This is a genomic window from Tessaracoccus zhenghani (genome assembly GCF_054552775.1).
In genome coordinates, this window is the sequence record NZ_CM137275.1 from 3,015,242 (window position 1) to 3,124,670 (window position 109,429).

116 protein-coding genes and 1 tRNA gene (1 of these 117 only partly in view) are annotated in these 109,429 nt (G+C 68.7%); 69 read left to right on the plus strand and 48 right to left on the minus strand.

The window, feature by feature from the left end; translation table 11 throughout:
- The 9 genes from pth to ACX1DX_RS14170 all read left to right on the plus strand — a co-directional run.
- Positions 1-339 carry the 3' portion of an aminoacyl-tRNA hydrolase gene (pth, locus tag ACX1DX_RS14130; RefSeq protein WP_459397101.1) on the plus strand. Its footprint begins 246 nt before the window's first position, so only the last 339 of its 585 coding nucleotides appear in the window; its start codon lies off the left edge, out of view; it ends in the stop codon at positions 337-339.
- 52 nt (positions 340-391) lie between these two features.
- A complete protein-coding gene (gene mfd / locus ACX1DX_RS14135; protein ID WP_459397102.1) occupies positions 392-3,892 on the plus strand; it encodes a transcription-repair coupling factor in 3,501 nt (1,166 codons plus the stop codon).
- 94 nt (positions 3,893-3,986) lie between these two features.
- A complete protein-coding gene (locus tag ACX1DX_RS14140; RefSeq protein WP_459397103.1) occupies positions 3,987-4,493 on the plus strand; it encodes a hypothetical protein in 507 nt (168 codons plus the stop codon).
- Positions 4,494-4,522: 29 nt separating this feature from the next.
- A complete protein-coding gene (locus tag ACX1DX_RS14145) occupies positions 4,523-5,110 on the plus strand; it encodes a nucleoside triphosphate pyrophosphohydrolase (protein WP_459398225.1) in 588 nt (195 codons plus the stop codon).
- A 90-nt stretch (positions 5,111-5,200) separates the two neighbouring features.
- Positions 5,201-6,481, plus strand: coding sequence for a phosphopyruvate hydratase (eno, locus tag ACX1DX_RS14150; RefSeq protein WP_459397104.1), 1,281 nt, complete (start codon positions 5,201-5,203; stop codon positions 6,479-6,481).
- A gap of 115 nt (positions 6,482-6,596) precedes the next feature.
- Positions 6,597-7,163 carry an FtsB family cell division protein gene (locus ACX1DX_RS14155; protein WP_158069043.1) on the plus strand — a complete coding sequence of 189 codons (567 nt, stop codon included), beginning with the start codon at positions 6,597-6,599 and terminating at the stop codon, positions 7,161-7,163.
- Positions 7,164-7,165: 2 nt separating this feature from the next.
- Complete coding sequence (locus ACX1DX_RS14160) at positions 7,166-7,657, plus strand: DUF501 domain-containing protein (RefSeq protein WP_182762187.1); 492 nt, start codon at positions 7,166-7,168, stop codon at positions 7,655-7,657.
- Positions 7,654-8,571 (plus strand): Ppx/GppA phosphatase family protein, encoded by a 918-nt coding sequence (locus ACX1DX_RS14165; RefSeq protein WP_459397105.1) that lies wholly within the window; start codon positions 7,654-7,656, stop codon positions 8,569-8,571. The genes ACX1DX_RS14160 and ACX1DX_RS14165 overlap by 4 nt, the downstream gene beginning before the upstream one ends.
- A complete protein-coding gene (locus ACX1DX_RS14170; RefSeq protein ID WP_459397106.1) occupies positions 8,571-9,569 on the plus strand; it encodes an NAD(P)H-dependent flavin oxidoreductase in 999 nt (332 codons plus the stop codon). Before ACX1DX_RS14165 ends, ACX1DX_RS14170 begins: the two co-directional genes overlap by 1 nt.
- A 59-nt stretch (positions 9,570-9,628) precedes the next feature.
- Here ACX1DX_RS14170 and ACX1DX_RS14175 read toward each other — a convergent pair whose 3' ends face one another.
- Together ACX1DX_RS14175 and ACX1DX_RS14180 are read right to left on the minus strand one after the other, a co-directional pair.
- Positions 9,629-11,077, minus strand: coding sequence for a flotillin family protein (locus ACX1DX_RS14175; RefSeq protein ID WP_459397107.1), 1,449 nt, complete (start codon positions 11,075-11,077; stop codon positions 9,629-9,631).
- Between the two features lie 31 nt (positions 11,078-11,108).
- Positions 11,109-11,627 (minus strand): NfeD C-terminal domain-containing protein, encoded by a 519-nt coding sequence (locus ACX1DX_RS14180; RefSeq protein ID WP_459397108.1) that lies wholly within the window; start codon positions 11,625-11,627, stop codon positions 11,109-11,111.
- 100 nt (positions 11,628-11,727) lie between these two features.
- Between ACX1DX_RS14180 and ACX1DX_RS14185 the strand changes: the two genes are divergently transcribed.
- Positions 11,728-11,801 (plus strand) — tRNA-Leu (locus tag ACX1DX_RS14185).
- On the opposite strand, the gene ACX1DX_RS14190 is transcribed toward ACX1DX_RS14185, so the two are convergent.
- Complete coding sequence (locus ACX1DX_RS14190; protein WP_459397109.1) at positions 11,802-13,199, minus strand: MBL fold metallo-hydrolase RNA specificity domain-containing protein; 1,398 nt, start codon at positions 13,197-13,199, stop codon at positions 11,802-11,804.
- Between the two features lie 127 nt (positions 13,200-13,326).
- Between ACX1DX_RS14190 and ACX1DX_RS14195 the strand changes: the two genes are divergently transcribed.
- Positions 13,327-14,202 (plus strand): Bax inhibitor-1/YccA family protein, encoded by an 876-nt coding sequence (locus tag ACX1DX_RS14195; RefSeq protein WP_182762169.1) that lies wholly within the window; start codon positions 13,327-13,329, stop codon positions 14,200-14,202.
- Here the strand turns inward: ACX1DX_RS14195 and ACX1DX_RS14200 are convergent.
- Complete coding sequence (locus ACX1DX_RS14200) at positions 14,192-14,881, minus strand: NUDIX hydrolase (RefSeq protein ID WP_182762167.1); 690 nt, start codon at positions 14,879-14,881, stop codon at positions 14,192-14,194. The genes ACX1DX_RS14195 and ACX1DX_RS14200 overlap by 11 nt on opposite strands.
- A 127-nt stretch (positions 14,882-15,008) precedes the next feature.
- Here ACX1DX_RS14200 and ypfJ point away from each other — a divergent pair, with 127 nt between their 5' ends.
- Positions 15,009-15,899 (plus strand): KPN_02809 family neutral zinc metallopeptidase, encoded by an 891-nt coding sequence (ypfJ, locus tag ACX1DX_RS14205; RefSeq protein WP_182762165.1) that lies wholly within the window; start codon positions 15,009-15,011, stop codon positions 15,897-15,899.
- A 17-nt stretch (positions 15,900-15,916) separates the two neighbouring features.
- Here ypfJ and ACX1DX_RS14210 read toward each other — a convergent pair whose 3' ends face one another.
- Positions 15,917-16,903 (minus strand): hypothetical protein, encoded by a 987-nt coding sequence (locus ACX1DX_RS14210; RefSeq protein ID WP_459397110.1) that lies wholly within the window; start codon positions 16,901-16,903, stop codon positions 15,917-15,919.
- Positions 16,904-16,937: 34 nt separating this feature from the next.
- On the minus strand, positions 16,938-18,746 hold the full coding sequence (locus ACX1DX_RS14215) for a hypothetical protein (protein ID WP_459397111.1): 1,809 nt from the start codon (positions 18,744-18,746) through the stop codon (positions 16,938-16,940).
- Positions 18,747-18,809: 63 nt separating this feature from the next.
- On the opposite strand from ACX1DX_RS14215, the gene ACX1DX_RS14220 reads away from it, so the two are divergent.
- Entirely contained in the window at positions 18,810-19,472 is a 663-nt protein-coding gene (locus ACX1DX_RS14220) for a DNA alkylation repair protein (RefSeq protein WP_459397112.1), read from the plus strand.
- Between the two features lie 12 nt (positions 19,473-19,484).
- Here the strand turns inward: ACX1DX_RS14220 and ACX1DX_RS14225 are convergent, their stop codons facing one another.
- The 6 genes from ACX1DX_RS14225 to ACX1DX_RS14250 form a co-directional block, all read right to left on the minus strand.
- Positions 19,485-19,949 (minus strand): aminoacyl-tRNA deacylase, encoded by a 465-nt coding sequence (locus ACX1DX_RS14225; RefSeq protein ID WP_076059951.1) that lies wholly within the window; start codon positions 19,947-19,949, stop codon positions 19,485-19,487.
- Positions 19,950-19,958: 9 nt separating this feature from the next.
- Complete coding sequence (locus ACX1DX_RS14230; RefSeq protein WP_459397113.1) at positions 19,959-20,486, minus strand: GNAT family N-acetyltransferase; 528 nt, start codon at positions 20,484-20,486, stop codon at positions 19,959-19,961.
- Between the two features lie 21 nt (positions 20,487-20,507).
- On the minus strand, positions 20,508-20,969 hold the full coding sequence (locus tag ACX1DX_RS14235) for a GNAT family N-acetyltransferase (protein ID WP_459397114.1): 462 nt from the start codon (positions 20,967-20,969) through the stop codon (positions 20,508-20,510).
- A gap of 42 nt (positions 20,970-21,011) precedes the next feature.
- Entirely contained in the window at positions 21,012-21,677 is a 666-nt protein-coding gene (msrA, locus tag ACX1DX_RS14240) for a peptide-methionine (S)-S-oxide reductase MsrA (RefSeq protein ID WP_076059945.1), read from the minus strand.
- A 32-nt stretch (positions 21,678-21,709) separates the two neighbouring features.
- Positions 21,710-21,910, minus strand: coding sequence for a hypothetical protein (locus tag ACX1DX_RS14245; RefSeq protein ID WP_076059943.1), 201 nt, complete (start codon positions 21,908-21,910; stop codon positions 21,710-21,712).
- 76 nt (positions 21,911-21,986) lie between these two features.
- Positions 21,987-22,658 (minus strand): uracil-DNA glycosylase, encoded by a 672-nt coding sequence (locus ACX1DX_RS14250; protein ID WP_459397115.1) that lies wholly within the window; start codon positions 22,656-22,658, stop codon positions 21,987-21,989.
- Between the two features lie 134 nt (positions 22,659-22,792).
- Between ACX1DX_RS14250 and ACX1DX_RS14255 the strand changes: the two genes are divergently transcribed.
- Positions 22,793-23,572 carry a hypothetical protein gene (locus ACX1DX_RS14255; protein WP_083665404.1) on the plus strand — a complete coding sequence of 260 codons (780 nt, stop codon included), beginning with the start codon at positions 22,793-22,795 and terminating at the stop codon, positions 23,570-23,572.
- Complete coding sequence (locus ACX1DX_RS14260) at positions 23,565-24,032, plus strand: DUF2089 domain-containing protein (protein ID WP_459397116.1); 468 nt, start codon at positions 23,565-23,567, stop codon at positions 24,030-24,032. Before ACX1DX_RS14255 ends, ACX1DX_RS14260 begins: the two co-directional genes overlap by 8 nt.
- A gap of 72 nt (positions 24,033-24,104) precedes the next feature.
- Here ACX1DX_RS14260 and greA read toward each other — a convergent pair whose 3' ends face one another.
- Together greA and ACX1DX_RS14270 are read right to left on the minus strand one after the other, a co-directional pair.
- A complete protein-coding gene (gene greA, locus ACX1DX_RS14265) occupies positions 24,105-24,608 on the minus strand; it encodes a transcription elongation factor GreA (RefSeq protein ID WP_076059935.1) in 504 nt (167 codons plus the stop codon).
- Between the two features lie 12 nt (positions 24,609-24,620).
- Positions 24,621-25,019 carry a DUF4307 domain-containing protein gene (locus ACX1DX_RS14270; protein WP_076059933.1) on the minus strand — a complete coding sequence of 133 codons (399 nt, stop codon included), beginning with the start codon at positions 25,017-25,019 and terminating at the stop codon, positions 24,621-24,623.
- A gap of 61 nt (positions 25,020-25,080) precedes the next feature.
- On the opposite strand from ACX1DX_RS14270, the gene mca reads away from it, so the two are divergent.
- A complete protein-coding gene (mca, locus tag ACX1DX_RS14275; RefSeq protein WP_459397117.1) occupies positions 25,081-25,977 on the plus strand; it encodes a mycothiol conjugate amidase Mca in 897 nt (298 codons plus the stop codon).
- Here the strand turns inward: mca and ACX1DX_RS14280 are convergent.
- Complete coding sequence (locus ACX1DX_RS14280) at positions 25,967-26,500, minus strand: rhomboid family intramembrane serine protease (protein ID WP_459398226.1); 534 nt, start codon at positions 26,498-26,500, stop codon at positions 25,967-25,969. The genes mca and ACX1DX_RS14280 overlap by 11 nt on opposite strands.
- 130 nt (positions 26,501-26,630) lie before the next feature.
- Here ACX1DX_RS14280 and ACX1DX_RS14285 point away from each other — a divergent pair, with 130 nt between their 5' ends.
- Positions 26,631-28,640, plus strand: a complete 2,010-nt coding sequence (locus ACX1DX_RS14285; protein WP_459397118.1) for a thioredoxin domain-containing protein — start codon at positions 26,631-26,633, stop codon at positions 28,638-28,640.
- A 113-nt stretch (positions 28,641-28,753) separates the two neighbouring features.
- The gene (locus ACX1DX_RS14290; RefSeq protein ID WP_459397119.1) at positions 28,754-29,332 is read left to right on the plus strand and encodes a DUF1349 domain-containing protein; all 579 of its coding nucleotides are present in this window, start codon (positions 28,754-28,756) and stop codon (positions 29,330-29,332) included.
- Positions 29,333-29,372: 40 nt separating this feature from the next.
- Here ACX1DX_RS14290 and ACX1DX_RS14295 read toward each other — a convergent pair whose 3' ends face one another.
- From ACX1DX_RS14295 to ACX1DX_RS14305, 3 genes are all read right to left on the minus strand, one after another.
- Complete coding sequence (locus ACX1DX_RS14295) at positions 29,373-29,810, minus strand: hypothetical protein (RefSeq protein ID WP_182762124.1); 438 nt, start codon at positions 29,808-29,810, stop codon at positions 29,373-29,375.
- Positions 29,811-29,907: 97 nt separating this feature from the next.
- On the minus strand, positions 29,908-30,537 hold the full coding sequence (locus ACX1DX_RS14300; protein ID WP_182762122.1) for a hypothetical protein: 630 nt from the start codon (positions 30,535-30,537) through the stop codon (positions 29,908-29,910).
- Between the two features lie 97 nt (positions 30,538-30,634).
- Positions 30,635-32,434, minus strand: coding sequence for an ADP-ribosylglycohydrolase family protein (locus ACX1DX_RS14305; RefSeq protein WP_459397120.1), 1,800 nt, complete (start codon positions 32,432-32,434; stop codon positions 30,635-30,637).
- 162 nt (positions 32,435-32,596) lie between these two features.
- On the opposite strand from ACX1DX_RS14305, the gene ACX1DX_RS14310 reads away from it, so the two are divergent.
- Genes ACX1DX_RS14310 through ACX1DX_RS14320 form a run of 3 tightly spaced genes read left to right on the plus strand, consistent with a single transcriptional unit; the run spans position 32,597 to position 35,800 of the window.
- Positions 32,597-33,370 (plus strand): ABC transporter ATP-binding protein, encoded by a 774-nt coding sequence (locus tag ACX1DX_RS14310; RefSeq protein ID WP_233120700.1) that lies wholly within the window; start codon positions 32,597-32,599, stop codon positions 33,368-33,370.
- Positions 33,367-34,437 carry a COG1361 S-layer family protein gene (locus ACX1DX_RS14315; RefSeq protein WP_076059872.1) on the plus strand — a complete coding sequence of 357 codons (1,071 nt, stop codon included), beginning with the start codon at positions 33,367-33,369 and terminating at the stop codon, positions 34,435-34,437. Before ACX1DX_RS14310 ends, ACX1DX_RS14315 begins: the two co-directional genes overlap by 4 nt.
- A 7-nt stretch (positions 34,438-34,444) precedes the next feature.
- Positions 34,445-35,800: an ABC transporter permease gene (locus tag ACX1DX_RS14320; protein WP_459397121.1), complete on the plus strand. Its 1,356-nt coding sequence runs from the start codon at positions 34,445-34,447 to the stop codon at positions 35,798-35,800.
- A 106-nt stretch (positions 35,801-35,906) separates the two neighbouring features.
- Here ACX1DX_RS14320 and phoH2 read toward each other — a convergent pair whose 3' ends face one another.
- From phoH2 to trhA, 3 genes are all read right to left on the minus strand, one after another.
- Complete coding sequence (gene phoH2 / locus ACX1DX_RS14325) at positions 35,907-37,244, minus strand: RNA 5'-3' helicase PhoH2 (RefSeq protein ID WP_076060178.1); 1,338 nt, start codon at positions 37,242-37,244, stop codon at positions 35,907-35,909.
- Positions 37,245-37,399: 155 nt separating this feature from the next.
- Positions 37,400-38,071, minus strand: coding sequence for a PIG-L deacetylase family protein (locus ACX1DX_RS14330; RefSeq protein ID WP_459397122.1), 672 nt, complete (start codon positions 38,069-38,071; stop codon positions 37,400-37,402).
- A gap of 34 nt (positions 38,072-38,105) precedes the next feature.
- A complete protein-coding gene (trhA, locus tag ACX1DX_RS14335; RefSeq protein ID WP_459397123.1) occupies positions 38,106-38,840 on the minus strand; it encodes a PAQR family membrane homeostasis protein TrhA in 735 nt (244 codons plus the stop codon).
- A 233-nt stretch (positions 38,841-39,073) separates the two neighbouring features.
- Between trhA and ACX1DX_RS14340 the strand changes: the two genes are divergently transcribed.
- Together ACX1DX_RS14340 and ACX1DX_RS14345 are read left to right on the plus strand one after the other, a co-directional pair.
- A complete protein-coding gene (locus ACX1DX_RS14340) occupies positions 39,074-39,874 on the plus strand; it encodes an isoprenyl transferase (RefSeq protein ID WP_459397124.1) in 801 nt (266 codons plus the stop codon).
- 162 nt (positions 39,875-40,036) lie between these two features.
- Complete coding sequence (locus ACX1DX_RS14345; protein WP_459397125.1) at positions 40,037-40,585, plus strand: DUF4245 domain-containing protein; 549 nt, start codon at positions 40,037-40,039, stop codon at positions 40,583-40,585.
- 5 nt (positions 40,586-40,590) lie between these two features.
- On the opposite strand, the gene ACX1DX_RS14350 is transcribed toward ACX1DX_RS14345, so the two are convergent.
- Genes ACX1DX_RS14350 through ACX1DX_RS14360 form a run of 3 tightly spaced genes read right to left on the minus strand, consistent with a single transcriptional unit; the run spans position 40,591 to position 42,809 of the window.
- On the minus strand, positions 40,591-40,785 hold the full coding sequence (locus tag ACX1DX_RS14350; protein ID WP_182766065.1) for an exodeoxyribonuclease VII small subunit: 195 nt from the start codon (positions 40,783-40,785) through the stop codon (positions 40,591-40,593).
- Between the two features lie 22 nt (positions 40,786-40,807).
- Entirely contained in the window at positions 40,808-42,031 is a 1,224-nt protein-coding gene (gene xseA / locus ACX1DX_RS14355) for an exodeoxyribonuclease VII large subunit (RefSeq protein WP_459397126.1), read from the minus strand.
- A gap of 10 nt (positions 42,032-42,041) precedes the next feature.
- Positions 42,042-42,809 carry a hypothetical protein gene (locus ACX1DX_RS14360; protein WP_076059855.1) on the minus strand — a complete coding sequence of 256 codons (768 nt, stop codon included), beginning with the start codon at positions 42,807-42,809 and terminating at the stop codon, positions 42,042-42,044.
- A gap of 53 nt (positions 42,810-42,862) precedes the next feature.
- On the opposite strand from ACX1DX_RS14360, the gene ACX1DX_RS14365 reads away from it, so the two are divergent.
- Entirely contained in the window at positions 42,863-43,828 is a 966-nt protein-coding gene (locus ACX1DX_RS14365; RefSeq protein ID WP_459397127.1) for a 4-hydroxy-3-methylbut-2-enyl diphosphate reductase, read from the plus strand.
- 61 nt (positions 43,829-43,889) lie between these two features.
- Here ACX1DX_RS14365 and ilvA read toward each other — a convergent pair whose 3' ends face one another.
- Positions 43,890-45,164, minus strand: coding sequence for a threonine ammonia-lyase IlvA (gene ilvA, locus ACX1DX_RS14370; protein WP_182762102.1), 1,275 nt, complete (start codon positions 45,162-45,164; stop codon positions 43,890-43,892).
- Between the two features lie 123 nt (positions 45,165-45,287).
- Here ilvA and ACX1DX_RS14375 point away from each other — a divergent pair, with 123 nt between their 5' ends.
- Positions 45,288-46,808 (plus strand): DNA recombination protein RmuC, encoded by a 1,521-nt coding sequence (locus tag ACX1DX_RS14375; RefSeq protein WP_245244109.1) that lies wholly within the window; start codon positions 45,288-45,290, stop codon positions 46,806-46,808.
- 55 nt (positions 46,809-46,863) lie between these two features.
- The gene (locus ACX1DX_RS14380) at positions 46,864-48,138 is read left to right on the plus strand and encodes a M18 family aminopeptidase (protein ID WP_459397128.1); all 1,275 of its coding nucleotides are present in this window, start codon (positions 46,864-46,866) and stop codon (positions 48,136-48,138) included.
- A gap of 69 nt (positions 48,139-48,207) precedes the next feature.
- On the opposite strand, the gene ACX1DX_RS14385 is transcribed toward ACX1DX_RS14380, so the two are convergent.
- From ACX1DX_RS14385 to ACX1DX_RS14400, 4 genes are read right to left on the minus strand one after another with little or no spacing between them, the layout of a single operon-like run.
- Positions 48,208-49,065 carry an iron ABC transporter ATP-binding protein gene (locus ACX1DX_RS14385; protein WP_076059843.1) on the minus strand — a complete coding sequence of 286 codons (858 nt, stop codon included), beginning with the start codon at positions 49,063-49,065 and terminating at the stop codon, positions 48,208-48,210.
- A complete protein-coding gene (locus tag ACX1DX_RS14390) occupies positions 49,062-50,057 on the minus strand; it encodes an iron chelate uptake ABC transporter family permease subunit (RefSeq protein WP_459397129.1) in 996 nt (331 codons plus the stop codon). The genes ACX1DX_RS14385 and ACX1DX_RS14390 overlap by 4 nt, the downstream gene beginning before the upstream one ends.
- Entirely contained in the window at positions 50,054-51,073 is a 1,020-nt protein-coding gene (locus ACX1DX_RS14395; protein WP_459397130.1) for an ABC transporter permease, read from the minus strand. Before ACX1DX_RS14395 ends, ACX1DX_RS14390 begins: the two co-directional genes overlap by 4 nt.
- Positions 51,070-52,023 (minus strand): siderophore ABC transporter substrate-binding protein, encoded by a 954-nt coding sequence (locus ACX1DX_RS14400; protein ID WP_459397131.1) that lies wholly within the window; start codon positions 52,021-52,023, stop codon positions 51,070-51,072. The genes ACX1DX_RS14395 and ACX1DX_RS14400 overlap by 4 nt, the downstream gene beginning before the upstream one ends.
- 244 nt (positions 52,024-52,267) lie before the next feature.
- On the opposite strand from ACX1DX_RS14400, the gene ychF reads away from it, so the two are divergent.
- The 3 genes from ychF to ACX1DX_RS14415 all read left to right on the plus strand — a co-directional run bounded on the left by ychF (position 52,268) and on the right by ACX1DX_RS14415 (position 54,586).
- The gene (gene ychF, locus ACX1DX_RS14405) at positions 52,268-53,341 is read left to right on the plus strand and encodes a redox-regulated ATPase YchF (protein ID WP_459397132.1); all 1,074 of its coding nucleotides are present in this window, start codon (positions 52,268-52,270) and stop codon (positions 53,339-53,341) included.
- A gap of 206 nt (positions 53,342-53,547) precedes the next feature.
- Positions 53,548-53,973 carry an NAD(+)--rifampin ADP-ribosyltransferase gene (gene arr, locus ACX1DX_RS14410; RefSeq protein ID WP_459397133.1) on the plus strand — a complete coding sequence of 142 codons (426 nt, stop codon included), beginning with the start codon at positions 53,548-53,550 and terminating at the stop codon, positions 53,971-53,973.
- Positions 53,974-54,091: 118 nt separating this feature from the next.
- Entirely contained in the window at positions 54,092-54,586 is a 495-nt protein-coding gene (locus ACX1DX_RS14415; RefSeq protein ID WP_459397134.1) for a mycothiol transferase, read from the plus strand.
- A 45-nt stretch (positions 54,587-54,631) separates the two neighbouring features.
- On the opposite strand, the gene ACX1DX_RS14420 is transcribed toward ACX1DX_RS14415, so the two are convergent.
- Complete coding sequence (locus ACX1DX_RS14420) at positions 54,632-54,973, minus strand: YciI family protein (protein WP_459397135.1); 342 nt, start codon at positions 54,971-54,973, stop codon at positions 54,632-54,634.
- 136 nt (positions 54,974-55,109) lie between these two features.
- Between ACX1DX_RS14420 and ACX1DX_RS14425 the strand changes: the two genes are divergently transcribed.
- Complete coding sequence (locus tag ACX1DX_RS14425; protein ID WP_459397136.1) at positions 55,110-55,451, plus strand: hypothetical protein; 342 nt, start codon at positions 55,110-55,112, stop codon at positions 55,449-55,451.
- A 96-nt stretch (positions 55,452-55,547) separates the two neighbouring features.
- On the plus strand, positions 55,548-55,979 hold the full coding sequence (locus ACX1DX_RS14430) for an OsmC family peroxiredoxin (RefSeq protein WP_182762063.1): 432 nt from the start codon (positions 55,548-55,550) through the stop codon (positions 55,977-55,979).
- Between the two features lie 16 nt (positions 55,980-55,995).
- Here the strand turns inward: ACX1DX_RS14430 and ACX1DX_RS14435 are convergent, their stop codons facing one another.
- Positions 55,996-56,400: a hypothetical protein gene (locus ACX1DX_RS14435; RefSeq protein WP_459397137.1), complete on the minus strand. Its 405-nt coding sequence runs from the start codon at positions 56,398-56,400 to the stop codon at positions 55,996-55,998.
- A 303-nt stretch (positions 56,401-56,703) separates the two neighbouring features.
- Between ACX1DX_RS14435 and ACX1DX_RS14440 the strand changes: the two genes are divergently transcribed.
- The gene (locus ACX1DX_RS14440) at positions 56,704-58,164 is read left to right on the plus strand and encodes an HNH endonuclease signature motif containing protein (protein ID WP_459397138.1); all 1,461 of its coding nucleotides are present in this window, start codon (positions 56,704-56,706) and stop codon (positions 58,162-58,164) included.
- Positions 58,165-58,237: 73 nt separating this feature from the next.
- Here ACX1DX_RS14440 and ACX1DX_RS14445 read toward each other — a convergent pair whose 3' ends face one another.
- The 4 genes from ACX1DX_RS14445 to ACX1DX_RS14460 form a co-directional block, all read right to left on the minus strand.
- Positions 58,238-58,792, minus strand: coding sequence for a hypothetical protein (locus ACX1DX_RS14445; RefSeq protein ID WP_459397139.1), 555 nt, complete (start codon positions 58,790-58,792; stop codon positions 58,238-58,240).
- A 99-nt stretch (positions 58,793-58,891) separates the two neighbouring features.
- Positions 58,892-63,100 (minus strand): isocitrate lyase/phosphoenolpyruvate mutase family protein, encoded by a 4,209-nt coding sequence (locus ACX1DX_RS14450; RefSeq protein ID WP_459397140.1) that lies wholly within the window; start codon positions 63,098-63,100, stop codon positions 58,892-58,894.
- Positions 63,101-63,143: 43 nt separating this feature from the next.
- The gene (locus ACX1DX_RS14455) at positions 63,144-64,733 is read right to left on the minus strand and encodes a malate synthase (protein WP_459397141.1); all 1,590 of its coding nucleotides are present in this window, start codon (positions 64,731-64,733) and stop codon (positions 63,144-63,146) included.
- Positions 64,734-64,944: 211 nt separating this feature from the next.
- The gene (locus tag ACX1DX_RS14460) at positions 64,945-66,348 is read right to left on the minus strand and encodes a short-chain fatty acyl-CoA regulator family protein (RefSeq protein WP_182762053.1); all 1,404 of its coding nucleotides are present in this window, start codon (positions 66,346-66,348) and stop codon (positions 64,945-64,947) included.
- Between the two features lie 170 nt (positions 66,349-66,518).
- On the opposite strand from ACX1DX_RS14460, the gene ACX1DX_RS14465 reads away from it, so the two are divergent.
- Entirely contained in the window at positions 66,519-66,689 is a 171-nt protein-coding gene (locus ACX1DX_RS14465) for a hypothetical protein (RefSeq protein ID WP_459397142.1), read from the plus strand.
- 15 nt (positions 66,690-66,704) lie between these two features.
- Here ACX1DX_RS14465 and ACX1DX_RS14470 read toward each other — a convergent pair whose 3' ends face one another.
- A complete protein-coding gene (locus tag ACX1DX_RS14470) occupies positions 66,705-67,127 on the minus strand; it encodes an iron chaperone (RefSeq protein ID WP_459397143.1) in 423 nt (140 codons plus the stop codon).
- 81 nt (positions 67,128-67,208) lie between these two features.
- On the opposite strand from ACX1DX_RS14470, the gene ACX1DX_RS14475 reads away from it, so the two are divergent.
- The 3 genes from ACX1DX_RS14475 to ACX1DX_RS14485 all read left to right on the plus strand — a co-directional run bounded on the left by ACX1DX_RS14475 (position 67,209) and on the right by ACX1DX_RS14485 (position 68,714).
- Positions 67,209-67,334 carry a hypothetical protein gene (locus ACX1DX_RS14475; protein ID WP_459397144.1) on the plus strand — a complete coding sequence of 42 codons (126 nt, stop codon included), beginning with the start codon at positions 67,209-67,211 and terminating at the stop codon, positions 67,332-67,334.
- A gap of 230 nt (positions 67,335-67,564) precedes the next feature.
- Positions 67,565-67,771, plus strand: a complete 207-nt coding sequence (locus tag ACX1DX_RS14480) for a cold-shock protein (protein ID WP_076059814.1) — start codon at positions 67,565-67,567, stop codon at positions 67,769-67,771.
- A 157-nt stretch (positions 67,772-67,928) separates the two neighbouring features.
- Positions 67,929-68,714, plus strand: a complete 786-nt coding sequence (locus ACX1DX_RS14485; RefSeq protein WP_459397145.1) for an enoyl-CoA hydratase/isomerase family protein — start codon at positions 67,929-67,931, stop codon at positions 68,712-68,714.
- A gap of 21 nt (positions 68,715-68,735) precedes the next feature.
- Here the strand turns inward: ACX1DX_RS14485 and ACX1DX_RS14490 are convergent, their stop codons facing one another.
- From ACX1DX_RS14490 to ACX1DX_RS14500, 3 genes are read right to left on the minus strand one after another with little or no spacing between them, the layout of a single operon-like run.
- Positions 68,736-69,290 (minus strand): peroxiredoxin family protein, encoded by a 555-nt coding sequence (locus ACX1DX_RS14490; protein ID WP_459397146.1) that lies wholly within the window; start codon positions 69,288-69,290, stop codon positions 68,736-68,738.
- The gene (locus ACX1DX_RS14495) at positions 69,287-70,219 is read right to left on the minus strand and encodes a cytochrome c biogenesis CcdA family protein (RefSeq protein ID WP_459397147.1); all 933 of its coding nucleotides are present in this window, start codon (positions 70,217-70,219) and stop codon (positions 69,287-69,289) included. The genes ACX1DX_RS14490 and ACX1DX_RS14495 overlap by 4 nt, the downstream gene beginning before the upstream one ends.
- A complete protein-coding gene (locus ACX1DX_RS14500; protein ID WP_459397148.1) occupies positions 70,219-70,521 on the minus strand; it encodes a glutaredoxin in 303 nt (100 codons plus the stop codon). Before ACX1DX_RS14500 ends, ACX1DX_RS14495 begins: the two co-directional genes overlap by 1 nt.
- A 120-nt stretch (positions 70,522-70,641) precedes the next feature.
- On the opposite strand from ACX1DX_RS14500, the gene ACX1DX_RS14505 reads away from it, so the two are divergent.
- The 5 genes from ACX1DX_RS14505 to ACX1DX_RS14525 all read left to right on the plus strand — a co-directional run bounded on the left by ACX1DX_RS14505 (position 70,642) and on the right by ACX1DX_RS14525 (position 74,743).
- A complete protein-coding gene (locus tag ACX1DX_RS14505) occupies positions 70,642-71,349 on the plus strand; it encodes a response regulator transcription factor (RefSeq protein WP_459397149.1) in 708 nt (235 codons plus the stop codon).
- Positions 71,346-72,461: a sensor histidine kinase gene (locus ACX1DX_RS14510; protein ID WP_459397150.1), complete on the plus strand. Its 1,116-nt coding sequence runs from the start codon at positions 71,346-71,348 to the stop codon at positions 72,459-72,461. The genes ACX1DX_RS14505 and ACX1DX_RS14510 overlap by 4 nt, the downstream gene beginning before the upstream one ends.
- A gap of 68 nt (positions 72,462-72,529) precedes the next feature.
- Complete coding sequence (locus tag ACX1DX_RS14515; RefSeq protein ID WP_459397151.1) at positions 72,530-73,258, plus strand: CPBP family intramembrane glutamic endopeptidase; 729 nt, start codon at positions 72,530-72,532, stop codon at positions 73,256-73,258.
- Between the two features lie 6 nt (positions 73,259-73,264).
- Complete coding sequence (locus ACX1DX_RS14520) at positions 73,265-74,284, plus strand: NmrA family NAD(P)-binding protein (RefSeq protein ID WP_459397152.1); 1,020 nt, start codon at positions 73,265-73,267, stop codon at positions 74,282-74,284.
- Between the two features lie 9 nt (positions 74,285-74,293).
- Complete coding sequence (locus ACX1DX_RS14525; RefSeq protein WP_459397153.1) at positions 74,294-74,743, plus strand: pyrimidine dimer DNA glycosylase/endonuclease V; 450 nt, start codon at positions 74,294-74,296, stop codon at positions 74,741-74,743.
- On the opposite strand, the gene ACX1DX_RS14530 is transcribed toward ACX1DX_RS14525, so the two are convergent.
- The 3 genes from ACX1DX_RS14530 to ACX1DX_RS14540 form a co-directional block, all read right to left on the minus strand.
- Positions 74,646-75,431, minus strand: coding sequence for a YqjF family protein (locus tag ACX1DX_RS14530; protein ID WP_459397154.1), 786 nt, complete (start codon positions 75,429-75,431; stop codon positions 74,646-74,648). The genes ACX1DX_RS14525 and ACX1DX_RS14530 overlap by 98 nt on opposite strands.
- Entirely contained in the window at positions 75,428-76,444 is a 1,017-nt protein-coding gene (locus tag ACX1DX_RS14535) for an NAD-dependent epimerase/dehydratase family protein (RefSeq protein WP_459397155.1), read from the minus strand. Before ACX1DX_RS14535 ends, ACX1DX_RS14530 begins: the two co-directional genes overlap by 4 nt.
- Positions 76,445-76,657: 213 nt before the next feature.
- Complete coding sequence (locus tag ACX1DX_RS14540; RefSeq protein WP_459397156.1) at positions 76,658-77,077, minus strand: GNAT family N-acetyltransferase; 420 nt, start codon at positions 77,075-77,077, stop codon at positions 76,658-76,660.
- Between the two features lie 86 nt (positions 77,078-77,163).
- Between ACX1DX_RS14540 and ACX1DX_RS14545 the strand changes: the two genes are divergently transcribed.
- The 10 genes from ACX1DX_RS14545 (at position 77,164) to ACX1DX_RS14590 (ending at position 85,071) form a co-directional block, all read left to right on the plus strand.
- Positions 77,164-77,544, plus strand: coding sequence for a DMP19 family protein (locus ACX1DX_RS14545; protein WP_459397157.1), 381 nt, complete (start codon positions 77,164-77,166; stop codon positions 77,542-77,544).
- A gap of 85 nt (positions 77,545-77,629) precedes the next feature.
- The gene (locus ACX1DX_RS14550; protein WP_459397158.1) at positions 77,630-78,184 is read left to right on the plus strand and encodes an NADPH-dependent FMN reductase; all 555 of its coding nucleotides are present in this window, start codon (positions 77,630-77,632) and stop codon (positions 78,182-78,184) included.
- Positions 78,185-78,395: 211 nt separating this feature from the next.
- On the plus strand, positions 78,396-79,838 hold the full coding sequence (gene nhaA, locus ACX1DX_RS14555) for a Na+/H+ antiporter NhaA (RefSeq protein ID WP_459397159.1): 1,443 nt from the start codon (positions 78,396-78,398) through the stop codon (positions 79,836-79,838).
- 92 nt (positions 79,839-79,930) lie between these two features.
- Positions 79,931-80,644 (plus strand): ABC transporter ATP-binding protein, encoded by a 714-nt coding sequence (locus tag ACX1DX_RS14560; RefSeq protein WP_459397160.1) that lies wholly within the window; start codon positions 79,931-79,933, stop codon positions 80,642-80,644.
- Positions 80,641-81,402: an ABC transporter permease gene (locus ACX1DX_RS14565; protein ID WP_459397161.1), complete on the plus strand. Its 762-nt coding sequence runs from the start codon at positions 80,641-80,643 to the stop codon at positions 81,400-81,402. Before ACX1DX_RS14560 ends, ACX1DX_RS14565 begins: the two co-directional genes overlap by 4 nt.
- Positions 81,403-81,438: 36 nt before the next feature.
- Positions 81,439-82,608 (plus strand): sensor histidine kinase, encoded by a 1,170-nt coding sequence (locus ACX1DX_RS14570; protein WP_459397162.1) that lies wholly within the window; start codon positions 81,439-81,441, stop codon positions 82,606-82,608.
- Positions 82,605-83,216, plus strand: coding sequence for a response regulator (locus ACX1DX_RS14575; RefSeq protein WP_459397163.1), 612 nt, complete (start codon positions 82,605-82,607; stop codon positions 83,214-83,216). Before ACX1DX_RS14570 ends, ACX1DX_RS14575 begins: the two co-directional genes overlap by 4 nt.
- A gap of 80 nt (positions 83,217-83,296) precedes the next feature.
- Positions 83,297-84,181, plus strand: coding sequence for a serine O-acetyltransferase (gene cysE / locus ACX1DX_RS14580; protein WP_459397164.1), 885 nt, complete (start codon positions 83,297-83,299; stop codon positions 84,179-84,181).
- A 48-nt stretch (positions 84,182-84,229) separates the two neighbouring features.
- Entirely contained in the window at positions 84,230-84,658 is a 429-nt protein-coding gene (locus tag ACX1DX_RS14585; protein WP_076059765.1) for a CBS domain-containing protein, read from the plus strand.
- On the plus strand, positions 84,655-85,071 hold the full coding sequence (locus ACX1DX_RS14590; protein WP_459397165.1) for a rhodanese-like domain-containing protein: 417 nt from the start codon (positions 84,655-84,657) through the stop codon (positions 85,069-85,071). The genes ACX1DX_RS14585 and ACX1DX_RS14590 overlap by 4 nt, the downstream gene beginning before the upstream one ends.
- On the opposite strand, the gene ACX1DX_RS14595 is transcribed toward ACX1DX_RS14590, so the two are convergent.
- Positions 85,058-85,621, minus strand: coding sequence for an isochorismatase family protein (locus tag ACX1DX_RS14595; RefSeq protein ID WP_459397166.1), 564 nt, complete (start codon positions 85,619-85,621; stop codon positions 85,058-85,060). The two genes, ACX1DX_RS14590 and ACX1DX_RS14595, sit on opposite strands and share 14 nt — an antisense overlap.
- A 165-nt stretch (positions 85,622-85,786) precedes the next feature.
- On the opposite strand from ACX1DX_RS14595, the gene ACX1DX_RS14600 reads away from it, so the two are divergent.
- The gene (locus tag ACX1DX_RS14600) at positions 85,787-86,173 is read left to right on the plus strand and encodes an MBL fold metallo-hydrolase (protein ID WP_459397167.1); all 387 of its coding nucleotides are present in this window, start codon (positions 85,787-85,789) and stop codon (positions 86,171-86,173) included.
- Between the two features lies 1 nt (position 86,174).
- Here the strand turns inward: ACX1DX_RS14600 and ACX1DX_RS14605 are convergent, their stop codons facing one another.
- Positions 86,175-86,981, minus strand: a complete 807-nt coding sequence (locus ACX1DX_RS14605; protein WP_459397168.1) for an aldose epimerase family protein — start codon at positions 86,979-86,981, stop codon at positions 86,175-86,177.
- A gap of 47 nt (positions 86,982-87,028) precedes the next feature.
- Between ACX1DX_RS14605 and ACX1DX_RS14610 the strand changes: the two genes are divergently transcribed.
- The 10 genes from ACX1DX_RS14610 (at position 87,029) to ACX1DX_RS14655 (ending at position 99,618) form a co-directional block, all read left to right on the plus strand.
- On the plus strand, positions 87,029-87,541 hold the full coding sequence (locus ACX1DX_RS14610) for a GNAT family N-acetyltransferase (protein WP_076059752.1): 513 nt from the start codon (positions 87,029-87,031) through the stop codon (positions 87,539-87,541).
- 48 nt (positions 87,542-87,589) lie between these two features.
- Complete coding sequence (locus ACX1DX_RS14615; protein WP_076059750.1) at positions 87,590-88,093, plus strand: phosphoribosyltransferase; 504 nt, start codon at positions 87,590-87,592, stop codon at positions 88,091-88,093.
- Positions 88,094-88,321, plus strand: a complete 228-nt coding sequence (locus ACX1DX_RS14620; protein WP_076059748.1) for a hypothetical protein — start codon at positions 88,094-88,096, stop codon at positions 88,319-88,321.
- A gap of 140 nt (positions 88,322-88,461) precedes the next feature.
- Complete coding sequence (gene tkt, locus ACX1DX_RS14625) at positions 88,462-90,516, plus strand: transketolase (protein ID WP_459397169.1); 2,055 nt, start codon at positions 88,462-88,464, stop codon at positions 90,514-90,516.
- Positions 90,517-90,662: 146 nt separating this feature from the next.
- On the plus strand, positions 90,663-92,339 hold the full coding sequence (sppA, locus tag ACX1DX_RS14630; protein WP_459397170.1) for a signal peptide peptidase SppA: 1,677 nt from the start codon (positions 90,663-90,665) through the stop codon (positions 92,337-92,339).
- 75 nt (positions 92,340-92,414) lie between these two features.
- Positions 92,415-94,115, plus strand: coding sequence for a VanW family protein (locus tag ACX1DX_RS14635; RefSeq protein ID WP_459397171.1), 1,701 nt, complete (start codon positions 92,415-92,417; stop codon positions 94,113-94,115).
- 61 nt (positions 94,116-94,176) lie between these two features.
- Positions 94,177-94,497, plus strand: coding sequence for a ferredoxin (gene fdxA, locus ACX1DX_RS14640; protein ID WP_182761993.1), 321 nt, complete (start codon positions 94,177-94,179; stop codon positions 94,495-94,497).
- Positions 94,497-95,588: a succinyldiaminopimelate transaminase gene (gene dapC, locus ACX1DX_RS14645; RefSeq protein WP_459397172.1), complete on the plus strand. Its 1,092-nt coding sequence runs from the start codon at positions 94,497-94,499 to the stop codon at positions 95,586-95,588. The genes fdxA and dapC overlap by 1 nt, the downstream gene beginning before the upstream one ends.
- Positions 95,589-95,846: 258 nt before the next feature.
- A complete protein-coding gene (locus ACX1DX_RS14650; protein ID WP_459397173.1) occupies positions 95,847-97,703 on the plus strand; it encodes an ABC transporter transmembrane domain-containing protein in 1,857 nt (618 codons plus the stop codon).
- Positions 97,696-99,618: an ABC transporter ATP-binding protein gene (locus ACX1DX_RS14655; protein ID WP_459397174.1), complete on the plus strand. Its 1,923-nt coding sequence runs from the start codon at positions 97,696-97,698 to the stop codon at positions 99,616-99,618. The genes ACX1DX_RS14650 and ACX1DX_RS14655 overlap by 8 nt, the downstream gene beginning before the upstream one ends.
- Positions 99,619-99,622: 4 nt before the next feature.
- On the opposite strand, the gene ACX1DX_RS14660 is transcribed toward ACX1DX_RS14655, so the two are convergent.
- Both ACX1DX_RS14660 and dapD read right to left on the minus strand, forming a co-directional pair.
- Positions 99,623-100,450, minus strand: coding sequence for a hypothetical protein (locus ACX1DX_RS14660; RefSeq protein WP_459397175.1), 828 nt, complete (start codon positions 100,448-100,450; stop codon positions 99,623-99,625).
- Positions 100,450-101,385 (minus strand): 2,3,4,5-tetrahydropyridine-2,6-dicarboxylate N-succinyltransferase, encoded by a 936-nt coding sequence (gene dapD, locus ACX1DX_RS14665; RefSeq protein WP_459397176.1) that lies wholly within the window; start codon positions 101,383-101,385, stop codon positions 100,450-100,452. Before dapD ends, ACX1DX_RS14660 begins: the two co-directional genes overlap by 1 nt.
- Positions 101,386-101,491: 106 nt before the next feature.
- Between dapD and trhO the strand changes: the two genes are divergently transcribed.
- The 5 genes from trhO (at position 101,492) to ACX1DX_RS14690 (ending at position 105,036) form a co-directional block, all read left to right on the plus strand.
- Positions 101,492-102,385 carry an oxygen-dependent tRNA uridine(34) hydroxylase TrhO gene (trhO, locus tag ACX1DX_RS14670; RefSeq protein WP_459397177.1) on the plus strand — a complete coding sequence of 298 codons (894 nt, stop codon included), beginning with the start codon at positions 101,492-101,494 and terminating at the stop codon, positions 102,383-102,385.
- 150 nt (positions 102,386-102,535) lie between these two features.
- A complete protein-coding gene (gene dapE / locus ACX1DX_RS14675) occupies positions 102,536-103,612 on the plus strand; it encodes a succinyl-diaminopimelate desuccinylase (protein WP_459397178.1) in 1,077 nt (358 codons plus the stop codon).
- Positions 103,609-104,373 carry an LOG family protein gene (locus tag ACX1DX_RS14680; protein WP_459397179.1) on the plus strand — a complete coding sequence of 255 codons (765 nt, stop codon included), beginning with the start codon at positions 103,609-103,611 and terminating at the stop codon, positions 104,371-104,373. The genes dapE and ACX1DX_RS14680 overlap by 4 nt, the downstream gene beginning before the upstream one ends.
- Before the next feature lie 3 nt (positions 104,374-104,376).
- Complete coding sequence (locus tag ACX1DX_RS14685) at positions 104,377-104,823, plus strand: hypothetical protein (protein WP_459397180.1); 447 nt, start codon at positions 104,377-104,379, stop codon at positions 104,821-104,823.
- Positions 104,824-104,868: 45 nt separating this feature from the next.
- Positions 104,869-105,036, plus strand: a complete 168-nt coding sequence (locus ACX1DX_RS14690; RefSeq protein ID WP_076059707.1) for a DUF3117 domain-containing protein — start codon at positions 104,869-104,871, stop codon at positions 105,034-105,036.
- Between the two features lie 69 nt (positions 105,037-105,105).
- On the opposite strand, the gene glgA is transcribed toward ACX1DX_RS14690, so the two are convergent.
- Positions 105,106-106,293: a glycogen synthase gene (gene glgA, locus ACX1DX_RS14695; protein WP_459398227.1), complete on the minus strand. Its 1,188-nt coding sequence runs from the start codon at positions 106,291-106,293 to the stop codon at positions 105,106-105,108.
- Between the two features lie 108 nt (positions 106,294-106,401).
- On the opposite strand from glgA, the gene glgC reads away from it, so the two are divergent.
- Positions 106,402-107,628 (plus strand): glucose-1-phosphate adenylyltransferase, encoded by a 1,227-nt coding sequence (gene glgC / locus ACX1DX_RS14700; protein WP_182761965.1) that lies wholly within the window; start codon positions 106,402-106,404, stop codon positions 107,626-107,628.
- 60 nt (positions 107,629-107,688) lie between these two features.
- Here glgC and dapA read toward each other — a convergent pair whose 3' ends face one another.
- A complete protein-coding gene (gene dapA, locus ACX1DX_RS14705) occupies positions 107,689-108,594 on the minus strand; it encodes a 4-hydroxy-tetrahydrodipicolinate synthase (RefSeq protein WP_182761964.1) in 906 nt (301 codons plus the stop codon).
- Positions 108,595-108,642: 48 nt separating this feature from the next.
- Between dapA and ACX1DX_RS14710 the strand changes: the two genes are divergently transcribed.
- Positions 108,643-109,287, plus strand: coding sequence for an O-methyltransferase (locus tag ACX1DX_RS14710; protein ID WP_370585947.1), 645 nt, complete (start codon positions 108,643-108,645; stop codon positions 109,285-109,287).
- Positions 109,288-109,429 lie beyond the last annotated feature (142 nt).

Consider the following 109,429-nt stretch of genomic DNA (forward strand, 5'->3'; position numbering starts at 1 on the left):
ATCGCCACGTTCCACAAGATCGAGCCGGGTCACATCATCGCGATCCACGACGAGCTCGACCTGGACGCTGGTCGTCTGCGCGTGAAGCTGGGCGGCGGCGACAACGGCCACAACGGCCTCAAGTCGATGCGTCAGCACCTCGGCACCGGCGACTTCTACCGGGTGCGGGTGGGGATCGGGCGTCCGCCCGGCCGCCAGTCCGCCGCGGATTACGTGCTGGCCAAGCTGAAGCCGAAGGAACTCGACGAGATGCGGGTCGATGCGGCGGTGGCCGCCGACGTCGTGGAGTCGCTCGTGCGCGAGGGCCTCGTCGTCACCCAGAACAAGTTCAACTCGTAACGCAGGCCTACCGTCGTCGGCCGGGGCCGGGTGGCGTGGAAGGATTGACACCGTGAAGTATCCAGGCCTCCTCCAGGCTCTCGAGGCATCCGAGGGATTCCAGTACACGCTCGCCGACGCCCGACGCTCCGGAGTGACCACGCTCGACGTCACCACCGTCGGATCGTTCTTCCCGTTCCTGACCTCCGCCATCGCGGAGGAGAGTGGCCGCACGGTGCTGCTCATCACGTCCACCTATCGCGAGGCGGAGCAGCTCACCAGCGAGCTCGCAGGCCACCTGGGTGAGGACGCCGTCGAGTACTACCCGGCCTGGGAGACGCTGCCGCACGAGCGGCTGTCGCCCCGCGCCGACACCGTCGGCCGTCGTCTCGCCGTACTCCGTCGCCTGGCCGGTCACGCCGAGGAACCCGCGCCCAAGGTGGTCGTGGCCCCCGTCCGATCCGTCCTGCAGCCGCAGGTCAAGGGCCTGGCGGACATGGCGCCGGTGCGGATCGCGCTGGGGGAGACCTACGAACTGGGCACGCTGCTGGCGGACCTCGCCGGCGCGGCCTACAACCGCGTGGACATGGTGGAGCGACGCGGCGAGTTCGCCGTGCGCGGCGGCATCGTCGACATCTTCCCGCCCACCGCGGACCACCCGGTGCGCGTCGACTTCTTCGGCGACGAGGTCGACGAGATCCGCTACTTCACCGTCGCGGACCAGCGCTCCACCGGAGACACCGCGACCGTCGTCGTCGCCCCACCCTGCCGCGAGCTGCTCCTGACGGCGGCGGTGCGCACACGGGCGAAGAGGCTTGCCGCCGCCCACCCCGAACTGGCCGACATGCTCACCCGCGTCGGCGAAGGCCAGGCGGTGGAGGGCATGGAGGCGCTCATCCCGGTGCTCGTCGAAGGGCTGGAACTGCTCGTCGACGTGCTGCCGAAGGGTTCGCTGATCCTCGCCGCGTCGCCGGAGCTGATCCGCACCCGCGCCGCCGAGCTCGTGGCCACTAGCCAGGAATTCCTCGAAGCCTCCTGGGCGGCCGCCGCCGGCGGTGGCAGCTCGCCCATCGACCTCGGCGCCTCGGCCTACTGGGCTCTGGGCGACGTCCGCCAGCATGCGCTGGAATCCGGCCACCGCTGGTGGTCGCTGTCGCCCTTCATGGCCGCCCCCGGCGTCGACGAGGACGGCCCCGCCGTCCCCGAAGCCGCCTCGGTGCACTCCCGTTCGCTCGACATCACCGCTGGCGAGGGCTTCCGCGGCGACACCGACGCCGCCGTCACCCACATCAGGACGCGCCTGGCCGACGGCTGGAAGGTCGTGCTCACAGTGGAGGGCCAGGGTCTGGCCACCCGCCTCGTGGAGCTGATCGGCGAGGCGGGGATCGCCGCCTCGATCGACGACCTGGCTGAGGCTCCGCCGGCCGGCCGGGTCACCGTCGTGCTCTCGCCGCAGCGTCATGGCTGGCGCGCCGAAGGGCCGAAGCTGGAGGTCATCACCGCCGGCGAACTGACCGGTCAGGTCGAGCTGGACAGGACCCAACGCAAGCTGCCCCAGCGCCGCAAGCCCACCATCCAGCCGCTCGAGCTCAAGACCGGCGACCCCGTCGTGCACGAGCAGCACGGCGTTGGCCGGTTCGTCGAGCTGGTGCAGCGCACCGTGCAGGGCAACACCCGCGACTACCTCGTCATCGAATACGCCGCCAGCAAGCGCGGCCATCCCGGAGACCGGTTGTTCGTGCCGATGGACCAGCTCGACCAGCTGAGCCGCTACGTCGGCGCTGAGGCCCCCACGCTCGACAAGATGGGCGGGGCCGATTGGACCAAGCGCAAGGCCAAGGCCCGCAAGGCGGTGCGGGAGATCTCCGCCGAGCTCATCAAGCTCTACGCCGCCCGCCAGGCCACCAAGGGCCACGCGTTCGGCCCCGACACCGTCTGGCAGCGCGAGTTGGAGGATGCCTTCAGCTACGTCGAGACCCACGACCAGCTCTCCGCCATCACCGAGGTGAAGCACGACATGGAGCAGCTCGTGCCCATGGACCGCCTCATCTGCGGCGACGTCGGCTTCGGCAAGACGGAGATCGCCGTGCGTGCCGCGTTCAAGGCCGTCCAGGACGGCAAACAGGTGGCGGTGCTGGTGCCCACCACGCTGCTCGTGACCCAGCACTACCAGACGTTCGCGTCGCGCTTCGCGGGCTTTCCTGTGCAGCTGGCACAGTTGTCGCGGTTCCAGACCGACGCTGAGGCCAAGAAGGTCATCGACGGCCTGGCCTCCGGCCGCATCGACGTGGTGATCGGCACGCACCGGCTCCTCAGCAAGGAGATCGAGTTCAAGGACCTCGGCCTGGTGGTGATCGACGAGGAGCAGCGCTTCGGCGTTGAACACAAGGAACGTCTGAAGTCCATGCGGGTCAACGTCGACGTGTTGTCCATGTCGGCCACGCCCATCCCGCGCACGCTCGAGATCGCCATCACCGGCATCCGCGAGATGAGCGTCATCGCCACCCCGCCGGAGGAGCGCCACCCGGTGCTCACGTTCGCCGGCCCCTACGACGACGGGCAGGTCAAGGCTGCCATCCGCCGCGAGCTGGCCCGCGAGGGTCAGGTGTTCTTCGTGCACAACCGCGTCGGCACCATCGAGAAGACCGCTGCGCATCTGCGGGAGCTGGTGCCCGAGGCGCGGATCGCGACGGCGCACGGTCAGATGAACGAGCACCGGCTCGAAGCGGTGATGCAGGACTTCTGGGAGCGGCGCGCGGATGTGCTGGTCTGCACCACCATCGTCGAATCTGGCCTGAACATCCAGAGCGCCAACACCCTCATCATCGACAGCGCCGACAAGATGGGCCTGTCGCAGTTGCACCAGCTGCGAGGACGCGTCGGCCGGTCCCGGGAACGCGGGTACGCCTACTTCCTCTACCCGGCGGACAAGACGCTCACGGAGGCCTCCCACGAACGGCTCGCCACCATGGCCGCCAACACCGAGTTGGGCTCCGGCATGGCCATCGCCATGCGCGACCTCGAACTCCGCGGCGCCGGCAACCTCCTGGGCGAGGACCAGTCCGGCCACATCGAAGGCGTCGGGTTCGACATGTACCTGCGCATGGTCGGCGAGGCCGTGGCCAACTGGCGCGGCGTCGACACGGAGCCGGAGCCGACGATGCGGGTGGAGATCCCCGTCGACGCGCACCTCCCGGACGACTACATCACCTCGGAGCGGCTGCGGCTGGAGATGTACAAGCAGATCGCCGAGATCCGCACGGCGGCAGACATCGACGCCGTGCGCGCCGAACTGCTCGACCGCTACGGCGAGTTGCCGCCCCCCGTCGAGCAGTTGCTCGGGGTGGCGGCGCTGCGCAACCTCGCCCGGGAGCACGGGATCCAGGAGATCGTGCCGCAGGGCAAGGTGATCCGCCTCTCGCCGTTGTCGCTGCCGGAATCGAAGCAGCTGCGCCTCAACCGCCTGTACCCGGGCTCGGTGATCAAGTCGTCCAACGAACAGATCCTCGTGCCGAAACCGGATGGCGACCACCTCACCTGGGTCACCACGTTGCTGACCCAACTGTTCGCCTGAGCCCCGAGGCCCAGGGCCGGTCGGCTTCGGGACCGCGGGCCTGCGGTAGGCTGAGCGAGGTGCCTGTGCACCCCCGTAGTTCGAGAGGACCCAGATGAAGTTCACGCGTCTCGCGCCCGCCGTCGCCGCTGTCGCCGCCGTCGGTCTCCTGGCTGGTTGCAGTCCCACCGCCGGCACCGCGCTGGTCGTGGACGGCAACCGGTACACGGAGAGCGAAGTCACCCAGATCGTCGACGGTTGCGCCGAGGCGCTGCAGGTGGCGCCGGACCAGCTGCGTCGCCAGGGTGTCGTCGGCACGCTGCTGCTGGGCGGCCTGTTCGACTCCTTCGGTGCTGAGATCTCCGAGGAGGACCTCCGCGCCGCAGGTGCGCAGAGCGCGCAGGGTTCGGAGCAGCTCTTCTCGGTGGAGGACTGCAAGCCCCTGGCCCTCGCCAACGTCAAGACCACCATGCTCGGCCAGCTCGAGCCGCAGTTCGTCGAGGAGGCCGCCAACAACCTCGACGTGCAGCTCAACCCCCGCTACGGCAAGTGGGAGCCCTGGACGCAGCAGCTGCTCAACACTTCGGGCTCGCTGTCGGAACCGGTCGTCGCGCCCCAGTGACCTCAGAGCTGGAGCGACTGCGCCAGGTGATGGCGGAACTACGGGTGAAATGCCCGTGGGACGCCGAACAGACCCACCGCTCGCTGCTCAACCACCTCATCGAAGAGGCCTGTGAGGTGGTGGACGCGGTTGAGGCCGGGTCAGACACCGAACTGGTGGAGGAACTCGGCGACCTCCTCCTGCAGGTGTACTTCCACGCCCAGATCGCCACGGACGAGGGCCGCTTCACGCTCGACGACGTGGCCCGGGGCATCTCGGACAAGCTCATCAGCCGCCACCCCCACGTGTTCGGCGATGCGGAGATCCCGCAGGACATGTGGCAGAACTGGGAGGAACGCAAGCGTGCTGAGAAGGGCCGCACCTCCGCCCTCGACGGCATCGCCGAATCGCTGAGCGTGATCGGCCGGGCCCACAAAGTGGTCTCGCGGACCCGTTCGCACGCAGTGGATATCGAACTGCCTTCCGAACCCATCGACGAGGACACCGTAGGGCGGGAGATCCTCGCGCTCATCGCGCGGGCCCAGGCCAACGGGATCGACGCGGACGCCGCTGCCCGGCAGGCGCTCCGCAGCCTCGAAGCCCAGATCCGGGCCACTGAACCCACCACCCATCAATAGGGCCTGAATCCCGGCTGCCCCGGCGCGGGAGACCGAACCGGTTACAGCTAGGCTTGGGCCCGAGAGACGACTTTTTGAAAGGGACCTTAAATGGCATCCATCGAATTCATCCAGGCACGCGAGATTCTCGACTCCCGCGGCAACCCGACGATCGAGGTCGAGGTCGAGCTCGAGTCGGGCGCGCAGGGTCGCGCCGCTGTCCCGTCGGGTGCCTCCACCGGCGCCTTCGAAGCCGTTGAGCTTCGCGACGGCGACAAGGGCCGCTACGGCGGCAAGGGCGTCCTCACGGCCGTGAAGAACGCCACCGAGGTCATCGGCGAGGAGATCCTCGGCCTCGACGCCACGGAGCAGCGCATCGTCGACATGGCGATGCTGGAGCTCGACGGCACGGACAACAAGGCCAAGCTGGGTGCCAACGCCATCCTCGGCGTCTCTCTCGCCGTGGCACACGCCGCCGCTGAGGAGTCCGGCCTGCCGCTGTACAAGTACGTCGGTGGCCCCAACGCCCACATCCTCCCCGTTCCCATGATGAACATCCTCAACGGTGGGTCGCACGCAGACTCCAACGTCGACATCCAGGAGTTCATGGTCGCCCCGATCGGCGCAGAGTCGTTCGCGGAGGCCGTCGAAATGGGCGCCGCCGTCTACCACTCGCTCAAGGCTGTCCTCAAGGAGCGCGGGCTCAACACCGGCCTCGGCGACGAGGGTGGCTTCGCTCCCAACCTCGATTCCAACCGCGCCGCGCTCGACCTGATCGTCGACGCCATCCGCAAGGCCGGCTTCGAGCCCGGTTCCGACATCGCGCTCGCGCTCGACGTGGCCGCCTCGGAGTTCTTCGAGGACGGTTCGTACGTCTTCGAGGGTGAGAAGAAGACCGCCGAGCAGATGGTGGACTACTACGCCGAACTCGTCGACGCCTACCCGATGGTCTCCATCGAGGATCCGCTGAACGAAGAGGACTGGGACGGCTGGAAGCTCATGACCGAGCGTCTGGGCAGCAAGGTCCAGCTCGTCGGCGACGACCTGTTCGTCACCAACGTCACCCGCCTCCAGCGCGGCATCGACACCGACACCGCCAACGCGCTGCTGGTGAAGGTCAACCAGATCGGCTCGCTGTCGGAGACCATCGACGCTGTGGACCTGGCCCACCGCAACGGATTCCGCACCATGATGTCGCACCGTTCCGGTGAGACCGAGGACACCACCATCGCAGACCTCGCCGTTGCGCTGGGCTGTGGCCAGATCAAGTCCGGCGCCCCGGCTCGTACGGACCGCGTCGCCAAGTACAACCAGCTGCTGCGCATCGAGGAGGACCTCGACGAGGCCGCTGTCTACGCCGGTCGCTCGGCGTTCCCCCGCTTCCAGGGCTGATCACCTGAAGTGACACAAGGGCCCCGGAGTAGCACTGCTACTCCGGGGCCGTTTGTCTTTGGGGCACACGCGAGTCGATTCCGGTGCCCGGAAGGACATACGGCAGACTGGGCGGGTGGCTCAATCACCCCGTTCCAGGCAGGCCAATCCCGGCCCCGGCCGCGGCACCCCGAGGTCGCGCACGTCGGCGCGCCCGGGTGAACGCAGCCGCAAGCCGCACGTCGAGCCGCTTCCCGAGCAGGAGGTGTCGAGGGCGATGAGCGCACGGCCCGCGGCGCAACCGCGCGCCAGCCGGGCCATGACCGCCACCTGGCGGCTCGCCGTCCTCCTCGTCGTCATCGCCGGGATCGGCCTGGTGCTCGCCCATTCGCTGCGCGTCTACTTCGCGCAGGCGCAGGAACTGGCCGCAGTCCGGGCGGAGATCGCCGCGGAACGCGACAGGATCGCGGACATGGAGGACCAGCTGGAGCGCTGGGAAGATCCCGAATACGTTCGCTCCATCGCCCGGGTCCGGCTGGGCTGGGTGATGCCGGGCGAGGTGGGCTACCGCGTCATCGACGCCGACGGCAACCCGCTCGAAGGGGCCACCATGACGGAGCAGGAGCCCGAGTTACAGGGCGAGTGGTACGAGAAGATGTGGACGTCCGTGAAGCTCACGGACACCCCGGCGGAGGAGGAGTAGGCATGAGCGGGCCGACGCAGGAAGACCTCGCCATCGTGGAGGCGCAACTCGGACGCGAGCCCCGCGGTGTCGCCGAGGTGGCGTGGCGCTGCCCCTGCGGCAAGCCGGGCGTCGTCAAAACCGAACCGCGGCTGCCCAACGGCACGCCGTTCCCCACCACCTATTACCTGACCTGCCCGCGGGCCACGTCGGCCACCTCCACTCTCGAGGCCTCCGGGCTGATGGCGGAGATGACTGAGCGGCTGGCGTCCGACGAGGAACTCGCCCTCGCCTACCAGCGCGCGCACGAGTCCTACCTGGCAGACCGCGAGACGCTGGGTCACGTCGAGGAGATCGAGGGAATAAGCGCCGGCGGCATGCCCACCCGTGTGAAGTGCCTGCACGTGCTCGTCGGGCACTCGTTGGCCAAGGGTCCCGGCGTCAACCCCCTCGGCGACGAGGCCGTGGCGGCGCTCGGCGACTTCTGGCGCGCCCCCTGCCTGGAGGGCGAATGACGACCGTCGCCGCGGTGGACTGCGGCACCAACTCCATCCGGCTGCTGATCCTCCGGAGGGGAGCCGACGGCGCGCTCACCGAACTAGCCCGCGAGGTGCGCCTCGCCCGGCTCGGCCAGGGCGTCGACGCCACCGGTGAGTTCCACCCGGATGCGCTCCAACGCGCCAACCGGATATTCGAGGAGTTCGCCGCGATCATCGCCGGGGCCGGCGCTGACCGCGTCCGGTTCGTGGCCACCTCGGCCGCGCGTGACGTGAGCAACCGTGCTGTGTTCGAGGCGAACGTGCGCGACAGGCTGGGCGTGGGGGTGGACGTCATCTCGGGATCCGAGGAGGCACAGCTCTCCACGTTGGGCGTGCTCAGCGGCGTGAACGTGCAGACACCGTCGTTGGTGTTCGACATCGGCGGCGGCTCCACGGAACTGATCGTGGTGGGGGAGGGGCCGACCATCGTGTCCGCCGTCAGCGTCAACATGGGTGCGGTGCGCTTGAAGGAGCGTTTCCTGCCCGGCGACCCGCCGTCGGCGGCGGAGATCCGGGCGGCGCGGACGTTCATCGCGGAGCAACTCGACGGAGCGGGCGTGGATTTCGGGTCGCTCGCTGCTGCCGTGGGTGTCGCCGGTACGGTCACCAGTTTCGCGGCGGCCAAGCTCGGGCTGGAGACCTATCACCGCGAGTCGGTGCACGAAACGGTCCTGGCCCGGGGCGACATCGAAGCCATCCTCAACCACTGGCTCACTCAGCCGGCTGCGGTGACGGCCGAAGAACCCTGCATGCATCCGCTGCGCGCAGCGGTGATCGGCGCGGGCGGCCTGATCCTCGACGAAATTTCCAGCCGCGTCCCCGGCGGGAGCGTGTTGGTGAGCGAGACCGACATCCTCGACGGCATCGCGCTGGGTCTGTTGGAGCAGTGATGCTGCCCACCCTCCCCATCGTGCAGGCGCCCATGGCGGGTGTGCAGGGGAGTGCCCTGGCGTTGTCGGTCGGACGCACCGGTGCGCTGGGCTCATTGCCTGCGGCCATGCTGAGCGACGACGAGCTGGCCGCCGAACTGACCGTGCTGGAGGGCGCCGACGTGCCCTACAGCGTCAACTTCTTCGCTCACCATGCGCCCCAGCCGGATCCGGTCAGGGAGGACGCCTGGCTCGCGGCACTCGCCCCTTACCGCGAGGAGTACGGGGTGGCCGAGAGCGGCGGCGGGGCCGCCCGCCGGCCGTTCAACGCACACATCTGCGACGCCATCGAGCCCTTCGCGCCGCCCATCGTGAGTTTCCACTTCGGCCTGCCCCACGAGGGCCTGTTGCGCCGGGTGAAGGCCTGGGGCGCGGTGGTCGTGAGCACCGCGACCACCGTCGATGAGGCGCGCTGGCTCGTGGAACACGGGGCGGACGCGGTGATCGCCCAGGGCATCGAGGCAGGCGGGCACCGGGGCAACTTCCTGTCGGACGACCTGTCGCTGCACCTGCCCACCCTGGAGCTGGTGCGCGCGGTTCGTGGCTCGGTCACCTGCCCGGTCATCGCGGCCGGCGGCATCACGACGGCCGCCGACGTGCAGGCGGCGCTCGCCGCGGGGGCGGTGTCGGTCCAGGCAGGGACCGCGTTCCTGCTGGCCGATGAGACCACCACGTCGTCGATGCACCGCGACGCCATCCTGCGTCCGCACGACACCGTGATCACCACGGCGCTCACTGGCCGGCCCGCGCGGGGGATCCCCAACCGGCTCGTGCTGGAGTTGGGCGAATACCCCGAGGCGGTTCCTCCGTTCCCGCTGGCGGCCGGGCCCCTGGCCCCGCTGCGCGCAGCAGCAGAGGCTCAGGGCCGCACGGACTTCACGCCCCTGTGGTGCGGGATGAACACCGACGGCGTGCGCGCTGCGCCGGCCGCGGCGATCGTCGAGTCGCTGCTCGGCTGACGGCACACAGAGAGCCGGTGTGCGGAAGTCTCCGCACACCGGCTCTCGTGTATTGCCTGTTACTCGGCCGGGGTGGCGGTGCCCTGGAGCGCGCCGTTGGTCTTGCCGGCCATCCGGTCGAGCACGGCCGTCAGGTCGTAGCCGGTGGTGTCCTTGACCATCTGCATGGTCTGCATGACGTTCTCCGTGACCTGGCGGGGCAGCACCGAAGCGCCGTCGGTGGACACAACCGTGAGCTTGTCGATGTTGCCCAGCGGGGCGGCCACCTTCTCGGCCATCTGGGGCAGCACCTCGATCAGCATCTGCAGGACGGCGGCCTCGTTGTAGTGCGCGAACGCCTCGGCACGCTTGTCCATCGCCTCGGCCTCAGCCTGGCCGACGGCCAGCACCGCGGCGGCCTTCGCCTCGCCTTCAGCGCGCACGGCGTCGGCCTCGGCCACTCGGCGGGACTTCTCGCCGACACCGGTGAGGCGCTGGCGCTCCGCCTCGGCCTCTGCCTGGGCGATGGCCGCGGCCTTCTGGGCCTCGGCCTGGAAAATGGCGGCGTTGCGCTGTGCCTCTGCAGCGGTCTCGACGCGGTACCGCTCGGCATCTGCCGGGCGACGCACCTCGGTGTCCAGTTGGCGTTCCTTCAGCGCGGCCTGCGCGACGGCGACCTTCTCCTGCTCGAGGAGGACCGCCTGGTCACGGTCTGCCTGGGCGAGGGGGCCGGCGGACGCGGCGGTGGCCCTGGCGGCGTCGGTCTCCGACTGGATCTCGGCCTTCTTCAGCACGAGTGCCCGCTGGGAGATGGCGATCTCCTGCTCCGCGGCGATCTGCGCCTGCTCGGCCTCACGTCGGGCCTCGGCCTCGGCGACGGCGGCGAGCCGGCCCAGCTTGGCCGACTCCGGGCGTCCGAGGTCCGACAGGTAGGTGCCGTCGTCGGAGATGTCCTGGATCTGGAAGGTGTCGAGCACGAGGCCCTGCCCCGTCAGCGACGACTCGGACTCGTCTGTGACCCGCTGCGCGAACGCAGCGCGGTCACGGATGATCTGCTCCACCGTCAGCGAGCCGACGATCGAACGGAGCGAGCCCGCGAGGGTCTCCTGGGTGAAGGTCTCGATCTCGTCCTGCTGCCCGAGGAAGCGCTGCGCGGAGGCCCGGATCGAGTCCTCGTTGCCGCCCACCTTGACGATCGCCACACCGTCGACGTTGAGCTTGATGCCCTGGCCGGAGACGGCGTTGCGGATGGTGATCATGATGCGGCGCGACGACAGGTCGAGCGTGTGCAGGCGCTGGATGAACGGGACGACGAACACGCCACCGCCCATGACGACCTTCTGGCCGCTCAGGTCCGTCGACACGAGACCGGTCTCGGGATTGCGGACCTCCCTGCCCTTGCGGCCGGTGATGATGAAGGCTTCGTTCGGCTTGGCCACCTTGTACCTGCTGGCGATCAGCAGGCCGATCAGCACGAGAAGGATGATGAGGCCGAGGATTGCGGTGACTACGGGACTTAAGCCGGGCATGGATGCCTTTCGTTCGGTCTTTGGCTGCAGGCTAGGGAGTGAGTTCGCCGGGGGCGGAGGTGGGCGTGACCTCCACGGCGGTGGGGGAGAGGATGGCCGAGACCCACACTTCATCGCCGGCGGCGACGGGGAGCTCTGACTTCGCGGCGATCTTGCGCACCTGCCCGCCCACGCTGATGTGGATCTCGCCGTAACCGCCCTGGGGGATGGCCGTGATGACGCGGCCTGAGTAGCCGATCATCGAGTCAGACCGGAAGCTGGCCGCATCCTCGCCGCTCTTCAGCGCACGGGTCAGCCGCATGGCGCCCCAGGCGGCCAGCGCGCCGATCACCAGGCCGGTGACGACGGCGAACACCACGTTGTCGATGAGGCCCAGGCCCAGCGCACCGCCGAACCCGAACGCGCCGATGAAGGCGGAGATGGAGGAGACGGAGAAGAGGTCCCCGCCGAGGACGTCGAGGTCGAACAGGCCGTCGATCACGTCACCGACGAGCAGGGAAAGCAGGACCAATGCGATACCGACGCCTCCGATGATCAGAAACGCGGTCAAAGCGGGCCCCTCCCCTTGTGCGAACCCCCAGTCTATCGGGCGCGCAGGTCTCCGTCGGGTGCCGTGGGTCTCTGGCTCATCGTCGCTAGACTTTGGCGTGGCCCTCGTAGCCCAATTGGCAGAGGCAGGCGGCTTAAACCCGCTTCAGTACGGGTTCGAGTCCCGTCGGGGGCACTAGTCGGCGGCTTCGTCGCCCAGGAGCGCGACGACCTCGCCGAACTTCGGGGCGACGGCGACCCAGCCGAGCTCGTCGGAGATCCGGTCCGCGAACTGTGCGGCCACCTGGGGCTCACCGTGCGTGACGAAAACCTCTTCCGGTTCCTTGTCCAGGGCCTTCAGCCAGTCGAGCAGGTCCGACGCGTCGCCGTGCACGGAGAACTCGCGGTCGCGCACGATCTCGGCGTTCACCCGGACGTACCTGCCGTTGATCTTCACCTGACGGGCGCCGTCCTCGAGTGCACGGCCGCGGGTGCCCTCGGCCTGGAAGCCCGTGAGCACGACCGTGTTGCGGGCGTCCGGCAGCAACCGCTGCAGGTGGTACAGCACTCGGCCGCCCTCGGCCATACCCGAGCTCGAGATGATGATCATGGGGTCGGTGCGCTTGTTCAGCGCCTTCGAATCGCGCGAGCCGCGGGTGGCGGTGAGGTCCAGGTCCGTGAAATCGGCGACCGTCACGTCCTCGCGCAGTTCGTCCAGCGACGTGTCGCTGTAGACAGCGAGTGCGCGCAACGACATGGGGCCGTCGACGACGACAGGCACCTCGGGGATGCGGCCCTCGCGGCGCATCTGCACCAGCGCGTGCAGCACCGTCTCCGTCCGGTCGATCGCGAAGGCGGGGACCACCACCTGACCGCCCCGCTCAATGGTGCGGCGGATGGCGGCAGCGAAGTCCTCGTGCGGGACGTCGGGTTCTGGGTGCTCACGGTCGCCGTAGGTGGATTCCACCACCACGATGTCGGCGCCGGGGGGAGTGTCGCGGTCCTTGAGGATGGGGTGGTCGTGGCGGCCGAGGTCGCCGGAGAACAGCACCGAGCGGTTGCCGAGCTCCACGTGGACCGAGGCGGAACCGAGGATGTGCCCGGCCCTGGTCCAACGCACCCAGACGCCGTCGATGTCGACGTTCGTGTCGAACTCGACCGACCGGAACAGCGGGAGGGTCCTCTCCACGTCCTCGGTCGTGTAGATCGCCTCGGGATTCTCGTGCTTGGACCAACCGCCGCGCACCGCGTCGGTGACCGACTGCTCCTGGAGCTTCCCGGAATCACGCAGCACGATCTCGGCTAGGCGGATCGTGGCCTCGGTGGCCCAGATCGGCCCGCGGAAACCGTGCTTGACCAGAGCGGGCAGGTAGGCGACATGGTCGGTGTGGGCGTGCGTCAGCAGCACATCGGAGAGGGAGGCCGGGTCCACCGGGAACTCGTCGCGGTTCTTCAGCCGCCACTTCTTGTCGCCCTGGAACATGCCTGCGTCCACGAGGATGCGCCGGTCATCGAGCGTGATGAGGTACTTGGAGCCGGTCACGGTGCCGGCCGCGCCGAGGAACGTCAGGGTCGCCTTCTGCGGGGTGCTCATGATCCGATCGTGGCAGGTATCGGGTGCACCCGGGCGTCCGGCGTGGAAACCCACGGGGCGGGTGGGAAGACCACGTACCATGGAGAGCGACGATCCCGTAGGGGACCACGACAAGAAAGAGAATCACATGGCTAACCCGATCATCGGCAGGCCCGACTCGTTCACGAAGAATCTGGGCACGCAGCAGCGCGGCTACACCGGCTACGGCCAGCCCCAGGGATATGCGCAGCCGCAGAGCCAGCCCCAGGGCCAGTGGCAGGGCTACCTGCCACCGCAGCAGCAGTTCGAGCAGAACCAGTTCAACCAGCCCCAGCAGACGGATCCGCGCCTCGGCGGCGTGATGACGCTGGACGACGTGCTCGCCAAGACCGCCATCACGCTCGGCACCGTGGCCATCGTCGCCGTCGCTACGTTCATCCTGCTGCCCATGAGCCTGATGCTGCCCGCCGTCATCGGCTCGGGGATCGTGGGCCTGGTCACCATCCTGTTCGTGGCCGGCCGCCGCAAGCTCCCCGTCGGCGGTGTGCTGTTCTACGCCGCGGTCGAGGGCATCTTCGTGGGTGCGTTCTCGAAGTTCTTCGAGTACCTGTATCCGGGCATCGTGGTGCAGGCCGTGCTGGCCACCTTCGTCACCGCGGCCGCCACTCTGGCGGCGTACAAGTTCTTCAACATCCGCGTCACCCCGAAGTTCCGCAAGATGGTCTCCATCGGCACGGTCGCCCTGCTGGGTGTCCTGCTGGTCAACTTCGGCCTCGCGCTGTTCGGCGTCGACACCGCCATCCGCGGCATCGGTTCCGGCGCCGGCTGGCTGGCGATCGGGATCTCGATCCTGGCCGTCGTGCTGGCCGTGCTGAACCTCGTGACGGACTTCGACTCCGTCGAACGCGGTATCGCTGCCCAGGCGCCCGCTCAGGAATCGTGGCGGGCGGCTCTCGGCATCACGGTCACCATGGTGTGGCTGTACGTCGAGCTCCTGCGCATCATGAGCTACTTCAGGGACTGACGGAGGACAGCTTGCGGGCGTACTGACTCAGTAGCGTCCGCGAGCTGTTCGTCCAGTGCAGCGAGCGCCACGCGCGCGTAGGCACCCAGCCGGCCTTCAGGGTCGATCCACCGATGTCGTGGACGACCGGCTCGCTGGGTGCTTTGCATGTCGCCCCGTAGACGACCCTCAGGGCGTGGAAGTCCTCGAGTCGCCCGCTCATGGAGCGGCCCACCCAGTGCTCTGATTCGAGCGTCAGGACCCGGTCGATGACGATCTCCTGGCCGGTCTCCTCGAACACCTCGCGTAGCACGGCCTCCGACGGCGACTCTCCCGGGTCGACGCCGCCCCCAGGGAGCGACCACGTACCGGGCGCGGGGGTGGCCGGGGAATTCACCGTGCCGAGGATGCCGCGGTCCGACAGCACCAGGGCGTAGGCGCCGATGCGCTGGTACCGGGCAGGGGTCTCCGTCGGCGAATTGACGTAGACGGTGTGCCGCTCAACCGGGCGGTGGTCCGACTCGTGCACTTCGCGAACCAGCCAGGTGAAGACGATGTCGCCGTCCTGGATGGCGGCGGCGAGCGGCCGCAGGGGTACATAGCCGTGATCGAACATCGTCACGCGGGGATGCGCACCGTGCTCCACCGGGAAGTCGGCCACGGGCGCCCGCAGGGGACTGGTGACACCGATGACGCGCATTGCGACAGTCTAGTCGGCCGCCCATCCGCCGGCCTTTGCCACCGCAGCCCCGCTGAGCTGGAATGGGGTTATTGTTTTGGCTAGCATTTCCGGGGCGGCCGGGAAGCGGTTCCGACGGAGGCTGGTCATGGATTATCGCTCTGGCACCGACATCAGTGGCTCCCGTGTGCGGAGGCGCGGCGGCGGCGGCGTGGGCGGCGGACGCCGCGGTGGGCCCATCGCGGTGGGCGGCATCGGCGGCCTCATCCTCCTGGTGCTGACGCTGCTCTTCGGCGGGAACATCGGCGACGTCCTCGGCGGTGGCGGTGGGGTCGCGCCGCAGGGCGAGGGCCAGGAACAGAGCCAATGCCGCACCGCGGCAGACATCGAACAGGACCGCGACTGCCGCTGGGACGCCTACGACGTCGCGTTGGAGCGGCACTGGTCCAGCGCATTCGAATCCGGCTTCGAGCCCATCTCGGCGCTCAACCTCTACAGCGGCCAGATCGCCACGGCGTGCGGCACCGGCTCGTCGCAGATGGGGCCCTTCTACTGCCCCGGCGACAAGGCCATCTATATCGACGACGAGTTCATGGGCAGCCTGCTCGAGCAGTTGGGCACCACCCGCAGCGACGCCGCTGAGCTGTACATCGTCGGCCACGAATACGGGCACCACATCTCGAACCTCACCGGGGACATGGAGAAGGCCCGCGCGGGCGGCAACGACACCGGCCCGCGTTCCGGTGCGGTGCGCCTGGAGTTGCAGGCAGACTGCTACGCCGGCGTCTTCTTCAAGAACACGACGCAGGACCCGGAGTCGCCGATCGAGGCCGTGACCCAGGACGACCTGAACCGCATCGTCGACGCGGCCCGCGCCGTCGGTGACGACCACATCCAGCAGCAGCAGGGCGGCCGGGTGGTACCCGAGAGCTGGACGCACGGTTCCTCGAAGATGCGCCAGTACTGGGTGGCGAAGGGCTTCGAGAGCGGGGATCCGGCAACCTGCGACACCTTCAGCACCGACGACCTCGGCGAGTAACGCAGGCCGGGAAAGCCTCAGCCTTCGATCAGCCTGGTCATGTCGCGACCCTCGAGATCCGTGTAGTGGATCTCGCCGCCGCAGTCCACCCGGACGACGGCGCCGCTGCGCTCGGTGCTGCGGTCGATGCGCACGTCGCACTGCTGGGCCGGGTCTGCCTGGAACTGGGCGATCACCTTCGCCAACGTGGCCGGGTCGATCTGCTGCGGGTCGAACGTGCCCACGGCGGGTGTCTCCCCGCGCCGCGTCTCGAAGACGGGCAACCCCGCCAACCGGCTCCTGTTCAGGACGACGCCGGGCTCATCCGGCAGGTCAGCCCAGTAGCCGCGCGTGTCGTTGAAGCCGACGGCGAAGGCCTCGCTCGCGTCGCCGATGACCTCGCCCAGGCCGGCGGTCAGATCCGCGACACTGGTGTATCCCAGCTCGGCGACGGCGGTGCCGTCGGCCCTGAAGAACACCGTCGTCGATTCGGGCCGCGACGTGATGGTCATCAGCACCTGCCCCTCGCGGTACTCCACGATCTGCAGGACGAGTTCGCCGCGCACGCCGCGGAGGTCGGCGATGTCGAACATGCGCGCCACCGACTGCAGGGGGAAATCCGCAGGGTCGAACGTCGCCTGTTCGAGGTACTGGATGTCGGAATCGACCGCGGTGATCTCGTCCTCGGTCCAGCGGTAACTGACCACCGAGCCGTCCGGGCGCAGCGCGGTAAGGGTGGCCTGGTCCCGCGTGATGTCGAGCTTCAGCACGGGCAGGCCGGCGGCCACCGCATGCAGTTCGTCGACGACGAGCTCGGCACTGTCCACCAGCGGGCCGTCGATGGGGAACCGCTGGGGGAGTTCAGGCTCGGGAACGGGCGGGAGGCTCGGCTCAGTGCTTGCGCCCGACGGCGACAACGAGCTGTGCGGCGGTGCCGCCGAGGTGGGCATCAAGCCGGGCGACAACGGCGTGCATCCGGCGAGGACGATGGCAGCTCCGAGCGCACCGACCGACCATTTCCTCACCCGCACAGTGTAGGCACCCGTGGGAGCAGGTCCACTACTCGCTGTCGTCGGAGGTCACCCTGTCCACGAAGTACGAGTCGTCCATCGCCGGGTCCGGCGCGATCGGGATGTACTGGCGCCGCACCCTGGCCTCGCCCCATTCGCGCGACTCCACCACTTCGCGCGCCTCGTTCACCGCATCGCACTGCTCCTGGCTGAGGTAGAACTCGATGTTCTCGACGGCTCGGTCTGCCCGCGTGAACGCCTCGGGATCCTCTCCTTCGGCGGAGGCGGCGATGAGCCGGTCCACCGCGCGCTGCACCGTCGCCCTGCGCATCCGCCGCTTCGATTTGGGCAGCAGGTCGATGCGGCCGTCCTCGGAGACGATGATCACCATGGATCCCTTGCCAGCACCGGCGAGGTATCGGATGGCGGAGCTGAACCGCGCCCCGCGCGCCGGGTCTCCGGTGCCGGTGGCGAGACCGTCGAGGATGACACCGACGGCGTGACAGCGCCCATCCGGCGACACCAACACGGCGCCGTCGATGCTGGTGGCGGCCTCCAGCGCCCGCTCCGACAGGCGGGTGGGCGTGATGGCGTAGGCCTGCGGGAGGAGGCGCGCCGCCTCCCTGTCCGCCTCGGGGTGCACGACGAGCATGGTGCCGTGGGCCTGCTGCGAACAGGCGACCGCCACGTGCCAGAGGAACCGCGCGTTGCGGGCGGAGACGTTGGGGAAGACACGCTCGACGGTAATGGCGAACTCGTCCTCGTCCAGCAGGTCGCGCGGCATGGCGGGGATGCCGTTGTCGACGCGGAGGAACGGCACGTCGTTGTCCCAGAGTTCCCAGGAACCGTCGCCGGAGATGCGTACCTCGAACGTGTGGTCGCGCTCTGTGGTGTCGACGGTGCCCAGCCCGTAGACCTCCCGGCCGTCGCAGAGCAGGTGCAGCCCGGGGCCGGACAGTTCGAGGATCTTGCGCAGCCCCCTGGTGCGGCCGATCGGTACCGGATGCTCCAGCGTGATGATGCGGGTGACCGTCTCGTCGTCCGCCGGCACGAGGACGAGGGTGCCCTTGCCGGCGCGGCCCTCATAGCGGGTGGCGGCCACCGCGTCGAAGGCCTGCATGGCGCCGAACGCGTGGTCCTGGCCGGTTCGTGCCACCACCGCGGACACGAAGGAATCCGCCGCGGCGCGCAGGACCGCCTCGGTGTCCGCGCGCACCACGAGCCCGGGCGACTGGCGGTCGAGTTCGCGTGAAGCCACGTCCAGCACCATGGTGACGACGGCCTCCTGGAAGGACCGCGCGGTGAGGAACGCATCGGCTGCGTCATCCGCGAGCTGGGGCAGTTCGCGCCACGGGTCTGCCTGCAGAGCGAGGACGGGGAACACCATGTGCTCCAGGATCTTCACGCCGACCCCCACGAAGTGCACCCGCCCGGTGGCCCGGGCTGCGGAGTCGAGTTTGTCGGCCACGGCGCGGCGACGGGTGCGTGATTCGAGGGCGGCGAGGTGCGCCTCGCTGTCGTCGTCGAGGTCGTTCTCCCGCAGGATCCTGTTGAAGCGGCGGGTGGCCAGTGTGCTGGCCTGCTTGAGGATGGCGCGGTCGAAATGGCCGCGTTGCGGCTCCACGAGCACGTCGTCCTCGGCGTTGAGGGGGAGTGCCACGACGAAGGCCCTGGGGTCGATGTCCACCCCGGCGGCATCGAGCACATCGTTGGCAACCTGTTCCAGCGAACGACGGAACCGAGCCTGTCCGTCCCATAATTGCCAACCCACGGGGGCATCATGCCACGACGTGGGGGCGGGGTGGGCACCGCGGTCCACGTCAAGCAGCAGCCGCGTGTAGATCACGGGATCAGACATCCCGCCAGTCTGTCATCGACCCGGCTCGTGGAGGTTACCGGTGGGCCGACCTAGACTCGCCGCATGCACGACCTCGACGCAGTGATGGTGGAACTCGACGACCTGGCAGATCCCAAGATCCTGGCGGTGAACCAGCGGCACGGCGACGACCACGCGGTGAACCTGACGAAGCTGCGCGCGGTCGCCAAGCGGCTCAAGACCGATCACACCTTCGCCCGGAAACTGTGGGCCACGGGCGACACGGCCGCCAGGTTGCTGGCGCTGTTGACGTGCCGGCCGAAGGAGTTCAGCGCCGACGAGCTCGACACCATGCTGCGCGAGGCCCGCGTCCCCAAGGTGCACGACTGGCTGGTGGCCTACGTCGTGATGAAGGGCCCGCACGCAGAGGAGCTGCGCGTGAAGTGGTTCGACGACGCGGATCCGGTGGTCGCCAGCGCCGGGTGGGCCCTCACGGCGGACCGCGTGAAGAAGAACCCGGACGGCCTGGACCTGCCGGGCCTCCTGAGCCTCATCGAGGCTCAGATGAAGGACGCGCCGGAGCGGCTGCAGTGGCAGATGAACACCACCCTGGCCCACATAGGGATCGAGAACCCGCAGCTGCGCGACCGCGCTGTGGCCATCGGGGAGCGGCTCGAGGTGCTGAAGGACTACCCCACGCCGCCCCATTGCACCTCGCCGTTCGCGCCCAGCTGGATCGCGGAGATGGTGCGCCGCAGCGAGCGCTGATCCGGCGTCGGCTCAGCCCTCGGGCTCGGTGATGTCGGCAACGGTCGCGTCGAAGTGGGCGATGAGCGCGTCGCCGTCGATGGTCGCCGCAACCCCGTGTTCGCCGGCCCCGATGGAGACCGTGCGTCCCCGCACCAGTTCATCGGCCACCACGGGCAGCGGCGTCTTCGTGCCGAAGGGCGTGATCGTGCCGCGCTCGAAACCGGTCACCTCGAGAGCCGCGTCCGCGTCGGGCATGGACAATCGTGACACGCCGAGCAGCGCGCGGAGCTTGGGCCACGAGATGGTGCGGTCTCCGGGGACCAGGGCCAGGAGGTGGTCACCTTCGCCGCGGCGCACCACCATCGTCTTGATGATGTCGCGCGGCTCGACGCCGCGTGCCGCGGCCGCCTCCGCCAGGGAACGGACCCGCCCGTGCCGGGTGACGGTGTGGTCGATGCCTGAGGAGGCGAGTTCCTCGAGTGCGGGATTGGTCATGGCCTCAGCCTAGGTGCGCACCATGCGGAAGAGCAGGGTCTGGGTGTCGTAATAGGCGTCCGTGAGCCCGACGCGCTGCATGCCGATGCGCTGGGCCACGCGCTGCGACGCATGGTTCTCCGGGTGGGTGACGGCGACCACCTCAGGAAGACCCGCTTCCAGGATCGCCCGGAGGGTGGCGTCGGCGGCCTCCGTGATGTAGCCGTTGCCCGTGTGTTCGGCCACCTGGCGCCAGCCGATCTCGGTGTCGACCGCCTCGCCGCCTCCCGACGGGGGGATGGGCTTGACCATGATGATGCCCACTGCGGTGCCGGAGTTGGGACCCGTGGCCAGTTCGACGAGGGAGAAGCCGTGCACCGGGTGGTCCCTCAGCATCATGAACCGCTCGAGGTGGCGCCCGGCGGTGGCCAGGTCCGGCGTGGTCGACGTCGGGATGAAGCGCTGCAGGTCCGGGTTCTGGTGGAGGAGGTAGACGAAGTCCAGGTCGTCGTCGGTGAACGCGCGCAGGCGCAGACGTTCGGTACTGAGGGGGATCATCGCTGACTTCGGCGCCAGGGGTTACGGGGCGGCCGGCGGTAGCAGGTCTTTGGCGTACCAGTCTGTGGCGTTCGGGTTGTCGTTGAACGGCTCCACCGCGTGGTATCCCTCCGCGCGGTACAGGCCGTTGGCGCTGTCCAGGTCAGCGTTGGTGTCCAGCACCATGCGCTGCGCCCCCAGCGAGACGGCTCGGCGCTCCAGTTCGCGGAGGAACGCACGACCGAGGCCGGCACCCCGCGCCCCCGGGGTGATGTAGAGGTGCTTGACCTCCATGCCCTCACCCTCGACGGGGCGGATCCCCCCGACGCCGATCGCCTCGCCGTCGCGCTCGGCCACGAGCAGCGCACCCTCGGAGAAATCGGCGGGTTTGGGTTGGTAGGCGGTGTCCTCACCGGCCCACAGGGCGATGCGCTCGGCGAAGTACGCGTCGAGCAGCCGCGCGGCGGCGGGATCTGCGGCATCGGTGACTCGGAACTGCAGCATGTTCGAAACCCTCATGGCTGGTCGGGGTGGGTGCAGGGCAGGTCAGTCGGCGGGCCCGCACTTCACGCCGGTGGCGTGGTTCGGGCAGTAGCCGCCCGGATTCTTGTACAGGTACTGCTGGTGCTCGAGTTCGGCGTAGTAGAACGCCTGGCCAGGGGTGATCTCGGTCGAGATCGGGCCGTAGCCCTCGGCCGTGAGCCGCTCCTGGAAGGCGGCCCGGCTGCGCTCGGCGACTGCTCGCTGCTCCTCGTCCACCGGGAAGATGGCGGAGCGGTACTGGGTGCCCAGGTCGTTGCCCTGGCGGTAGACCTGCGTGGGGTCGTGGTTCTCCCAGAACAGCGTGAGCAGGTCGTCGTAGCTCACCTTGGTGGGGTCGAAGACCACCTTGACCGTCTCGGTGTGACCGGTGTGACCGGTGCAGGTCTCCTTGTAGGTGGGGTTGGGCGTGAAGCCGCCCATGTAGCCGGCGGCGGTGTTCAGCACGCCGTCCACCTGCCAGAACATGCGTTCCTCGCCCCAGAAGCAGCCCAGCGCGAAGTAGGCGACCTCGGCGCCCGCCGGCACCTCGTCGAGCGGGAGCCCGAGCACTTCATGCCTGGGCATGGGGCTCAGGACGGGGGTGTCGCGGCCCTCGAGCGCTTCGTCCTCGGTCACCATCTGCGGCGTGGACATGCGGGCGTTGAGCCAGGCCAGAACGTCAATCTCCATTCGCCAAGGCTACCCGGAGGCTGGGAAACGGACTAGGGCTGCTGCTCGTCCTCGCCGGTGATGATGCCGTAGAGCCCGCGCAGGATCATGTAGGCGCCCACGGCGCCACCCAGCACCCAGACCGACCGCCTGCCCAGCCCCACGTTCTCGTATCGCTTGCGGGGCTCCGGCTCAGCCTGCGGCACGTCGTCGGGGGTCTCGGGGTCGGCCGGCTCGGCCTGCTGCTCTTGCATGGAGCCAGTCTGCCAGGCTCCACAGCGCCAGATCGCCCGCCATCGGTCTCAGGTGTTCGAGGCCTGCGTCGAACGGTTAGAGGCGCCAGTCGATGGGTTCCCCGCCCTGGTCCTCCAGCAGGCGGTTGGCGGTGCTGAAGGGGCGGGAACCGTAGAAGCCGGTGCGCGCGGACAGAGGCGACGGGTGTGCGCTGGCGATCACGGGCGTCTCGCCCAGCATCGACGCGGCCGACTGGGCGTCGCGGCCCCACAGGATTGCGACGAGGGGCCCGCCGCGCTGTGCGAGCGCGCGGACCGCGCAGGCGGTGACTTCCTCCCAGCCCTTGCCGCGGTGCGAGGCCGGCGCCCCCGGCCGCACCGTGAGCACCCGGTTGAGGAGGAGCACGCCCTGCTCGAACCAGGCGGTGAGGTCGCCGTGCGTCGCCTGGGGGATGCCCAGGTCGGTCTCCAGTTCGCGGTAGATGTTGCGCAGGCTGCCCGGAAGGGGCCGCACATCCGGGTTCACCGAGAACGAGAGCCCCATCGCGTGGCCCGGCGTGGGGTAGGGGTCCTGGCCGAGGATCAGCACGCGGACGTCCGCCAGGGGACGGGAGAAGGCGCGCAGGATGTGCTCGCCGGCAGGGAGATAGGTGAAGCCGTTGGCCAGCTCAGTGCGGAGGAACTCACCCATGGCGGCGATGTTCTCCTCGACCGGGGCGAGGGCATCCGCCCAGTCCGGCGCGATGAGGTCCGGGAGGGGTCTGCGCATACGTCCAACCTTGGCACAGGCGTGGGTCCGCCGTCGGCCCGGCTGAGCGCTCTCCACGCCCTCAGGGAAAGCCCAGGGTTTCGAGAGCTGCACAACGGCTTTTCATTATGGAAAAGGGGGATAGCATTTTCACCATGAGCAACGCAGATCTCGGTCCAATTCTGGACGACCTGGCGGCCGGGCGCATCGACGCCGGCGAGGCCGCCACCCGCATCGAGGCCGCCAAGCGCGCGGCAGCGGGCGACCGCCCGCAGGACACCACCACGAAGGGCGGCCCGAAGGCCGGCGGGCTGTCCCGCGTCTCGGTCACCGCAGTGGGGCGCCGGGTGCGCATCGAGGGCGACCCGTCGGTGAGCACCCTCACCATCGACGGGCCGCACGTGCTGCGCCGCGTCGGCACCGTCATGGAGGTCAACTCCACCGGGGAGTTCGGGCCCAGTTTCACGGGCTTCTCGCTGATCCGGCCGCCCCGCAACCTCGACGACCTGCGCGACATCTCGCTGGGCAAAGAACTCGTGGTCAAGGTGAACCCCAACCTCATCGTCGACGCGGAGGTCACCACCGGCGGGCTCCGCACGGTGGGGGTGCCCCGGCTGGGTCGCATCCGCGTGACCGCGGGCGGCTCCACCCTCGAAGACGTGCAGGAGGTCGAGGACCTGCTCAGCCAGGCCGGCGGTATCGCCGTCGAGGGGCCCATCAGCCTCGGCCGCTCGCGTCTCAAGGTCGAGTCGGGCACCCTCAACATCCACCTCACCAAGGGTGCCAACGTGACCATCCGTGGCGAGGCCCGGCTCGGGCGGATCAGCTGGCCCGACGGGGGCGACAAGGTCGACGAGTACGTGGTCGGCAACGGCTCCGCGCGGCTCGACATCGCCGTCGTCATGGGCATGGCCACCATCAAGGCGGATGACTGACATGGCGAAGCACCTCTACCACCCGCCGGCGGACTGCCCGGTCTGTGGCGACCAGCTCATCACCACCCGCAAGGGATGCCTCCACTGCGGCACGGAGATCGCCGGTGAGTTTGCCAGCTGCGAGTTCTGCTCGCTGAACGAGGCGGACCTCACGCTGCTGAAGGTGTTCCTCGCCTCGCGCGGCAACCTGCGGGAGGTGGAGAAGCACCTCCAGGTCTCGTACCCCACGGCGCGCGCCCGTCTCGACGCGGTCCTGGCCAAGCTCGGGCTCGACCCTGCGGATCCCGCCTCACAGCCGGCTCCCGCCCACCAGGAACTAGCTGACGAGGACGGCACGGAGCAGCAGTCGGAGTACGGCGACGCGGTCAACGGGAACCTGACGCCGGAGCAGCAGATCCTCGCCCGCGTCGCGCGCGGCGACCTCAGCCCCGAGCTGGCCGCCCAACTCCTGGGCGACTGACCCGGCGCACGCGCCCACAACGAACAGGGCCGCCGTCCTCCTGGACGGCGGCCTCGGTGTTCCTGTTGCGAACTAGAGGGCCGAGACCTTCGTGATCCGGACCATCAGTTCCTTGCCGTTGGGCGCGGTGTAGCGCACCTCGTCGCCCACCCTGGCGCCGAGAATGGCAGAGCCCATCGGCGACTGCGGGGAGAAGACGGAAAACTCCACCGAATCATCGGTGCCGAGCACCTCGCGCGAGCCGAGCAGGAAGGTGTCAGTGTCGTCGTCGTCACCGTCGTAGGCGACCGTGATGATCTTGCCGGGGGCAACCTCATCTGCGGCGCCTTCAGGTTCGCCCACCTGCGCGCGGCGGAGGAGGTCCTCCAGTTGGCGGATCCGCCCTTCCATCTGACCCTGCTCCTCGCGGGCGGCGTGATAGCCACCGTTCTCGGACAGGTCGCCCTCTTCGCGGGCGGAAGCGATCCGTGCGGTCACCTCTTCGCGGCCGACGGTCCTGAGCTCGTTCAACTCGGCCTCGAGCTTGTCGTAGGCCTCCTGGGTGAGCCACACCACATCAGTAGCTGTTTCGGACATTGAGCCAGCCTATCAGCCGACCAGGCGGCAGCCTTCGATTCTGATGGCGGTTGCTTCTTTCACCGTGGTGAGGGTCACGTCGATGTTCGTGAGCTTGTCAGTGCCCGGTGGCACCTGAACGATGCGCTCGGCGACCGTCTCGTAGCTTTCCGCCTGGGCGTACATCCGGCACTCCGCAGCCTCCGACGGGTCCTTGCGCTGGACGACCACCTCGGCGGTGATCTCCGTGGCCGACGACACCTCGAAGCTGCGGATCATCGCGACGACGTCGGGGTTGGAGTTGCGCACCCCGGACAACACGGCGAGCAGGATGGCCGTCAGCACGGCAGCGGCGGCGAGACCTCCCAGCAGGTAGTCGGCGGGGCCCGCCTTGGGGTAGCGGGCCTTGATGCGGGCTTCGTCGGTGGTCACGGCACCCATTGTGCCCTGAGACGGGCATGGTGCCGATCCGGGGGAGGGCACAATACAGTCCATGTCCACCGCCGCCGCTCCCCAACTGAGGCTGTTGCACATCCACGCCCACCCAGACGACGAGTCGAGCAAGGGCGCTGCCACCACGGCGAAGTACGTGGCCGAGGGCGTCGAGGTGATGGTGGCCACCTGCACCGGCGGTGAGCGTGGCTCGATCCTGAACCCGAAGCTCGCCGGTGATCCGGACGTCGAGCACAACATCGCGGAGATCCGCCGCGACGAGATGGCCAGGGCCCGCGACATCCTCGGCATCCAGCAGGTGTGGCTGGGGTTCGTCGACTCCGGTTTCCCGGAGGGAGACCCCCTCCCGCCGCTGCCCGAAGGCTGCTTCGCGCTCGAGGACCCGAAGGTGGCGGCGGGCCGGCTGGTGCGGATCATCCGGAGCTTCCGCCCCCACGTGGTGACCACCTACGACGAGCAGGGCGGCTACCCGCACCCAGATCACATCCAGTGCCACCGGATCACCGTCGAGGCCTTCCGAGCGGCGGCCGATCCGTACCAGTGGCCCGAGCACGGCACGCCCTGGCAGGCAGCCAAGTTGTACTACCACATGAGTTTCCACCGGAAGCGTTTCGAGCAACTCGAGGCCGCCATGCACGAGCACGGCCTGGAATACAGCGTGCCCACCCGTGACAACGACCCGTACTCCTACGGCCGGCTCACCACGTTCGTGCCGTGCGCCGATTACTTCCCCGTCCGCGACGAGGCGCTCAAGGCCCACGCCACCCAGATCGACCCCGACGGCCCGTGGTTCGCCGTCCCGCTGGCCATCCAGCAGATGGGCTGGCCCACCGAGGACTACCAGCTCGTCGTGTCGAAGGTGCCCACGATGATCCCGGAGGACGACCTGTTCGCTGGCCTGCGGCCTGAGACGCTGGTGCCGGAGTTCATGATCTGACGCGCGAGGCCTTCGAGTGGAGCAGGTACGCCGCGATCACGCCGCCGGCTGCACCACCCAGGTGGGCCTGCCAACTGACGCCCGGCGCGCCGGGGAGCACCCCCAGCAGCACGGTGCCGTACAGCGCGAACACCACCACGGCGATCAGGATCTGCGAGATCTTCCGCGTGAAGATGCCGCGCACGAGCAGGTAGGTGAGGTAGCCGAAGATCACGCCGGACGCGCCCGCCGTGATGGTGCCGGCGGCCGAGAGCAGCCAGGCGGTGAGTCCGGAGACGACGGCGCTCACGACGGTTGTCACCACCCAGCGGATCGCCCCTGAGAGGTAGGTCAGCACGCCCAGCACCAGGAACGGCACGGAGTTGCTGATGAGGTGCGCCCACCCGAAGTGCAGGAGGGGCGCCCACACGATGTTGGGGAGGTCCGAGACCTCGCGCGGCTCGATGCCATAGGAGTCGAGCGCGTTGAGCGTCACCGCGTCGAGGATCTCAAGCGCCCACATCACGGCGAGCATTCCTCCCACGACGAGCAGGGCGGCGGCCAGTGGGGAACGGGTGGTGCGGGTTTCGCTCATGCCCCCATTGTGTCCGACGGGGCAACAGCCAGGACCCGCCAGATGGGGCCCGGGGGCGCACCAGATACCCTTGGGGACTATGGTCAACCGCCTTGCCCAGTCGTCCAGCGACTACCTCCGCCAGCACTCCCACCAACTCGTCGACTGGTGGGAATGGTCAGACGAAGCGCTGGGCAGCGCGCGTGAACTGGAGCGCCCCATCCTGCTGTCGGTGGGTTACGCGTCGTGCCACTGGTGCCACGTGATGAGCCACGAGTCGTTCGACGACCCTGAGGTCGCCGACTACATCAACGACCACTTCGTGGCCATCAAGGTGGACCGCCAGCAGCACCCCGACGTCGACGCTGTGTTCATGACGGCCACCCAGGCGATGAACAACGGTTCGGGCGGCTGGCCCATGACCGCCTTCCTGACGCCCGAGGGCAAGCCCTTCTTCACCGGCACCTACTTCCCGCCGGAGGCGGGCCCCGGCATGCCGTCGTTCCGGCAGGTGCTGGAGTCGATGGCCGACGCGTGGCACCACCGTCGCGACAAGGTGCGCGGCTCGGCCGAGTACCTCGTCAACGTGCTGTCCTCCCGCGCGGAGACCGTCGCGGGGGAGGCGCCGGATCTGCGCAAGGCGATCGACGACGTCGAGGCCGCCTTCGACGTGATCCACGGCGGGTTCGGCATCCAGCCGAAGTTCCCCAACCCCACGCTGCTGGACGCGCTGCTGGTCAAGGGTGACCCGCGGTCCCTCGAGATCGCGCAGCGCAGCCTGGAGCACATGGCCCGCGGCGGCATCTACGACCAGGTGGGCGGCGGGTTCCACCGCTACTCGGTGGACCCGGGCTGGGTGGTGCCGCACTTCGAGAAGATGCTGTACGACAACGCGCTCCTGCTGGGCACCTACGTGCGCGGCTGGCGTCGCACCGCAGATCACGACGGTGGCCTGCGCGCGCTGTTCGAGCGCACCGCGTACGGCATCGTCGAATGGCTTGAGCGGGAGATGGTCAGCGAGCAGGGCGCGTTCATCTCCGCCCTGGATGCGGATTCCTGTGACATCCGCGGCGCGGTGCACGAGGGCATCTTCTACCTCTGGAACCCCGAGCTGCTCGTCGACGCGCTGGGCGCCGAGCTCGGTGACTGGGCCGCAGACGTCTTCCACGTCACCAAGGGCGGCACCTTCGAGGACGGCCTCTCCACGCTGCAGTTGCGTGGCCGGCCGGATTACGCGCGCCTCGACGAGGTCGCCGGCAAGCTGCTTGAAGAGCGCGAGACGCGCTTCCGGCCCGCGTCGGACAACATCGTGGTCGCCGCCTGGAACGGCTGGATGATCTCCTCGCTGGTCAGCGGCGCGATGATCTTCGGCGAGAGGGGCTGGCTGGAACTCGCGATCCGCGCCGCGGAGTACCTGGCCGAGGTGCATCTGGTCGACGGTGAGCTGCGCCGCACCTCGCGCGACGGGGCGGCTGACGCCGCCGTCGGTGGCGCCGAGGACTTCGGCGCGGTGGCGGAAGCCTTCGCGCTCCTGGCCGGAGCCACCGGCGACTCCGCGTGGTTGCGCAGGGCGGAGGCGGTCCTGGAGCGGGCCGACGAGCTCTTCAGCCACGCCGACGGCGGGTTCTACGACTCCGTCGACACCGGCCTGTTCGAGCGCCCGCGTTCCCTCACCGACAACGTGTCGCCCAGCGGCACCTCTGCTCTGATCGCCGCGCTGCGCGTGGTGGCACAGTTGGCTGAACGTCCGGACTTCAGCGAGCGCGCAGACCGCGCCGCCCGCACCACCTGGGCGAGCGTGGCCGAGCACCCGCGGTTCGCCGGCGCGTCGCTGGCAGACCTACTGGTCTCCGACGAGGCGCGGCGTGGCCTCAAGCCCGCGGTCGCCGTCGTGGTGAGCGACGACCCGTTCGGCGAACTGGCCCGCGCGTCCTGGCGCCTCGCCCCGGCGGGGTCCTATGTGGTCACGGCCCCAGAGGGCGCCGAGGGGTGGGGGTCGCACTTCGAGCAGCGACCCGGCGGGTTCGTCTACGTCTGCCGGGGCACCGTCTGCTTCGACCCGGTCGATGACTACAACGACCTCAAGACGCCGCTCTGGTCCCGCGTCTGACACTGCTTTGGCTCCCCGCCGTGAGCAATTGGATAGGGTCGTGATGCGACACGCCGGGGGATCTGTGCGAAACCGCGCGTGACCCCATCCAATTGCTCACGGAGGCAGCGACGATGCAGCGCTTGAACTGGAACGACGGCACCTGGACCACCGCGCCGGTGGAGGCCCGCGAAGACGGCACTGACCTCCTGGTCACGGCAGCCGAGAAGTCTGACGCCTGGCGCATCACCTCCTACGGGTTCGAGCGCTACAACGCGCACGCCCTCGTCGCGCCCCTTCCCCAGGACTCCGCGATGGAGGTGGTCTTCACCGCCGACTTCGACGAGCAGTTCGATCAGGCGGGCATCTTCCTCACCGCCGGCCCCGAGGCCTGGGTGAAGGCCGGCATGGAGTTCGCCGATGGCCACCCCACGGTGGGTGCGGTGGTCACCAACTCGCTCTCCGACTGGTCGACGGCGCCCGTCGACGAGTGGCGGGGGGAGAGGGTCCGGGTGCGGCTGTCGCGCGCCGGCGACGCGATCACCGTCCGTGCGGGCCTCGACGGTGGGGAACTGAGCCTGGTCAGGCTCGCCGCGTTCCCGGCCGACGCGGAGGTGCAGGCCGGTCCGTTCACCTGTGCGCCTGAGCGTGCGGGCTTGACGGTGCGCTTCCACGAATGGTCGCTCGGCGCGGCAGACGCTTCATTGCACTGATCGGTGGCGGCCGGCCGACCGGCCTGCCACCACTGGCTGGTTACAGGAACGACAGGTCGGTATGGGCGACGGTGTAGCCCTCCGAGCGCAGGTCGTCAGCCACCTCGTCGGCGTACTCGCCGGGCAGCACGAGGGCGTCACCCCGGAGCGAGGTGATGTCACCGTCGTACTTGAGGATCAGCGACTTGGGGAACCACTCCAACATCCGCGCCTGCAGCCAGGTGGGGTAGTAGCGGTCCGCCACTCCGGGGATGGCATCAGGTCTGAACGGCTCCGCGAGATCGATGTCGTCCATCTTCATGCCCAGGTTCTTCTCGACCAGGTACTGGTACTCGTACGGGTCCATCAGTTCCTTGAACTCCGCCCAGGTGGTGGCGTTGTTCAGCGCCCGGCGGATGCGGGCGACTTGGTGGGCCTCATCGCGCCGTGCGAAGACTGCCTGGCCGAACTCGTTGTTGGTCGTGTACAGGATCTCCATGGCCACTCCTCGTCACAGCGTGCTCGTGTGGCTTCCAGGCTAGTCCGCTCCAGCAGAGAATGGTGCCCGACAGCGCCGACCGAGGGTGGGAAGGGGGTTAGCTGGCGACCAGGATCTCGCAGTCGTCGCACCACCGCGTGGCCAGCGACACCCGGATGAAGCACGACGGGCAGACGAGGCCCGTCGGGGTGACGCGCTCGGCGTCGTACTTGACGGGAGCCTTTGCCTTCGGCGCTGCCGCCGCACGGGGGGCCCGCGTGGCTGCTGCCGCTGCCGGGGCCTGAGCCTTCACCGGGGCTGCCTTGGGACGGGTCAACCTGTTGCCCATGGGATCCAGTTCTGCCACAAGGCCTTCGGCGGCCTGGGCCGCGTCGTCTGCCGTGATCTCCTGACGCCACCACCACGAGACTCGGTGTTCGGCCTTGTGGGCCGCGTTCATCAGGTTGTTGATCTTGGCGGGGCCACCGTCCGTGGTGGACGGAGAGACGACGGAGTAATCGCCGTGCGTGTTCGAGACGCTGGCCAAATCATCCGTGTGGCCGAGGTAAACCACCTTGTCGGCCACAACCCAGGCGAAAAGACCGGGGCCGGCGGCCGTGGACGGCTCCACCACAAGCTGGCAGAACGGACCGGCCTTTGGAGCTATCGGAATGCGGAGGTCCCAGTCTGTCACCTTGACCTTCGACGGGGTGAATTCAAGTTCCTTCAATTGCTCCGTGTGCCGCATGCCGCTTCCTCCCGCAACGGCGATCTTTGGATCGCCGTCTTCACGATAAACCGCGAGGTGGGGTCGCGTCATCCTGAGGGCGTGTCGGATGTTCGTTTCAGACGGTGTGTCGGCGGATGATTTCCAGGAATGTCGGATTCGGTTGAGCGTTCGGATGAATCTCCTGCAGCGCCCGCAGCGCCTCGGCGGCAGGCACGCCCAGCGCCTCAGCGGCGTAGAGGGACGCCACCGTGGGGGTCCGCGACTGCCCGGACACGCAGTGGATCAACACCGTCAGCCCCTCGGCCCGCAGAGTGGCCACCATGCGGGCAGCCTCCGTGAGCACATGCTCGAGGTGCGGGTTGTCCTCGTAACCGCGGTCTGACAGCCAGACCTCGATGCGGTTGTCCGGCGCGATCCCCTTGGCCAGCTCGTCCGCGTCCGAGGGCCGGCAGAGCGAGACCACCGCGTCGATGCCCTCAGGTGGCGTGGATCCGGCGCGGTAGCCGCCCACGAAGAGGCCGCTGTCGAGCGGGTGCTGGAAGAAGTTGTCCAGGCCCGGTTGCACGGTGTAATCGGCGGGGAAGATCTGCGCGGCCATCTCCTTGAGGTCCTTCGCGCGGAGCCCCGGCCAGCCGTGGAGGCGTCTGGTCCACTCCAGGGGAATGGCCGAGTAGCCCCACCGGGCGCCGAGCAGCCCGCCCGCGATGGCCGCGACGGTGTCTGTGTCGTGTCCGACCCTGACCGCGTTCTCCAACGCCAGGCGGAAGTGATCAGCCGGGTCATCCTCGGGGACCGGCGTCTGCACGATGGCGGCGTAGGCCGCCTGCAACGCGTGCACCGTCCAGCCGTTCTTCGAGAACGTGGCCGGGGGCAGCGTCTCCGCCTCGTCGAGGCGCTCCGCCCAGTAGTTGCGGCGCTCCTTCGGGATGTAGAGGAGCGCCTCCCGCACGCCGTCGAAGTTCTCCAGCTGGACGGCGTGGGCGATGGCGATCGACCAGATCACGCACGCGTCGCCCGCGATGGGGTCTGCGTGCGTCAACTCCGCGATGCGCCGTGCCACGCTCGCCACGATGAGCGGCGTGGTGTCGAACAGCGCGACGGGGGCCGTGCGCATGAGGGCACCGTTGCCCGCGCTGCGGGTGGGATTGGCGGCGAAGTACTGCCGCGCCGCCTGCGTCAGGTCGTCGGCGTACCCGGCGTCTGCCATGCGCATGACGGCGCGGGTCTGGACACCCACGTCCGGCGGGTTGCTGGCGAGCCAGGCCCCGAAGTTCGTGGCGATGGCGTCGCGGGCCTGAGCCGTGCGGGGATCCATCCGCTGGTTGAAGACGTGCGCGATACACACCGCCATCGACGTGTCGTCCGTCCACTCGCCGGGGGCGAAATCGCCCAGCCCGCCGCCGATCATGCCCACCGGCGCATCCGGGGCGAGCGTGGGCCCGAACTCGTAGCCGGCGCCCAGCGCATCCCCGACGGCGGTGCCGACGAGCAGGCCCGCGGCCCGGTCCCGCGAGACGTGGAACGCCCGCTGGGGGCGCCAGGCCAGGGAGGCGGCGAGCGCCCCGGGCAGGTCGTGGCCGAGGACCTCGACGAGGCCCCGCGCCGTGGCCAGGGCAGCGGCCTCGATGTCCTCCTCGCGGCCGCCCTCGATGCCGATCCACCAGTTCGGCATGCCGTCATCAGGGCGGGTGAAGCCCAACTGTTCCAGCGCTGCGCACTGTTCCTCGGTGAGCTGCACGTCCTCGTCGTCGATGTAGGAGTTGGACTCGATCTCAATGATCAGGTCGTCCCCGTCCGAGGCCATCTGGTAGTACCCCCAGACCAGATCGATGACCTTGCTGTCATCGGTGCCGTGCACCTCACGTAGCAGACCCGCGATCGCATCGCGTAGGTCCAGGATGTTCTCAGTATTCAAAGCCGTCCTCCTTGCCCCCGTTATTGGCTTGTGTTTCCACGGTAGGGCCGGCGTCTGACATTTCCGCTCGGTGCTCGGCACTGCGTCCTTCTCCCGGGTCGGGGCAGCGTCGACGACGGGGACCGCTATGTTTCTTGTACCACGACACAAGGGGGGTGCCTGGTGCCACCGAAGACACAGCGGCCGCCGCTGCCGGACGTCGGCCAACCCCTCGTGCAGACGCGTGACCTGAGCAAGATCTTCCGCGTCGGCGACTCCCGGGTGGTCGCCCTGAACCGGGTCAACCTCACCATCCCGCGGGGCAGCTTCACCGCCGTCGTGGGCACCTCCGGTTCTGGCAAGTCGACGCTGCTGAACATGCTCGGCGGCCTCGAGAAGCCGACGGCGGGCGAGGTGTTCGTCGCCGGCCAACCGCTGCACAGGTTCAGCGAGTCCCAACTGGTCACCTACCGCCGCGAGCAGGTGGGCTTCATCTTCCAGTCGTTCAACCTGCTGCAGTCGCTCACCGCCCTCGACAACGTCGCGATGCCCTTGAGTTTCCGGGGCATCCCGAAGCGCACCCGGCAGGCCCGCGCCCGGGCGATCCTCACGCAACTCGGGCTCGCCGGGCACCTCCACCACAAACCGAGCCAGCTCTCCGGCGGCCAGCAGCAGCGCGTCGGCATCGCCCGCGCCATGGCCGTCCAGCCCACCCTCGTCTTCGCCGATGAGCCCACCGGCAACCTTGATTCGCGCACCTCGGAAGAGACGCTGCGCCTCTTCCGCGCCGTCATCCAGCGCTTCCAGCAAACGTGGATCATGGTCACCCACGACCACCACCTCGCTTCGTTCGCCGACACGATCATCAGCATCGGGGACGGCCGCATCACCGACATCTCCCAGACGGAACACGCCCAGACGGGCCCCGTCGTCACTACCCAGAAGGTCGCGCCATGAAGATGATCCACCGCCTCATGCTCGTGCTGATGATGGTGTCCAGCCTGAGCCTCATCCCGCTCGCCAGCGCGGCGGGGGACCCCACCACGGACGGTGGCGTGCTGGGCGACGGCGGCACCGAGGGTGCGCCGGTGGGCGAACCACCCGCGCCTCCCGTCGTCGTGCCGGGCGTGTCCACCCCGCGCGTCATCCTGTCGGGGTTCACGACGAACCCGGCGGAGGTGCAGGCCGGCGACGACTTCCAGGTCACCTTCACGCTGCGCAACACCTCCACGAAGACGCGCGTGCAGAACATGAAGGTCACGCTGACGTCGGCCGACGCGGCCTTCCTGCCGGCCAACGGCTCGTCGTCGCTGTACCTCAGCCGCATCGGCGCCGACCAGATCGAGTCAGGCACGATGAACTTCCACTCGCTGCCCTCCCTGGAGGAGAAGCCGTACCAGCTGACGATCAGCATCGAGTACGAGGACAGCCAGGCCAACGCCTACTCGGCCCAGGAGACGGTCTCCATCCAGGTCAAGCAGAACATCCGCGCCGACGCGTCGGCCCCGCAGTTGCTGCCGCCGCAGTTGACGATGGGTCAGGACGCCTCGCTGACCTTCAGCATCTTCAATCAGGGCAAGACCAAGCTCTACAACGCCAAGGCCTCCATCGCCGAGGGCCAGCCCATCGTCGGCCAAGAGGTGTTCGTCGGCACTGTCGACGCCGGGGCCAGCGGAGCCGTCGACATGACGGTGCAGGCGGTGGAGGAGGCCGCCGGGCCCGTGACCGTCACCGTGTCCTATGAGGACGTCGACGGCAACGTGAGCACCATGGACAAGACCCTCGAGGTCGCCGTGATGGCACCCATGCCGATGGAGGAGCCGGGCCAGTGGGAGGAGCCCATGCCGGAGGAGGGCGCGGGTTTCCCCTGGATCCCGGTGCTCGTCGGCGGCGGCCTGCTCCTGCTGTTCCTGATCATGGCGTTGCTCGTGGTCCGGCGTCGCCGGCGCAGGCGCGCCGAGACGGAGGACATGGAGTCGCTGGCGGCACTCGGCGACCCGCTCATCGGCGCGGAAGTCCGCTGAGTCCTCGATGCGTTGGTCCGATCTCCTCGCGACGAGCTTCGCGAGCCTGCGTCAGCGACTGTTCCGCACGTCGCTGACGGTGCTGGGCGTGCTCATCGGCACCACCGCGGTGATCGTGATGGTGTCGCTGGGGGTAGGGCTCTCGTCGAGTTTCACGGCCCAGTTCCAGAACATCAACCTGCGCCAGGTGTCCGTGAACGGGGCCCCGGCGCCCGAACAGGTGGGCGTCGGCGGGCCCACCAAGATGAACGAGGCCATGCGCACCTTCCTGGCGTCGACGCCGGGTGCGACTGCCGTGTGGCCCGTGTACCTGGCCGACCTGGAGATCAGCGTCGGCACCACCAAGCAGTACCTCCAGATCCAGGGCCTCCCAGCCGAAGCCTTCCCGGAGATGGAGCTCGAGCTCGCATGGGGCGAAATGCCGCAGCGGGGCACGTTCGGCCTGCTGCTGGGCGACAGGGTGGACGAGCAGTTCTGGGACCCGATGACCGGCATGCCCATGGACATCGACTTCAGGACCCAGACCCTCTTCGGCACGGTCGCCACCTGGGGGGAGTACGGCCCCGTGCCGATCGACGGCGCCCCGGCGCCCGGCGACGACCCGGCGGCGCCCCCGAAACCTGCGAAGCGGCACATCCTGCCTGTCATCGGCGAACTCCACAGCGACCTCGCGGAAGACCAGTGGGGGCCGTACTCGACGTCGGTGTGGGCGGATCTCGACGGCATGATCGAGTGGCTACGGAAGGCGATGCCGGGTAAGGCGTTGCCGAACCAGCCCGCCACATCGGACGGGAAGCCGCTGGGCAAGGACTTCATCTACACCGAGTTCAAGGTGCTGACGGACAGCCCGGAGGACGCGGAGGCGGTGCTCAACACGCTGCGGGACCAGGGCTATCAGGCATATGCGGAGATCGAGTGGATCCGGCAGTCGCAGGAACAGGGGCTGATCATCCAGGCGGTGTTCGGCGGCATCGGTTTCATCTCGCTGCTGGTGGCGGCCATCGGCATCGCCAACACGATGATGATGAGCGTCTACGAGCGCACCAGGGAGATCGGCATCATGAAGGTGATGGGAGCCGCCCTCGGTGACATCCGCAAGATGTTCCTGATCGAGGCTTCGAGCATCGGCTTCTTCGGCGGCCTCATCGGGCTGTTGTTGTCGCTGGGCGTCTCCGCGGTGCTGAACGCCACCCTGGGATCGCAGATGGTCACCGGTGCCGAGGGCGGCCAGGTGTCGATCATCCCCGTGTGGTTGATGGTGGGGGCCGTCGGCTTCGCCACGCTGATCGGTACGGTCGCCGGCGTGCTTCCGGCGCAGCGCGCGATGAAACTCAGCCCGCTGGCCGCCATCCGCGCCGAGTAGGGGACCGTCACCGGAAATTCGGAGGGAGATTCCTGCCACATCCCGCTCCATGCGGGCGATGTGGCCGAAGTCTCCCTCCGAATTCCTGCCTGTGCCGGGGTGACCGTCAGCCGAGTGAGTCGACCTCGAGCATGTCGGTGACCAGCGCGGCGATCTGCGAACGCTCGGAGCGGGTCAGGGTGACGTGCGCGAAGAGGGGATTGCCCTTCAACTTCTCGATCACGGCGACCACTCCGTCGTGGCGACCCACCCGGAGGTTGTCCCGCTGGGCGACATCGTGCGTCAGCACCACACGCGAGTTCTGGCCGACCCTGGACAACACCGTCAGGAGGACGTTGCGCTCCAGCGACTGGGCCTCGTCCACGATGATGAACGCGTCGTGCAAGGACCGGCCGCGGATGTGGGTCAGCGGCAGCACCTCGATCATGTCCTGTTCGAGCAACTCGTCGATGACGTACTTGTTGGTGACCGCCGAAAGGGTGTCGAACACCGCCTGGCCCCAGGGCTGCATCTTCTCTTCCGCGCTGCCCGGGAGGTAGCCGAGCTCCTGACCGCCCACCGCGTAGAGCGGCCGGAAGATCATCACCTTGGTGTACTTGCGCTGCTCCAGCACGGCGTCGAGGCCCGCGCAGAGCGCCAGCGCCGACTTGCCGGTGCCCGCCCGGCCGCCCAGGGAGACGATGCCGATGGTGTCGTCCATGAGGATCTCGAGTGCCACCCGCTGCTCTGCGGAGCGGCCGCGGAGGCCGAAGACCTCGCGGTCGTGCTTGATGAGCTTCAGGTCCCCGTTGGGCAACTTGCGGGCCAGCGCCGACGAACCAGGGGCATTGACCACCACGCCGGAGTGGACGCAGATGTCGTCTGCGGCCGCTGTGGTGAGCACGCCGCCGGAGTAGAGGGAATCGACGTCCTCAGAGGTGACGGCGACCTCCGCCATGCCCGTGTGCCCGGTGTGGACCGCCAGGTCGTTGCGGTACTCCTCTGCGGCGAGCCCCACGGCCGCTGCCTTCACCCGCAGCGGCACGTCCTTGGTGACCAGCACCACGTCGTGGCCCTCGTTGGCGTAGTTGAGCGCGACGGCGAGGATGCGGGTGTCGTTGTCGCCGAGGCGGAAACCGGGCGGGAGCGCTTCCTCGTTGCTGTGGTTCAACTCGACCCGCAGGTTTCCGCCCTGGTCGTTGGTGGGCAGCGGGGTGTCGAGACGGCCGTGTTCGACGCGGAGATCGTCGAGGAGGCGAAGTGCTGAACGGGCGAAGAAGCCCAGTTCGGGGTGGTGGCGTTTGGCTTCGAGCTCCGTGATGACCACGATCGGCAGGATGACGTTGTGCTCCTTGAAGCGCAACATCGCCTTCGGGTCTGAAAGGAGGACGGAGGTGTCGACGACGTAGGTCTTGATGGCCGTGATGGGCTGCGCAGCGGTGGGGGAAGTCTGCTGGTCTGACAGGTTGAGCACGTTTGCTCCCTTCGCGGGGGCGACGCTCTTGCCTGCCCCCGTCCTGAGGTCAGGGGACCGGATCTTCGATGATGGAGCGATTCTCCATGGCTAGACAGTAACGTGCCGGTGGGGCAACGGGAAGACCCCGAATGACAACGGTGTGGTTAAGATTCCCGCGCCGGTGCGGAAACGAGCCTGAACTGGACTCGGTTCTCTCCGTGCCCGGTGTCGATGCTGCGGCTCACCACCGCCTCGGCCTGCGTCCACACGTCGGTGGTCGGGTCGAGCACCGCCAGGTAGACCTGGTGCTCCGCGAGCGACCGGACGGCGGCCTGCACGTCGTCGTCCGTGACCACCAGGTGGTGCGTCGGGCCGGGGCCGTTCTCGAAATGCCAGACGTTCCTGCCCTCGATCGCCTCGATGGTGGCCTCCCCGACGGCCATGTGGTCGGCCTGGTTGGGCATGCCGGGTTCCCACTCGGGGCCCCGGTAGGTGGAGATGACCAGATCGATGGGATGGGACTCGGTGGCGTGCCGGAGGGCGTCGGCGAGCCCGGGGGTGTCTGCCAGCCTGCCGTCGGGGAGGTCGAGCCAGATCAGCCGGCTGACGCCCACATGGGCGGCCGCGCGGCGCTGCTCCTCCTCGCGGAGCGGGCCGGCCTCGGCCGGCGACATCCCCTGGATGCCGGCCTCGCCGCTGGTGGCCAGGAGGTAGGTGACCTGCTTCCCCTCGCGCGTCCACCTGGCCACGGCAGCTGCGATGCCGTACTCCGGGTCGTCGGGATGCGCGACGACGACCACTGCATGATTCCAGCTGGTGGGAAAGAGGTCCGTCATGGAGCCAATCTACCGGCGGCAGGTGGCACGGGGATCAGAAAATGGCCAGCCCGATGGCGACCGCGTGCAGCACGGCGGCGATGATCGTGCAGGCGTGGAACACCTCGTGGAAACCGAACCAGGTGGGCGACAGCTGCGGCCGCTTCGTCCCGTAGGCGAGCGCCCCCACCGAGTAGACGAGCCCGCCGCCCAGCAGCAGCAGGACCACTGCGGGGCCGCCCTCTGCCCAGAACTGGTTGAGCCAGCCGACCGCCGCCCACCCCATGGCCACGTAGAGCAGCGTGTAGAGCCAGCGGGGCGCCGACAACCACGTGACGCGGAACAGCACGCCGAGCACGGCGATGGACCAGATCAGGATCAGCAGGGCCCAGCGGGAGCTGCCGTCCAGCAGCGCGAGCGTCAGGGGGGTGTAGGTGCCGGCGATGAACACGAAGATGTTGGAGTGGTCGATGCGGCGGAAGATGGCGTTGGTCCTGTCGGACCAGTTCCCGCGGTGGTACACGGCGCTGGTGCCGAAGAGCTGCACTGCGGCCAGCGTGTAGACGGCGGCGCCGATACGGGCCGTGAGGTCCGGTGCGAAGGTGGTGAACGCCAGGCCGACGATGAAGACGATGGGCGACATCCCCAGATGCAGCCATCCCCGCAGCTTCGGCTTCGTGCCCGCCGTCCTTGGCGGCTCGCCGCCCTGGATGGGGGCTTCCGCCCTGGGCCGTTCGCTCGGCTGCGGGGTGGTTCCGGTGCCTGCTTCGACGGTGGAGGAGTCGTTCATGGTCAGACCTACGCTTCCGTAACTTACGCAACCGTAGGTTAACGCGTTGCGCGCCCATTTCCAACACGATTCCATCACTCGAGCGTCGGCGTCGCCCGGCAGACGCGCTGGCCGTCCTCCAGATGGGGTCGCCCCCTCCTTTGGCGGGGTCACGTCATCTGTAGGACACCTGCGGGGTTGGTTCGCGGAGGCGTACCTGCCGGGCCCTTGACGCGATGCCCTAGGCTTCTCGCATGTCACTTGCGCGCCCGCTCAGCGAGCGGTGGTGGCCGCCCAAATGGCTGTACGCCACCTACGAGCGCGGCGTGCTGGACAAGCTGGACAAGGCGTCGCTCCCCCAACACGTGGCCGTCCTCGCCGACGGTAACCGTCGGTGGGCCCGGATGAACGCACCCGGTGAGCCCCTCGTCGCCGGTTACCGGGCGGGCGCGGCCAAGCTCCGCGAGTTCGTGGAGTGGTGCGAGGACGCCGGCATCAAGGTCATCACGCTGTGGGTGCTCAGCACCGAGAACCTCAGCCGTGGTGAGGAGGCGGAGCTCGCCCCGCTGCTGCAGGTCATCCAGGACCTCGTGCGCGACCTCGCAGCCCGGAAGCGCTGGCGCGTGCAGGTGGTGGGAGCCCTTGACCTGTTGGATGACGAGTGCGCCCAGTCGTTGCGCGCGGCCTCCGCGTCGACGGAGGACATCGCCGGCATGGTGGTCAACGTAGCCGTCGCCTACGGCGGCCGCCACGAACTGCGCGACGCCGTGCGCTCCCTGCTCGCCGAGAAGGCTTCACAGGGCGCCACGCTGGAAGAGGTGGCGCAGACGCTGGAGATCGACGAGATCTCCGAACACCTCTACACGAAGGGTCAGCCGGATCCCGATCTGATCATCCGTACCTCCGGTGAGCAGAGGCTCTCGGGCTTCCTGTTGTGGCAGTCGGCGCACAGCGAGTTCTACTTCTGCGAGGCGTTGTGGCCGGATTTCCGCCGCGTCGACTTCGTCCGCGCGCTGCGGGCCTACGCCCAGCGCGAGCGTCGCTTCGGGCGCTGATCCCCGCGTCGTCCGGTCGAGGGCATTGCGACGTCCGGCGGCCCGGCAGGTGTGAGTTGTGCAGCGGACTAGCTGCACAACTTCACCCAGCCCGGGGTGGCTCGGCGCGTGCGGCTGGGCGCAGGTGGCTGTCGGAGGCGGCGGCTGGGTAGGGTGGCGCGCATGGCTCGCAACCCGAAGGCCCGCGGTAGGGACATGATCATCTCCTTGGCGGTCATCGCTGTTCCGGTGCTGCTGGTCATCATCTTCTTCACCTCCACGCCAAAGGAGGAGGTCGAACCCATCGATCTGGGCCCCTTCATCACCCGGGCGGAGGCGGAGTCGCCGTTCCCGGTGCTGGTGGCCGACCACCCAGGGGCGGGCTGGGTCCCGGTCCGCGCCGCCTGGGCCCAGAAGGGCCAGCCGTGGATCACCACGGAGCCCGCGGTAGGTAACTCGTGGCAGGTGGGATACCTCTCACCGGACGAGATCTACTACGGCGTCCTGCAGCGCGACGAGTCCGCCCGGGAGCTGGTACGCAGCGGCACCCGCGAGGGCAACGAGATCGGCGAGGAGACGAGGCTCGCCGGCCGTGACTGGTCCCGCTACGAGAGCAAGGACGGCCGTACGCGCAGCCTGGTCAACGAGCAGGACGGCGTGACGACGGTGGTCTCGGCGGACACCGACTTCCCGGAACTCGAGGCCTTCACCTCCACCCTCGTGGAGCGATAGGCCGCTCAGCCGGATTCGCGGGCCTTGGCCACCTGCTCCTTCGCGCCGTCGAGGAACTCCTGACAGATCTTCGCCAGTTCCTCGCCGCGCTTCCACAGCGCCATCGAATCGGCGAGCGACGCGCCGCCGGATTCCAGCTTGCCGACCACGGCGACCAGTTCGTCGCGGGCCTGCTCATAGGTCAGCTTCTCGTCAGCCATCGTGTGGCTCCCTTCGATACATTCAGGACGTCGGTTCGGGCGTGACCCGGGCGACATCGAGGGCCAGTTCCCCGTCGGCCAGGTAGGCGTGGATGCGGGCGCCGACGGTGGTGTCGGCGATGCTGGACACCGAGGCGTGGGCCTCGTCCACCAGAACGGCGTACCCGCGCTCCAGCGTCCGCTTGGGGGAGAGCGCCCGGATGGTGCTGACGGCTGCCCGGAGGTCTGATTCCTCATCGCGGAGCCGGCGGCCGATGGCAGATTCCAGACGGTGGCGCAGCAGCGACACCCGCTCGACGTGGGCGTCGAACGCACTGGTGGGGTCCACCATGACGGGGCGCGAGCGCAGCGCGTCCAGCACCTGCTGCTGGTGGGTGAGCACACCGTCGACGGCGCGGTGCAGCCGCTGGAGAGCCTGGGCGACACCGGCCTGCTCCGCCGCGTGGTCCGGCACCACGTGCTTGGCCGCGTCCGTGGGGGTGGAGGCCCGGTAGTCCGCCACGAAGTCGACGAGCGGGAAGTCGCGCTCGTGCCCGATGGCCGTGATCACCGGCGTGCGGGCCGCGTGGACCGCCCGCACGAGCCCCTCATCGGAGAAGCTCAACAGGTCTTCCAGGGAGCCGCCCCCGCGGGCGATGATGATGACGTCGACCTCCTGGTCGGCGTCCAGGGCGGCCAACGCCGTCATGACGGATTCCGCCGAGCTGACGCCCTGCACCAGCGCGTGCCGCACCCGGAGGTGGGCGCCGGGCCAGCGTCGCTCAACGTTGGTGATGACGTCGCGCTCCGCGTCGGAGTTCTTGCCGGTGACCAGCCCGATCACGCGTGGCAGCAGCGGGAGGCGGCGTTTGCGGTGGGCCTCGAACAGGCCCTCAGCCTGGAGCTTGCGCTTGAGTTGTTCGAGCTGCGCCAGGAGGCGACCCTCGCCGGCGACACGGAGTTCCAGGCATTCGTAGCTCAGCGTCGAGTTGCGGTCCCAGACGCGCGGCCGGATCCGGGCCGTCACGCGGGAGCCCTCCGGGATGGGACCGGCGGCGTCCAGCACCAGGGTGGAGGCGGTGACCTGGCAGGACATGTCGGCGATCCGGTCGCGGAACGTCATGAACTGGGTGGGGGCGTTGCGGCGCTTGATCTCCACCACCTGGGCGTCGACCCAGATCTCCCCGCACCGGTTCACCCAGTCCTTGACCGCCCCGATCACGCGGCCCAGCGGCTGCGGTTGTTCCGGGGAGCTGGTCAGTGCCATGCGGGCAACCCTAGTGGGCGCCGGCGTTGCGGTCCCAGGTACCGGCGTTGACGGTGGCGTAGAACGTGCCGTGGATCACGTTGCCCGGCTCGACGGGGTGCTCCATGGGGACGGCGACCGTGAGGTCGATGACACTGGCTGCCCGCACGTACTGGAAGTCGGTCTTCGTCAGCTCGTTGCGGCGCACCTCAACATCCTCGACGACGGCGCCCAACAGCAGGGTGGGCCCCGCCTCCTCGGTGGTGATGGAGGAGGCCTGCAACCCCATGAGCGACGGCGACACCATGGAGCGCGGCTCCATCAGCATCGAGCCGACGCGGGCGGCGTCGGAGGCCTTGAACGCCTCTTCGTCGGCGAACACCAGCACGTCCATGGCCAGCGCGCCCACCTGCAGTTCCTGGATGATCGAGAAGCCGCCGCCGGGGGCGAGGTCGTGCTGCTCGTAGGCGATGGGGTCGTCGACCATGGCGAGGAACTGGGTGAGCAGCTCGCCGCCCTCGCCCTGCGAGTACACGGCGACGCGCGCCAGGAGGTCCGTGAACCGGATCACCTGGGCCCGGTACCGCGTGTCCGAGCGGAGCCCTGCGGACACGTTGACCGCCTGCCCCTTGCGCTGCACGAAGGCCACCCGGGCGCCGCTCGGGTCGGTGTAGGCGCCGATCAGGGCGAAGCCAGGCGCCTTGTTGACGCCCCTGACCCCACCGTCGAACGCAGCCTTGGTGAGCGCCTCCATGGAGGTGAAGTCGAATCCGACGGCGTGCAGCTGAGGCGATTTCATGGGCCCAGGCTACCGAAGCGGGGGTATTTCCTATTTCACCTAGACTAAGAGGCATGACTGCCACCAAACGAGTCGTTGTCGCTGCGCCCCGCGGTTACTGCGCGGGCGTGGACCGCGCCGTGATCACCGTTGAGAAGGCCCTCGACCTGTACGGCTCACCCGTCTACGTGCGCAAGGAGATCGTGCACAACCGCCACGTCGTCGAGGACCTCCAGGCGCGCGGCGCGATCTTCGTCGAGGAACTCGAAGAGGTGCCGCCGGGTTCCACCGTGGTGTTCTCTGCGCACGGCGTCTCCCCGGCGGTGAAGTCGGAGGCGGCCGAGCGCGGTCTGAAAACCATCGACGCCACGTGCCCGCTGGTCACCAAGGTGCACCACGAGGCCAAGCGCTTCGCGACGGACGGCAAGACCATCCTGCTCATCGGCCACCAGGGCCATGAAGAGGTGGACGGCACCATGGGCCACGCGCCCGAGCAGACCATCCTGGTGCAGCACCCCGACGATGTCGCCGGGCTGGACCTGCCGGATGACGCGAATGTCGCCTGGTTGTCGCAGACCACCCTGTCCGTCGACGAGACCATGGAGACGGTGGGCCGGCTGCGGGAGAAGTTCCCGCTCCTGATGGACCCCCCGTCGGACGACATCTGTTACGCCACGCAGAACCGCCAGCTCGCAGTGAAGCAGATCGCCGGCGGCGGCTGCGACCTGATGATCGTGGTGGGGTCGGCCAACTCGTCGAACTCCGTGCGCCTCGTGGAGGTCGCGCTCGAGGCCGGGGCGAAGGCCTCGCACCGCGTCGACAACTACAGCGAGATCAAACCCGAATGGCTCGACGGCGTGGAGACGGTGGGCGTCACGTCCGGCGCCTCCGTACCCGACAACCTGGTGCAGGACGTGCTCACGTTCCTCGAGGAGCAGGGCTACCCCGTCGCTGTCGAGGAGCGCCTGACTGAGGAGACGCTGCAGTTCGCGCTGCCGCCGGAACTACGCAAGGACCTGCGCCGCGCAGTCAAGCACTGAGGCTGAGAATGGGGGCCGCCGGGAGACCGGCGGCCCTTTCTATGCCCGGACGACCGTCTGGTCAGACCAGGAAGGTGAAGTAGGGGGAGTCGTAGGCGATCTCCTCGGTCTTCATGCCGCACTCGTCGATGCGCTGGAGGAGGAAGCGGTAGTCGCCCGGGCTGCCCAGCTCGACGCCCACCAGCGCGGGACCGGTCTCCTTGTTGTTGCGCTTGACGTACTCGAAATAGGCGATGTCGTCCTCGGGCCCCAGCACGGAGTCGAGGAACATGCGCAGCGCGCCCGGCTGCTGCGGGAACTCCACCAGGAAGTAGCGCTTGCGGCCCTCGTGGATGAGCGAGCGCTCCACCACGTCTGCGTAGCGCGAGACGTCGTTGTTGCCGCCGCTGACCAGCACCAGCACCCGGGAACCCGTCGGGATCTGCACCCGCGGGCCCACCCCGCCGGTGGGGAGGGCGGCCGCGGCGAGGGCGCCGGCCGGCTCCGCGATGATGCCGTCGGTCTGGTACATGTCCAGCATCTCGGTGCAGATCTGGCCCTCGGGGACGCGCGCCAGCTCGATGCGGGCCTCGCGGATGGCCTGGAAGGTGAAGTCGCCGGCCCGCCGCACGGCCGCGCCGTCGACGAAGGTGTCGATGTTGTTGAGGGTGACGGGCCGCCCGGCAGAGATCGCGGCCGCCATGCAGGGCGCCCCCTCCGGTTCGACGCCGATGATCCGCACGTCCGGGTGTACCGCGCGCAGCCACGCCGAGCAGCCGGCGACGAGGCCGCCGCCGCCGATGGGCAGCACCACGACGTCCGGGACGAAGCCGAGCTGGTCGAACGCCTCGACCATCAGTGTCGCCTGGCCCGCGGCGGTGCGCGGGTCGTTGAACGCGGGGACGAGCACCATGCCCTGGCTGGCGAGCCGGACGGCTTCCTCCGAGGCCTCGTCGTAGGTGGCGCCGTGCAGCACCAGGTCCACGTACTGGCCACCGATCTTCTGGATCCGGTCACGCTTCTGGCGCGGCGTGGGGTGGGGCACCACGACGGTGGCATGGATGCCGAGGGCCGCGGCGGAGAACGCGACGCCCTGGCCGTGGTTACCGGCCGAGGCGCAGACGACTCCGGCGGCCTTCTCCTCCTCGTTGAGCTGGCTCATGAGGTTGTAGGCGCCGCGCAGCTTGTAGGAGCGCACGGGCTGCAGGTCTTCTCGCTTGAGCCAGATCTCGGAGCCGGTGGCGGCTGACAGCCGCTCATTGAGCTGCACGGGGGTGTGCGTGACGATGGCCGACAGCCGTTCGACGGCGTCGGGAATGGACTCGGCAAGGTCGGCCAGTGTGCTCACCCGGACCATTGTGTCACTCTGCGGTCACCGTGGACGTGGGTGACGTCGCCGGAGGGCCGGATCGCGGGGCCTTTGGGGCATACCCGGAGTGGGACTCAGGTTTTGTCTGAGGCGGCTGATTAGCTGTGAGGCATGGAAGCACTCGCCATCCTTTTCGGTCTTTTCGCCCTCGTCCTCGGCCTGGTCGGCGGCTTTCTGCTGGGCCGCCGCAGTACCGCGGCCGCAGGCGCCTCAGACGCGGCCGCCCGTGAGCAGGAGCAGCGCCAGTTGATGCAGGCCCGCGATGATTCCGCGCAGGCCCGGGCAGACGCCAGCCGCGCCCGCGAGGAGGCTGCCATGGCCAAGGCGGAGATCGCCCAGGTCCTCGCCGGCAAGGCCGAGCTGCGCGCCGTCGCCGCGGACGCCCAGCGGTTGGTGGCCGAGGCCCGGGGCGAGACCGCCAGGGTGCAGGCGCTCGTGGCGGCGGCAGAGGCGGAGCGCGACGCCGCGGTCCAGAAGGCCAAGGAACAGGCGGCAGACCGCGAGGTGCTCCTCAACCAGTTCAAGGTGCTGTCCTCGGAGTCGCTGGAGAAGCACGGCAAGGCCGCAGATGTCGTGGCGGACCAGCGGATGAAGGCCACGGAGCAACTCGTCGCCCCGCTGGCCGACGGGCTGCGCCAGATGCAGGAAAAGTTGCAGGCGGTGGAGAAGGACCGCGTGCGGATGGCCGCTGAGCTGGCTGAGCAGGTCAACACCGTGCGCATGTCGGGGGAGGCCATCCGCAAGGAGACCACCAGCCTCAGCCAGGCCCTGCGGACCCCCCAGGTGCGCGGAGCGTGGGGGGAGAGCAGCCTCAAGCGCATCGTCGAGATCTCCGGCCTCGTGGAGCGCTGCGATTTCGACACCCAGCAGAGCTACACCTCCGACGACGGCCTGTTCCGCCCTGACCTGCGGGTGAACCTCCCCGCCGGCAAGGTGATCTTCGTCGACGCAAAGGTGCCGCTGTCTGCGGTGCTCGAGGCGTACAACACCGAAGACCCAGAGGCCCAGAAGGGGCACTTCGCCTCTTTCGCCCGGCACGTCAAGACCCACATCGACCAACTCGCCGGCAAGAACTACTGGCAGCTGGATCTGGGCTCGCCGGAGTTCGTCGTGCTGTACCTGCCCTCGGACGAGTTCTACCGCTTGGCCATGGAGCAGCTGCCTGACCTGCATGACTACGCCACGCGCAAGCACGTCGTGCTCGCCTCGCCGGGGCTGCTCATCCCGCAGCTGCAGATCGTGGCGAACGGCTGGAAGCAGGTGGCTCTCGCGGAGACGGCCGGGGAGATCTCGAAACTCGGCCGCGAACTCTACGAGCGGCTCGCCACCCTCGGAAAGCACTTCGACAAGCTCGGCAATTCGCTGCGCAGCGCCGTGACGAACTACAACAGCGCCGTCGGTGCGCTGGAGAGCCGCGTCATGGTGTCGGCCCGCCGGTTCCGCGACTACGAGGTCGCCTCCGAAGACCTCACGGAGCTGAAGGGCGTGGAGTTGACCACCCGCCAGGTGACGGTCACGGAAATGCTCGACTACGAAGACCTACGCGAGCGGGAGCGCACGCTGCTCTCGTCTGAGCAGACCCTGCTGGACCCGCCGGTTCGCCAGCTTCCCCGTCGCACGGATGCTGGCTGAGGCCCGGCGCCACCCTTGGTCGCACGCCCATCGGGCTGGGGCTATGTTTGACGCCATGCTCAGCACCGCCCAGGACCACATCGCAGATCTCGCGGAGTTCGTCACCGCATCGCCCACCAGCTATCACGCGGCCAGCACGATGGCAGTGCGGCTGCGGGAGGCGGGCTTCGAGCAGTTGGACCCGCGTCGGCCCTTCGACGGCGTCGCCGGCAAGCGGTTCATCCAGCGCGACGGTGCCGTTGTCGCCTGGGTCGCCCCCGATGAGTTGGCCGAGGGCGCCGGGTTCCGCATCGTCGGCACCCACACGGATTCGCCGTCGTTCAAGATCAAGCCGGGTGACCTGGTTCGTTCGGCGGGCTGGGTCCAGGTGGGCGTGGAGGTGTACGGCGGGCCGCTGCTCAATTCGTGGCTGGACCGCGACCTCGGCATCGCCGGCCGCCTCGTCACCCGTGATGGGCAGAGCCACCTCGTGAAGAGCGGACCCATCGCCCGGATCCCACAGTTGGCCATCCACCTGGACCGCGGCGTCAACGACGCGCTCAAGCTGGACAAGCAGCAGCACATGCAGCCCGTGGTCGCCGTCGACCTGAAGCAGCCCGTGAAGGAGCATCTAGCGGTGCTGGCGGGCGTCGAGGCCGAGGAGGTCGCCTACCACGACCTGTACCTGTTCGATACCCAGCGGCCCGCCGTGATCGGGGCTGAGGAGGAGTTCTTCGCCTCGGGTCGCCTGGACAACCTGTCCTCCACCCACGCGGGCCTCACGGCCTTCGAGTCGCTGGAGGTGGGCTCCGACGTGTCCGTCCTCGTCGCCTTCGACCACGAGGAGGTGGGCTCCGCCACCACCACCGGCGCCGGTGGGCCCCTCCTGCAGGACGTCCTGGAGCGGATCGCGGCCGGCTACGGGCTGGGCCTGGACGCCACCCGCGCCATGTTCGCTCGGTCCAGCTGTGTCTCGGCGGATTCGGGGCATCTGGTCCACCCCAACTATGTGGGCCACCACGACCCGATCAACCACCCGCAGGCCAACGGCGGCCCGCTGCTGAAGATCAACGCGAACCAGCGCTACGCCACGGATGCGGTGGGCGCCGCACTCTGGCTGGACGCCTGCGCCCGGGCCGACGTGCCGACGCAGCCGTTCGTGTCCAACAACTCGATGCCCTGCGGCTCCACCATCGGGCCCATCACGGCCACCCGGCTGGGCATCACCACCGTCGACGTGGGTATCGGCCTGCTGAGCATGCATTCGGCGCGCGAGCTGTGCGGCGTCGAGGACGCCTGGCTCCTGGCCCGCGCGATGGAGTCGTACTACGCGGGCGGTGCTGCGGCCTGAGGTCTCGGGTGGCGCCGGGCCACGCCAGCCCGGCGGTCCGCTCGGCGTGTCCCTCTGGAGCCGAGCAGCTCAGCCCGCGTTGAGCACCAGCGGCACCGGGGCGCCCACTTGGCGGTCCAGGCAGCAGCCCTCCCGTTGGGACCGGTGGCAGTTGTTGCACGTCGGGATGGGCAGGTAGAAGTGCGCGATGGGCCGGCCCTGGAACTCGCCCACCTCGATGTCCAGATCGAACACCTCACGCAGGAGCCCGGGGCGCACGATCTCGGCCGGCGTGCCCACGGCATGGATTCGGCCATGCTTCATGGCGACGATCTGGTCCGCCCAGCAGCTGGCGTAGTTGATGTCGTGCAGGACGATGACGACGGTCTTGCCCAGCTCGTCGGCGGCGCGGCGCAGGGTCTGCAGCATGCCGTGCGCGTGGGACACGTCCAGGTTGTTGAGGGGCTCGTCGAGCAGCACGTACTCGGTGTCCTGCGCCAGCACCATCGCGACGAACGCGCGCTGCCGCTGGCCTCCGCTCATCTCGTCGAGGAAACGGTTCCGGAGGTCCTCGAGGCCCATCCAGCGGATGGCCAGGTCGATGGCCTCGTGGTCGGCCTTCGTGTGCCGACCGCCGCTGTGGGGGTAGCGCCCGAAGCCGACGAGGTCCGTGACGGTGAGCCGCGACTGCACGTCGTTGTTCTGCCGCAGGATGGCCAGCCGCTTGGCCAGTTCCCTTGAGTCGGCCTTCGCCACGTCGAGGTTCCCCACGGTGATCTCGCCCGTGTCTGCGCCGAGCAGGCGGGCGACCATCGACAGCAGGGTGGACTTGCCCGCACCGTTGGCGCCCACGATGGCGGTCAGACCGCCGCTGGGCAGCGACACCGACACGTCGTCGACGACGACCGACTTGCCGTAGCGCTTGGTGACGTCCTTGACCTCGATCATGACTGTGCAGCCTTCCTGATGACGAGCCAGATGAACGCGATGCCACCGGCGAATTCGATGATGACGGAGAGCACGGTGCCCAGCCCGAACACCTGCTCCAAAATGGCCTGGCCGGCCACGATGACGCCCACTCCGAGCAGCCCCGCCATCGGCATGGTGTAGGCGTGCTTGCCGGTGCCGGCGACCTGATAGGCCACGGCCGCCACGATAAGGCCGAGGAACGTGATGGGCCCGACCAGCGCCGTCGACACCGACACCAGCAGCGTGGCGACGAGGAGAACCGTGCGGACGGTGCGGTGGTACGGGACACCCAGCGACACGGCGGCTTCGCGGCCGAGCGTGAGGACGTCGAGCGTGTTGCGTGCGCGCCACAGCCACCAGGTGCAGGCAGCGACGACGGCGAAGCCCACCCAGATCAGTTCCGGGTTGACGGCGTTGAAGGAGGCGAACAGGTTGCCCTGCAGCACCAGGTAGCTCGTGGGGTCCAGCATCCGGCTGATCAGCGAGGAGAACGAGCGCAGGATCGCGCCCAGTACCAGACCGGCGAGCACCACGAGGTAGACGGAGCGGCCCTTGCGGCCGAACAGCAGGCCCGTGAGCGCCATGGCTGACGCCAGCATGAGCACCAGCGTGATGGCGAACATCGTGTACGGCCCGACGGCAGAGACGAAGGTGACCCCCAGCAGGAAGATCAGCAGCGTCTGGATGAAGGCGTACAGGGCGTCGAGGCCCAGGATCGACGGGGTGAGCAGCCGGTTGTTGGTCACCGTCTGGAAGGCCACCGTCGCCACCCCTGTGGCCCAGCCCACGAGCACCATCGCGGCCAGCTTTCGGCCGCGGAACGGCAGGATGAACTCGAGGTTGCCGGCCGCGTTGATCGTGACGAAAGCGACGGCCGCCACCAGGCAGAAGGCGACGGCGAGCCAGAGGCGGGCGCCGGGGCCGACCTGGCGTCGGACCTTGGTGTTCGGGACGAAGGCGACGTTGGTCATCTGGCGGTCCTCATCTTGCCGGTGAGCAGCAGCGCCAGGAAGACGGTGCCGCCCAGCACGCCGGAGATGGTGCCTACGGGGATCTCGTAGGGGTAGTTGATGGTGCGCGCGAGGAGGTCGCAGACCAGCACGAAACCGGAGCCTGCGAGGGCCGTCCAGGCGATGTTGCGGCGCAGGTTGTCGCCGCGCCACATGGCGATGAGGTTGGGGATGATCAGGCCCACGAAGCCGATGGCCCCGACCACCACCAGGGTCACCGCGGACGCCACGGCGACGATGCCCAGGCCGAGGTTGAGGGTGGTCTTGTAGGACAGGCCCAGCGAGGTCGCCTGCTCCTCCCCGAGCGACGCGACGGTGAAGCGGTCCGAGAAGACCCACAACACGACGCCGACGATGGCCAGCAGCCAGAGCAGTTCGTAGCGGCCGCGCAGCACGCCGGAGAAGTCCCCCTGCATCCAGATGCCGAGGCTCTGGAGGAGGTCGAACCGGTAGGCGACGAATGTGGTGCCGGCGGAGATGACGCCGGCGAGCATGATGCCGACGAGCGGCACCGCGACGATGGGCGCGCGGGGCGGCAGGGCCCGGACGAGGCGGACGAACACGGCGGTGCCGGCCAGCGCGGTGACCACGGCGATGAGCATCTTCACCCACAGCGGCGCGGAGGGGAACAGCATCACCGCGATGAGGATGCCCACGCCCGCCGACTCGGAGGTGCCCACCGTTGTGGGTTCGACGAACCGGTTGCGCACCAGCAACTGCATCAGCAGGCCGGAGAGTGCGAGGGAGGCGCCGGCCAGCAGCACGGCGACGGTGCGGGGAATGCGGGACGCGAACAGGTTCAGCACCTGTTGGTCTGTGGCCTGCGCCGAGACGAAATACCAGGGGGAGAGGTCAGCGACGCCGACGAACAGCGAGACCGCCGCCAGCACGAGAAGCGCGGCGAGCCCGCCGACCCATCCCCGGTTCATGGGACGGGTGGCGGGCTGACGCGTGGTGCGCAGGGCGGCGACGCTCACAGCTCGGCAGCCACCTGGTTGATCATTTCGACGGCGTTGTTGGCGCCGTGGATCAGGATGTACCAGCGCTGGCCCTCGAGGTACACGACGTCGTCGTTGCTCCAGGCAGAGGTGGTGGCCACCAGTTCGTTGTCGAGCACCTGTTCGGCGGCGGCACCCTCTTCACCGATGGCGGCGTCGCGGTCCACGACGAACAGCAGATCGGGGTTGGCCTGCTGGATGGCCTCGAAGGAGATGGCGTCGCCGTGGGCCTCGGCCTCGACGTCGGAGATGGTGGGCTCGATGCCCAGGTCGTTGAACAGGGCGTTGTAGCGCGACTGGGTGCCGTGCGCCGACACCTTGCCGCCGGAGGTCATGAGAACCATGGCGTTCTTGCCCGCGGGCACCTTGTCCTTGGCGGCGGCGATGGCCTCCTCGAGCTCCTTGAGCTCGGCCTCGGCCTGCTCCTGGGTGCCGGTGGCCTCGGCGAGGATGTCGGTGGCGTAGGCGACGCCGTCGTAGAAGCTCTTGGAGTAGTCGTAGGTGATGTCGATCGTCGGCGCGATCTTGCTCAGCTCAGGTACCTGCTTCGCGGAGCGGAAGCCCGCGACGATGAGGTCCGGCTGCAGGGAGGCGATGACCTCGAAGTTGGGCTCCTGGAGCGTGCCGACGTCCTTAGTGGAGTCGGTGTTGAAGGAGCTCACAGCGTCGGGGAAGGCCCCGCCCTTGGGAACGCCCACGACCGAGCCGCTGACGCCGAGCGCGTCCAGGGTGTCGAGGGCGCCGAAGTCGAGGACGACGATCTTGCTGGGCGTGCCGTCGAGTTCAGCGGTGCCCTGGGTGTGGGCCACGGAGATCGCCTGACCGGAGGTCTCGTCTGCGGCGGGGGCTGTATCGGGGGTGCCGCACGCCGTGAGGGCGAGGGCGCCGGCGGCTGCGGTGGCGGCGAGGAGGCGCAGAGTCTGCTTCATCTGTGTCTTTCAGTAGTAGCTGTCGGTGTCGCGACTTAGGCAACCCTAACCAAGCTATTAACGCTACGCAAACGTGGCCAAAATGCGGACACGTGGTGCGGCGGCATTGTGAAGTTGTGCAGCGGACTTGCTGCACAACTCAACTCTGCTGGGGGTCCGTCTCGCGCCCGGGCTGCCCGAGACGGGGGCTCCAGCGGTGCGCGGCATTCGGTCGCCTCAGCGCGGAGCGGTAAGCTGCGCTCTCGTGGCACTCACCATTGGAATCGTCGGTCTCCCCAACGCCGGCAAGTCGACCCTGTTCAACGCACTGACCCGCGCGGAGGTGCTCGCGGCGAACTACCCGTTCGCGACGATCGAGCCCAACGTCGGCATGGTCGGTGTCCCGGATCCGCGGCTCGCGGAGTTGGCGAAGGTGTTCGGCTCCGAGCGGCTCGTGCCGGCTGTCGTCAGCTTCGTCGACATCGCCGGCATCGTGAAGGGCGCCTCGCAGGGTGAAGGCATGGGCAACGCGTTCCTCGCCAACATCCGCGAGGCCGACGCCATCTGCCAGGTCACCCGCGTGTTCGACGACGTGGACGTCACCCATGTCGACGGCAAGGTGGACCCCGCCTCCGACATCGACACCATCTCCACCGAGCTGATCCTCGCCGACCTCGCCACGGTCGAGAAGGCCCTGCCACGCATCGAGAAGGAGGCGCGGATCAAGAAGGATGCGCAGCCGAAGCTCGAGGCCTTCAGGGCCGCGAAGGATGCCCTCGAATCGGGCCAGGGCGTCCGCGCCGCGGGCCTCGACACTGAGGAACTCTACGAACTCCACCTCCTCACCGCGAAGCCGTACCTCTACGTGTTCAACTGCGACCAGGACGAACTGGGCGACGAGGAACTCAAGGCCAGGATGCGCGCCATCGTCGCCCCGTCCGAGGCGATCTTCCTCGACGCCAAGTTCGAGTCCGAGCTGGTCGAGATGGAAGAGGACGAAGCTCGCGAGTTCCTCGCCGAGATGGGCGTGGAGGAGCCGGGCCTCGACGTGCTGGCCCGCGTGGGCTACGACACCCTCGGCCTGCAGAGCTACCTGACCGCCGGCCCCAAGGAGGCCCGCGGCTGGACGATCAAGAAGGGCGCCACCGCGCCCGAGGCTGCCGGTGTGATCCACACCGACTTCCAGAAGGGCTTCATCAAGGCCGAGGTGGTCAGCTTCGACGACCTGATGGCCGCCGGCTCGATGAACGCGGCCAAGGCCGCCGGCAAGGTCCGCCTCGAGGGCAAGGACTACATCATGGCCGACGGCGACGTCGTCGAGTTCCGCTTCAACGTCTGATTCGCCATGACTCCCAGATATGACCGGGGAGCGGGCGACCGGGAGTGCTGACGAAGTGGCCTGGCCCGCTGGCATTCGCGACTCGATGACGTGCGCCGCGCCGTCGACCAGCTTCCACCGCGGAATGGCTCGGGGGATTCTTCGCGGAGGTGACGAGCGCCCAAGAGCCGGCTCTTGGCACGGTGGCGTCGTGGCACACTCAGGTTGTGGATACGTCGGAGGAGTCGCAACCCACCCGGTACTACCACGGCACCCGAGCGGTGCTGTCTCCCGGTGACTTGGTCACCCCGGGGCGCCCCTCGAACTACCGGGCCGAAGTGACCATGAACCACGTCTACTTCACCGCGCGGCTCGACGGCGGTGGCCTGGCGGCCGAGATCGCCGCGATGCTCGGTCCCGTGGGCGCCGAACCGCGCGTGTATCTTGTGGAGCCGACCGGTCCTTTCGAGGACGATCCGAACGTCACCGACAAGAAGTTCCCCGGCAACCCGACGCTGTCCTACCGCAGCGCGGCTCCGCTGCGCGTCATCGAGGAGATCACCGGCTGGACCCGTCTGGGGCCGGATGAGCTCGACGTGTGGCGCAAGCGGTTGAGGGAGATGCGGGAGTCGGACGCGGAGATCATCAACTGACCGGACACGTGCGCGCGCCGGAACTCGGTGGAGATCCGGGTGATCGTCTACCGTGATTGTGGCGTAGCAGCGCCGTGCGGCAGCGGGCGTGTGACGCTATGAGGTGAAGGAGGGTGATATGGCTGGCATCACTGCCCTGGATGCGAGTGCCGGTACCGAGCGCGAGGTCCTTCTCGCCTTCCTCGGTGAGCATCGCCGACTCGTCCGCGAGACGGTCCTCGTGCTGACCGACGAGGAGGCGAGGCGAAGGTTGGTGCCGTCGCTGACGACGCCGATGGGCCTGCTCAAGCACGCAGCTTTCGTCGAAACGGCCTGGTTCCCTTGTCGCTTCGGTGGCCTGACCCGCGCAGAAGCGGGAATTCCGGAGACGGTGGACGAGAGCTTCACCCTGGAGCCGGATGACACGCTTGCGCGACTTGCGCGCAATCACGAGCTGGCTGTTGCCGCAGCTGACGAGGTCATCGGTCAATGGGGACTCGACGACCGCTGCACGCACCCCGTCATGGGGGAGCTCTCGCTCCGCTGGGTGCTGAACCACTGCATCCGCGAGTTGGCCCAGCACGCCGGGCACGCTGAGATCCTCGTCGAACAGATCATGGCCGAACGGGCCTGACCGCTACCGGTTCGACTGTTCACTCCGGGCCATGCGGCGACTGCCTCACTTGATCTGCCGGACCTCCTGGGGCCAGCCACAGGCAGCAGCGACCTTGCCGGCCCACATTTTCGCGGCCTCCTCGTCCGCGACATCAATGATCGTCAGTCCGCCGAGAAACTCGCTGGACGACCCGTATGGCCCGTCGTTGATCTCGACCGTGCCGCTCGTCGCGTCTGCGCTCCACGCCTCGTCGATGTTCTCCTCGAGCCCGCCGGCGAACACGTAGACGCCAGCGTCCTTCATCTCGTCCACGACCGCGTTGGCGAGGGGTCCGCGGCTGGCGAACCACTCCTCGCTGTGGTCGCCCACCCATTGCTGGTTGAAGTAGATGATGTAGTGGCTCATCGTGGCTCCCTATGTCAGTGGCGCGGTGCCGCACCGACTTTCGCCGACGATACGACGGTGGCCTGAGGCGATGTCAACAGCGGCCTTTGCCACGACAAGTCCGTGACTTCCCCGGACAACCGGTTCACACTGGAGTATGGACCGGGAAATCTATGAGGTGCAGGAGCGGATCTTCGCCCTGCTCATGATCCGTCTGGACCGGTTGATCCAGCGGCGCATCCCGGTTCGCAACGTGTCCCCGGGCCCGGTGCAGCGGACGGCCAGGCTCCAGTTCGCCGACGGCGCCACGCTGCTGGTGCGTTCCCAACGTTCCGGCAGTAGTGCCGCCGTCATGCATGCCATCCTTGAGGGACGCTCCGTACTCCTCGAGGCCTGGCAATGGCAGGACGACGGCCTCGTGCTCACCCTGGCGGCCCCGGTCCGGCGTCGGATGATGCGCCACTGCCTGATCCTGCTGGGGGCAGATCAGCCTGACTAGTGGCATCAGCCGGACCGCCACAGTGAGCGCATCGACGGGGTAGCGTGGCAGGCAAACCGGGTCAACCGGCCGCCGATCAACGAAAGAGGAGCGATCATGCCCAACCCCGTCGTCAGCAAGGCCAGCACCGTCTGGAACGGTGACCTGTTCACCGGCAAGGGAACCACCACCCTGGACAGCTCCGGCTCCGGCAGCTTCCCGGTGGAGTGGAACGCCCGCGCCGAAGGTTCGGATGTCACCACGACGCCCGAGGAACTCCTGGCCGCAGCGCACGCCACCTGTTTCTCCATGGCGTTCTCCAACGAACTGAAGAAGAACGGCACCCCGCCCACGGAGATCACGACGAACGCCGAAGTCAGCTTCGTGGCCGGCACCGGCGTCACCGGGATTCACCTCATCACGAACGTGCAGGCCGAAGGTCTGGATGAGGAGACCTTCCAGACGATCGCGAACGGCGCGAAGGAGAACTGCCCCATCAGCCAGGCGCTGAAGGCCGTTGAGATCACCCTCGAAGCAACCCTCGCCTGAGGCCCGGCGAGGCGGCTCAGGCCGCCGGCCGGTGCTCCCAGACCTCGCGCAGGTCTGCACTGTAGAAGCCGAACAGTTGAACGTGATGCTTCGCCAGTTCGGCGCGTGCGGTCTGGAGCCACCGGTCGGCGACCTCGGGTTCGATGGGTCTGCCCGCCGATAAGGCCACCACCACGCCCGGCACCGCCAGGTGCTCGAACAGACGGAACAGCCCTACCCGTTCATCGGCAGTCATGTACCAGTCGATGTCGCTTATCACCACGGGTTGCAGGGCATGCCCCTCGTCATCGCAGATGAGGAGCAATGCGGAGTTCTGCCGCCGGTCGGAATCCTTGAGGAAAAGGTCGACAACGTCGACGGCGAGGGTGGTGTCCGTCAGCGGAAGCGCGGACCATTCTTGGGGGAGATCGTGAAAGCTCATGGGTCCATCGTGTGGGAGTACCCGTGGCACTAGCGGCTCCGTTGGCGGGCTGTGGATAACTCTTCATATCAATCGTGCGGCTGGCGTCCGGTCGAGCGCGATTCCTGGGCTACCCCCTGCGGCTGCTCCGCGGTTTCCTGAGCCAGCGGCCTGTGGTCGAAGGATCGACGCCGGTCGTGACGCCCACCCCGCTCATCGGCCACGTGGCGACGGCGAATTGTCAGAGGTCAGTGCTAGCACAAGTTGCTTCTGACAATGCGTTTTCCCTTGTTTTAGACCGTGCGTTCCCTTAGAATAGTTCACATGAGCGAAGCGCGGGAACTGATGCAGCAGGGTATCGCTGCGCTCTGGGACGCCGCAGGCTCACTCCGCACTGATTCACCGGCCGCAGAACGGTTGGGCCACATGGTGCACACCGTCACCGAGGCCGAGGCCCAACTGGCCGGGCTGCGTCTCCACCTCCTGCACGAAGCCCGCCTCTCCGCCGCCGACGCAGTCGTCGACGAGGTCCGCCAATCCGTGCGCACCACCACCGGTCAGGCCACCGCCTCGCTGAAGCTCGCCATGGATCTCGGGGAACGGTTCCCGCTGATCGCGGCGGCGTTGAACGACGGGGTCATTTCGCTGGCGCAGGCCGAGGCGATCGTCTCGGGGCTGCGGAAGCTGCCCGGCCGGTTGACCCGCGCGGATCTGGTGGAGTGCCAGAGGTCGGTGCTTGAACACGTGGACACGCTGGGGCCTTCGGAGTTGCGGGAGTTGGCGTCGCGGCTGGTCGAGGTGATCGATCCTGACCTGGCGGAGTCTGACGACGCGAAGCGTCTGGCAGCCGAAGAGCGGGCCGCTCGCAGGGGAAGGTTCCTGCGCCTTTCGCCGGACCATCACGGCTCGATACGGATCACCGGCCTGCTGCCGGTGGCGGATGCCGCGTTGTTGGCGGCGCAGCTGGAGGCGTTGCTGCCGTCGGCCTCCTCCTACGCGGACGCGGGCGAAACGCCCGGGCCGGATGTACGACGCGCCGACGCCCTGGTGCTGCTGGTCCAGGCCGCGGCCGCGTCCGGCGAGCTTCCGGCCCATGGCGGAGACCGGCCCCGGGTCCACATCACCATGAAACTCGACACCCTCACCACCGGGCTGGGAGCGGTCGGGTTGCCGGGCCTGGACGTCGACGGCCTCACCCCAGCCGAAGCCCGACGCCTCTCCTGCGACGCGGGCGTGATCCCCATGGTGCTCGGCACCAGCTCCCAGCCCCTCGACGTCGGCCGCGAGCATCGGCTGTTCACCCCCGCCATCCGGGCCGCCCTGATCTTCCGTGACGGGGGCTGCGCGTTCCCCCACTGCACCGCCACACCGGCCTCGTGTGAGGCGCACCACATCGTCCCCTGGTGGGCAGGCGGTCAATCCTCACTCGCCAACGGCGTTCTCCTCTGCCCGCACCATCACCGGCTGGTCGAACCAGACCCACAACAGTCACCCGAATCGCAGTGGCAGGTCCACCTCGACCCGGACACCGGAAGGGCATGGTTCACCCCACCCCGACATGTCGATCCGGCGCGCAGACCCAGGCAACACCCACGACACCTGCTGCGCGAACTCACCCCGTCAGCCAAGGCACCACCCTGCCCAGATGAGTCCGGAATCGCTGAACAGGTCAGCACCCAAGCTGATGTGGAGGAACCTGACTTCCGCCGGCTCGACGAACTCCTCGAACGCAGCGCGGCCGTCTGGCACCGAGACCGGAGCGACCCGCTTCCCGTTCCATCCTGACCGGGGCGCGAAATTGGGTCGTCGGCCCTTCGGCCGGCCCCAGAGCGACCCGCTCAGGACACGGCGCCGCCGATCAGCGGTATCCCGGGTAGAAACCGTAGCCGGAGCGGTTCACGACATCGTGGGCCTGATCCACCATCTCCTGTATGAAGCGGTCCACGAGATTTCTTCGCCGGATAGCGCTGGCGCACTCATCCATCAGCCGACCGGTCGGTGTATGTTTCCCGGCCTGGAAAAGAGCGGCGGCCACCAGGAGCAGTTCATTGTCGTGGAGTCCCGGAATGCCCGTGAGCTGGTCCGGTGGGTGGACGTGGTTGATCACGGGACGCGGAGGGGGGAGTGCGGCCAGGTGAGATTCCCAGTCGTAATGGTCGTCTGAGACGAGGTGCTTGTGCAGTTGCGCGAGCACGCGCTCGCCGGGGGCGCCACGCTCCGCCATGGGGAGCAGCCGTTTGACCCTGCCCAGGACGGCCTGACTCGTTCGCCCGAGTGCCTGGCAGAGCTCGTCGATCACGGCGCCCTGCCGGCAGAGCGTGACCATGGTGCGGTAGTCGTCGTCGGTCCAGGGCTCACCCCGGCGGTCGGGTGCGGATGATGGAGGGACTGGATGCAGATTGCTCATCGACATGCCCTGATCTTCGCTGCGGGCGGGGCCAGGCCGTCAAAGTTATCCACAGGAGGGGCCGTGCGACACGTGCCGCACGGCCCTCCCCGTTGAAACGGGTAATCAGGCGTTCACGTCGGCCCGGGAGATCAGGTCCGACATCTCGCCGCTGTTCGGCGCGGTCAGGTCAGCCATCCGCTCCTTGCTGACCCGCGCGACGATCATGTTGCCCAGTTCAGTGGCGACGTCGGAGTACAGGCCCTGGGCCTTCATCCGCTCGCACTGGGCGGCGTTGGCTTCCGTGGGCGAGACGTAGTGCACAGCGTCGGCCTTGAAGCGCTGGATCATGTATAGGTGCACCAGCATCGAGAGGCGCTTCTTGCGGAGGTTGTCGTCGAAGGTGTTCTGGTCGCGCACCGAGATGAAGGTGCGTCCGTGGCGGTCGTTGATGGGGGCGAACACGATGTTGTGCACCTTGTCGTCCGGCCCGCGGTAGACCGCCAGTTCCAGCAGTTCGGGTGCCTCCCGGCTGGGCCGCAGGCTCGCCTGCAGCGGTGCCCCGAGCCCGTTGAACTCAGCCCACTCGGCCAGCCAGTCTTCGAGGACCTTCTTCGGCAGTTCGGTCTGCACCAGGTGCTGGGTCTGGGTGGAGCCCTTGCCCATCGCCTTGGTGGTGGCGGTGCGTGCCGAGCAGGCGGCCAGCGCCGCGTCGAGACGCGGGCCGCCGACATGGGTCTGCGGCGTCCGGTACGGCGACTCCAGCAGCCTGATCCGGCGCTGCACCTTGGCGAGGGCCAGCATGCCGTCGTGCATGAGCGCGGAGGCGAACTCCTCGCCGGCCAGACCGTCGATCTGGTGCCCGCCGTAGGTGATGAAGTTGAACACGAAGCCCACAGCTCCCAGTTTCGCCGGGAACTCGCGCATCTCGTCGTCGGTCATGCCGGTGGAGTCCCAGTTGAACGATGGCGACAGGTTGTAGGCGAGCATCTTGTCGGGGAACACCTCGTGCATCGCCCTGGCGAAGTGCTCGGCCTCCCTGATGTCGGCCGAAGCCGTCTCCATCCAGATGATGTCCGCGTAGGGCGCCACGCTCAGCGACTTGCGGATGGCGTACTCGATACCCCCGCGCACCTGGTAGAAGCCTTCGGGGGTGCGGGCGACGTCGGCGTTCCAGTAGAAGTCGATGCCTAGCTCGCGCGCCTTGTCACGCACCATCCAGAAGGAGGCATCCGCCGCGAACTCGCGCCACTCCTCCTCGCTGATCGGCAGGTCTGCGTCGTCGGCGGCCAGCAGTTGGAGCCGGTTCGCCACGGCCTCCCCGATGGTCATCAGGCCGGCTGCGGCCTCCCACAGGCCCACCATGTCGTTGACCAGGCCGTCGTAGGTCTCATCGACGATGGGCTCGGCTGCGCCCACGAGCCGGGTGGCCGCCTGCCCTGCCTTGGCCATCAGGCCGTTGTGCTCCAGCCACTCGTCGGCCGCGGCGTACTCCTCGTCGGTGATCGTGTAGAGCTGGAAGCCGGACAACACCTTCGTGCCCGCCGTGTGCATGGCGCGCATGAGCGCAAGGGTGACGAGCTTGTACGACGGGATGGACGGATTGGTCGCGCCCAGGACGAAGGGGTGGTCGCGCTCGTCACCGTTGTTGTCGAGGAGGGTGGCCGCTTCGGCGTCGGTGCGGGCGACGATGAGGCCCGGCACGCCCATGATGTCGAGCTGGAACCGCGCCGCGTTGAGACGCTTGATCTGCTCGTCGACCCCCACGAGCACCTTGCCGCCCTGGTGGCCGCACTTCTTCGTGCCGGGGCGCTGGTCCTCGATGTGGTAGCCCGTCACGCCCACCTCGACGAAGCGGCGGATGAGGTTGCGCACGTGGGCGTCGCCACCGTGGCCGGTGTCGGCATCGGCGATGATGAACGGCCGGTAGTCGACGGGGGCGGGGGCCACCGCGAGGTCCTCTGGGCGCATGCGGGCCCGTAGGTAGGTCTGGTTGCGGTCAGCGGTCAGCAGCGCGCGCACGATGCCGGCCGCCTCGTCGGGAACCTGCGAGAGGGGGTAACTGGCCAGGTCCGCGCCCGGGTCCTCGGTGACCGATCCCTTGGCCGAGGTGGCCCAACCGCCCAGGTAGATGCCCTCCATGCCCATGCGCTTCATGGTCACGGCCTGGCTGGGGGAGTAGGGGCCGAACGTGGTGATCGACTTCTTCTCCGAGAACAGCTCGCGCAGCCGCGTGTGGAAGGCGGCGGCGTTGTCGCGGGCGATCGGGTACGCCGTGGGGATGGTGCCGCGCTGCTCCGCCACCTGGCGGGCCGAGTAGAGCCGCTTGATTCCGGCGAAGCGGTCGCCGTCCATGTACTGCTGGATGTCGGTGGCGGTCTGATCGATGGTCATGTCAGGTCCCTCGTTGGTTGACGTGATGGGATGGTCGGTGGGCGTCGGCGCTGCGGCCAGATCGAGGTTCCAGGTGATGCGGGTGCCGTCGTCGGCGAACGCGGTGAGGTACCGCTCGATCCGGGCCTCGGCCTCGCGCAGGTCGTGGTTGTTGAGGTTGAGGTTGAGCAGATCGATGTACCAGGGCGCCTTGACCGGGTACGTGACGTAGGCGCGCACGATCTCCCGCGCGATGGGCAGGGTCGTGGTCTTCGACACCTTGTGGACGTCTCTGGCATCCGCGGCGACGAGCTTGCGATACTCCTCGTCGAGCAGCCGTTCGAACAGTTCCGCGGTCATCGGATCCCCGGCCCTGACGCCGGTCTCGTCGTCGTCGGCGGTGAACGTGGCGCGCTTGTGCAACCACTCCCACAGCACCGAGAGGCGGATCTCGCCCGTGGCCGCGTCCTCCATCAGGTAGAGCACGCTGTCGTCGCCGAAGAAATCCGCAGGCTTGAGCGCCGCGGCCTGGAACCCCTGGCCGAACGCGTTGCCGTACTGGAGCCCCACGCTCAGGAGGTCGCGGGCGCCGCGGACGGTGCGGGGCGCGTCCTCCAGCTGGGTCAGGGCACGGGCGTCCTCGGCGGTGTAGGTCAGCGCCGGGAACTCGCGCCCGAGCTGGTTGTCGTCGCCGACGCGTTCCCAGACCGGCCGCATGATGTGCACCATCTTCCAGTGGGCCACCCACTTGCCCGAGGCGCCCTCGCGCTGCTCGCGCTCGCCGCCGGCCACCGCCCTGGTCATGGCCGTGGCGACCCCCTCCTCGCTGCCGACGGGGATGTTGGGCTCCATCCCGCCCTGCCAGAGCGAGAAGTTGCCTGCCGCGTCGGGCGTGTTGACGGCCCTGCGGACGCGGTCCTCGTAGGCGCGCATGTAGGCGTACGTCATGGTGATGGCGTCGATGTTGGGGTTGGTGAACTCAGGATCCCAGGCCATGGCGTCGGAGACTGAGTTGATGTAGTCCCAGCGGCCGGTGTTGAAGCCGACGAAGTGGAGGCCGAGCGCCGCCCGGATCTCCATCAGCTGGAAGGAGGCCTCCACCTGCTCCACCAGCACGTAGCCGAGGATGGTGCCCCGGGTGAGGCCCAGATGGTCCTCGAGCGCGTCCATCAACCGGCCCCAGTGGGCGGCCTCGGCAGCGGTCTGGATCTTGGGCAGGTACAGCACGATCGAGCGACCCTGCTCAGCCAGGTTGCGGTGGTTGTGCACGACGTAGAGCACCAGATCGGTGATGCTGGCCGAGAAGCCCCGGCCGTCGTCGTGTGTGAGGTGGCGGTCGTCCAGGTGGAGTCCGCGGCAGCGGAAGATCCGCGTGGTGAACTCCAACTGCTCCCGCCAGTCGCCGATGATCTCTCGGACGAGGAAGCCGCGCGCCCACTCATTCATCTCGCCGGCGACCTGCTCGGCCACGTCGAGGAACTGCGGATCGTTGGCCACCATGAGGCGCAGGTTGCGCTGGGCGTCGAGAGACATGAACCTGGTCTGGCCGAGGGCGTCCTCGCCGTCGAACATCCAGCCGTCGGCGCCGGACAGCAGGGCGTAGGCGACGTTGCGCAGCCCGGACGCGACGCTCGCCTGCGGCTTCGTGCTCGGCCCTGTGCCTTGGATCCACTGCCGACGCAGGTCCGCGGGAATCACCGGGCCGGTGAAGCGGCCGGCGCGCGCATCGGCGACGGTGATCCCGGTGCCCTCGATGACGGAGTCCTCAGCCAGGAACTCCAGGGGTTGCCGCTCGTTGGCGCGTGTGGTCCGGCGCTGGATGCGGCGGTCCATGAGCTCAGCGCGCTGGGTGTCCAGCCCGGCGAGCGCCTCGAGGGCGGCCACGGCTTCCGGGGTGTAGACGTCCGGGTAGGCGGCAAGAGCCGCGGGGTTGATGCGAATGGTGGTCTGCACGGTCGACATTGACGGGTGCTCCTTCTTTTCTGGACGGGGTGATCGGGGGAGGTCAGGCGTCGAGGAGGTAGCGCCGGTAGGCGTGTTCGGTGACCGACGGGGGCAGGACCTCGCCCAGGGCTCCGAACTCGACGAGGTGGCGGATCGCTGCGAGCCGGCCGTCGTGGCGGGAATCGTCGTCGGCGCTGAGCGCCTCGAGTTCCCGGTCCAGGGCGTCGACCAGCACGTGCCGGGTGACGGGCAGTCCGTCGTCGCTGGTGACCCCGGTCCGGGACCACTGCCACAGTTGGGCCCGCGCGATCTCGGTGGTGGAGGTCTCCTGCAGCAGGCCGTCGACGGCGATCTCGCCGCGGCCGTCGAGCCAGGCGTCGAGGAACCGGACCAGGACGGCCATGTTCGCCGCGATCCCATCGGCCGTGACGGGGCCGGGCTCCTCCAGGGTGAGCAGGTGCTCCGAGGTGACGCCGGGGTCGTCGAGCTTGGCCTCGAGCTGGTGGGGCCGGCTGGCCAGGACGCCGGCGTAGGCCTCGCGGCACGTGCCGATCAGGTCCACCTGCGCGACCCAGGAGCCGTCGAAACCGCGGCGGGCGTCGCTCTCCTTGGCGGCTCGGACCTGCTCCGAGGAATCCACCTCGTCCGTGGTCGTGGCGGTGAGCCCGCCGAGGGCATGGGCCCCGCGTCGGTGCGCCGTGTGGACCAGCAGGTCGAAGAAGGCCTGCAGGTGACCGGCGTCGAAGGTGATGTCCCGGCGGTCCGGCAGCTGGAAGCTGGCATCCCCGCCGAGCTGCTTGATGATGCTGAAGATGTAGTCCCAGCGGCCCGCAGCGAGGCCCGCCGCGTGCCCGCGCAGTTCGAAGAGGATCTCGTCCATCTCGAAGGCTGCGGTGATGGTCTCGATGAGGACCGTCGCGCGGATGCAGTTGGCCGGCAGCCCCAGTGAGGCCTCGGCGAAGTCGAAGACGTCGTTCCAGAGGCGGGCCTCCAGGTGGGTTTCGAGCTTCGGCAGGTAGAAGTACGGGCCACGGTCCTGCTCGAGCAGCGGGGCCGCGTTGTGGAAGCAGTGCAGTGCGAAGTCCACGAGGCTCGCGGGGACTGGCTCGGAGTCGACCTTGATGTGGCGCTCGAGGAGGTGCCAGCCCCGCGGGCGCAGGACGACGGTGGGGCCACCCTCCGCCCGGATCCCGGGCAGGCCGCCCGCCACCGTGGCCTTGAGGTTGAGGTGGCCGGTGATGATGTTGGCCCAGGTGGGGCTCGTGGAATCCTCGAAGTCGGCGATCCAGACGTCGGCGTCCGAGTTGAGCGCCTCGATGCAGGAGGCTGCATCCACCGGGCCGCTCAACTCGACGACGCGACGCTCGAGGCCGGGGGCCGGCGCCGGGACCGACCAGTCGTCGTTGCGGATCGCGGTGGTCTCGGGCAGGAAGCCGAGGGTGTCGCGGCGGGTGGTGCGGCGGAAGCGGGCATCCAGAAGAGCTAGGCGGCGCTTGCTGAACTTGCGGTGGAGGGCACGGATGAATTCCAGCGCCTCGGGGGGGAGAAGGCTTTCATCTCCGGGGACCGGATCCCCGACCACCGACAGGTGGTATCCCGCGGAGGGCGTCGTTGCCTGGAGACGGTTTGGCTGGGATGGGTTCGTGAACATGTCGATAAGCATCCGGTGCGCCCTGAGGAGGCCACAAGGGTGCCGATTCGCCAAGTATCGAAAACCACAAATGCCGTGTCTGTGAAGTCAGTGAACTTAGGCACCGCTGCGTCGGCGGTTGAGAACGCTCACACCACCTGCGCAATCAGCTCCTGGCTAGGTCCTGTCCTCACCTCCACGTGCGAAGAACCGCCAAGCCGGAAGCGACGCCTCAGGTTGACAGTGGGTACGGAGCGAAGCTACTGCGTGACTCGTCGACGCGCAGCGCCAGCCCGACGGGAGGGGTGGCCCGCTGGATGCAGCGGGGCCGGTCGCACGTCCGGCAGCCGGGGCCGATGGGCACCACGTCCGGCTCGATGAGGTCGAGGCCGAGGCTGTAGATGAGCCTGCCCGCCTGCCGCAGTTCGCAGCCGAGCCCGATCACGAAGGTCTTGGCGGGGCTACCGTAGCCACCCCGACGGTGGGTGACCGTGCGGGCGATCCACAGGTAGCGCTGACCGTCGGGCATCTCCGCCACCTGCACCTTGACCTGGCCAGGCGAACTGAACGCTTCGTAGATGTTCCACAGGGGGCAGGTACCGCCGTCGCGCGAGAAATGGAAGCCCGTGGCCGACTGGCGCTTAGAGACGTTCCCGGCCCGGTCGACGCGGATGAAGATCAGGGGGACGCCGCGCATCCCGGGTCGCTGCAGCGTGCTGAGACGGTGCGCGGCGGTCTCGTAGCCCACGTCGAAGTGCTCGGCCAGTTCCTCGACGTCGTAGCGGAGCCTCTCCGCGCGCCGGAAGAACTCCGTGTACGGCAGCACCAGTGCCGCCGCGAAGTAGTGCGCCAGACCGATCCGCGCGAGGGTCCGGCTCGTTTCGTCGGGCCATTCGACGGTGGTCAGCGCCTCGTCCAGCAGGTGCTCGGCCTCGAGGTAGGCCAGTTGCGTCGCCATCCGGAAGGCCTGTTGCCCTTGGCGCAGATCCGGGGCCAGGACGAGCGTGCGGTGCCGCTCGTCGTAGGCGTGCATGTCCTGGGCGAGCCCGCCACGGTCGATGGTGACCTGCACCCCATGGACCGTCTCCAGGTGGGAGCGGAGTTGGTGCATCAGGTCGCCGCCTCGGTGCCCCACAGCCTTCGCGAGTCGCTCGGCGGTACGGTCGAGCGCGTTGAAGTAGTTGAGGTGCTTGTCGAAGAACTCCAAGACCCTCTCGTGCGGCATCAGCGCCAGCCGTCCGCCGGCGCGCGCCGTGTCCGATTCCACGAGGGTGACGGCATCGCGGTACCCGCGGTGGAGACGGACGATGGCCTCGGTGACCTCAGGCATGGTGCGGGCGATCTGCTGCAGGTCGCTCAACGGGAGGGTGCGTGCCTCGTCGTCGGAGGATTCGCGCAACGCCTCCCGCAGTTGCGCCAACTGGCGCGCAGTGTCACGCGGGGAGAAGTACGACGGATCGATGCCGAACAGTTCCGTCAGACGGACGAGGACCGTGACGGTCAGCGGCCGGGTGTCGTGCTCGATCTGGTTGAGGTAGCTGGGGGAGATCACCAGCACGCGCGCGAGCTCCACCTGGGACAGCCCGCGCTCCTCGCGCAGTCTCCTCAGGCGTGCACCACCGAACACCTTCTCCATGTCGACACGCTAGCGTCCCGCGTCTCCCGCGTTGGCAGAATTGGCAACCTGTGGCTGGCGCTGCCAACTGGCCACCCGGGGCGGGGGATTGCCGTCGGCTTCCCGGCCGCGGCCCTGCGGGAACGGGGAGTAGATTTCGTCCTCGGAGGTGCGGCGTGGATCGCTGGTGGATGGTTCTCTCGATTGCGGCAGGGGTGTTCCTCGTGGCGTTCGGCGGTCTCGTGGTCATGGCTGGCCAGGCCGACGACTCACCCGGCCTGGGCGGGCTGGGTCTCATCACCGTCGTCATCGGCGCGGTGTTGCTCGTGCGCACGCTGCAGGGACACTTCCGTCGACGCTGACCCCGTCGAACGGGCTCAGCCTCCCGTCGTCAGCAGGGCTGCGAAGACCCGGGCCAGCAGTTCCCGGGGGAGGGGCTCGTCCAGCGGGAACCAGAGCGTGCCCTTGCCGCGTCGGTAGGGCTTCAGCTCCGCCTGCAGGGCGCTGTCCTTCGGCACGGGGTAGACGCCGATGTGATCGCGCCACCCCGAGATGAACCCGTAGGCCCGTTTCGTGCCCGCCGGGCGGTAGCCGATGATGTCGTAGCTGAGCACCTCCTGCGCCTCAGGGGCAACCTCGCGGACCAGTGCCCTCAACTCGTCCAGATGGGGACGGGCGGCGTGCGGCACCGAGGCCAGGTATTCGTCGACGAGATCCTCCGCCTCCCCGCGACGACGCGCGTCCAGGCCGTCGAGGAAGTCCGGCACCGGAGTGGTGGTGGGTCGGGTCTTGTTCTCCATACCCACACGCTAAGCCACGGTCGGCGAGGAGAATCGTGATTGGCGAACGCGGCGTGCGTCACACGCGCACGAGGAGCAGCAATGAACCCGGGAATGGCCTGGCAGGGCTACTTCGTGGACACGGAGGGCAGCGTCTTCGGCGTCCACCAGCTCGACGAGACCGCCGGCCTCGACGCCGGGCAGGCCCGGGCGGAGGGCGCGTCCTGACCCGTTCTGGCGGCCATGCAGAGAAGTGCCAGGAATCAAAATCCTCGATTTTGACGCCCGACTCGCCGTTTGGGCCCGAATGAGGCTAAGCTGGAGACCTGCTCGGCAGTAGGTGTTGTACAGCCATTAGGCAATGGTCGTCAGGCCACGCGGTTCCCTCTGAGAAGTGTGACGAGCAGACACCAGTTGTGGTCGAAAGTCGGCCACACAAAGCCAGAAGGGCTTAAGTCATGGCTACAGGTACGGTCAAGTGGTTCAACGGTGAGAAGGGCTTCGGGTTCATTGCACCCGACGACAAGTCGGAAGATGTATTCGTGCACTTCTCGGCCATCAAGTCCACGGGCTACCGGTCGGTAGAAGAAGGAGAGAAGGTCGAGTACGACGTCGAGCAGGGTCCCAAGGGTCTCCAGGCCTCGAACGTCACCGTCCTTCGCTGACGCTTAGAGCTCAAAGGGCCGTTGCCTCCAGGAATGGAGGCAGCGGCCCTTTGTTATTCCACCAGTCTCCCCACCGGAAGGTTGCGACACCGCCTCAAACTCCCTTGACCCGCGTGGGTCTAGGGTTGATCCAGGATCCGACGCAAAGGAGCGTGCCGTGACAGATCCTCTCCTGGTCTCAATCGACGATGGCCTGGCCCATCTCACCCTCAACCGCCCTGAGCGGCTCAACGCCTTCAACGCTGATCTCGCCGAAGCTTGGGAGAAGGCGACGGTCGACATAACCTCGCGCAGCGACGTCGGGGCCATCCTGATCGACGGGGCCGGCCCGGGCTTCTGCGCGGGCGGGGACGTCGTCGACATGGCCACGACCATGGGCTCGCCGTCAGATCTGGAGGAGTTGGCGCACACCATCAACCGGGGGATCCGGGCCCTGACGGAGTCGAGCATCCCTGTGGTGGCTGCCGTCCACGGCGTGACGGCAGGCGGCGGGCTGGGCGTGCTGCTCAGCTCTGACTACGTGGTGGCCGCCGCCGGAGCCCGGATCGGAAGCCGCTACGCGAACATCGGCCTCACCCCTGACCTATCCGTCACAGCGCAGTTGTCCCGCGCCGTCGGCACCCGTCGCGCGCTACAACTCGTGTTGTCAGACCGCATGCTCACCGCCGAAGAAGCGCAGTGCTGGGGCCTGGTCGCCGAAGTGGTGCGGGGCGAGGGATACGCCACCCGCGCGCACGCCGTCGCCCGGAGCTGGCTGGACGGCGCGGCCAGTGCCTACGGCGAGGCGAAGCGACTCATCCGGTCATCGTGCTCGCGGTCCTTCGCGGATCAACTGGACGAGGAGGCCCGCACCATAGCCGCCAGCTTCGGTACGGACGAGGCGCGGGACCGGATCAACGCGTTCCTGCAGGCCAAGACGGATCGGGCGACGCGCGGTTCGTGACCGGCCCGCTGTTCGGACGGCTCAGCTCTTGAGCCGTCCGAGGGCCTCGTCGAGCAGGTCCTGGGGAGCGAGCCACATCGACGGGTAGTTTCCGTACCACCGCTGGACCCCGTCGCCGTCGATGAGCACGAAGCCGTGGCCGGGCAGGCCCGGATGCATGCCCTTGTCGAGGACGTCGTAGGCCTTCGACACCTTCCCGTCATCCAGGAGGAACGGCGTTGTCACGCCGAACTGGTCCATGTCGGCCTGGATCTGCTCAGCCGTGTTCATCACGATGGGCAGCACCTTGATGCCGGCCTCGGCGAAGCCCGCATGCTTTTCGATCTCCGCCATCTGCATCGTGCAGGACCCGCAGCCCGCCCCCTCGTTGAAGTACAGGATCACGGGGCTGGGGCGCAGCTCGCTGAGCGTGACGCTCTCGCCCGTTGTGGTGGTGAGGGTGAAGTCCGGCGCCCGGTGCTCCGTGTCGCCGGATTCCGGGACGGCGGTCCACAGGCCGTAGCCGGTGACGGCGAGGATGACGACGGTCGTCAGCGCGCCGAGCGCCCTGATCCAGACGAGCCTGGGGTCCTTCATCGAAGCTCCTTCGAAGACGTGGCCGGTTCGGCCGGGCAGCAGTCATGGGCCGCCGCGACGGTGTCGCGGCGCCGGGTGCGGTCGCGCAGCGTGGCGACCACGAAGAGGGACACGAGCGCGAGCAGGCCGAGGCCGAGGATCGCCTCCGGAACGGGTGCGGTGATTGCGACCAGCCATGCGAAGCTGTCGCTCAGCCAGGCGCCGAACCCGAGAAGTGGTGCATCTCCGCCGGTCATGTCGTCCGCGCCGGCCTGGCCGATGACCAGGATGCCCATGATGACGAAACCGGTCGCCACGAGCAGATTCACCGTGTTCGTGGAGTAGCTGAGCCGACCGAGCGACAGCTTCACAGGCCGTGCCCTGAGGCGACGCATGCCCTCCGGTCGCTTGTCCCACAGCAACGCCATGACGAAGAGGGGGATGACCATGCCGAACACGTAGGCGGCGCCCAGCAGGAGCCCTCCGGCAGCCGAGCCGGAGAGGGCCGACAGCGTCATGACGCCGGCGAGAACCGGGGCGCAACAACTCGAGGCGATGCCGGAGAAGACGCCGAGGCTGAAGAAGGTGCCGGTGTCGCCGCGTTCGGTGTCCGGCGCCCGTAGGAACGAGGGCATCGACCACATGGCACCTGACAGGGCCAGCGCGCCCAGCCCGATCATCAGGAGGCCGCCCGCCCAGTAGAGCACCACGTGGTATTTCGCGATGGCGCCGGCGATGATGCTGACGCCCATCGTGATGGGCACCAACACGGCGGCCAGGCCCGCCGCGAACACGAACGTGAGGGGGAGTAGACGCCACCGTCGGTTCTTCGCCGCCGCGGCGAGGTAACTGGGGGCGAGGAAGACGATGCAGCAGGGAGCGAACAGAGCCACACCCCCGGCGAGGAACGCGGCAAGGATGCCCCCGGCACCCAGGAGATCGGCGCCCATCAGCGGGCCTCTAGTTCACTGACGAGGCGCGCCAGTTTGCCGCGCGGGATCCGCCCGTCGTGGAACCGCCGCCCCTCGACCAGCGTGAGCGGGAACATCGCCGGCCTGTGCGCGGCGATGAGCGCGGCACCTTCGTCGGAATCGGCGGCCACCGACCTCAGGCGCACGAGGCCCACATCCTGCAGGTCCCGGAGCCGCGCGTGGGCGTCGTCGCAGAAGTGGCAGGCGGGCGCCGTGACCAGGATCACCTCGGCCGGTTCGGTGCCGGCTCGCGGCGCTGCGGTCAGTGCTGTCTCTCTCACCCCTCCAGAGTCGCCTCACGAGGTCAGGAATCGACTCAGGAGAGGTCAAGGTCCGATCAAGGAAACCGGTGGGTGCGCTCAGTCACGTGGCGGGAGGATCATGACCCGGATAATGGCTGCATGACGAACCCGGGAACCCCGCAGATCCTGATCGTGGACGACGAACGTGCGCTCGCCGGCATCGTCGCGTCCTACCTCGACCGTGCCGGCTTCGCGACGTTTCTCGCCCACACCGGGCCTGAGGCGGTGTCGAGGGCGCGGGCGCTGGACCCGGACGTCATCATCCTCGACCTCGGGCTGCCCGGGCTGGACGGCATCGAGGTGTGCCGCGAGGTACGTACCTTCTCTGACTGCTACATCCTGATTCTCACGGCCCGCACCGACGAGGTGGACAAGTTGATCGGTCTCTCGGTGGGTGCCGACGACTACGTCACCAAGCCGTTCAGCCCCCGCGAAGTGGTGGCCAGGGTCAACGCCGTGCTCCGCAGACCGCGTCGTGCCCCGGCGCCGACGGCGGAAGCATCCGAGACCCGGACCTTCGGTGCGCTCCGAATCGACAGTGACGGCCGGGAGGCGTCGGTGGCGGGTGAGGAGGTGCCCCTGACCCGCACAGAATTCGACATCCTCGATGCACTGTCGGCGCGACCCCACCTGGCCATGAGTCGCAGGCAGATCATCGATGAGGTGTGGGGCCCCTCGTGGGTGGGCGATGAGCATGTGGTCGACGTCCACATGGCGAACCTGCGCAAGAAGCTCGCTGATCCACCGGGCGAGCCCCGCTACCTCCTCACCATCCGCGGCGTCGGCTACCGGATGGGGCAGGGATGAGCCGGGCCGCGGTGCTCGGGCGTCTGCGGTGGGGAACCCGTGCCTTCCTCACCCAGGCGATGGTGGTCACAGCGGGGCTCCTCGCCGCGGCACTCGTGGCCGGGGTCGTCGGGCCGCCCCTCTTCCACGGACACCTCCTCCAGCTCGGACACACCGAGGGATCCCCCGAGATGAGGCACGTCGAGCAGGCGTTCATGGAAGCAGGGCTGGCGTCCCTGGGAGCAGGGTTCCTGGTTGCGCTGGGCGTGGCGACCGGCCTGGCCTGGCTGGAGACCCGCAGGCTGCGGCGCCCCTTGGACGAACTCACCGCGGCCAGCGAACGCCTGGAGGTGGGGGACTACCACGCCCGGGTCCCCATCGGCGGCTCCAGCCGCGAGTTCGACGCCGTGGCTGAGGCCTTCAACGCGATGGCCGGACGCCTGGACTCCGTCGAAAGCAGCCGACGACGGCTCCTGTCCGATGTCGCCCACGAACTCCGGACGCCGTTGGCGACGCTGACGGCCGAGTTGGAGGCGCTCACCGACGGCGTGGTCCCGTGGGACGGCGCGAGCCAGGACCTCCTCGCGCTGCAGGCGTCGCGCCTGCGGCAGATCGCAGCCGATCTCGACGATGTGTCCCGTGCCGAGGAGGGTCGCTTCACCCTCGAGACGCAGCCCCAGGCGGTCCGGGACCTGGTGGCCGCCGCCGTCGTTTCACTGGCGCACAGGTTCGAGGAGAAGGGAGTCGCCCTGACCGCTGACGACACGACCGCCGTCGTCCTGGCCGATGCGCAGCGGGTGGGACAGATCCTCGCCAACCTGCTGGGCAACGCACTGCGGCACACCGCAGCCGGCGGGCACGTCACCATCTCGACGGCCGCGCTCCCCGGCAATGTCCAGATCCGGGTCACCGACACCGGAGACGGGCTCACGCCCGACCAGTTGGCCAAGGTGTTCGACCGTTTCTACCGGACGGACACGGCCCGGAGCCGCGATGCGGCCGGCTCCGGCATCGGGCTCACCATCGCCCGGAGCCTGGCCCTGGCGCACGGCGGGTCGCTGACCGCGACCAGTGCTGGGCCTGGACAAGGGTCGACGTTCACGCTCACGCTGCCGGCTGCCGTCGAGGATTGACCGCAGCCGCCGATGCCGGCCCGCCCGACGTGCTGTCGCGCGCCGGGGTGCATGGCAGACTGGCGCTCATGTGGCAAGCAGCAGTCATCACCGAACTGCGCGACTTCCTGCGCGCCTCCCTGGCGGAGCCGGTCACGGCCCACGTCCCCGAAGAACCCCGCGTGCTGCGGCGCCGCCGCATCGTCGCAGGGCTCGGCTACGCCGTCGGCACCATCGCGTTGGCGGCAACTCTGCGCATTGAGGCCGGCGACTACCTTTTCTACCCGGCGGCGCTCGGGCTCGCGGCAGTCTGGGGGGTGGGGGCCCTGGTGGCGGGGCCGCTGCGGCTCGGCTCGGCCCGTACCCGTGCGGGGGGCGTGACCACTCCCGTCATCCAACCCTTCGCGCTCGGGGCGCTGCTCGTGGTCCTCTTCCTCGCCGGCGCAGCGGTCGTGGCGGGCATCCCCCTACTGCGGGAGCCCGTGGACGACCTCCTCGACCACGCCCGCTACGGGTCGCTGCCCATCGTGCTCGCCCTCACACTGCTCAACGGGGTCGTGGAGGAGTTGTACTTCCGCGGCGCCCTCTTCTCGGCCTTCGCCCCGCGCCATGCCGTCGCGGGCACAACCGTGCTCTACACCCTGACCACCATCTGCTCCGGCGTGCCGTTGCTCGTGCTGGCGGCCGCGGTGCTCGGGTTCGTGACCGCGCTGCAACGCCGCGTCACCGGCGGCGTGCTCGCGCCCATCATCACGCACATCACCTGGTCCACCGGCATGCTCCTGCTGCTCCCCACCGTTCTACAGATCTCGAGATAACCCGACATGACCACCGAAGCGTCCCCACCCGCAGACCGCACCGCGCTCGTGACCGGCGCCACCGGCTACATCGGCGGCCTCCTCACCCAACGCCTCCTCGACGAGGGGTGGCGGGTACGTGTGCTCACCCGCCACAAGGAAGGCATCGAACGGCAGACGTGGGGACAACGCGTGGAGATCGCCGAAGGCAACGCGGACTCTCCCGACGACCTCGCCACCGCGTTCGAGGGAGTGCAGACGGCCTACTACCTCATCCACTCGATGGGTCAGGCCGACGACTTCGCGGCGCGCGACCGGGCCCTGGCCCAGACGTTCGGCGACGCGGCGGCCCGGGCGGGCGTGCGCCGCATCGTCTACCTCAGCGGTCTCCACCCCGACGGTGAACTGTCACCGCACCTCGCGTCCCGCGTGGAGGTGGGCGACATCCTCCTGGCGTCCGGAGTGCCCACGGCCGTCATCCAGGCCGCCGTCGTCGTCGGCAACGGGTCGGTGTCCTTCGACATGCTCCGCTATCTCGCGGAACGTCTCCCGGTGATGGTGGCGCCGAAGTGGCTGAACAACCGCATCCAGCCGATCGCCATCGACGACGTCCTCCACTACCTCGTGGGCGCCGCCGACCTGCCCGACGACGTGAACCGGACCTTCGACGTCGGCGGCCCCGAGGTACTCACCTACGCCGACATGCTGCAGCGGTTCTCCGCGGTGACGGGCCTCCGGCAGCGACTCATCGTGACGCTGCCGGTCCTGACCCCGCACCTCGCCAGCCTGTGGATCGGGCTGGTGACCCCCCTCGATGTGGGGGTGGCCAAACCCCTGATCGGCAGTCTCGTCCATGAGGTCTTCTGCCGGGAGAACGACATCGACCGCCACGTGCCGGCACCCGACGGTGGCCTCACCGACTTCGACGACGCCGTGCGCGCCGCTATGGTGGAGGCCCCGGCGGACCACACCCTGCGGAACGTCGCGGGGGTGGCCGCAGCCCTCGCCGTCCTGGCGACCGCAGCGTTCCTCGCGATGCGAAACTGACGCCCGGCGATGCGACTCTGGTCCCTCACCCCCTCGCTGCTCGACAGGCAGGGCCTCACCGCCGCGTGGCGGGAGGCGCTCCTCGCGCAGAAGGTGCTGGCCGGCGGCACGAAGGGCTACGTGCACCATCCACAACTCGTGCGGTTCCGGTCCACCGCCGAACCGTTGTCGGCGATGGCGGCCTTTCTCGACGGCATCGCCGACGCCGCCACTGAGCGCGGCTACACCTTTGACCGCACGCGGATCCTCGACGTGCCCCGCACGGCGGACGTGATCGACGTCACAGACGGCCAGGTGGCGTTCGAATGGCAGCACCTACTGGCGAAGCTCGCCGCCCGCAGCCCGGAGGTGCACCGCAGCCTCACTGACGTGCAGCCGACGGTGCATAGGCTCTTCCGGGTGGTGCATGGGGGAGTCGAAGCATGGGAGCGGGCCGCAGGCTCGCCAGCTTCACGTTGACCCCGGGCGACGACTGGATCATGGGCGCGCTGTCCGGTTCCGGCAGCCCCACCCAGCGCAGTGGCGCGGTGAGCTCGCCGTCGACGGTGGCGCGGTGCAGCGGCCACGGCTGGTGCTCCACGGGCGTCTGCCACATGATGCCGCGGCGGTGGAACGCGGTGAACCGCCCCGTGAGCGTGTCCACCAGTGGGGTGCGCTCCTTCTCGGTCAGTGGTGCACCGACCTCGACGGCGGCGGTGAACCAGTCCTTGACCCGCGGGCCGAGGAGGCCCGGGGCGCCGAAGCGGTAGTCGATCCGGGGCCACGCCGTCCGCACCTCCGAGTTCGACACCCAGTAGGGCAGGCCGATCGTCCGCAGCGCCAACGCGAACGAGGACCGTGCCACCAGCATCCCGAGGAACCAGATGCCCTCGCTGCCGTCGGGCGCGGTCACGTAGGCGCGGACGTTGAGTTCGGCGAAGGCCTTCCATCCGGGAACCACGGGCATGCCGGGGCCGCGCACGTTGGCCATCCGGAACGGGATGATGCCAATCCAGGTGACGCCGCCCCACTGTTGGACGCGGAGCCCTGGGGGCAGGAGCCGCTGCACCAGATCCGGCGGGTAGGCCCAGTGCAGGAACGTCGTGTCCTGCCAGTCCTGGAGGTTCACGGGGGTGTGGAGGGGCTTGTCCGGCAGACGGCCACTCATGTCTTCGTTCCTTCCCCGTCTCGGTGGGTGGAGCCGTGAGTCGTCGCCTCGACGAACGCGCGTAGCGTGAGCTCCTCCGCGTCGGTCAACCCGGCGCGTCGGGGCTCGGTGCGGATGTCCTCATAAGCGAGGGCGGCCGCGAGCGTGTCGCGGAGGGGACGCGTGCGCAGGCCGTGTCCGCGGGCTCTCTCGCTGTCGAGCGTCGCGGCGTAGCGCCAGGCCGGGTCGTCCACCCAGAGCGGGAGCGATCGGGGACCGGCCCACGGTGCGATGCCGGCTTCGACGAGGGTGGCGTCGTCCACCACCCGCGGGACCGCGGGGCTGCCTGAGATGTCGCGGGACAGTTCGTACACCTCAGCCAGGGTCGTGCACACCCCTGCGGCGTTGAACGTGCCGTTCACCGGGTGGGCGGCGCAGTGCACGATCCAGTCGGCAAGGTCGCGCACGTCGATGAGTGCCGTCGGGAAAGTGGGATCCGGCACGAGCACGTCTGGGCCGGTGGGGTGGGCGAAGCGCCACGGGTAGTAGCCCGAGCGGCCGGACACGTCGCCCTCGCCGCCGATCAGGCCGGCCCTGATGATGGTGTGGTTGGGCGAGCGTCGTCGGTAGGCCTCCTCGCAGGTGACCTTCGCCGGCCCGTACTGCGTCATCTCTGTCATCCGGTCCGCCTCGAGGGGCGCGTGGACCTCCGCCGCCTCGTCCTGCTCGGGCGAGTCGAACCGCGTGTAGACGCTGCCCGTCGAGACGAACACCCAGCGGCGGGCGTCCAGGTCGCGGGCTGCCCGGCGGGCGTGCCCCGGGTCGCTCGCCAGATCGATCACGGCGTCCCAGCCTGTGGGGGACACGACCGACAGCGCGTCGTCGTCGTTCCGATCCGCACGCACCAGTTCGGCCCCGCGGGGCACCGGTCCGTTGCCGCGGGCCAGGCAGGTCACGTCGCAGCCCTTCAGTAGCGCTTCCGCCACGACGGCGCGGCCGAGGAATCCGGTGCCTCCGAGGATCAGTAACTTCATCTTGTGGCGTCACCCGGCTCCAAGACGCGATCCTCGGCCCACGCCGCCCGGACCGATGATGGAGATGCTGGCCATGAGCGTTCCTTCCGGGGGCGTCGACGCCCGCCTGCGGGCCGGCGATGCGCTCAAACTAACACCGATCCAGGGCCGGCAGAAGGGTTTGACTGGCTCCGTCCCGGGGTGCACGGCACGCCCGGGGAAGGTGCTCATGACTCACGCGAAGCGGACGAAGGCCTTGATCGGGTGCGCCATTTCGGCGATCTCAGTGAGGCCGAGCGACTCGTAGAAGTTCCGTTGCCCCGGCTCGTCGTCGGTGATGAGCACCTGCCGGCGCACGTCGCTGAACGGTTCCAGGACGCGCTCGAACAGGTGCCGGCCGATGCCCCTGCGCTGGTGCGCGGGATCGACGAGGATGTCCTGCAGGTAGACGATGGTCAAGCCGTCGCCGACGACGCGAGCAAGGCCGACGAGGTGGCCGTCCTCGCGGGCACACACGACCCGCAGCGAGCGGCTCACCGCGTCGTACAGGCGTTCGGGATCTGTGGTGTACACACTCCAGCCGACGCTGTCGTAGAGCGTCACGAGCTCCTCCCTGGTGGGGAGGTCGTGCTCGGTCAACTCGATCGCCGTCATGAATCAAGCGTAGTCAGCACCCGGGCCACTCTTCGTGGCCGACTGCGGAACTGGACACCACGGAGCAACCGCCTAGAATTCCGCGCATGAGCAACCTGGACGGAATCTGGAACCGCGCACTCGACGGCGGGGGAGAGGGGGACGGCGACATCGCGCTCGCCGCAGCCCTGGTCTTCCACGGCCTGGTGATGAACGGGGGCGCCCTCCACGCCGTGGAGACGATCGACCCCGAGGAACTCTCTGAAGCCAAGGAGGGCTACCGCTGGCTGGGGCTGGACCAGGTGGCTGAACTCATCAAGCGCATCGAGGCCGAGTCCGCCGAGGTCGTCGGCGACGTGGAAGCCCTCGAGGACCTGGAACAGAGCGCGGACGACGACTACTACGCCCTCATCCCCGACGACGCCGCGCTCCAGGAGGCGCTCGAGGCGAAGTACGCGGAGGAACCCGACGCCTTCGACGAGGTCTGAAAACCGCGCGTCCACTGAGCCGATTTGGCATACCTCCGCCAAGTGGTTAATCTTTCAACTAGCAATGAACTTCGAAAGGTTTTCCATGCGCATCGGCTACATCGTCGGCTCTCTCTCGTCGACCTCCATCAACCGCTCCCTCGCCAAGGCGATCGGCACCGTGCTGCCGGCCGGTGTCGAATACGTCGAGGTCAACATCGCGGACCTGCCGTTGTACAACCGTGACGCGGATGTCGACTACCCCCAGGTCGCCCTCGACTTCAAGGCCGCCGTCGCCGACGTCGACGCTGTGATCTTCGTCACCCCCGAGTACTCCCGCACCGTGCCGGCCGCGCTGAAGAACGCCCTCGAATGGGGCGGCCGTCCCTGGGGCACCTCGGTGTGGGGCGGCAAGCCCGCCGCCGTCATCGGCACCTCGCCCGGCGGCGCCGGTACCGCCATGGCTCAGCAGCACCTGCGCAACGTGCTCGCCCACCTCGACATGCAGGTCATGGGCCAGCCCGAGGCGTTCGTCCAGTTCCGCGACGGCGACCTGCGCGAGGACGGCACCATCCAGTCGGAGAACCTCCGCGCGATCATCGAGGGCTTTGCCGGGGCCTTCATCACCTTCAGCGGCGCTGAGGAGCTGCTCGCAGCCTGAGGCTCAGCCGAGCCTCAGCTCGACAACCAGAACACCCGGTGTGCGTTGGCGCGCCGGGTGTTCCGTCGTCGGGGGCACCCGTCGCCCCATCTGGCGTGGACGGTAGATTCTCACCGTTGCAGTGCCCTGCAACAATTGGCAACCCGGAGGGCCGCCGGGGTGAGAAGCGTAATTTGGCGCACATCACCCAGCGCCACGGACTGGAGAATCAATGACGACCGACGTGATGGAACGGCCCTCCACGGCCGAGAGGCTCCGCCTCTGGGTGACCCGGGAGACCACCGGCGGAGCGCTGCTCCTCGCCGCGGCGATGGTTTCGCTCATCTGGGCCAACACCCCGTGGGCCGATGCCTATCACGCGTTGTCGCAGTACCGCGTCGGCCCCGAAGCCTGGCACCTCGACCTGCCCCTCGCGGCCTGGGCCTCTGACGGGCTGCTCGCCCTCTTCTTCTTCCTCGTCGGCGTCGAACTCAAGCACGACCTCGTGGTGGGCTCTCTCCGCAACCTCAAGGAAGCGGCCGTCCCCGTCCTCGCGGCGGTGGGCGGCATGGCGATGCCCGCCATCATCTTCTTGCTGGTCATCCTCCTGACCGGGGACTCCAGCGCCGCGCACGGTTGGGCCATCCCCACCGCCACCGACATCGCCTTCGCGCTCGCGGTGCTGGCCGTCTTCGGACGGGGCCTGCCGCGCGCGCTGCGCATGTTCCTGATGACGTTGGCGGTGGTGGACGACCTGCTGGCCATCATCGTGATCGCCGTGTTCTACACCAGCGACCTCAACATCCTGATGCTGCTGGGCACCGCCGCCACCGCCGTCGCCTTCTGGTTCGTGGTGCGCACCCGGCGCTGGCCGCGCTGGGTGCTGGTGCTGCTGGGCCTGGCCGCCTGGTGGTTCATGCACTCCTCCGGCGTGCACGCCACCATCGCCGGGGTCATCCTCGGCTTCTGCGTGCCGGCCCGCCCCATCCACGGCGAGGAGGAGGCGCGCACGCACACGATCAACAACGCGCTCCAGCCGTACTCCGCCGGCCTCGTGCTGCCGATCTTCGCCTTCTTCGCGGCCGGCGTGACGTTCATCACAGGCGAGGGCATCGGCGACATCCTCCTGCAGCCGGTGGTGCTGGCCATCGTCGCGGGCCTGTTCATCGGCAAGATCACCGGCGTCCTGCTCACCACCACCCTGGTGACGAAGCTGACCCCGCTGCGCCTCCCGGACGCCATCGGGCTGAGGGACCTCCTGCCCATCGGCCTGGTCTGCGGCATGGGCTTCACGGTGTCGCTGCTGATCGCGGATCTCTCGTTCGCCGACGGCACCCACACCGCCGGCGCCAAGATCGGCGTGCTGCTGGGCACCGCGGTCTCGGCCATCGCGGGCGCCATCGCGCTGTCGCGGGACGCCCGGATGGCGCGCCGGGCGGACATGAACCTCGACGGTGTCCCGGACGTCGACACCGAGCCCATCAAGGGCGACGAGCGACGCGACCTGTCCTGGCACCTAGACGTGATCGGATTCATGGACGGCGAGGACATCCCGGATCCCGACATGGACCACATGGCCGCGCTCGACGGGGTGGAACTCGACGTCGAAACCGAGTTCAAGGAGTCCCTGGACGAGGAGCGCGACAGCCGCTACGGCCCGAGCTCCGAAGACTGACTCCCGGGCGGCAGCGAATCATCCGATCGGATGACCCCGCGTCGATCCTCCTGGCTGATCCGCCGGGGCTCCGGCCGCGGAATGATGGAGACATGGCACTGATCCATGTCTCCGAATTGACCAAGAGTTACGGCCCTCACCGCGTATTGAACGGCATCAACCTCAGCGTGGACGAGGGTGAGATCCTGGGCATCCTCGGCCCCAACGGCGCCGGCAAGACCACCACCGTCGAATGCATCGGCGGCCTCCGCAGCCGCGACGGCGGGTCCATCTCAGTCGACGGCATGGACCCCGCGGACGACCCCCGGGGATTCCGCAGCCTCGTCGGCATGCAACTCCAGCAGTGCCAGTTGCCGCCCAAGATCAGGGCGCGCGAGGCCCTCGACCTCTTCGGCTCGTTCTACGCGGACCCGGTGCCCTCTGACGAACTCCTGCGCCGCTTCGGCCTCGCAGACCACGCCAACAAGCGCTTCGAGCAGCTCTCCGGCGGCCAGCAGCAGCGGCTCTCGGTGGCGCTGGCCCTCATCGGCCGCCCCCGCATCGCGATCCTCGACGAACTGACCACCGGTCTCGACCCGTCGGCCCGCCGGGAGATCTGGCGCTATCTCACCGCCCTGCGCGACACCGGCGTGACCATCATCCTGGTCACGCACTCCATGGAGGAGGCCAGCTACCTCTGCGACCGCGTACTCGTGATCGACGACGGCGTGGTCGTCGCCGACGCCCCTCCGTCGGTGCTCGCCGAGGGCCACCGCTCCCTCGAAGAGGCCTACCTCGAACTGACCTGGAAGGAACCAGCCGCATGAACGCCACCGTCGCCCTGTTCCGCAACGAGGTGCGCATGTTCGCCCGCACCCCCGGTGTCGTCGTCTGGATGGCCCTGCCCATCCTGGCGGCCATCGTGATCGCCGCCATTCCCGCCGCCCGTCAGCCGAACGAGGCCTTCGGCGGGTTGAGCGTCAGCCAGGCCTACACGCCCACCCTGACCATGTTCGTGATCTCCATGACCGGCCTCGTCCTGCTCCCGCAGGTGCTGGGCGACTACCGCGAGCTCGGCTTCCTGCGCAGGCTGCGCACGACGCCCGCCACAGTGGGGAACCTGCTCAAGGCGTTCCTCGCCGTGATGGTGGTGCTCAGCCTGGGCGCCGCCCTGATCATCGCCGTGACGCCGCTGTTCTTCGGGGTCGGCGGCGCCGTCCAACCGGTGCGCTACGCGCTGGCGGTGGTCCTGTCGACGGCGGCGTTCCTCGCCCTCGGCACGGTGCTCTGCGCGCTGATCCCCAGCCCCAAGGCGGCCAGCGGCATCGGCACCGCCGTCGCCGCCACCCAGTGGTTCGCCGCCGGCATGTGGTTCCCCCGCGCCCTGTTCCCGGACTGGCTGACCACCGTCTCGAACCTGATGCCTGGCGGTGCCGCCACGCAGTTGATGACCGACGCCATGTTCGGCGTCTCGACAAGCCCCGCCACCGGCTGGGTCGCCTCCCCGGCGACCAGCGTGATCGTCTGCCTGGTGTGGGCCGTGATCGGCATCGCGGTGGCGCTGAAGACTTTCCGCTGGGAGTGACGCAGACGAGAGGAGGGGGTGGTGGAGGATAGAGGCATGCTCAAGCGCGACTGGCCGGTGGCCCCGCTGATCCTGCTCGGCTTCTCGCTGGCCGGGGCGCTCGTGCTGGTCAACCTCGCGCCGGGGCTCTTCCGGCCGGAGACGGTGCCCTGGTTCGTGGCGCTGACGCTGGTGGCCGCCGCCGCCCGCTGGCTGCTGGCGAGCCAGACGCCACGCTCCGCGCGGTCCCGGTTCGCCTTCTGGGGCAACGCCGCAGTCGTGGTGCCGCTGGTGCTGCTCAACCCGCTGTTCGGCCTGTACGCCTTCTACGGCTACGAGGATTCCCAGCGCCATCTCCGCGGCAGGGAGGCGACCGCCGGGGTGGTGGCCACGGCCGTCGTCTGCGCCGTCTCCCAGACGGGCGGGCCGCCGTCGGCGCTGTTCACCCCCTTGTTCCTGGCCCTGTTCCTGACGGTGAACCTCACCATCGCCGTCACGATGGGGTGCGCCGACAAGGCCCGCCGGCAGCGCGCCGACGAACTGCAGCGCACCAACGACGAGCTGGTGCGGTCGCAGGAGGCCAACGCCGCACTGCAGGCCGAACTGGTGCACCAGGCCCGCGACACCGGCGTGGCGCAGGAACGCGCCAGGTTGGCCCGAGAGATCCACGACACCGTCGCCCAGGACCTGGTGGCGATCATCGCGCAGCTCGCGGCGTTCTCCAGCACCGACGACGGGGGCGAGCGGGAACGGAGGCTCGAACTGGTCGACGAGACGGCACGCAAGGCCTTGGCCGAGGCTCGCCGCGCTGTGCGGGCGCTGTCGTCGCCGCGCCTCGACGAGGCCGATCTGCCCTCCGCCCTGGGCGACCTCCTGATGGCCTGGCGCCAGGCCGAGGGCGGCGAGGCCAGGCTGATCGTCGACGGTGACGCCCGCCCCAGCGCCAATGACCCGGCGCTGCTGCGCATCACGCAGGAGGCGCTCTCCAACGCCCGGAAGCATGCCCACGCCGGCAACGTGCAGATCGAGCTGGGCTACGAGGACGACCACGTGCGGGTCACCATCGCCGACGACGGCGCCGGCTTCGAGCCCTCGTCGACGCGCTCCGGCGTCGGGTTGCCGGGCATGCGGGGCCGGGCCACGGAGGCCGACGGTGAGCTCACCGTCGATTCGGCGCCCGGGCGGGGCACCATCGTGACGGCGACCCTCCCTGGGAGGTGGCGATGATCCGCGTCGTGATCGCCGATGACCATCCCATCGTCCGCGACGGCATCGTGGCGATCCTCGAGCACGCGGCCGACATCGAGGTGGTCGGCCAGGCCGGTGGCGGTCACGAAGCGGTGGCGCTGGTGGCGCAGCTCGATCCCGACGTCGTGCTGATGGACCTCAGGATGCCCGCCGGCGACGGCGTCCCCGCGATCACCGCCCTGCGCGCCAGGCACCCCAGCCGGCCGCGCATCCTCGTGCTGACCACCTACGACACGGACCAGGACATCCGGCATGCGTTGGAGGCCGGCGCCGACGGGTACCTTCTCAAGGACACCCCGCGCGACGACCTCGTCGACGCCGTGCGCCAGCTCGCTACCGGCCATCCGGTGCTGACGCCGCGTGCCCTGAGCGTGCTCAGCGGCAGGGGCGGCGGGACGTCGTTGACGGAGCGCGAACTGGAGGTGTTGCGGGAGGTCGCGGCAGGGGGCACGAACAGGGAGGCGGCAGCGCGGCTGTTCATCAGTGAGGCGACGTTGAAGACCCACCTCTCGCGGGTGTTCGGCAAACTCGGGGTGGGGGACCGCGCCGCGGCGGTGCGGGTCGCCTTCGACCGCGGCCTCCTGTAGCCATTGCCCACGGCGAACAACGCTCAGCGGAGCCTGCGCTGCGGGTAACCTGTGGGACGACCCGACTTCAGGAGGCCGTCATGGATCCCGCCCGCCTCGTGCCCGATGACCAGATCTGGGACGCGATCAAGCGCGAATGCCGCGAGGCCGCGGACAACGAGCCGCTGCTGGCCGGGTTCCTGCACGCCACCATCCTCAGCCAGCCGGACGTCGAGGAGTCGCTGGCCTACATCCTGGCCAGCAAGCTCGACAGCCCCACGCTGCCCGCGCTGGGCCTGCGCGACATCTTCCACGACGTGCTGCACGAGCAGGAGTGCATCCAGGAGGCCATCCGGGCAGACCTGCAGGCCGTCGTGACGCGGGACCCGGCCTGCCCCGGCTACGCCAACCCGCTGCTGTACTTCAAGGGCTTCCAGTCCATCCAGGCCTACCGCGTGGCCCACTTCTACTGGACCCATGACCGCAAGCCCCTGGCGCTGTACCTCCAGAGCCGCATCTCCGAGGCGTTCGCCGTCGACATCCACCCCGGCGCCCGGATCGGCAAATCGATCATGTTCGACCACGCCACGTCGGTCGTCATCGGCGAGACCGCCGTCGTGGAGGACGACTTCTCCATGCTGCACGAGGTGACCCTGGGCGGCTCCGGCAAGGAGGGTGGCGACCGCCACCCCAAGATCGGCCGCGGCGTGATGATCGGCGCCGGCGCGAAGGTGCTGGGCAACATCCGGGTGGGGGAGTGCGCCAAGATCGGTGCCGGTTCAGTGGTGCTGAAGGACGTCGAGCCCCACACCACCGTCGCCGGTGTGCCCGCGAAGGTGGTCAATGTGCCGCCGGCGTCGCTCCCGGCGTTCGACATGATCCAGACCCTGGGCAACGGGAACGGCAACGGGAACGGCAACGGGAGTGGCAATGGGAATGGCAACGGCGACGCAAAGCCGTCGGACACCGGGGAAGTCTGCGAGTAACACCGGCGAAGTGCTGCGCACGCCCCCACGGACGCGTTAGTTTGGGGCATGCGGATCAATGAAGTCATTCACAACAAAGGCAGCTCGGTCATCACCGCGCGTGCTGACCAGGACGTGCGGCACCTCGTCGACCTCCTGGCCGAACATCGCATCGGCGCCGTGGTCATCACGGACGACGACGACACGGTCACCGGCATCGTCGGCGAGCGCGACATCGTGCAGGGCCTCCGTAGATTCGGTCCGGACCTTCTCGACAGGCCCATCTCCGACGTCATGGATTCCGACGTGCACACCTGCGGCATGGACGACGAACTGGCCGCCGTGGCCACGGACATGACCAGGTTCCGCGCGCGGCACCTGCCGGTCATGGTCGACGGGCACCTCGCCGCGATCGTCTCCATCGGCGACATCGTCAAGAGCAGGATCGACCAACTGCAGACGGAGCAGGAACACCTCGTCAAGTACCTGCACGGATGACGCGGGCCCCCGGGCAACCGCTGCGCCGCACGGCGCAGGACCTCGTGGCCGAAGCCAACAGCGTCGTGCCACCCGTGGCGATCGACGACGCCCTCCCCCTGCTCGACGACACCTCGGTGCTGTTCGTCGACATCCGCGAGCAGGGCGAACTGGAGAAGCTCGGCGTCATCCCCGGTGCCTACCGGGCGCCGCGCGGGATGCTCGAATTCTGGGTTGACCCGGCGTCGCCCTACTACCGGAAATCGCTCGACGACGGGCGCAGGCTGGTCCTCTACTGCGGCTCGGCCTGGCGCTCAGCGCTGGCCGCGGCGGCCCTGCACGAGATGGGCCGCACGGACGTGACCCATCTCGACGGCGGGTTCAGCGCATGGTCAGAGGCCGGGCACCCCGTCGAACCGTTCAGACCCAGGTGATGCGTTCCCCGGCCGCCTCTTCCGCAACCGCCGGGACGTTCGCCGGGTGCACCGCGGCCGTGAGCCGGCTGAGCACCGTGGTGTCGAAACCCTCCCGTGCGGCGTCGAGGGACGTGGCGCGCACGCAGTAATCCGTGGCTATGCCCACCACGTCCACCCTGGTGACGCCCTGCTCGCCGAGCCACTGCGCGAGCCCGACGCCGTCGTCGTGCGCGCCGATCGTGCCCTCGAAGCCGGAGTACGCGGCGCGGTACGAACCCTTGTCGAAGACGGCGTCGAAGGGGTAGGTACGCAGCGCCTCGTGGAGCTGCTGTCCCGCCGTCCCCACGACGCAGTGCGGGGGCCAGGAGTCGACGAAGTCCGGCGTCGGGGAGAAGTGGGTCCCCGGGTCGATGTGGTGGTCGCGGGTAGCCACGACGTAGTCGTAGCCGTGTCGCGACGCCAGGAGTTCCGCAATCCCCTCCGCCGTCGCGTTGCCGCCCTCGACGCCCAGCGCGCCGCCCTCGCAGAAGTCGACCTGGCAGTCGACGACGATCAGTGCACGTGCCATCTCGAGACCCCTCCCTGACTGTGGATTCCACTGTAGGGGCGGCCCGAGGGCCAGGGATGCGGATTCGCATTGCGGGACCTGCCAAACCCTCCCCCCAGGGTGGGGGGCGGGGTTACGCTGACCCGTATGCAGTCAATTTTGGGGGACGACAGTATGCCTCCAGTCATGTTGGCGGCCACCGAGGGTGGACGGAACACGTGGCTGGTGGGCGACGAGCGTGAGGTGATCGCCGTCAATGCCGTGGCTGATCCCGACACGATCCTCGACATGGTCGACGGGCGGCGCGTGGTCGGCGTCGTTTACACCACGGACCCCGCCGGCAACGACGCGGTGCGCAGGCTGGAGGAGCGCACCGGTGCGCCCGTCTGGGCCACGCCCCACGTCGGCCAGGAGTTCACCGTCGGGGCGGTGACGCTGCAGGCGGTCCGGGCGCCGAACGGACATGCCGGTGTCTGCCTGTACTCGCCAACGCTGGGCTGCGTCTTCACGGGCGATGCACCCCTGGACGGGGGCATGGGTCTGCCCGCCGAAACCACCGTCTACCGGGGCTGAATCACACCTCGATCGTCATCGCCAACCGGTGGTCGCCGCCGGCCGGGATGGTGACTGCGCCGTCGCGCACAGTGCCGTACTCGAGGCAGACGAATTCGGAATATTCCTCGCCTACGTCGGTGTTCGTCGGGCCCGGATTCCACACCACGGTGCGGCTCGCGCCGTGATTGCTGAGCCGGCGGGTGCGCCGGCCGTCGCTGAGGAACAGGGGCGGGGCCTCGGCATAGACGCGATCGGTGTGTTCTCCGAAGGTGAGCGGATCCGCGTCGCGCCCGGGCCGCCACCCGTGCGGCACGTCCTGGAAGTCCACGTCCTCGAGCCCGGTCACCGTGGCCCGCGTGGCGTCGATGCGCAGGTAGGGGTGGAAGGCCTGGTCGACGGAGACCTCGCGGGTGGGGGAGCCGATCATCAGCGCGACGGTGAGCGCGGCAACGTCGATGCTGATGTCGAGGCGGTAGGTGAGGTCGTCGGGGTAACGCTGGGCGCCCGGCAGGTGGGCGACGTCTGCCGAGGTGAGCGTCAGCACCAGCTTGGCTCCGTCGTCGTTCTGCTCGAGGAGATCCGTCCGCCACGGCACCCGGCTGACGAGCCCGTGGCCGTGGGGCACGTCCCAGTCGCCCTGCCCGGTGCCGAACCAGGGCGCGCAGACCGGGATGCCGCCGTGCCACATGGTGCCCGGGACCAGTTGGGCGTCCTTCGACAGGAAGAGCACGTCGTCGCCGCCCCGCGGACGCCAGGACAGCACACAGCCCCCCAACTCGGCGACGCGTGCGGTGCCCCAGGCGCCGCTCAGTTCGTGGATCCTCATGGCGTCGAGCGTAGTGGCCCACCGGGCGAGCGCCCTACGATGGAGCCATGCCGACCATTCGCCCTGCCCATATCCGCGACATCCCGGCTATCACCGACATCTACAACGAGGCCGGAGTGGGTACGACGGCGTCCTATGCACTCGAGCCCGTGTCGGTCGCCGACCGCCAGAAGTGGTTCGAACGGCTCACCGCCACCGGTTACCCGGTGCTCGTCATGGAGGACCCCGACGGGCTCATCATCGGGTACGCCAGCTACGGCCAGTTCCGCCCCCTGGAGGGCTACCGCCACACCGTCGAGCACAGCGTCTACATCCGCTCCGGGCACCGGACGGCGGGGGCCGGTCGCATGTTGATGACGGCACTCATCGACTACGCGCAGGGCCGCGGCGTGCACGTCATGCTGGGCGTCGTGGACGGCTCGAACGAGGATTCGATCGCGTTCCACCGCAGGCTGGGCTTCGAGGTGGCCGGGCGGCTCCCGCAGGTGGGCCGCAAGTTTGGCCGCTGGCTCGACGTGGTGTTCATGACGATGATCTTCGAGAGCAACGAGCCGAGCTGAGCGCAAGGGTGGGGACGGCCCCCGATTCCTACCCACTAACATTGCCCCATGGCTTATCACGCGGACGCTCGGGATCTCACTGACAAGGAAGTTCTCACCTGGGAAGGTTTCGGTGACGCCCAGCGCGAGTTGTCGTCCGCCGTGGCCGCATCGCAGTTTCTCCCCGAGATCATCATCGCCGTCGCACGGGGCGGCCTCACCTTGGCCGGTGCCATGAGCTATTCCTTGGGCGTCAAACTTTCGGATGCGATCAACGTCGAGTTCTACACCGATGTGAACGAGACGCTGCCGGATCCCATCCTGCTGGCGCCCATGCTGGACACCGAATCCATCGCGGAGCGCAAGATCCTCGTCGTCGACGACGTGGCTGATTCCGGCCGCACCCTGCAGCTCGTCATCAAGCTGCTGCGCGGCTTCGGCGCCGACGTCCGCTCGGCGGTGTTGTTCTCCAAGCCACGTACGATTGTGGAGCCGGACTACGTCTGGAAGGCCACCGACAAGTGGATCGTGTTCCCCTGGTCGGCTGAGCCGCCTGTGACTGAGGAGCGATGAATGGCTGAGATCCGAAAGTTCGATCCCTCCAGCGGCGAGGGGATCCAGAAGCTGGTGCGCGAAGCGCTGGGCGAGACTGTCCGCCCCGTCGCGCCCGGCCAGCCCCGGGAAACCGAGGAGAAGGAGCAGGAGGCCCCGGACCAGGAGGCCCTCGACGCGGCCCGCGTGCCGGGTCACCTGTTCTTCCCGGATTCAGGCAGCACCGGGGGAGGCGGCGGCTCCTGGTGAAGTTGGGCAGTTGCCCAATGTTGCACCGATTGCCCCACCCGACACCGTGGTTACGGGGAAGCGCAAGATAGGCTTGCGCGCATGAACGCCGCAGCAAGGAAGCATGCGCTGCGCTGCACAGCTACGAGTTAGGAACAACTGTGACTCTTGAGTGGACCGAGAAGGATGCCCGCGCCGTCGATACGGCCCGCATCCTCGCCGTCGACGCCGTCGAGAAGGTCGGCAACGGCCACCCCGGGACGCCAGTGTCCCTCGCCCCTGCTGCCTACCTGCTGTACCAGAAGGTGATGAACAGCGACCCCACGGATCACCTGTGGCTGGGCCGTGACCGCTTCATCCTGTCGGCCGGCCACGCGTCGCTGACCCAGTACACCCAGCTGTACCTGGCCGGCATGGACATGGAACTCGACGACGTCGCCGCACTGCGCACCTGGGGTGCCAAGACGCCAGGTCACCCGGAGTACATGCACACGAAGTTCGTGGAGTGCACCACCGGGCCGCTGGGCGCCGGCATCTCCAACGCCGTCGGCATGGCCATGGCCGCCCGCCGTGAGCGTGGCCTGTTCGACCCGGATGCCCCTGAGGGCGAATCGGTGTTCGACCGCATGATCTACACGATCGCGGGTGACGGCTGCCTCCAGGAGGGTGTCGCGTCGGAGGCCTCGTCGCTGGCCGCCACCCAGAACCTGGGCAACCTCGTCCTGATCTACGACGACAACCGCATCACCATCGAAGGCCAGACGGACATCGCCTTCAGCGAGGACGTCAGCGCCCGCTACGCGGCCTACGGCTGGCACGTGCAGCACGTCGACTGGACCAACGGGGGCACCGAGTACACCGAGGACGTCGAGGCGCTGTACGACGCCATCGAGGCCGCCAAGGCGGTCACGGACAAGCCGTCGTTCATCAAGCTGACCACCGTCATCGGCTGGCCCATGCCCACCAAGCAGGGCATGGCCGCAGTCCATGGATCCAAGATCGGTGGCGAGGAGATCAAGGCGCTCAAGGACGTGCTCGGCTTCGAGCAGGAGCCCTTCGCCGTGGATCTCGACGCTGTCAAGCATGCCCGCGAGAACGCGGCTGCACGCGGCAAGGCCGCCCGCGAGGCGTGGGACGCCAAGTTCGAGGCCTGGAAGCAGGCCAACCCGGAGCGCAACGCGCTGCTGGAGCGGGTCTCGGCACGCAAGCTGCCCGAGGACTTCTCCCTGCCGGTGTTCGAGGAGGGCAAGAAGTCCACCCGCGCCGCCTCCGGTGAGGTGCTCGCCGCGTTGGCAGACCAGCTGCCGGAGCTGTGGGGCGGTTCCGCCGATCTCGCCGGCTCCAACAACACCACCATGAAGGGCGAGCCCTCGTTCCTGCCCAAGGAACGCACCACCAAGGAATGGGCCGGCAACCAGTACGGCCGCACCCTGCACTTCGGCATCCGCGAGCACGCCATGGGTGGCATCGTCAACGGCATCAACCTTTCGGGCCTCACGCGGGCCTACGGGGGCACGTTCCTGGTCTTCTCGGATTACATGCGCCCCGCCGTCAGGCTGGCCGCCATCATGAACCTGCCCTCGGTGTTCGTCTGGACGCACGATTCCGTCGGTGTCGGCGAGGACGGCCCCACCCACCAGCCCATCGAGCACCTCGCCGCGCTGCGGGCCATCCCGAAGCTCGACGTCGTGCGCCCCGCAGACGCGAACGAGACCTCCGTCGCCTGGGGTGAGCTGCTGCGTCGCACGGACCGTCCGGCCGGCCTCATCCTGTCGCGTCAGGACCTGCGCACCGTCGCCCGCGGGGACAAGTACGCCTCGGCCGAGGGAGTGGCCAACGGTGCCTACGTGCTGAGCGAGGCCTCCGCAGAGCCGAAGCTGATCCTCATCGCCACCGGCTCCGAGGTCGCCGTGGCGCTCGATGCGCAGGACCTCCTCGAGGCCGACGGCGTGCCCACCCGGGTCGTGTCGATGCCGTGCCAGGAATGGTTCGAGGAGCAGTCCGACGAGTACAAGGAATCGGTGCTGCCCGCGTCGGTCGCCGCACGCGTGAGCGTCGAGGCCGGCATCGAGATGGGCTGGGGCAAGTACGTCGGCGCCAAGGGCGCCTCGGTGAGCATCGAGCATTACGGCGCCTCGGCGTCGGGTGCCAAGTGCTTCGAGGAGTTCGGCTTCACCGCCGAGAACGTGGCCGCCACCGCCAAGGGCATTCTCTGACGCCCAGCCCACTCTGACCCGCACCCCCGGCAGGGGTACGCGGCAGCCCCGTCCACGGAAGTGGGCGGGGCTGCTGCATTTCCGGTCGCGTCGTGGGCCTCGCCGGATCCACGGTTGCGGCTGGAGGTCGCACGTATCCTTGGCCCATGAGCCTCAAGGACGTGCTTGGCAAGATCGTCGGCGACAAGCCGGTGGTACTCGAACTGGACATGGCGCGGGGGGTGCTGGTCGCGAAGCCGACCAATCCGCTGCAGGCCATCCAACTGATCAACAGCCCCACCATCTCCGCCCTACGTGAACACCTCCACTCCGCGGCAGACGATGACCGCGTGCTGGGGCTGATCGTGCACGCCAACCCCACCCAACTCCAGCTCGCGAACCTCGAGGAGGTCGCGGGGCTGATCGAGAAGTTCGGGGAGAAGAAGAAGACGATGGCCTGGGCCGAGTCCTTCGGCGAGCTGGTGCAGGGCCTGGGCGGCTACCGCCTGGCCGCGGCCGCGCAGAAGGTCTGGGTGCAGCCCACCGGGATGCTCTCGATCGAGGGCGTGGAGTTGTCGATCACCCTGCTCAAGGGCCTCCTGAACAAGGTGGGCGTCGAGCCGCAGTTCGGCCAGCGCCACGAGTACAAGAGCGCCGCGAACACGTTCGTCGCCGACACGGTCACCGAACCGCACCGCGAGATGATGCAGCGCATCGGCCAGTCCATCGTCGACAGGGTGGTCGACGACGTCGCCCGGCTCCGTGGGCTCACCGCCGACACAGTGTGGGAGGCAGTGAACTCCTCGCCCGTCGAGCCACAGCGTGCCCTCACCCTCGGTCTCATCGACCACGTCGGGTACCGCGACGAGGCCTACGCCCACACCCTCAAGGAATGGGGTGCCGAGCCTGAGAACCTGCTGTTCGCCCACCGCTACACCTCGCGCGCCGCACTGATGAAGAAGCTGCGCCCCAAGCAGCCGAAGGTCGCCGTCGTCAGCCTCCGCGGCTCCATCGTCACCGGCCGTGGCGTCCGCTCTTCGATGGGCGGCGAACAGGCCGGGGCAGACGTCGTCGACGAGCACTTCCGGGCCGCGCTGCGCGACGACGAGGTGAAGGCCGTCGTCTTCGAGGTGGACTCGCCGGGTGGCTCAGCCGTCGCCTCAGACTTCATCCGGCGCTCGGTCCTGCGCCTGCGGGAGGCCGACAAGCCGGTCGTCGCCCACATGGGCGCGTATGCGGCCTCGGGCGGCTACTACGTGTCGATGCCGTGCAATGAGATCGTGGCGCAGTCGTCCACCTTGACGGGGTCCATCGGCGTACTTGCCGGCAAGATGGTGACCGAGAGGCTGTACGACAAGCTCGGCCTGGTCCGCGAGACCATCCCGGTCGGGGCAGCGGCCGGCACGTTCTCCAGCGCGCACGAGTTCTCGCAGGAGGACTGGGAGCGACTCGACCGCTGGTTGGACCGCATCTACCTGGACTTCACCACCTTCGCGGCGGCAGACCGCGGCATGGCCTACGACGACCTCGAGCGCCTGGCGCGGGGCCGTGTCTGGACGGGCGCCGACGCGAAGGAGCGTGGCCTGGTGGACCATCTCGGTGGGCAGCGGCTCGCCGTCGAACGTGCCTGCGACCTCGCCGGCCTCGATCCGGAGGCCGTGAAGATCAGCCACGTCGGCGACTCCGGCATCTTCGACCTCATCAAGCCGGCCACCTCCTCGGAAGCCGTCGCAGGGGGAGCGAGTCTGGCAGGGCCGGAGCAGATGCTTGTCTCCTTGGCCGGCAGTCTCGGCATCCGTAGTCAGGGTGCACTCAGCATGCCCTGGAACCTGCGGATCTCGTGACGTTGTTTTGGGAGCGGTTGACCTTTAAACGTACGATGGACCCGCTTGTACCGCCGCGGTACACGAGGGGTGGACGTGAGTAGAGCCAGCAAGATTGTCATCGGTTGCATCATCGGGGTACTGATCCTCGTGGGCGGCGCCTATGTGGCTGCCTACTTCGTGGCGGGCAACCAGGTGCCGGCGCAGGCCGCCGTCGACGGCGTGCCCATCGGCGGGATGTCACCCGAGCAGGCCCGGGCGAAGCTCGAGACCGAGATCGCGCCCAAGCTCACGCAACCGGTCACCCTCAGCGCGGGCAGCGTGTCGACGGAGATCGTCCCCTCGGAGGCCGGGCTGGGCTTCGACTACGAGGCCACCGTCCAAGCGGCCGGAGGCGGCCACAGCTGGAACCCGGGGGACATCTACGAGACCCTCACCGGCGGCAGTGAGGTCGCCGTGCAGCGGACCGTGGACGAGGCCGCGCTCCGCTCGGCGATCGAGGCCAAGGCGCCTGAGTTCGCCGTCGAGGGCGTCGACGCCACCGTCGCATTCGACGGGGGCAAGATCGTGCGCACTCCTGCCACGGACGCGCAGGCCATGGACGTCGACGCCACCGTGGAGACCGCCCGTGCCGCGTTCGAAGAGGGCAAGGGCAACGTGGCGGTCACCCTCGTCAACACCCCCGCGAAGGTCACCGACGCCATGGTCGACGACGTGGTGAAGAACTTCGCGGAGCCGCTCATCAGCGGACCGGTCATCCTCACCCACGGGGACGTGCAGATGGAGATCGCCCCCGGCTCGCTGGCGGAGGCCGCGACGCTCGAGGTGCAGGACGACGAGATCGTGGGCACCCTCGACACTGCGACATTGTTCGAACAGACCGCTGAGGCGCGGCGTGCGTTGAAGCTCACCGAGGCCCAGGACGCCACCTTCACGTTCGAGGGCGGCAAGGTCGTCGTCGTGCCCGCCGTCACCGGCCAGGAGCTCACGGAAGAGGCCTTCGCGGCCGCCGTCGAGAAGGCCGCCACGGCCACCGGTGAGGCCCGCACGGTGCCCGTCGAGGTGGAAACGGTCGAGCCCGAGTACCCGACGGCGAAGGCCACTGCACTCGGTGCGTTCACCGTGATCGGCGAATTCACCACCACCTACCCCCACGCCGCCTACCGCAACAACAACCTGGGACAGGCCGCCAAGAGCGTCAACGGCACCGTGCTGATGCCGGGCGAGACCTTCTCGCTCAACGACACCCTGGGCGAGCGGACGACGGCCAACGGCTACGTGGACGGCTACGTGATCAACAAGGGTCGCCTGGTCAAGGAATCCGGCGGCGGCATCTCGCAGGCCGCCACGACCCTCTTCAACGCCGGCTTCTTCGCCGGGTTCAAGGACGTCGAGCACAAGCCACACAGCCTCTACTTCGACCGCTACCCGGCCGGCCGCGAGGCCACGGTCTACTACGGCTCCCTGGACATGCGTTTCCAGAACAACACTGAGTTCCCGGCGATCATCCAGGGCTACATCAGCCCCTCCTCGTCGTCGAAGCGCGGCTCGATCACCTTCAAGATCTGGTCCAAGCCCACCTGGGACAAGGTCACCTCCACAGAGCTGACGAAGTCCGGCTTCTACACCGGCAAGGAACGCACCGTCACGGGGGACCCGGCCTGTGAGCCGCAGGCGCCCATCCAGGGCTTCACCGTCAACTGGGAACGCCTTTTCCACAAGGACGGCAAGGTTGTCAAGAGGGAGCCCTACAGCTGGAAGTACAGCGCGGGCGATCGCATCATCTGCCAGCCCTGACGGGTGGGCCCTCCAGCCAGGTAGCGCTAAGCTGGGGGACGCCCGCTTGTGAGGAGAAACTGTGACGTACATCATCGGACTGCCGTGTGTTGATGTGAAGGACCGCGCCTGCGTTGAAGAGTGCCCCGTCGACTGCATCTACGAGGGCAACCGGATGCTCTACATCCACCCCGAGGAGTGTGTCGACTGTGGCGCCTGCGAACCGGTGTGCCCCGTCGAGGCCATCTACTACGAAGATGACGTGCCGGAGGAGCAGGCGGAGTTCTACGACGTCAACGTCCAGTTCTTCGACGAGATCGGCTCACCCGGTGGCGCCGCCAAGCTCGGCACCATCGACAAGGACCACCCGGTAGTTGAGGCGCTGCCCCCGCAGGGCAACTGATGGGCCTGGGGGCCCGGCTGCCGGATTTCCCCTGGGACACGCTGGCTGACGCGAAGCGCGTCGCCAGCGCCCACCCGGGCGGCCTGGTCGACCTGTCGGTCGGCACGCCCGTAGACAACACCCCGCAGCTCGCCATCGATGCGCTGGCTGCGGCTGGCGACGCCCACGGCTACCCGACGGTGTGGGGCACGGCGGAGACCCGCTCGGCCATCCGCGCCTACCTCGAGCGGCGCTGGGCCTCCGTCCCACTCCTCGACGAGGGCATCCTGCCCGTCGTCGGCACCAAGGAACTCGTCGCCTGGCTGCCCCTCCTCCTGGGGCTGGGGCCGTCAGACGCCGTGGTTTTCCCGGAATGCGCCTATCCGACGTACGAAGTGGGTGCGCTGGTAGCGAACGCCCAGCCGGTGCCGCTGGACGATCCGGCGGCCGTGCCGGCCAACGCACGCGTGATCTGGATCAATTCACCGGCCAACCCGACGGGCCGCATCCTGTCGCTCGAGGAACTCCGGGCCTTCGTCGCCGCGGCCCGCAGGGTGGGCGCCGTGCTCGCCAGCGACGAGTGCTACGGCGAGTTCGCCTGGGACGCAGAGGCCGTCTCGGTGCTCGACCCGCGGGTCAACGACGGAGACCTCACCGGCCTCCTGGCCGTCCACTCCGTCTCCAAACGCTCCAACGCAGCCGGTTACCGCGGCGGTTTCGTCGCGGGCGATCCGGCCGTGCTCCAGCCGCTCATCGGCGTGCGCAAGCACCTCGGCATGATGGTGCCGGCCCCCATCCAGGCCGCGATGGCCGCGATGCTGGGGGACCAGGGCCACGTTGAGGAACAGCGCCGGCGATACCTGGCGCGCAGGGCCGTGTTGAAGCCCGCGCTCGAGGCGGCCGGCTTCCGCATCGACCACTCCGAAGGCTCGCTGTACCTGTGGGCAACCCGCGGCGAGAACTGCCGCGACACCATCAACTGGCTGGCCGAACGCGGCATCCTCGCAGCCCCCGGAGACTTCTACGGCACCGCCGCGGCCCAGCACGTCCGCGTCGCGCTGACAGCCACGGATGAGCGGATCCTCGCTGCCGCGGAGCGTCTGAGCGCCTGAGCGAAAAGCCCCTGGCCCCTTCCCGGCGTGATGTCCGTGGCGGGTTGACAGAGTCTCAGACCGGCGCGTAGCGTTACCGGCGACGTCGATAGGAGGTGCCGCAATGTTGAACACAACCGCGCTGGCAGCGTTCGTCGCGCTCCTCGGCCGTCCGCGCGCTGCTGCCGCCTGAGCCACCACTGCGCCCTCTGACGCCCCTGCGTCCACCCCTCCTTTCGGATCATCTTTCTGCGTCGCCTGACGCGTCAAGGAACACCCATGCTCTCGCCCCATCGCGGCCGTTACGACTTCCCTCCGCCCATTTCCGCCGGCGACGCGCCTGACACCCGCTCGCCCAGCCGTTTCCTCTTCTGGCTCATCCGCTCCTTCGGCTGGGTCGTGCCCGCCATGACATTGGCGGCCTCGTCCTGGATGGTACCGGGCGCGCTCACCCCGTGGCTGTTGGGGCGGGCCATCGACGCGGGCGTCCTGCGTCAGGACCTCCCCGCGACGATCGGCTGGGTGGCGCTGCTGCTGGGCGTCATCGCCTTCGGCGTCGTGGGCGGCATCCTGTTCCACACCTACGCGGTGCGGATGTGGCTGCTCGGCATCTACGGCACGCAGCGCCGCGTCTCGCGGAAGGCCGTGCGGCTGGGGCACGTCCTCAACCGCCGAGTCCCGACGGGTGAGGTGCTGAGCGTCGCCTCGTCTGACAGCAACCAGTTCGGCGCCACCGTCGAGGCCTTCGGCGGTGCGCTGGCCGCGCTCATCAGCTTCCTCGTGGCCACGGCACTCATGCTCATCACGTCGGTTCCGCTGGGCCTGCTCGTGCTCGTGGCCACGCCGCTGCTGCTGGCGGCCTCCACCCCGGTGCTGCGTCCGCTGACCGCCGCGCAGGCTGCCGAGCGGACCGAGAACTCCACGCTGACCTCCATGGCCACGGACATCGCCACCGGGCTGCGCATCCTGCGCGGCATCGGCGGCGAGAAGACGTTCGCGGACAACTACGCCCGCCAGTCGCAGAAGGTTCGTGGGCTCGGCGTGCGGCTCGGCACCTGGCAGGCGGTCGTCGAGGCCATCAGCGTGCTCCTGTCCGGCCTGCTGCTCGTGGCGCTGGTCTACCTCGGCTCCCGCCAACTCATCGAGGGCACGCTCAGCGTAGGCCAGTTGATCAGCTTCTTCGGCTACGCCGTCTTCCTGATGACTCCCATGCAGATGGCCTTCGACTTCGCCCAGAAGTGGGTGCAGGGCCTGGTCAGCGCGCAGAAGACCGGCGCGCTGCTGGGCACCGACGTGCCCTGGCGCGACGGGGACAGCCGCCTCGGCAGCAACCCCGTCCTCCACGACGAGGCCTCGGGCGTCACGGTCGAACCCGGCCGGATGCTGGGCATCGTGTCCGCAGATCCGGACGACTCCGCCGCCCTGGCCGACCGCCTGGGCCGTTACCTCCCTGACGAGGTGAAGGAGGAGGACGACGACGAGGGACTCTCCGGCCGTGCGCTGCGCCGCGCCCGCCGGGAGCGGTTCGAGGCCCGGCGCCGTCAGGCCGCCGTCGACGCCACCGTCGCCCAGCAACCCTGGGGGGTGACGGCCGACGGCGTCGACTACCGCGACCTCAGCGTGGCCGACCTGCGACGCCGGATCGTCGTGTCCCACACCGGGGCCGGCCTCTTCGCGGGAACGCTGCAGACCGCCGTCGACCCGTGGGGCACGCATTCCAGGGAGGCCGCGGATGCGGCGCTGGTGGCGGCCTCGGCCGAGGACATCTTCGAGTCGTTGCCTGGCGGATGGCAGGGGCGCATCGACGAGAAGGGCCGCGGTCTGTCGGGCGGGCAGCGACAGCGGCTCGTTCTGGCGCGGGCGCTGCTCCTGGACCCGGACGTGCTGGTGCTGGTGGAGCCCACATCGGCCGTCGACGCCCATACCGAAGCACGCATCGCCGAGCGGTTGGCGGAGCTGCGTCGTGGCCGCACCACGGTCGTGGTGACGGCCTCGCCGCTGATGCTGCGCCACGCCGACGAAGTCGCCGTGCTGGTCGACGGGCGCGAGGTCGCCCGCGGCAGCCATGACGACCTGCATGACAACACCCACTACCGCCGCATCATCGCGCGCGGCATGGAGGACAACCATGAGTGAACTACTTCCGGGCTCGGCCCGCACCTGGCGCGCTGAGGCGCCGGGGCCGCGCGTCCCGCCGGAGATGCATCCCCCGCGGGGCGTCGGGCCGCGGCGTCGCCTGCAGGCGCTGGTCACCCGGCACCACGCCCGCACCGCGACCGCGCGGGCGGTGTACCTCGACTCGCGCGCCCCGGCGCACGGCTTCCCGGTGGCCTCCTCGAAGGTCGCCTTCGGCTTCATCGGCGACCTCATGCGGAACCGCCGAGCCCTCCTCGGCTGGGCGATCGCCGGCAACCTGGCTGCGGCCGGGGCGGGGCTGATCGCCCCGTACCTGCTCGGCGTCCTGATGGACCGCGTCACCGGCGGACGGCTGAGCCTCGAGGGACTCACCTTGCTGGTGATGATCGTGGCCGGCGTGGTGGTGCTGCAGTCGCTGTTCACCTTCGTGGCGCGTCGCGTCTCCGCGGTGCTCGGCTATGACCTGCTCGCCGCCGCCCGCGAAGAGGTGGTGCGGATCGTGCTGCGCCTGCCGCTGAGCCATGTTGAGTCGTCCGGCTCGGGGGACCTGCTGACCCGCATCACCTCCGACGTCGCGAAGATGGGAGTCGCGGCCCGCTGGGCCGTCCCCACCCTCATCGTGTCGGTGGTGCTCATCGGCGCCACCCTGATCGCGATGCTGCTGAACTCGTGGCTGCTCACGCTGCCCATGCTCGTGACGGCCCTGATCATGTGGTTCGGCGGGCGCTACTACCTCGCGCGGGCGCCAGCGGGCTACATCGCTGAATCCCGGTCGTACTCGGTCATCAACACCACGACCACCGAGACGGTGGAGAGCGCGCGCACCGTCGAGGCCCTCGGCCTGGGCGACCTGCGGGTGGGCCAGCTCGATGAGGACACCGAGGCGTCGGCCCAGGTGGAGCGCTACACGATGACGCTGCGCAACATCCTCTTCGGGATGGTGGACGTCTCGTTCCAGCTGCCGCTGGTGGGCATCGTGCTGCTCGGCACCTGGGGTTACACGTCGGGGTGGGTGACGATCGGCCAGATCACCACCGCAGCCCTGTACGTGTCGCAGTTGCAGGGGCCGCTCGACCGCGTCATCGCGGTGCTGGACCACCTGCAACTGGGGCTGGTCTCCACCGCCAGGCTGATCGGTGTCGCGCAGGTGGACGATGACCGCACCCCAGGCAACGCGGTGCCCGATGGCGTCAAGCTCACCGGCTCCGAACTGCGCTTCGGGTACCGGCCGGACGTGGACGTGCTGCACGGCGTCGACGTCGACCTGGCGCCGGGGGAGCGGCTCGCCGTGGTGGGGCCCTCTGGCTCCGGCAAGTCGACGCTGGCCCGGCTCGTGGCCGGCGTCAACCGGCCGCGCGAGGGTGGGGTCACCGTCGGTGGTGTCGACGTGATGGACCTGCCGCTGGACCGCCTCCGCACGGAGGTGGCGCTGGTAACGCAGGAGCACCACGTGTTCGTCGGGTCGGTGCGCGACAACATCGTGCTGGCCCGCGAGACCACGGCCTCGGACACCGAGGTGGAGGAGGCGCTGCGGGCGGTCGACGCCTGGGGCTGGGTGTCGCGGCTGCCGGGAGGCATCAACGCGCAACTCGGGCACGGCAAGAACAACCTGACCCCCGCCCAGGCTCAGCAGGTTGCGCTCGCGCGGCTGATCGTCGCGGACCCGCACACGCTGGTGCTCGACGAGGCGACCTCGCTGATCGACCCGTCGTCGGCCCGCCACCTGGAGGACTCGATGTCGGCGCTGCTCGACGGCCGTGCGGTGATCGCGATCGCGCATCGGCTGCACACGGCGCACGACGCCGACCGCATCGCGGTGGTGGACAACGGGCGCATCGTGGAACTCGGCTCGCACGACGAACTGATGGGCCTCGACGGCCAGTACGCCCACCTGTGGCGGACCTGGCGCAGCTGAGGGGTCACCCGGCGAGGGTGACCGTCACGGTGAGCTCGGGGCCGGGGGTCTGCAGGGTTTCCCACTGCCGGCTCGCGGCCCGCCATTGCCGGTCTCCCAGCGCCACGCCGGTGACGGCGGCGTCGTAGGAGTTGGCCACGGCATGTTGGGCCGCGGCCCACGCGGTTGTCCCGTCCGTGGCCGTGATGCTCAGGCCGTCGTCGGTCTCCTCGACGGTGAGCGCAGACCCGAAGGCCTCCAACACCCTGTCGAGACCCTCGCGCGCGGGGCTGGGGTCCGGCTCGAAGCTGATGCAGCCCAGCGACGCCGGCACGGAGCCGCGCAGCGCCCCCACGACGGCCTTCGAGTTCTCGACGTGCTTGCGGTACGCGTCGGGATGGCCGCTGCGCTGCACCTTCTGGGCGATGTCGTTGACGTCGGTGGTGTCCCAGTTGGTGAACTTCACCAGCTCCTCGTAGAAGCGGGCCGATGAGTACCACGGGTCCATGATCTGCTCCTCCGTGCCCCACCCGAAGGAGGGGCGCTGCTGGAACAGGCCGAGGGAGTCGCGGTCGCCGTAATCGAGGTTGCGCAACCCTGATTCCTGGTAGGCGGTGGCGATGGCGATCACCGCGGCCTGCTCGGGCAGGTCACGCTCCACCGAGGCTGCCACGATGATCGAGGCGTTGCGTGCCTGGGCCGGGGACAGCGTGAGCGAGCCGTCGGCCACCTGCACGTGGCAGACCTCCGGGGTGATCCGCTTCTGGAGGTAGCGGAAGCCCATCCACCCGGCCAGGGCGAGGCCACCGACCACGAGGATCGTGACGAGCGCCACGATCAGTGGTCGCCTCATCAGTCGTTGGCGTGGAGGACCGAGTTCAGCTCGACCTTCTGGGCCCGGCGGTGGCGGGCGATCACCTTACCCTGCACCGAGTCGCGGAGGAACAGCAGGTCGTTCTGGCCGCTGAGTTCGCGGGCCTTCACCACGGCGCCGTCGTCGAGCGTGACCTTGGTGCCGGCGGTGATGTACAGGCCGGCCTCCACCACGCAGTCGTCACCCAGGGAGATGCCCACACCGGAGTTCGCGCCCAGCAGGCACCGCTCGCCGAGCCGGATGACCTCCTGGCCACCGCCCGAGAGGGTGCCCATGATCGACGCGCCGCCACCGACGTCGGTGCCGTCGGCCACCACGACACCGGAAGAGATGCGTCCCTCGACCATGGAGGTGCCGAGCGTGCCGGCGTTGAAGTTCACGAAGCCCTCGTGCATCACGGTGGTGCCCTCGGCCAGGTGGGCGCCGAGGCGGACGCGGTCTGCGTCTGCGATCCGCACTCCGCTGGGGACGATGTAGTCCACCATGCGGGGGAACTTGTCGATGCCATAGACCGTCAGCTGCTCACCGCGGGCCCGCAGCAGCACCCGCACGCGGGCGACGTCGCCCACGCGCACGGGGCCCATCGTCGTCCAGGCGTTGTTGGGCAGCACGCCGAAGATCCCGTTCAGGTTGACCTGGTGCGGCTGCACCAGGCGGGCGCTCAGGAGGTGGAGGCGCAGGTAGGCGTCCTCCACCGTCTCCGGCGCCTCGTCCAGGTTGATGCTGGTGCGCACCACCTTGGTCTCCACCTGACGGATCTCGTCGACGAACTGGGCATCTGCCAGCAACGAGTTGGGCTCGTCGGTGTGGTCCGAGCCGAGCTTGGGCTCCGGGTACCAGGCGTCGAGGACGGCGCCGGTGGTGTGGACGCTGGCCAGGCCCCAGGCCCAGGCGGTGCGGGTCTCATTGGTCATGCGCGCCAGTCTATCGGCGTGCCGGAGCGACCGGTGTCGGCGAGGAGGTGTCGTCGATGCCGCTCCTTGGGGATCGGCCCCGTGTCGCGTCGGTACACTCCCAGCCATGTCCGTGCCGAAGATCCTCCTGTTCTACCGGTTCGTGCCGCTGACCGACCCCGAGGCCGTGAAGCTGTGGCAGCTCGAGCTGTGTACCCGCCTGGGGCTGCGTGGCCGCATCATCGTGTCGCCGCACGGCATCAACGGCACGCTCGGCGGGGAACTCGACGCCTGCAAGGCCTATCTGCGCGCGACGAAGCAGTTCGCGCCGTTCAGAGAACTCGACGAGAAGTGGTCGGCCGGCACCGGCGTCGATGACGCGGGCGCCTCGCTCGACTTCCCGCGGCTGTCGGTCAAGACCCGCCCGGAGCTGGTCGCCTTCGGCGTACCCGACCTCGAGGTCACCACCGACGGTGTGGTCGGTGGGGGAGTGCGGCTGACGCCCGAGGAGGTGGACGCTCTGGCGGCGGACCGACCGGACGTCGTCTTCTTCGATGGTCGCAACAGGATCGAAGCGGAGGTGGGCCGGTTCGACGGCGCCGTCGTCCCCGACGTGGTGAGCACGCCCGATTTCGTGGCCGAACTCGACTCAGGCAAGTACGACCACCTCAAGGGCCGCCCCGTCGTCACCTACTGCACCGGCGGGGTCCGCTGCGAGATCCTCAGCGCCTTGATGAAGGACCGGGGTTTCGAGGAGGTCTACCAGCTCGACGGCGGCATCGTGCGCTACCTGGAGCGGTTCGGGGCGTCGTCGCGGTGGAAGGGTGCGCTCACCGTCTTCGACGCGAGGGAGACCGTGGCGCCCGAAGGAGCCGAGCCCATCGGCGCGTGCCACAGGTGCGGTACGGCCACCTCGCAGCTGGTGAACTGCGCCGACCTGGCGTGCCGCGTCCGGCTGGTCACCTGCCTTGACTGCGCGGCGCAGCCGGTGGGTTGTTTCGCCCATCCCACCGCTGCCTGACCCAAATCTAGATTCGGGGTTCTGGACCACACCACATCTGGATCCGACGCCCGGCGCCAATCGCCCCGAATCCAGATTCGGGGCCGTGCATGACACCAAATCTAGATTTGGTTCTTCGGGTGGGTGAGCAGAGTGGATAGTCTCGTCACCATGGTTTCTGATCTGGCCCGATTGCTGCAGGAGATCATGGACGTCGAGTCCGTGTCGGGGAACGAACGCGAACTCGCAGACCTCGTCGAGCGCCGCCTCGGGCGGTTGCCGCATCTGACGGTCTTCCGCGACGACGACTGTGTCGTCGCACGCACCACCCTCGGCCGGGCCGAGCGGGTGGTCGTGGCCGGTCACCTCGACACGGTGCCGGTGGCGGGGAACCTGCCGTCGCGGCGGATCGAACACGCCGACGGCGACCGCATCTGGGGCAGGGGTGCCTGCGACATGAAGGGCGGCGTCGCCGTCATGCTGCACCTCGCGGAAACCCTGACCGCGCCCAACCGCGACATCACGTGGATCTTCTACGACCATGAAGAGGTGGAGGCCACCCGCAACGGGCTCGGCCGCTTGGCGCGTAACCGGCCTGACCTCATCGAGGGGGACTTTGCCATCCTGATGGAACCCACCTCAGCCCACATCGAGGGAGGCTGCCAGGGCACCATCCGCGTCGAACTGTCGACGACGGGCACCGCCGCCCACAGCGCGAGGTCCTGGATGGGCCACAATGCCATCCACGATCTGGCCCCCGCCCTGCAGACGCTGGCCGAGTACCGGGGCGAGGAGATCGAGGTGGAGGGGCTCGTCTACCGCGAAGGACTCAACGCCGTGGCCGTCTCCGGTGGCATGGCCTCCAACGTCATCCCGCCCCGGGCCACCCTCACGATCAACTACCGTTACGCGCCGGACAAGTCGGGCGACGAGGCGCTCGCGCTGCTGGGGCGGTGGTTCACCGGGTACGAGATGAAAGTCACCGACCTGTCACCCGCCGCCCGCCCCGGGCTCACCCTGCCGCTCGCGCGTGAATTCGTCGACGCCATCGGCGAGCCTGCGGGCCCCAAGTACGGCTGGACGGACGTCGCCCGCTTCAGCGCCCTCGGCGTACCCGCCGTGAACTACGGCCCAGGGGATCCGGCCTACGCGCACCGCGACGACGAGTTCTGCCCCGTGTCCGACCTGGAGAAATGTGCCGCGGGGCTCACCCGCTGGCTCACCGCCGCTGAGGAGACCCGCTCATGACCGAACCCCGCCCCCAGGACCTTGAGCCCGGACGCCGTCGGCGCCAGGGCCCCGTCGTGTTGCGCGGCCAGGAGCTCAACCAGCCCATGGCCGACAGCGCGCTGCTGGAGAAGGAGGACAAGCAGGGGTGGACCCACTGGGACCCGTGGCGGGTGCTGCGGATCCAGTCGGAGTTCGTCGACGGCTTCGACGCCCTCGCCAAGCTTCCCCCCGCCGTCAGCATCTTCGGGTCCGCGCGCACCAAGCCCGGTTCGCCCATGTACGAAGCCGGCGAGGAACTCGGCAGGAGACTCGTGGAGAAGGGCTTCGCCATCATCACGGGCGGTGGCCCGGGCATCATGGAGGCCGGCAACAAGGGCGCCATGGACGCCGACGGCTGTTCCGTGGGGCTCGGCATCGAGCTGCCGCATGAACAGGGCCTCAACGACTACATCACGCTCGGGATCAACTTCCGCTACTTCTTCGTCCGCAAGACGATGTTCCTCAAGTACAGCCAGGGCTTCATCACCATGCCGGGTGGCTTCGGCACCCTCGACGAACTGTTTGAGGCGCTCACCCTCATCCAGACCGGCAAAGTGACGCACTTCCCGATGATCCTGTTCGGCACCGAGTACTGGTCGCCGCTGATCGACTGGGTGCGCGGCACCGTGCTGGGCGGCGGCTACATCTCCGACGGCGACCTTGACCTGGTCACGCTCACCGACGATGTCGACGAGGCGGTCGAGGCGATGGGGGAGCCCGGGCAGTTCGGTACTGTTTAGCACATGTGGATCGCCATCTCCGTGGTAGCCCTCGCCGTGCTGGGGGCCGCCGTCTATGCCGGATCGGGCACGTTGGGCGCCATGCCGCAGGAAGCGGTCAACGACAGGCCGAAGGGCAACGTCCCGGAAGGCGCTGTCACCCCGGAATTCCTGGAGGTGCTGCGGGTGCCCAGGGCCTTCACCGGCTACCGCCCGGAGCAGGTGGACCCCTATCTCGCCGCCATCGCATCAGGCCAGGCTGCACCGGCCGGCACGCAGTCGTTCGATGTCGTCAGGCGCGGTTACGACATGCAGGTGGTCGACGAGCTGATCGAGCGTCCCCGCCCCTCCCAACTCCCGGAATTGGCCGACGACAGCGTCGCGGAAGACGACCAGGCGGCGTTCCGGCCGCCCACTGCAGAGCCGGCTTTGGTGGCCCAACCGGGCACGAACTTGCCGGATGCGGAATAATGGGCCGCAACGCAGTTCGTCTAGTCACAAGAATGAGGGTTGCAGATGGCAGCGATGAAGCCCCGCACCGGCGACGGTCCGATGGAAGTCACGAAGGAAGGCCGCGGCATCGTCATGCGCGTCCCCGTTGACGGAGGTGGGCGTCTGGTCGTTGAGATGAACGCTCAGGAAGCCACCTCGCTGCTCGATGCACTCAAGGGTGTCGTCGGCTGAGTTCCCGCCGAAACATGACAAGGGCCGCCCCTCGGGGCGGCCCTTGCAGGTTGGTGCAACCGTGCTCCCTCAGCGGGAGCGATGCGCCTCGATCGCCTTCTGGTAGACGTCCACGGTCTCCCGGGCGATCTTCGCCCAGGAGAATTCGTCGATGCAGCGCTGCCGGCCGGCCTTGCCGAACCGCTCCGCCAGGGCCCCGTCGCGGGTGACGCGGTTGATGGACTCGGCGAAGCCCGCCTCGAAGTCGGCGACGTAGTGGGGGTCGTCGGCCTGAGCGGGGTCGTAGGCGACCAGCAGGCCGGTCTCGCCGTCGACGACGACCTCGGGGATGCCGCCCACGGCACTGGCCACGACGGGGGTCCCGCAGGCCATCGCCTCGAGGTTGACGATGCCGAGCGGCTCGTAGATGGACGGGCACGCGAACACCGTCGCGTTGGTCAGCACCTGGCGCACAGCGGCGCGGGGGAGCATCTCCTGGACCCAGATGACTGGCGCGGTGCGCTGCTTCTGGAGCTCGACGAACGCCGCGTCGAACTCGGCGGCGATCTCCGGGGTGTCGGGGGCGCCGGCCAGCAGCACCACCTGGGTGTCCGGGTCGAACTGCGTGGCCGCGCGGACCAGGTGCACCAGGCCCTTCTGCCGGGTGATGCGACCCACGAACGCGACGGACGGGCGGTCCAGGTCGACGCCGAGCTCGCGCAGGACCGTCGTGTCGTGGTCCGGCCTGAACTCGTCGGTGTCGATGCCGTTCTTCACGACGTGCGTCTTGGCGGGGTCAAGGTTCGGGTAGGACTCGAGCACGTCGCGTCGCATGCCGACGCTGACGGAGATGACCGCGTCGGCGGCCTCGTAGGCGGTCTTCTCGGCCCACGACGAGACGCGGTAGCCGCCCGCCAGCTGCTCGGCCTTCCAGGGACGGTGGGGCTCGAGCGAGTGGGACGTGACCACGTGGGGGATGTCGCGCATCAGCGCGGCCAGGTGACCGCCCATGTTCGCGTACCAGGTGTGGGAATGGACGATGTCCACGTCACCCACCGCGGCGGCCATCGACAGGTCCGCCCCGAGCACCCTCAGCGCCGCGTTCGCGTCCGGCGGAAAAGTCTCGGCGTGGGCTGTGGCGCCGTCGCGTGGCTCGCCCATGCAATGGACTTCCACGTCGATGAGGGCGCGAAGTTGGGGCACGAGTTGAGCGACATGAACCCCCGCTCCGCCGTAGATCGACGGGGGGTACTCCCGGGTCAGCAGGGACAGCTTCATCGTCATGCGAACATCGTTGCATATCGTTTCTGTCTCAGTGCCCGAGACAGGAGGCTCAAATTCATCGAAACGAACGCACATGGGCCGGAAAGGCAATAGGTTCAGGGCATGGTCGCACGCCCCAGAGTCTTGTCAATCGTTCTTGCTGGTGGTGAGGGGAAGCGGCTCATGCCGTTGACGGCCGATCGGGCCAAACCCGCGGTGCCCTTCGGCGGCACCTACCGCCTCATCGATTTCGTGCTGTCGAACCTCGCGAACTCGGGCCTACGGCAGATCGCGGTGCTCACTCAGTACAAGTCCCACTCCCTGGACCGCCACATCGCCAAGACGTGGCGGTTTTCGACCATGTTGGGCAACTACGTCGCCCCTGTCCCGGCGCAGCAGCGGCTGGGGCCCCGGTGGTACCAGGGCTCCGCAGACGCCATCTACCAGTCGCTGAACCTGATCCTCGACGCGGACGCCGACTACATCGTGGTCTTCGGCGCCGACAACATCTACCGCATGGACATCGAGCAGATGCTCGACGCGCACATCGACTCCGGCCTCGGTGCCACCGTCGCCGGCATCCGCGTGCCGCGGAAGGAAGCCTCCGCCTTCGGCATCATCGACGCGGCGGCGGACAACCGCATCAAGAACTTCCTGGAGAAGCCGGCAGACCCGCCCGGCCTACCGGATTCGCCGCACGAATCATTCGCGTCGATGGGCAACTACGTGTTCTCCACCAAGGCCCTCATCGAGGCGCTGAAGGCGGACGCCGAGGATCCGACGGCCCGCCACGACATGGGCGGTGACATCATCCCGTGGTTCACCGAGCAGGGCGAGGCCCAGGTGTACGACTTCAAGGACAACATCGTCCCCGGAGCCACGGAGAAGGACGTCAACTACTGGCGTGACGTGGGCACCATCGATGCCTTCCACGAAGCGCACATGGATCTCGTCAGCGTCGACCCGGAGTTCAACCTGTACAACGAGGACTGGCCCATCTGGACGGACCTGGTGCAGGCCCCGGGCGCCAAGTTCGTCATCCGCGGCCGCGCCGAGGACTCCATCGTGACACCGGGTTGCATCATCTCCGGCGGCGAGGTGGAGCGCACGGTGCTGAGCCCCAACGTCCGCGTCGACAAGTGGGCGCAGGTCTCGGATTCGGTGTTGATGGAGAACGTGCGGATCGGCCGCGACGCGGTGGTGCGCCGCGCCATCCTCGACAAGAACGTGGTCGTCCCCGACGGCGTGCAGATCGGCGTGGATCCCCAGCACGACAAGGCCCGCGGCTTCGACGTCTCCGCAGCCGGCGTCGTGACCATCGGTAAGAACGTCACCATTCCCCGCGACTGACCCCACACATGCGGATCGGGCCCGGCATAGCGCGGGCCCAATTCTCTGTGTCGGTGGGGATCAGGCTGCGAAGCCCAGGTTCTCCAACAGGCCGACGTAGGCCTCAGCCACACCGTCCGCGACGCGCCCCATCGGCGCCCGGCACGGGCCGACGTCGAAGCCCCGCAGGCCGAGGCCGGCCTTGACCATCATGCAGCCCTGCGTCGCGAAGACGCCCTGGAAGGCGGGCAGCACGTGCTGGTTCGCGGCGATGGCCTCGGCCACGCGACCGGCCAGGAAGTGCTCGATGATCTCGCGGGCCGCAGGGGCCGTGAAGTGGGTGGAGGTGCCCACGACGCCGACGCCGCCGACAGCCAGCAGCGGTAGCAGGTATGCGTCGTCACCCGCGTAGTACGCCAGGTTGGTGCGGGACAGGACGGTCGAGGTCGACACGATGTTGGCCTTGGCGTCCTTGACCGCCCGGATCCGGGGGTGGCCGTCCAGACGGATCAGCATGTCTTCGGGAATGGGGATGCCTGAGCGGTGGGGGATGTCGTAGAGCATCACGGGAAGGTCAGTGGAATCGGCAACGGTGACGAAGTGCGCCTCCAGCGCATCAGCCGGCGGGCGGGAATAGTAGGGGGTGACGACGAGCAGCCCGTCGGCGCCCATCGACGCGGCCTGCTGCGCCAGGTCGACGGTGTGCGCGGTGCTGAAGGTGCCGACGCCGGCCACGATGCTGGCGCGGTCACCGACGGCGGTGACGACCGCGTCGAGGATCTGGCGCTTCTCCACGTCTGACGTGGTCGGCGACTCGCCGGTGGTGCCGTTCACGACGAGACCGTCGTGGCCCAGATCGTCCACCAGATGAGCGGCCAAGCGCGCGCACTGCGCATAATCGACCTCCCGACCATCGGGGGTCATGGGCGTCACCATTGCGGTGAGAACGCGGCCGAACACCGGCATCATGTCGTCGTCTGGACTCATGCGCCACATCTTAGGTCAAGACGCGCCGTGCCTTAGTAGGCTGTGGCCGTGAGCACTCCTGTCGAGAACCCCACCGCAGCCAGCTGGACCTTTGCGGAGGACCATGTGTCGCCGTCCGAAGCCGTCGCCGAGGCGCGTGATGAAGCAACCGTGTCCGGCCTCACGCCGGTGACCACGGGAGAGATCGCCCTCCTGAAGGTGCTGACGCGGGCCATCGGGGCTGGCCACGTCGTCGAGATCGGCACGATGATGGGCGCCACCGGGCTGACGTTCCTCGAGGGCATGGGCTCCGACGGCATCCTGACGTCGATCGACGCGGAGGCGGACAACCAGATTCCCGCCCGCGAGTTCTTCCTGAAGTCGGGATTCCCGACGTCGCGGTTCCGCCTGATCGCCGGCTCGCCCATCGAGGTCATGCCGAAGCTGCGCGACGGCGCCTACGACATCGTCTACATCTCCGGCGACAAGCTGGAATACGTCGAGTACGTCGCCGGTGCGCTGCGCCTGCTCCGCCACGGTGGGCTGTTGATCGTGCGGGACGTGCTGTGGCACAACAAGGTCGCCGATCATTCGGACGAGTCCGACGAGGTCATCATCATCCGTGAAGCCCTCGAGGCGATCACCCAGTCGGAGTCCTACACCCAGGCGCTTCTTCCGGTGGGCAACGGCCTCCTGGTGGCGGTCAAGGACTGAGCCGCCGCCGTTGCCGCCGCCCCGGGGCGCAGGCTGTCTCTCCGGCCGTCACCGCTGTCTCCGCCGCGCACGGGGCGGCGAGGACAACCCACCGTCCCGCCTCGCCCGGCGTTCAGCCCACAGGGAACTTTTCGGGCGCGCG

Coding starts and splice junctions, on each gene's coding strand:
- ACX1DX_RS14460 (WP_182762053.1), bottom strand. CDS start 66,348: ATGGAGAAGGTGTTCGGTGGTGCACGCCTGAGGAGACTGCGCGAGGAG.
- dapE (WP_459397178.1), top strand. CDS start 102,536: ATGGTTTCTGATCTGGCCCGATTGCTGCAGGAGATCATGGACGTCGAG.
- ACX1DX_RS14320 (WP_459397121.1), top strand. CDS start 34,445: ATGCGTTGGTCCGATCTCCTCGCGACGAGCTTCGCGAGCCTGCGTCAG.
- ACX1DX_RS14450 (WP_459397140.1), bottom strand. CDS start 63,100: ATGTCGACCGTGCAGACCACCATTCGCATCAACCCCGCGGCTCTTGCC.
- ACX1DX_RS14470 (WP_459397143.1), bottom strand. CDS start 67,127: ATGGAGAACAAGACCCGACCCACCACCACTCCGGTGCCGGACTTCCTC.
- ACX1DX_RS14490 (WP_459397146.1), bottom strand. CDS start 69,290: ATGAAGGACCCCAGGCTCGTCTGGATCAGGGCGCTCGGCGCGCTGACG.
- ypfJ (WP_182762165.1), top strand. CDS start 15,009: ATGGATTATCGCTCTGGCACCGACATCAGTGGCTCCCGTGTGCGGAGG.
- ACX1DX_RS14600 (WP_459397167.1), top strand. CDS start 85,787: ATGTTGGCGGCCACCGAGGGTGGACGGAACACGTGGCTGGTGGGCGAC.
- ACX1DX_RS14230 (WP_459397113.1), bottom strand. CDS start 20,486: ATGATCCCCCTCAGTACCGAACGTCTGCGCCTGCGCGCGTTCACCGAC.
- trhO (WP_459397177.1), top strand. CDS start 101,492: ATGTCCGTGCCGAAGATCCTCCTGTTCTACCGGTTCGTGCCGCTGACC.
- ACX1DX_RS14170 (WP_459397106.1), top strand. CDS start 8,571: ATGCTGCCCACCCTCCCCATCGTGCAGGCGCCCATGGCGGGTGTGCAG.
- ACX1DX_RS14350 (WP_182766065.1), bottom strand. CDS start 40,785: ATGGCTGACGAGAAGCTGACCTATGAGCAGGCCCGCGACGAACTGGTC.
- ACX1DX_RS14565 (WP_459397161.1), top strand. CDS start 80,641: ATGAACGCCACCGTCGCCCTGTTCCGCAACGAGGTGCGCATGTTCGCC.
- ACX1DX_RS14385 (WP_076059843.1), bottom strand. CDS start 49,065: ATGATCGAGGTCAAGGACGTCACCAAGCGCTACGGCAAGTCGGTCGTC.
- ACX1DX_RS14575 (WP_459397163.1), top strand. CDS start 82,605: ATGATCCGCGTCGTGATCGCCGATGACCATCCCATCGTCCGCGACGGC.
- xseA (WP_459397126.1), bottom strand. CDS start 42,031: ATGGCACTGACCAGCTCCCCGGAACAACCGCAGCCGCTGGGCCGCGTG.
- ACX1DX_RS14300 (WP_182762122.1), bottom strand. CDS start 30,537: ATGCGGCACACGGAGCAATTGAAGGAACTTGAATTCACCCCGTCGAAG.
- dapC (WP_459397172.1), top strand. CDS start 94,497: ATGGGCCTGGGGGCCCGGCTGCCGGATTTCCCCTGGGACACGCTGGCT.
- ACX1DX_RS14515 (WP_459397151.1), top strand. CDS start 72,530: ATGTGGCAAGCAGCAGTCATCACCGAACTGCGCGACTTCCTGCGCGCC.
- sppA (WP_459397170.1), top strand. CDS start 90,663: ATGAGCCTCAAGGACGTGCTTGGCAAGATCGTCGGCGACAAGCCGGTG.
- ACX1DX_RS14465 (WP_459397142.1), top strand. CDS start 66,519: ATGGTTCTCTCGATTGCGGCAGGGGTGTTCCTCGTGGCGTTCGGCGGT.
- ACX1DX_RS14420 (WP_459397135.1), bottom strand. CDS start 54,973: ATGAGCCACTACATCATCTACTTCAACCAGCAATGGGTGGGCGACCAC.
- ACX1DX_RS14340 (WP_459397124.1), top strand. CDS start 39,074: ATGTCACTTGCGCGCCCGCTCAGCGAGCGGTGGTGGCCGCCCAAATGG.
- ACX1DX_RS14680 (WP_459397179.1), top strand. CDS start 103,609: ATGACCGAACCCCGCCCCCAGGACCTTGAGCCCGGACGCCGTCGGCGC.
- ACX1DX_RS14215 (WP_459397111.1), bottom strand. CDS start 18,746: ATGTCTGATCCCGTGATCTACACGCGGCTGCTGCTTGACGTGGACCGC.
- mca (WP_459397117.1), top strand. CDS start 25,081: ATGTCCACCGCCGCCGCTCCCCAACTGAGGCTGTTGCACATCCACGCC.
- ACX1DX_RS14535 (WP_459397155.1), bottom strand. CDS start 76,444: ATGAAGTTACTGATCCTCGGAGGCACCGGATTCCTCGGCCGCGCCGTC.
- ACX1DX_RS14145 (WP_459398225.1), top strand. CDS start 4,523: ATGGCGGAACTACGGGTGAAATGCCCGTGGGACGCCGAACAGACCCAC.
- ACX1DX_RS14685 (WP_459397180.1), top strand. CDS start 104,377: ATGTGGATCGCCATCTCCGTGGTAGCCCTCGCCGTGCTGGGGGCCGCC.
- ACX1DX_RS14390 (WP_459397129.1), bottom strand. CDS start 50,057: ATGACCAACGTCGCCTTCGTCCCGAACACCAAGGTCCGACGCCAGGTC.
- ACX1DX_RS14440 (WP_459397138.1), top strand. CDS start 56,704: ATGAGCGAAGCGCGGGAACTGATGCAGCAGGGTATCGCTGCGCTCTGG.
- ACX1DX_RS14455 (WP_459397141.1), bottom strand. CDS start 64,733: ATGTTCACGAACCCATCCCAGCCAAACCGTCTCCAGGCAACGACGCCC.
- dapA (WP_182761964.1), bottom strand. CDS start 108,594: ATGAGTCCAGACGACGACATGATGCCGGTGTTCGGCCGCGTTCTCACC.
- ACX1DX_RS14285 (WP_459397118.1), top strand. CDS start 26,631: ATGGTCAACCGCCTTGCCCAGTCGTCCAGCGACTACCTCCGCCAGCAC.
- ACX1DX_RS14400 (WP_459397131.1), bottom strand. CDS start 52,023: ATGAAGCAGACTCTGCGCCTCCTCGCCGCCACCGCAGCCGCCGGCGCC.
- ACX1DX_RS14365 (WP_459397127.1), top strand. CDS start 42,863: ATGACTGCCACCAAACGAGTCGTTGTCGCTGCGCCCCGCGGTTACTGC.
- ACX1DX_RS14190 (WP_459397109.1), bottom strand. CDS start 13,199: ATGAGCACCCCGCAGAAGGCGACCCTGACGTTCCTCGGCGCGGCCGGC.
- ACX1DX_RS14140 (WP_459397103.1), top strand. CDS start 3,987: ATGAAGTTCACGCGTCTCGCGCCCGCCGTCGCCGCTGTCGCCGCCGTC.
- ACX1DX_RS14255 (WP_083665404.1), top strand. CDS start 22,793: ATGAGCAACGCAGATCTCGGTCCAATTCTGGACGACCTGGCGGCCGGG.
- ACX1DX_RS14610 (WP_076059752.1), top strand. CDS start 87,029: ATGCCGACCATTCGCCCTGCCCATATCCGCGACATCCCGGCTATCACC.
- ACX1DX_RS14160 (WP_182762187.1), top strand. CDS start 7,166: ATGAGCGGGCCGACGCAGGAAGACCTCGCCATCGTGGAGGCGCAACTC.
- cysE (WP_459397164.1), top strand. CDS start 83,297: ATGGATCCCGCCCGCCTCGTGCCCGATGACCAGATCTGGGACGCGATC.
- ACX1DX_RS14595 (WP_459397166.1), bottom strand. CDS start 85,621: ATGGCACGTGCACTGATCGTCGTCGACTGCCAGGTCGACTTCTGCGAG.
- glgC (WP_182761965.1), top strand. CDS start 106,402: ATGGTCGCACGCCCCAGAGTCTTGTCAATCGTTCTTGCTGGTGGTGAG.
- glgA (WP_459398227.1), bottom strand. CDS start 106,293: ATGAAGCTGTCCCTGCTGACCCGGGAGTACCCCCCGTCGATCTACGGC.
- ACX1DX_RS14200 (WP_182762167.1), bottom strand. CDS start 14,881: ATGCGCGTCATCGGTGTCACCAGTCCCCTGCGGGCGCCCGTGGCCGAC.
- ACX1DX_RS14345 (WP_459397125.1), top strand. CDS start 40,037: ATGGCTCGCAACCCGAAGGCCCGCGGTAGGGACATGATCATCTCCTTG.
- ACX1DX_RS14545 (WP_459397157.1), top strand. CDS start 77,164: ATGAGCAACCTGGACGGAATCTGGAACCGCGCACTCGACGGCGGGGGA.
- ACX1DX_RS14520 (WP_459397152.1), top strand. CDS start 73,265: ATGACCACCGAAGCGTCCCCACCCGCAGACCGCACCGCGCTCGTGACC.
- ACX1DX_RS14290 (WP_459397119.1), top strand. CDS start 28,754: ATGCAGCGCTTGAACTGGAACGACGGCACCTGGACCACCGCGCCGGTG.
- ACX1DX_RS14360 (WP_076059855.1), bottom strand. CDS start 42,809: ATGAAATCGCCTCAGCTGCACGCCGTCGGATTCGACTTCACCTCCATG.
- ACX1DX_RS14235 (WP_459397114.1), bottom strand. CDS start 20,969: ATGCTGCAGTTCCGAGTCACCGATGCCGCAGATCCCGCCGCCGCGCGG.
- ACX1DX_RS14550 (WP_459397158.1), top strand. CDS start 77,630: ATGCGCATCGGCTACATCGTCGGCTCTCTCTCGTCGACCTCCATCAAC.
- ACX1DX_RS14415 (WP_459397134.1), top strand. CDS start 54,092: ATGGCTGGCATCACTGCCCTGGATGCGAGTGCCGGTACCGAGCGCGAG.
- ACX1DX_RS14425 (WP_459397136.1), top strand. CDS start 55,110: ATGGACCGGGAAATCTATGAGGTGCAGGAGCGGATCTTCGCCCTGCTC.
- ACX1DX_RS14250 (WP_459397115.1), bottom strand. CDS start 22,658: ATGCGCAGACCCCTCCCGGACCTCATCGCGCCGGACTGGGCGGATGCC.
- ACX1DX_RS14655 (WP_459397174.1), top strand. CDS start 97,696: ATGAGTGAACTACTTCCGGGCTCGGCCCGCACCTGGCGCGCTGAGGCG.
- ACX1DX_RS14560 (WP_459397160.1), top strand. CDS start 79,931: ATGGCACTGATCCATGTCTCCGAATTGACCAAGAGTTACGGCCCTCAC.
- ACX1DX_RS14225 (WP_076059951.1), bottom strand. CDS start 19,949: ATGACCAATCCCGCACTCGAGGAACTCGCCTCCTCAGGCATCGACCAC.
- ACX1DX_RS14195 (WP_182762169.1), top strand. CDS start 13,327: ATGGCTAACCCGATCATCGGCAGGCCCGACTCGTTCACGAAGAATCTG.
- ACX1DX_RS14475 (WP_459397144.1), top strand. CDS start 67,209: ATGAACCCGGGAATGGCCTGGCAGGGCTACTTCGTGGACACGGAGGGC.
- greA (WP_076059935.1), bottom strand. CDS start 24,608: ATGTCCGAAACAGCTACTGATGTGGTGTGGCTCACCCAGGAGGCCTAC.
- ACX1DX_RS14375 (WP_245244109.1), top strand. CDS start 45,288: ATGGAAGCACTCGCCATCCTTTTCGGTCTTTTCGCCCTCGTCCTCGGC.
- eno (WP_459397104.1), top strand. CDS start 5,201: ATGGCATCCATCGAATTCATCCAGGCACGCGAGATTCTCGACTCCCGC.
- ACX1DX_RS14660 (WP_459397175.1), bottom strand. CDS start 100,450: ATGAGGCGACCACTGATCGTGGCGCTCGTCACGATCCTCGTGGTCGGT.
- ACX1DX_RS14245 (WP_076059943.1), bottom strand. CDS start 21,910: ATGCAAGAGCAGCAGGCCGAGCCGGCCGACCCCGAGACCCCCGACGAC.
- ACX1DX_RS14435 (WP_459397137.1), bottom strand. CDS start 56,400: ATGAGCTTTCACGATCTCCCCCAAGAATGGTCCGCGCTTCCGCTGACG.
- ACX1DX_RS14590 (WP_459397165.1), top strand. CDS start 84,655: ATGACGCGGGCCCCCGGGCAACCGCTGCGCCGCACGGCGCAGGACCTC.
- ACX1DX_RS14620 (WP_076059748.1), top strand. CDS start 88,094: ATGGCTGAGATCCGAAAGTTCGATCCCTCCAGCGGCGAGGGGATCCAG.
- ACX1DX_RS14260 (WP_459397116.1), top strand. CDS start 23,565: ATGACTGACATGGCGAAGCACCTCTACCACCCGCCGGCGGACTGCCCG.
- msrA (WP_076059945.1), bottom strand. CDS start 21,677: ATGGAGATTGACGTTCTGGCCTGGCTCAACGCCCGCATGTCCACGCCG.
- ilvA (WP_182762102.1), bottom strand. CDS start 45,164: ATGGTCCGGGTGAGCACACTGGCCGACCTTGCCGAGTCCATTCCCGAC.
- ACX1DX_RS14525 (WP_459397153.1), top strand. CDS start 74,294: ATGCGACTCTGGTCCCTCACCCCCTCGCTGCTCGACAGGCAGGGCCTC.
- ACX1DX_RS14175 (WP_459397107.1), bottom strand. CDS start 11,077: ATGCCCGGCTTAAGTCCCGTAGTCACCGCAATCCTCGGCCTCATCATC.
- ACX1DX_RS14480 (WP_076059814.1), top strand. CDS start 67,565: ATGGCTACAGGTACGGTCAAGTGGTTCAACGGTGAGAAGGGCTTCGGG.
- ACX1DX_RS14445 (WP_459397139.1), bottom strand. CDS start 58,792: ATGTCGATGAGCAATCTGCATCCAGTCCCTCCATCATCCGCACCCGAC.
- ACX1DX_RS14165 (WP_459397105.1), top strand. CDS start 7,654: ATGACGACCGTCGCCGCGGTGGACTGCGGCACCAACTCCATCCGGCTG.
- ACX1DX_RS14510 (WP_459397150.1), top strand. CDS start 71,346: ATGAGCCGGGCCGCGGTGCTCGGGCGTCTGCGGTGGGGAACCCGTGCC.
- ACX1DX_RS14540 (WP_459397156.1), bottom strand. CDS start 77,077: ATGACGGCGATCGAGTTGACCGAGCACGACCTCCCCACCAGGGAGGAG.
- ACX1DX_RS14315 (WP_076059872.1), top strand. CDS start 33,367: ATGAAGATGATCCACCGCCTCATGCTCGTGCTGATGATGGTGTCCAGC.
- ACX1DX_RS14690 (WP_076059707.1), top strand. CDS start 104,869: ATGGCAGCGATGAAGCCCCGCACCGGCGACGGTCCGATGGAAGTCACG.
- ACX1DX_RS14570 (WP_459397162.1), top strand. CDS start 81,439: ATGCTCAAGCGCGACTGGCCGGTGGCCCCGCTGATCCTGCTCGGCTTC.
- ACX1DX_RS14530 (WP_459397154.1), bottom strand. CDS start 75,431: ATGAGTGGCCGTCTGCCGGACAAGCCCCTCCACACCCCCGTGAACCTC.
- ACX1DX_RS14585 (WP_076059765.1), top strand. CDS start 84,230: ATGCGGATCAATGAAGTCATTCACAACAAAGGCAGCTCGGTCATCACC.
- ACX1DX_RS14330 (WP_459397122.1), bottom strand. CDS start 38,071: ATGACGGACCTCTTTCCCACCAGCTGGAATCATGCAGTGGTCGTCGTC.
- ACX1DX_RS14505 (WP_459397149.1), top strand. CDS start 70,642: ATGACGAACCCGGGAACCCCGCAGATCCTGATCGTGGACGACGAACGT.
- ACX1DX_RS14650 (WP_459397173.1), top strand. CDS start 95,847: ATGCTCTCGCCCCATCGCGGCCGTTACGACTTCCCTCCGCCCATTTCC.
- trhA (WP_459397123.1), bottom strand. CDS start 38,840: ATGAACGACTCCTCCACCGTCGAAGCAGGCACCGGAACCACCCCGCAG.
- dapD (WP_459397176.1), bottom strand. CDS start 101,385: ATGACCAATGAGACCCGCACCGCCTGGGCCTGGGGCCTGGCCAGCGTC.
- ACX1DX_RS14605 (WP_459397168.1), bottom strand. CDS start 86,981: ATGAGGATCCACGAACTGAGCGGCGCCTGGGGCACCGCACGCGTCGCC.
- ACX1DX_RS14430 (WP_182762063.1), top strand. CDS start 55,548: ATGCCCAACCCCGTCGTCAGCAAGGCCAGCACCGTCTGGAACGGTGAC.
- ACX1DX_RS14220 (WP_459397112.1), top strand. CDS start 18,810: ATGCACGACCTCGACGCAGTGATGGTGGAACTCGACGACCTGGCAGAT.
- ACX1DX_RS14615 (WP_076059750.1), top strand. CDS start 87,590: ATGGCTTATCACGCGGACGCTCGGGATCTCACTGACAAGGAAGTTCTC.
- ACX1DX_RS14495 (WP_459397147.1), bottom strand. CDS start 70,219: ATGGGCGCCGATCTCCTGGGTGCCGGGGGCATCCTTGCCGCGTTCCTC.
- nhaA (WP_459397159.1), top strand. CDS start 78,396: ATGACGACCGACGTGATGGAACGGCCCTCCACGGCCGAGAGGCTCCGC.
- ACX1DX_RS14380 (WP_459397128.1), top strand. CDS start 46,864: ATGCTCAGCACCGCCCAGGACCACATCGCAGATCTCGCGGAGTTCGTC.
- ACX1DX_RS14295 (WP_182762124.1), bottom strand. CDS start 29,810: ATGGAGATCCTGTACACGACCAACAACGAGTTCGGCCAGGCAGTCTTC.